The following is a 115,343-nucleotide window of genomic DNA, read 5'->3' as shown; positions in this document are numbered from 1 at the left end:
TACGATGGGTTCTTTTACAAACTCTTTTACATCAATGGTACGAGTTTTCTTAGGTGTTACCTTTTCATAAGAAATTTCCGTTGCTTCATTAAAAGGTTTGAGTAACGCATCCCAATCAGCATTTTCATCTGTCACAGGACCTGTTACCTCATAGATAGCAAAATTACAGATGGCCATCATCTTTTTCACCTTTTCAGGCATTTCTTTACCGTCTAGTACTTCAAGTCCTGGAGGTGCTACGCGATTTAAACGGTCCATAATGGACTCTAAACTATCCTCTTCAAGCACATCCATATCGATATATTCAGCCGCTGCCGTTACGCCTAAAGCAAGAGCAGAGGAAAAGCTAATTTTCATATGAGGGTTAAAGCCTTCAGAATATGCCATTTTAATTTCTGCTCGACGTATCATCCGCTCTACAGCTTGAGCATAATCAAGGTGTGACAGGAATCGTAATTCTTCGCCCTTATTTAAGGCCAAACGTAACTTTTTCAACTCTGCCACCCTCCTTATAGTCAATAATAGCTGTATTGAGCTCTGGACATACATTACAGCCCTTGCATGGAGCTCGACGACAATCGCCTGTAAGGTTAGCTGCCACCGCTTGTTCCCACTCGCGTTTTAAGAAAGCTTTACTTACAGTGCAATCTAAATGATCCCAAGGCAATGGCTCATCGAAATCTCGTGTACGACGTGCAAAATACGCAGGATCCAATCCGCAGTCAGCGAATGCTTTCAACCAAGCTTCATAGTTAAAGAACTCAGTCCAACCATCAAATTTACAACCAGCCTTCCAAGCCTCTACGAGAACTTTAGATAGTCTACGATCTCCACGAGCAAAAGCGGCTTCCATGTAGCCAGTATAACCATCATGATAGTGATAAGAAATGTTACGATTATTGATGAGAGACTTCAAGTAACGTTGTTTACGATGAATCTCCTCCACATCTTCTTGACCATACCATTGATATGGAGAATGTGTTTTTGGTACGAAGAAGGATACGCTCACCGTTACAGAACCATTACGTTTGCCTGTAATATCACGGTGCAAGTCAAGCACCTTGTACGCAAGATCTGCAATACCAGCCAAATCTTCGTCTGTTTCTGTAGGAAGCCCCATCATAAAATACAATTTAACCGTGTTCCATCCTGATTTGAAGGCATTAGTACATGCGGCCAACAAATCTTCTTCACTAACGCCCTTATTGATAACGTCACGCATCCGTTGCGTACCTGCTTCAGGCGCAAAGGTAAGACCACTCTTGCGCACTTGCTGTACCTTTTTCGCAATATCGATAGAGAAGCTATCAATACGCAATGACGGTAAGCTAACGCTAACTTGTTTATCTTTAAACTCTTCCATGAGCATATCTACGAGTTCAGGCAATTTAGAGTAGTCCGCAGAGCTCAAACTCATCAAGGAAATCTCGTTGTAACCAGTATTGGCAATTGTATCTTTAGCAATTTGTAACAAACGTTCTGGCGTCTTTTCACGAACCGGACGATAGAGCATACCAGCCTGACAGAAACGACAGCCACGCGTACAGCCACGGAATAACTCCAATACAGCGCGGTCATGCACTATATCAAGGAACGGTACAACAGGCTTTGTTGGATAGAATACATTCTCTACATCCTCTATAATACGTTTCTCAACAGCTGCAGGTACGTCTTCGAAACGCGGCGTAATCGATTTAAAATCGCCTTGTTCGGTGTATTCTACATCGTATAAAGCCGGGCAATATGTGCCAGGAATTTGGGCTACTTTACGCAAAAAGCCTTCTTTGCCACCTGGGAAGCCTTTGGCTTTTTCTGCTTTAAATAAGTCGATGAATTCATCGCCCCACTCTTCGGATTCACCGAGGGATACGATATCAAAGAAATCTGCAATAGGCTCAACGTTATACGCACAAGGGCCACCGCATACAAGCAGTGGAAAATCTAAATCACGCTCCTTAGCATACATAGGAATGCCTGCTAAATCGAGCATATTTAAAATGTTAGTAAAGCTCATTTCATATTGAAGCGTAAATGCTAACACATCAAAGTCTTTAATAGGCGTACGTGTTTCTAAGGAAAATAATGGAATATTACGCTTGCGCATTTCCTCTTCCATATCGTGCCACGGTGCAAATACGCGCTCGGCTACCGCATCTTCACGACGGTTTACGAGACCATACAAAATCTTGATGCCCAAATGACTCATGGCCACTTCGTACACATCGGGAAAACCTAAAGCCATAGTTACATCAACAGTACTGTGATCTTTCACGATACTATTGTATTCGCCGCCCGTGTAACGAGCGGGCTTTTGGACATGTTGTAACCATGACGTATCTAATTGAATCATACATCCTCCGTCTTTAATGAAAGACTTCTTTCACAATCAATCCTATGAAAGGATATTAAAATATATATTTTGTCCGCTGTCTAGCAATATTTAATAAAATGCCAATGCTCAGCATATTAGTTGTTAGCGCACTAACACCATAGCTAAGGAATGGCAACGGAATCCCCGTTACAGGCATGATACCAATCGTCATGCCTACGTTTACGAGCACTTCAAAGGCAAACATCGTACCAATACCCGTTGCTAATAACATACCGAAATTATCATTGCAGGTATATGCTACTTGAATGCTGCGATAAATAAGCATAAACAATAATAGCAATACTACAATGCATCCTACAAAGCCAAATTCTTCGCCGATTACAGAAAAGATAAAGTCCGTATGATTTTCTGGTAAAAAGTTCAACTGACTTTGAGTACCATTAAAGATACCTTTACCAAAAATCATACCCGACCCGATGGCAATCTTAGATTGAATAATATGATAGCCAGAACCGAAGGGATCAATATCTGGATTTAAAAATACTAGAATACGTTGCTTTTGGTATTCTTTCAGTACAAACCAGCCCAAAGGCATCAAGAGTAAAGTCACGCTCGCAATGATTTTTATAAGCTTAGTTTTGATACCAGATATAAAGAGCATCCCTACAAATATAGCAATATATACGAGGGATGTCCCCAAGTCAGGTTGTAAGAATACGAGAAGGATAGGAATCCCTACATATAACACTGGCATCAATAGGGATTTAAAAGTATCTAACTTGCCAATGCGCGGTTCTAACATTTTAGCCATACAGATAATCATCAATAGTTTAGAAAACTCTGAAGGCTGGATAGTAATTGGTCCCAGTTGAATCCAACGCTGTGCACCTAGTGCGGAGGTACCAACTACCATAACTGCAATTAACATAAGCATGGTAATCACATAAATCATATTCCCCCACCCTTTAAGGCGATGGTAATCTAGAAATTGCATGCCTATAACGACAGCTATATTTGCTAAAAAGAATACGAGTTGTTTTACCACTAAACTACCAAAACCGATAGCTTCATGATTCACATGGGTAGCACTACCAATAGCTGTAAGACCAATTCCGACAAGTAATATAGTACATATGATGATAGTCCAATCGCTATCTGTCCATATTTTACGCCACATCATATCACCTATTTCAACTTGCTACGGCGCCACAAGCTTTGTTTCCCTTGCACCAATAAGCGTTGCGTGGTCCAACCGCCACGATTAATGTAATGAACATTGTTAGAATCCTCAAAAATAGACTCACCTACTGTTGCAAGACTTGGTGTAATATCTTGCTCCTTCGATGTTTTTTTCTTAGTTACATAAGCATCGAAGTGCTTTTGTACATCGTAGTCTTCCCAACACTCACCGGTAGTTACATAATCAACAAGAGGTGCTAACATAGCTTTTAGTTCACTAGAAACAAATTCTAACAAACGACCATCTTGTGTATAGGTCAAAATATCCTCATCATAAGGGATTATAGCCCCTACATATTCAGCGCGAAGGACTTCTAACATATCATATAAATTGATATTCTCTCCATCGATAGGTACTGCATTAAAAGCAATAGCATAATCACGAATATTATGTTCTTGACATACTTGAATCATGCGTGCCCCATTACGCAAGGATACCCATAAAGGATGCGTCACCACGATGCAGCGATTTACTAATTCTAAAATAGACTCTATGCCCTTACCGATACCAGCAGGAGCATCAATTAAAATATAGTCATATGTCTCAGAGAGGCGACGGACTAATTTTTTATATTTTTTACGACCTATATCTTCCCAACGAGCACTTTGGCTAGCTGGTAGGAAATCTAAGTTTTCAGCAATTGATACGATGGCATCATCCATATAGTCTTTATCTTCGCTCGCATCTAATGCGTCGTAAATAATTTCATTTGCCACTCCTAACACAAGGTCTAAATCGCGCAATCCAAAATCTCCATCACAGAGCAATACGCGATGCCCTGCATTACTTAAGGCTGAACCCAAGCAAGCGGTAATCGTAGTCTTACCTACGCCCCCCTTACCGGATACAACGCCGATTATCTCGCCCATACTAATCCTTTCTTGGTTGTCCACTAGTTACCGCATTCTGAGGTTTTTGCCCTTTATTAATACTTGTCCCCGTAGCAGTTTCCTTATTGCCCTTACTATTTGTATCATTAGATTTCTTATTCACTGGTACATTGAAGTACGCAGCCAATATATCTCTTACGATAGGCCCTGCAGAGCCCGCACCAAAGCTACCTTGCTCAACAAGTGCAACCACTACAATTTGTGGCTTATCATATGGTGCATAGGCTACAAACCAGCCGTGATCTCTGCCATGTGCATTCTCTGAAGTACCTGTTTTACCAGCTACATCAATAGGGAATCCTTTAAACAACTCCCCTGCTGTACCACCTTCATTAGTAACGTCACGCAAGCCTTCGCGAACGAGATCCATAATATTTTTTGGTACAGGTAAGATACCGAGCTTGTCTGGGCCAAAGATTTCTTTTGGCGTGCCATCCTTATTATCAATACGGCTCACCACATATGGGCGGTATTTAATGCCACCATTTGCTACTTCACTGAGCATAACAGCCATTTGTAATGGTGTCACCAAAGTAAAAGACTGACCTATGGCCGCATCAAAGGTTTCACCTAAATACCAATCTTCATCATACACTTTGCGTTTATAAGCAGGACTTGCCATATTACCAGAGGCCTCACCAACAAGATTGATGCCTGTCTTTTCGCCAATACCAAAGTAGCCAGCATATTTTACAAGTCCTTCTATGCCAACGCGATTGCCCATTTCATAGAAGTAAACATTATCTGATTTTGCAAGAGCTTTATTAAAGTTAAGCCACCCTAATGCTTCACCTTCTGCATTTCGTTTATCGATAAGCCAATGTTTACCACTATCAAAAATCATTTCTTCAGGGGTAACCTTTTTAAGATCTAAAGCCGCCGTACCTGTAATAATCTTGAACGGAGAACCTGGTGGATATTCACCAGAAATAACCTTATTATCAAATGGATGATTCTTATCGTTATTCAATTGATTCCACTGTGCCGTTGTAATCCCTTTCGCAAACCAGTTAGGATTAAACTCAGGGGCGCTGACCATGGCCAAAATGGCACCCGTATTTGGATCCATTGCTACTACAGCAGCTCCTTGAGCTGGAATGCCTTGGGCACGCAACTGTTCTAATTGGTTCTTAACAGCTTCTTCAGCAGCCTTTTGTAGATTTGCATCTATTGTCAAATGGATATTAGATCCAGGCACTGTATGCTTTCTATCTACCTCCGCAACCGGTCGGCCTGTAGCATCAACCTCTACCTGTTTACCACCATCAGTACCACGCAAGATGGAATCATATAGTTTTTCAAGACCAGAACGGCCTAAAATAGTACCACCACTAATAAGGGTATTTGGATCTTGCTGTTTTAGCTCTTCTAATTCTTCTTCGCTCACTTCACCCACATAACCAAAGAGCTGAGAAGCCATCGTTTCATATGGATAATAGCGAAGTGGTTCTACATCTATGGTAACACCTGGTAATTCATGACGATGCTCTTCGATGCTTGTAACTACATCCATAGAAATATCATTAGCAATACGAATTGGCTCATAACCATATTTATGATCATTTACCTTTTTTGTAATATCTTCTGGTTTAATTTTCAGCAAAGTTGCCAACTTAGCAACTTCACCTTCGTCTAGAGCCTTCCCCGTAGGCAAAATGGAGATAGTGTATGCCGGTCTAGAACCTACTAAGATCTGACCATTTCGATCGTACATAATACCACGAGCAGCTGTCATGGATACCATGCGCAAACGGTTGCCTTCTGCCTTAGCTTGGTAATAACCACCAGACAAGATTTGCAACGACATCAGGCGTAATGCCAAGACTATAAATATGCCGGCTACAATGTAAAAGAGTACATCAAAGCGATTCGTTTTTCTTCGTTTATAGAGGCCTTCAAGCACTCTTTCACCCCCTTAATCCTTACCAAATATAACCTTGTTGTTCATCATCTTTACGCCATAACAAACCATGCACAATAGCGCCTAACAAGCCATTCCAGAACATCACGGGTAATACCATATGCCACAAGTATAGTCCAAAGTGCAAATCGCCACCACTAGCTAATATCATAAAGCTACGAATAACGCCATCTAGTAGCGTACAAATAGCTACTATACCGCTAGACCAATACCAGCGTTCTTCATAGATACGATGCTTTACGGCAGATAGTAGATATACCACAATTACGTAAGGGAATAGATGGAGCCCAAAAAAGTTAGATATCAATACATCATGTACGATACCCCCAACAACAGCGGATATCAGCCCCATACGACGACCTTTAAATAAAGTAATCATAACAATTATCGTCAAAATTAAGTTTGGTAACCAATTTGTATGGAAAATAGTAGGCAATAATTGCGCTTGTATAAAATATATTAAAAATCCAGAGAAAGCTAAAGCTAGACGCATCATTGTTTAACGGCCCCCTTTGCACCCTCTACTTGATCTCGTTGTGTTTGAGGCACAAGTTTAGGTTCAAGTTCTGGTTTTTGTGGTGCACTTAGAGAAGACGAGGTAAGCACAAAAACTTCTTCTAAACGATGAAAATCTACACTCGGTGTGACTACCGCATTTTTAACAAATCCTTCCGAATCATTTTCGATAGATTGCACGTTGCCAACAGGTAGACCTTTCGGATAAATGCCTCCATATCCAGAGGTAATCAACTTATCACCTACCAATACATCACCATCGCGAGCAATATTTACCATAGATGGTGTACGAGGTGTATTGCCATTACCTTTTACAACGCCAGACAAACGAGATTCAGGTCGTTGTACAAGGATACCTATTGCGCTACGCGGATCAAGAATGGTTTGAACGCGAGCAGAATGCGGATATACATCTGTAATAAAACCAACGACACCACTAGGTACAACAACAGCCATATTAACTGCCATACCTTCTTCACTCCCTTTATCAATGGTGAAAGTATTTGTCCAAGTACCGTAATCCTTTGTAATGATACCTGCTAGGGTCATGGAGAATTCTGGATGGCTACTCTTATAGTTTAAAAGCTGACGAAGGCGAATATTCTCTGCCACTACTTCATCGTAGTTAACTACCTTTTGTTCCAATGTAGCTTTACGAGATGCTTCCTCTTCACGTTCGATAGTAGAGAAAATAGCATTATTAAGTACTGTAAAGCTAGTTTGGACGCCCTCTAATAAACGAGCTGACCCATAAGAGAAAGGCGTTGTAATTCCTTCAAGGGTAACCGTAACAAAGGGAATACTAGTCCGTTGCTTCCACGCAAAGCCGAGCAATGCCATTAGGATACAACCAATGACAACGATGATAATTAACTTTTTATCTGACTGTATCATGCTAGTCTCGGCCCTTTCTATTCTTAGAATTTACAATAAAACGCGATAAGCTCACCAAATCAGATGAGGCCCCATTAAGGCCTACCACAACTTTTGTTTCAGGTGCTTCAGGAACGTGAACAGGTACACCTACTTCAGTACCAATCCGATCCGCTAATCCAGATAGTCTTGCCGTACCGCCAGTAAGCCATATGCCATGTTGCATAATATCAGCCACGATTTCTGGTGCCGTAGCACGAATCATTTGCTTAACCTCATCCAAGAGTCCTATCAAACATTCATTTACAACTTGGTACACTTCAGATTGATGAATCACACAACGTCTACCTAAGCCGTTCATCATATCGCGCCCCTGAAAGGCATACTCTGCATCCTCTAAAGGAGCGATAGCTGTACCTAATGTATGCTTAATATCTAATATGGTCTCATCAGATACGATAACGCCAAAACACTCACGCACATAGCGCAATAAGGCATTATTAATATCAGAACCACCAAAACGAATTGTTTTGCTATCTACGATACCACCTAAAGAAACAATCCCCATATCAATAGTGCCACCACCGATGTCAATAACCATAGATCCTTGCGCTTCAAAGATAGGCACACCACAACCAATAGCAGCTGCCACAGGTCGTTCAATGAGGAATACCTCTCGAGCACCAGCTTGAATAACAGCATCCATCATAGCTCGTTGCTCAACATCGGTCATGCCACAAGGAACCCCTACGACAACGCGGGCTCGACGCAACGCATTAGACACCTTATTAAGAAAGTAGCTAAGCATAGTATGCATAACACGATAGTCAACGATAAATCCATCCTTTAAAGGCGTTAACGGACGCCACATATCGGGCATGCGCAATACGAGGCGCGCCGCTTCATCACCAACGGCTACTACTTTTTCTTGTTTTGTATCAGTTGCTATAATCGATGGTTCGCTTATAACAGTCCCTCGCGTCCCCCCCATGAGGCGCGTTTGTATGGAACCAATATCTATACTTACATCTTTTCCTAGAGTAGGTAAAATGGAACTCATAGTAATTTCTCCTTCATTACATCATCATTCCATTTTACCATATATAACGCGACTTTTTCCATTGATATCAGTACCTTTCCTTTTGTTAAAAGCACAGATAACGCATAATCCCTGTACTCATAAGTCATACATAAAAATTACATAACTTCATACATATAATCTCATACACAATAAGGAAAAGCACTCATTTATAGGAACTTACCCATGCGTCAAAATTAGGTATAGTTCAAAATGAGTGCTTTTAATAATCTTACTTGGCTTTGTTCAGTTTATTTAGGCTCAGCTCAATTTACCAATTTCGCTGAGGCTCGTAAATTCATTATCCCCTATAACAATATGATCAAGTACAGGAATCCCCATAAATTGACCAGCACTAACAAACATTTTCGTTAGCCGTATATCTTCATCACTTGGTCTACTATCACCTGACGGGTGGTTATGGATTAGAATAATAGCCGCCGCATTGCATGCTATAGCTTTTTTAAATACTGCTCTTTGCTCTACAAGGCTTGATACCAATCCACCATTAGAGATATGCTCCAACTGAATAAGCTTATTTCGAGATGTTAGCATGGCAGCCCACACATGTTCCACATCTTCGTGCCGCAGTCGTTCCATCACATATTGAGCTATTACAAAAGGTTGCGAAAAATCTTCATAAGTCTCTTTAATCTTAAGCTCCCCTAGACGCCTACCCATTTCAAGTGCTGCACATAGCGTCACTGCTTTATCTCTACCAATACCCTTGATTTTGGTTAGATTATCTACGGTCATTCGGTTAAGACCATATACGCCATCATCAAAGGATTGTACGATATCACTTGCCAAAGAAATCGCAGATTGCCCCTTTACCCCTGTACGCAATAAAATAGCCAACAACTCCTCCATCGCCATATGTGAAGGGCCTAAGGCGAGAAATTTTTCTCGCGGGCGCTGGAATGGTAGCATATCTTTTACACTTACTGTTGGTACTTCCATAGAATCTCTCCATTCAAATAGATAACACCATTTGTAAATCAAACAATAAACACATCTACTCTCTTAAAAATTATTCAGCACAGCACAGCACAGCACAGCACAGCACAGCACAGCACAGCACAGCACAGCCAATTATATCACTATCTGTCTAATACGCTAGTACTATTTTGCCCCTAACGCCTTGCACAGTTCCTCGTATACATGTTCAACTGGTAACCCTACCACATTAGTATAAGAGCCCTCTATTTTATCTACCCATAATGCACCTTTTCCTTGGATGCCATAAGCTCCAGCCTTATCCATCGGTTCCCCACTAGCAATATAAGACTCAATTTCAAAGGGTGCTAATTGTTTAAAATATACTTTTGTTTCATTGTGAAAAACTATCTCCTCCCCTTTGATGAGTAACGCGACTCCAGTGATTACAGAATGTGCTCTACCCGATAAATGCTCCAACATATGGCGTGCATCGGATTCATCATGTGGCTTTCCTAATACTTTATTATCAAGGACAACAATAGTATCTGCGCCTAACACAATACTTCCGTCTGGAACACCTACAGCACAACGAGCCTTACCTAATGCTTGGGCTTTCACCATTTCAATAGGGTTGTCGTAACCCTCATTAGATTCCTCATAAGTACTGGATACAACAGTATGATCAATCCCAACCTGTGTTAATAATTCAGTTCTACGTGGTGATTGACTCGCCAAATATAATCCAGCCATATACGCTCCTTCGTATTAAAAAACTTGTACATAAAATTCTTGGTATAACTAAACTATCCTGCCTATCCCCCAGAACTTACCATCCCTTACATAGTTGTTCCTTTATCTTCTTTTGAAGAAATTAATCTTTCATAATATTCTTGTACATCTTCCCCATGTTTTACCGCATCAGCTCGCACCGCTGCATAAAATACAATATCCGCTTGAGGCACACGAATACGGCCAGGCACATGCTCTTCTAATATTTCAAAGAATCTATCGTCGGCTTTCAACAGCAAACGACCATTTTTAACTTTATTTCCATCTACAATAGAATACACAAGAGACCAAATCGGGCGCGGGTCAGAGGTAGAACATTTTCTATATTTATAGCGGTATTTAATATTTGTCAACAACTCACGTTCAAACTTGAACACCCCATCAATCATGTTATAATCTACTTCAAAATGACGATTTCTAAAGATAGAGTGCTCTTCAATCACAAGCTTTGTATCTGTCAAAATATATGTATATCTACTAACAGCCTGTTTAACCATAACAATGATGGCCATGATTTCAATAAAATACTCAGCTAATAAAACCGTATGTAATTGAATACTGCGATACGTTGTATAAGCTGCTGCACACAACAATAAAATCACAAAAAATACTACCAATAACTCTGCACTTCTGGTGCGCTGAGATTTTTCTTCATATAATACTGTCATGCTTTACCCCTTTTAAAGAAATCACTAATTAATAACTATACATCCTATTATAAGATATTCTATGCATAAAAACTACAAAAACCCCGTCCATATCCGAGATATAGACGGGGTTTTATGACTCTATTAGTCACTCAGTTCAGATGCGAACTATATTATTTTTTCAACGCTGCTGTAATACGTTGAGTATCACGAGCAATCATGATTTCTTCGTTTGTAGGAATTACAAAGATTTTAACCTTAGAGCCTTCAGCACTGATTTCTTGTTCTTTACCACGAACATTATTGCGTTCAGAATCAATACGAGTACCTAAATATTCCAAACCGTTACAGATTGCATCACGGTTACCAATACCGTTTTCACCAATACCAGCAGTAAAGATGATAGCATCTACACCGCCCATAACAGCAGCAAAGGCACCGATTACACGGCGAACTTTGTAATGGAACATATTCAATGCCAATTGTGCGCGTTTATTGCCGTTAGCAGCAGCTTCTTCAATCACACGGAAGTCATTGGATACACCAGAAATCCCTAATACACCGGATTCTTTATTCATAACTCTATCGATTTCTTCATAGGTCATACCTGTTTTTTCCATCAAGAATGGAACGATAGCAGGGTCAATATCACCTGTACGCGTACCCATGATCAAACCGGACAATGGAGTAAAGCCCATTGTAGTATCGATGGAGCGACCACCTTTAATAGCAGCCACAGAGGAACCATTACCCAAGTGGCATGTGATGATACGAAGATCAGTCATATGTTTACCCATTAATTCTGCACAACGTTGTGCTACATATTTATGGGACGTACCATGGAAGCCGTAACGACGAATACCATAATCTTCATAATAAGAGTAAGGAAGCGCATACATATATGCTTCTTTTGGCATAGTTTGATGGAATGCAGTATCAAATACAGCAACTTGAGGTACACTCGGCATAATAGCTTCACAAGCTTCAATACCTTGAATGTTTGGTGGGTTATGTAATGGTGCAAGAGAAGCACATTCTTCCAACGCTTCCATAACTGCTGGTGTAATCAATACGGAATCAGCAAATTTTTCACCGCCGTGTACTACACGGTGACCTACAGCATCAATTTCATCCATCGAAGAGATAACACCAAATTCAGCATCAACTAAAATATCTAGCAAAATACGAAGCGCTTCTTTATGGTTCAAAATTGGTTCAACGCGTTCTAATTTATCTGCATTAGGACGTTTGTGAGTGAAGATAGCATCTTGATCACCAATCTTTTCAAAAAGGCCTTTTGCCAATTCTGTTTCAGTTGTCATATCAAGTAATTGATATTTCAAAGAAGAACTACCGCAGTTAACTACTAATACGTTCATCGATTAACCCTCTTTCTGTTGTGTAACTTGAATCTTGTTTTGAATTTCTTTGCTGATATCAGCACCTACCTGATCCTTTTCAGGATATTGGTAGATTATATTCCACAATACGCCATGATCTAAGAATACGTATTGAGAAAAGCTAAATGTTTGCCCTTGTGTTGTATACGTCACATCAAGCTTCTTTGCAGATGTATCTTGTAAAGCTACAGATTCTTCCTTGATGGTTGCGCCCATCTTCGTGAATTCAGACTTGCTGCGATTTAAAAACTCATCAACCGTAGGCAATGGTTTATTGTCACCAGCACGCAATGCTTCAACTTCAATCACCATATGTTCTGTAACGGAACCATAAATATCAATTGGATACCCATCATCAGTCATATTTTTTGTACTTTTACCCATTTCATAAGGCAAGGCAATGGTAATTTCAGATTGACCAACACGGATAACTTGATGGCCAAAACTATATGTATCCATTACATTTGTAGAGCCACATCCCGCCATTGCTAGCAGCACAGCACCGAGCAGAGTCCCTTGTAATGTACGTTTCCAATTTTGTTTCATCATATACCTCACATCAATTCAGCATTTACAGTTAATTATAGCCTATAGTGTCAAGAAAATCTATACTAAACTTAATATTTACACATAACATCATTTCTATAAACAAGCCTTTTATATGGATATCATGAAATGTAGTTTACAGCATTTCTTCGCTTTGTTACACTAACAATAATGAAAGGAGTCACTATGAAAACAATCGGTATCATCTGTGAATATAATCCATTTCACAATGGACATGCGCATCAATTACATACCTTAGCACAAGAGCATCCTGAAGCGCTGCGCATTTGTATCATGAGTGGTTCCTTTGTACAACGAGGAGAACCTGCTATTTTTTCTAAATTTGACCGTGCTCGTTGGGCTATTCTCGGTGGTGCAGACATCGTTATCGAGCTACCTACACTCTATTCTTTGGGTAGTGCACAACTGTTTGGAACAGGCGCTATTCGCATGGTAAAAGCTTTACATATCGATGCACTCTCCTTTGGTTCTGAAACGGCTGATCTAGATACACTCGTTGATATAACTAAACGTATGGATTGTGAAAGTACTCAAATAGTATTACGGACCTATATTAACGAAGGCATGTCCTATGGCTCTGCCTTCCGTAAAGCCCTTAATACAGAGATGCTCAACACCCCTAATGCACTGTTAGGACTTGAATATATTCGGGCAGGACTTACCTATTATCCTTCCTTAAAATATATACCAATCTTACGCACATCAGATCATCACGACGCGAATATTACAAAAGATTTTCCTTCTGGTACAGCATTGCGTAAACTCATAACAGAAATGGCTACAGGTAGTAACAATTGTAATAAAAATAGTATCTACACTTTTACAGATATAGATACAACGACAAGTACAAATTCAAATTCAACTGCAACTGCAACTACATTAACAAAATTAAATGCACTAAATAGTAAAATAAAATTACAACTTCAGTCAATCGTTCCTAAAACTATTGCAGACGATATGACTAATATAATTTCTAATGGTGCTTATGTAAACTATAACCGCTACTATGATATGGTCCATACCTTAAGTCGTCGTACTTCAACTAAGGAGCTAGAAAGCTTTGGAGAGTTCAACGAAGGCATTGAACACTTATGGTCCAAAGCGGCCCAACAACCTACGTGGAACTTGGCTATGAAGCAAATAAAATCAAAGCGCTATACCTATGCCCGTTTACAACGAATGGGAGCCTATCTCACCTTAGGAATACAAAAAGATTTACTACAAAGTGCTATACAGGAAGCGCCACAATATGCTCGCTTGCTAGCCTTCAACGATAGAGGTCGTCAATGGCTTCGAAATGATTTTGAAATACCACTTATTCAAAAATGGGCCAAAGCACCTAATGAATTAAATACGTTGGGACAAACGATGCATCAAATCGATACATTAGCTACAGATATACAGGCCTTATGCTTACATAATGAAGTTAAACGAATAGGTCATATGGACTACACCTATACGCCACAATACATAAAATAAGCAGAACTACAATCTGGTAGAAACATTCTGCACATAAATATAAGAGTCAAATAATTTAATTTTATTAAGATAATCATCTTATTATATGATAATACTCAAAAAATAAGGGGTTACAATACAGATTATTCCTGTATTGTAACCCCTTCTTCACCATCCAGATCAGCGACGGCAACGCGTACACTTTCAAGATGTGATGTAGGAATATTTTTACCTACATAGTCCGCTCGTATAGGCAATTCACGATGACCACGATCGACGAGGACGGCCAATTGAATAGATCTTGGTCTGCCAGCCGTCATTAATGCATTTAAAGCAGCACGAATAGTACGGCCCGTATACAAAACATCATCTACAAGGATAATTGTCTTTTCCGTTGTATCAATCGTACACGGTTCCCCCTCTTTAGGACGAGCATCACGATCATCACGATACACTGCAACATTCAAAGACTCACAATCAATATGAATACCTTCTATACGCTCAATTTCCGCTTGTAAACGTTTTGCCAAAATGACACCACGCCGTTCAATACCTACAATTAACGCATTAGATAAACCTTTATTGCGTTCTAAAATTTCATGACTAATACGACGAATCGCACGCATTATAGCGTCTTGATCCATTAGTAAGCGTTTCTTTTCCATATATACGCCCTTACAGCATAGGATTGTTCTATGCCCCTATATCCAAATAAGTAGTAAAAATAAGTACTTAGACAATCAATGTAAACATTTAGACTATTTTCGTTTATCTTCACGGTAGGTCTTAGCAAATTCTAAGCACGCCTCAAAGTCAGCTGGTACCGGTGCTTCAAAGTGCATTTCTTCACCTGTAATAGGGTGTTTAACATCTAACGATTTAGAATGTAATGCTTGCCCTTCTATAGGAAAATCCATACGTCTATATCCATAAAATGGGTCATTAACAACAGGATGTCCAATATGAGCAAAGTGAACACGAATTTGATGGGTTCTGCCAGTCTCCAAATTACATTCAACCAATGTTTGATGACCATAACGCTCCAATACTTTAAAATGTGTTACTGCATCTTTACTGTTTTCAAAGACAACAGCCATTTTCATACGGTCCTTAGGATGGCGTCCAATAGGCGCCTTTATAGTCCCCTTTTCTTCTACAATATTGCCTTGTACTAGCGCCCAGTACGTACGTCTTGCAGAATGTACTTTTACTTGCTCTGCTAGACCAATGTGTGCTGCATCATTTTTTGCCACCATCATAACACCAGACGTATCTTTATCTAAGCGATGCACAATACCTGGCCTAATTTCACCATTAATACCTGATAGGTCCTTACAATGGAATAATAGAGCATTTACAAGGGTTCCAGAATAATTCCCTACTGCAGGATGTACCACCATGCCACGAGGTTTATTAACAATAACAATATCGTGATCTTCGTATAAATAATCTATAGGGATATCCTCAGGTTTAACCTCAATCGATTCGGGCTCTGGGATTTCTACATGAATGACAGTATCAGGTGTAAGCCGAAGATTAGCCTTTCCTACTTTATCACCTACTGTAACATGACCACCTTTAATTAAACTTTGAATATAGCTACGAGATCCTTCCATCTGTTCAGTTAAAAATACATCTAGTCTCATGCCTTCTTGCTCAGCACTTACAATATATTCATTCATCCTCTATTCCTCTTTGAGTCAAGTATAAGATATATATTTATTGACGAATCAAGTCAATGATCTATAAAGGACCCTAATAATGAAAGCTATTCATGGTCCTCTTTCAATGAAAACAAATAAAATACAACAAAAGCTACACCTATGCAAATACCAATATCTGCCACATTAAAAATAGGCCATACACGAAAATCAAAAAAATCCACGACCCCATGAATCATGTATCGGTCAATGCCATTACCAATTGCACCTGCGACTAATAAGGCGGATCCGATTTGCAAAGTCCAATGGCCCTTAGCTAATCGCTTCCAATAAAAAGCACAAACAGCTAATAGAACAAAAGCCACTAGTAAGAAAAACCATCGTTGATTCGCTAACATGCCAAAGGCTGCACCGCGATTAATAATATAGGTAAGATGAAATACATTAGGAATAACAGGTAAAGATTCACCTAACAAAAAATGATTCATTACATAATATTTAGTTAATTGGTCCAATAATAACCAAATGATAAGTACTGTATAAAACAAGATTAACTCCCTTACTATAATATAATTCTTAATAGTCCTATTATACTAAGTTACGCAAATTTAGGCAAAATAAAAAGCCCCTCAATGAGGGGCGTGTTTTATTTGTGATTACTCAGCGGAAATTACAGAAACTGGGCAAACGGATTCGCAAGAACCGCAATCGATGCAAGCATCGCCAATTTCGTATTTAGTTTCGCCTTCAGTAATGCAGGAAACTGGGCAAACAGATGCGCAAGAACCACATTTAATGCAACCATCAGCAATAACTCTCATAATTAGGACCTCCATCAAAATATAGATCAGAACTTTTTATTATCATTTAGAAAGGCACTTGCCTCAACTTATGTTCTCATTATCACACAGTTCAAATTGAAAGTCAAATGAAAATGATAAAAAATTATAGAATATTTTGCATAATAATTGTTCCTTTTTATCATAAAAAGCCTATATTCATATGCATTTTGATATTTCTTTTCATTTATGTAATTGAGTTTAATAATCAATAATTGAGAATGCACTAATTATCATTTCAATTAAAATACGTACTATTATACTAGGAATTCAATTATCAATATTTATTATCATAAAAACTATTTTTTTATTACAACAGATTTAACGCTTATCTATATTTTAATCTAACATATAAACTTCACTCTAAAAAAGGCCGAATCATACGATTCGACCTCATTTATATTTATAAAGTAAAGTAATATCTTTACTATTATTCACTATATAACAATAATACTATTTTTTTCTTATAGCACTTAGAAAGATGTTAAGAATGTTAGTGTACCTAAAATAACGCCTGCAAGGTTTGGTACGATTAAAATATAATCACGTTTAGGTGATTTTGTCCAACCATATAATACCCAGATCAAACAGGATACTGCTGCAAATAATGGTTGCCATGGTTGACTAGGTTGACCATGAAGATTAGCAATTATTTGTGGGATATAGGCTAAAAATACAAATACACCAATAAATGCACCAATAGAACCAACTAACATGTTAAATCTTTCTTTTGTCATAGATGACCTCCTTATTCAACATTACATTATTATATCTTACACAATATACTATATCATATTTTTTTCGATGTAGTCAATTGTGTAAAATTAATCATGCAAATTAGTTTAATTCATATTGCTTTTGATTACACTTATATGTAATCTATATTAAAATCATATAGACTAAAATCATAAAAAACGAGGCCGAATCTTACGATTCGACCTCGTGTGTGCTTGTATAGTAGAGTAACCTATTCCCTATTATTTACCAGGGAAGAATGGCCATACCATTGGAATGATAATTAAGCTTACTACGAAGCAAACTAAAATCAATGGAACGCCAGCTTTTACATAGTCAGTAAATTTGTATTGACCAGGACCAAGTACTAATGTATTTGGAGGTGTACCTACAGGTGTACCGAATGCGCAGGATGCGGCAACGCCGATAGCCATCAATACAGCATGAGGATCAGCACCCATACCTTGAGCAATGGAGATACCGATAGGAGCCAATAATGCACAAGATGCAGTATTAGACATAAATTGCGTCATAACACAAGACAAAATAAACAATACGCCTGTTGCAAAGTAAGGACTAGGATCGGAACCCATAACACCAATTACTGCATCAGCAATCATTTTACCTGCACCAGATTGATCAAGTGCAGTTGCCACTGGCATCATACCAGCAAACAAGAAAATTGTTACCCAGTCAATAGATGTGTAAGCTTGTTTTTCATTCAAACAACCAGTTAATACGCAAAGCATTGCACCAATAACAGCAACCATGCTCAACGGTAAGTTAATACCAAAGTGTTCTTTCAATGGTTCACCTAAAATCATGGCAAGGATTACACCTAAAAGAATAAGTCCGGAGAACAATTGTTTCTTAGGATCGTTAGAAATATCTTCAGCAGCTACTTCTTGTTCTACATCACCGGCATCAGTAATTTCATGTTTAGGTAATAAATGTTTACCAATGAGCATCATGAATACGATAGTAGCGATAGTCAAAGGAATGCCAATCCAAGCAAACTCAAAGAAACCAAATGGTTCAATACCAAATTTAGTCAATGTACCACTTACAATGATATTAGGTGGTGTACCAACCATTGTAATGATACCACCGATACCTGCAGCGAATGCTAAAGGCATCAATTGACGAGATGCAGGAATCTTAGCAACAGCACAGATACCAACAACTACAGGAAGTAAAGCAGCTGTTGTACCAGTGTTAGATAAAAATGCGGACATGGTAGCTGTTACAAGCATAATCGCAAGCATCAAGCCATTTTCGCTAGTCCCTGCATGAGATACTACGGTTTCCCCAATTTTTTGAGCCAAACCAGTATAGAATAATGCAGCACCAACAACGAACATGCCTGCAAACAACACAACTGTACTATCAGATAAACCAGAGAATACAACCTTAGGAGTAATAATACCCATAAGGCCTAATGTAATTGCGCCGCCTAAAGAAGTAATAGCTAGAGGAATAATTTCCGTAACGAATAAAACAGCCATGACTGCAAGGACGATTAAGGTTTGTTCTGCAGTACCCATACATCATCATCTCCCTTCAGAGAAATGCACTGACATAATTATAAGAGATATAAAATATAACCTACGATACCAATGGCAGAGGCCATTATAAAAGTAATCCCATATCCCTCTCTTGTTTTAGGATACCCAAATAATAAAGTTTCACCAAGAAAACCTCGGCGGTTAAACCAAGAATATTTAGTTCTCTGCTGAAACCATTTAGCTTTACCTTCAGCACCGATAATCAGTGCAGTAATAAAAAAAACAATAAATGCCCAAACAAAACAAATCAGTATTTTTAATTCAATTGATAACAAGTGACCACCTCTACTATATTTAAAGCACTAGAAGGTTATTCTGTGAAATCTTGCTAATCACCTAATGACCGATCTGAAAAGCATTTATTGCAAATATTCCCTTTTATGTATGATTACATAATGACCAAGGGCTTTTTGATTCACCAATAGGTGTACCTATTTAGGTACACCTGGGTGAATAATTATTAAATTATTAGTGGTTAGACAACATAGCAAGCATTGTACCTGCAGCTACTGCCGTACCAATAACGCCAGCTACGTTAGGTCCCATAGCATGCATGAGCAAGAAGTTAGCTGGGTTAGCTTTCGCACCTACTACTTGAGATACGCGAGCTGCCATTGGAACCGCAGATACACCGGCAGAACCAATAAGTGGATTTGTTTTACCACCATCTACTAAGCTCATCAATTTACCGAACAATACGCCACCAGCTGTACCGCAAATAAATGCGAATAAGCCTAAAAGAATAATTTTGATGGTTTCTAAGCTTAAGAAGTGTTCCGCACTCATTGTCAAGCCAGTACCAGTTGCTAAGAAAATTGTAACTGTATTGATCAATGCGTTTTGAGAAGTATCGGACAAACGATCAGTTACGCCAGATTCACGGAACAAGTTACCTAACATCAACATACCTAAAAGGGATGTAATGGAAGGAAGCAATAAGGAAATGAAGATCGTTGCAACGATTGGGAACACGATTTTTTCAAAACGTGTTACTTCGCGCAATTGTTCCATAACGATTTCACGTTCTTTTTGAGTAGTGAAGAGTTTCATTACAGGTGGTTGAATCAACGGTACCAAAGACATATAGGAATATGCGGCAACCGCGATAGCACCTAACAAATGAGGAGCTAGCTTAGTAGCTAAGTAAATGGATGTAGGACCATCAGCACCACCGATGATACCAATAGCAGCCGCTTCTTGAGCTGTAAAGCCAAGCATCATTGCGCCACCTAAGGCAGCAAATACACCAATTTGAGCTGCAGCCCCTAAAAGCAATGTTTTAGGATTGGCAATGAGTGGACCAAAGTCAGTCATTGCACCTACACCAAGGAAAATTAAAGGTGGGAAGATTTCTTGGGAGATACCTGCACTAATAAGCGCCATAACGCCTTCTTCGAAACCGTTACGAGGAATATTGGCAAGTAAACAACCAAACGCAATCGGACCCAACAATAATGGTTCGAACTCACGAGCAAATGCTAAATACAATAGGATCAAACCTACAAGAATCATAATAGCATTGCCTGTTGTAAATGCGAGGAACCCGCTATCGTTAATAACAGATTGTATCGCAACAGCAAAAGCCTCCATATGCGTTCCCCTTTCACAAATATAAAATTGTCAGATGACGTGGCGCAGCCACGTCATACAACACTTGGTATTAGCCAAGAACAACCATGTCATCGCCAGTGGATACAGTTTGGTTAGCAGATACGCGAACTTCGGAAACTACAGCATCATGAGGAGCTGCGATTTCATTTTGCATTTTCATAGCTTCAAGAATCAACAAAGTTTCGCCTTTTTTAACTGCTTGACCAGCAGATACTGCTACAGATAAGATTTTACCAGGCATTGGAGCTTTTACAGTTTCAGCACCTGCTGGAACTGGAGCTGCTGCTGCAGCAGGAGCTGGTGCAGGAGCTGCTTTAGGAGCTGGAGCTGCTGCTGGAGCTGCTTTAGGAGCTGCTGCAGGAGCCGCTGCTTTCACTTCATTAACTTCTACATCATATGCTGTACCATTTACTGTAACGTTGAATTTTTTCATCTTAAATTCCTCCAAAATGTGTAGTTCCTACACAAAACTTATAAATATTTTTACACATATAAATTGAGTAATCCCACGGATTATCAAAATAGCCAATTATCTTATCGATTACCACGCAAACGGCCTTCCATTTTCCAATTGTAGCTTACGATTGGACGGATATGCGCGATTTGATCAGCGGAATAACCCATTGCCGCTAATGCACCAACGATTACTGCTACTACATCTTGAGATGGAGCTTTACCGTTAGTTGTTGTAGCATTGCTCATTACAAATGCCTCCTAAAAATATTTTAACCTCTACCGCTTAAGCGACCTTCCAAGCGCCATTTAGCACTAGTTGCTGTAGGTCGAATAGATGCAATTTGTTCAGATGAGTACCCCATCGCCACAATGGCACCTACGATAGCTGCTACTACTTCATCCTCATTTTGAGCAGATGCATTTGCTGGAGCTACAGGAGTAGCTGTTGGAGTAGCAACAGGAGCAGTTGCTGCTGGTGCTTCTTTTTTCTTCCTAGTAGGATCGATTAAATGTACGATTTCCATAAGAATACCTAAAGCTATCAATACAGCAAATACAACTGTCATATTAATCGCCATGATTAACCAAGGATTGGTAGTAACTGCTTGTCCTTCCATAATCATTCCCCTTTCTAAAAAAGTAGTAAAGAAAGGTATCTCCCAAATTCGATGATATGTTTACCGAATCGAATTATAATGGAATATTACCATGTTTCTTTGGAGCACGGTTTTCGCGTTTACTTGCAAGCATTGCCAAAGCGTTGATAACTGCTGGACGAGTTTGTTTAGGTTCGATTACAACATCTACGAAGCCACGTTCTGCAGCTTTGTAAGGAGTCGCAAACTCTTCTACATATTTAGCTGTTTTAGCATCTTTATCTTCGTCTTTCTTGAAGATAATATTAGCTGCACCAGCAGGACCCATTACAGCGATTTCGGATGTAGGCCAAGCATATACTTGGTCTGCGCCTAAATCTTGGGAACACATAGCGAGGTAGGAACCGCCATATGCTTTACGAGTGATAACAGTAATTTTTGGTACTGTAGCTTCAGAGTAAGCATATAACATTTTAGCACCATGACGAATGATACCGCCCCATTCTTGATTTGTGCCAGGCAAGAAACCAGGAACGTCAACGAAGTTAACGATTGGAATATTGAAAGCATCACAGAAACGGATGAAACGGGAAGATTTGTCAGAAGCGTTAATGTCCAAGCAACCAGCCATTACTTTTGGTTGGTTAGCAATGATACCAACGGATTGACCATCAAAACGAGCGAAGCAAGTAATGATATTAGTAGCATAGAATGGTTGTACTTCATAGTATTCGCCATTATCTACAGTAGCTGCGATAACATCTTTCATGTCGTAAGGCATGTTACTGTTATCTGGCAACAAGCTATTCAAGCTTTCATCCTCACGAGTTGGATCGTCACCAGTATCTACCAATGGAGCATCTTCCATATTGTTGGATGGCAAGAAGCCTAATAAGTAACGAATTTGAGCGATACAATCATCTTCATTTTCAGCTGCAAAGTGAGCAACACCAGACACGGAGTTGTGAGCCATTGCACCACCAAGATCTTCAGCGGTTACTTCTTCACCAGTTACAGATTTGATTACTGCAGGACCAGTGATGAACATTTGAGAAGTATTTTTAACCATGTAGATGAAGTCAGTCAATGCTGGAGAATATACAGCACCGCCCGCACATGGGCCCATGATTACGGAAATTTGTGGAATAACACCAGATGCATTTGTATTTTCAAAGAAAATTTTACCGTAACCAGCAAGGGCATCTACTGCTTCTTGAATACGAGCACCGCCGGAATCGTTGATACCAACAATAGGAGCCCCCATTTTCATTGCTAAACGTTGTACTTTAACGATTTTAGCAGCATGCATTTCACCAAGAGAACCACCTTCTACAGTGAAATCTTGTGCGAATGCATATACTAAACGACCGTCGATAGTACCATAACCTGTTACTACACCTTCGCCTGGTAATTCTTTCTTTTCTTGACCGAAGTTAACACAACGATGTTTAACGAATTGATCAAGTTCAACGAAGGAATTATCATCGAACAATTTAGCCAAGCGTTCGCGAGCAGTCATTTTACCTTGAGCATGTTGTTTCTCAACGCGTTTTTCGCCGCCACCAGCTTTAACTTTAGCTAGTTTTTCGTGCAATAACTCGATTTTTTCCTGCACTGTTGCCATTATAGCACCTCCAAATAAAACTTGTTACAGTATCATTTTATTTCATAAATGAATAAAGTTCAAGAAGCATACATATTTAATATATAACGTAGAATTATATGTATATGTATATCTACAACTCATATATAATTATGTGAATTGGATACTGTATTATTTCATACGTTGACATAATTCAAGCAATACACCACCAGTTGCTTTTGGATGTAAGAAAGCAATTGAGGAACCGCCTGCACCATAACGAGGTTTTTCGTCAATCATACGAACGCCTTTAGCCATCAAATCAGCAATAGCATTTTCAATATTATCAACGCGCAATGCAACGTGTTGGATACCATCACGACCGCCATTTTTTTCGATAAATTTACCGATAGGGCCATCTGGAGTTGTAGTTTCTAAGAATTCAAGTTCAGCATCACCACAAGGGAAGAAGGATACTTTTACCTTTTGTTCTTCTACGATTTCGTCTTCAGGAAGATGTTCAATGCCTAATGCATTTTTATAAAATTCTTTAGTTGCTGCTAAATCATTAACACCAATACCGATGTGATCCACTTGTAATACTTTAAAAGCCATTTTGATTATCTCCTTTTCAAGGCTAAATCTCTAATGCTACGTAGTCGCCGTCTACTTTAGCACGCTTGTCATTACGCCATTAACAACTGTATATGGATCGCTTTCGCGTTCATTAACAGCTGCCACTTGGCTATTAAATTCGTCGCTTGTAACAATTTTATCAGCTACATAACGACCAATTTGTTCATTAATCATTGCGATGATTTCATCACGAGTACGTTCTGCCCGACGAGATTCCAATTCACCAGAATCTTCAAGATACTCAAAATGTTCATCTAAAGCGTCGATAAGCTCATCTACGCCTTGGTCTTTACTAGCAATTGTGCGCTTAATTGGTGGGCGCCATTTTACTTCACGAGAATCTAGGTCAAGCATCATTTCAATTTCTACATTCAAACGATCGCAACCATCTCGGTCAGCTTTGTTGATAGCAAATACATCGCCAATTTCAAGAATACCCGCCTTGATAGCTTGGATATCATCACCGAGACCAGGAACCAGTACAACCAATGTAGTATCAGCATTTTTTACAATATCTACTTCAGATTGACCTACGCCTACAGTTTCAATAATTACTAAATCCATGCCAAAGGCATCCATGAGTTTTACAACGTCTGCAGTCTTTTTAGATAATCCACCAAGACTACCACGCGTGCCCATGCTTCGAATGAATACATTTTCATTTAATGTTAAATCATTCATTCGAATACGGTCCCCCAAGATAGCACCTCCAGAGAATGGGCTAGTTGGGTCGATGGCAACGATGCCGATTTTTTTACCTTGATCTAAATAATGTTTAACTACCTTATCGGTCAAAGTACTTTTACCAGCACCAGGGGCCCCTGTAATACCGAGAATACGTGCGTTCCCCGTTTTAGGGTAAATTGCCTTCATAATATCGATGGCATTATCATACTCGTTTTCTACAGCTGTTATGGACCGTGCTAAGGCTAGTCTAGAACCTTCAAAAAGGCCTTTAACTAAATCCATTCGCCTCACCACCTATCTTCGAATATGGGAATAGAGGGGAGCCAACTATTCAAGTTGCACCCCTCTTTGCCCCAAGCAATTATTTTACGTTTTCTTTAATAAAGTTAACGATATCGCTAGTTGGTGTGCCAGGTGTGAATACTGCCGCTACGCCAGCTTTTTTCAAGCCAGGGATATCAGCGTCAGGAATAACGCCACCACCGATTACAAGAACATCCCCCATGCCTTTTTCTTTCAAAAGTTCAACAATTTTAGGGAACAATGTATTATGAGCACCAGAAAGAAGAGATAATGCAACTACATTAACGTCTTCAGAAAGCGCTGCTTCAACAATTTGTTCTGGTGTTTGACGAAGACCAGTATAGATTACTTCGAAACCAGCATCGCGAAGTGCGCGTGCTACTACTTTTGCACCACGGTCATGACCATCAAGACCTGGTTTTGCTACAATTACTCTAATACGTTTTTCTGCCATGATATATTACCTCCGAAATCAGCCGATATTATAATGTGGAATGAGCTTCGTATTCACCGAATACTTCGCGCAATACATTACAAATTTCACCCAAAGTAGCATATGTTTTAACTGCTGCAAGAATTAATGGCATCAAGTTAACAGATTCGTCAGCTGCGCCAGCTTTCAAATCAGCTAAGGCTTTATCAACTGCGGCTTGATCGCGGTTAGCACGAACTGCTTGAGTTTTCTTAGATTGGTTAGCACCTACGGAAGCGTCTACGCGAAGCAAGTCTTTTGGAGCTTCTTCTTCAACTTGGAATTTGTTTACGCCAACGATTGTGCGCAAGCCAGATTCAACTTCCATTTGCCATTTGTAAGCGGATTCTTGAATTTCTTTTTGGATGTAGCCTTTTTCGATTGCTACTACAGCGCCGCCCATTTCATCAATTTTCTTGATGTATGCCATAGCTTCGTCATAGATAGCGTTAGTCATAGCTTCAACATAGTAGGAACCGCCCAATGGGTCAACTACGTCAGCCAAACCAGATTCGTAAGCCACGATTTGTTGAGTACGAAGAGCTACTTGTACAGATGCTTCTGTAGGAAGAGCCAAAGCTTCGTCACGAGAGTTTGTATGTAAAGATTGAGTACCGCCCATTACAGCTGCTGCAGTTTGAAGAGCAACACGGACGATGTTGTTATCAACTTGTTGTGCAGTCAACATGGAACCAGCTGTTTGAGTATGTACACGAAGCATCATAGATTTTGGTTTTTTAGCACCAAAACGTTCTTTCATGATTGTTGCCCATAAGCGACGAGATGCGCGGAATTTAGCAACTTCTTCAAGTACATTATTATGAGCATTCCAGAAGAAGGAAAGACGACCAGCAAATGTATCAACATCAAGACCAGCTTTCAAAGCTGCTTCTACGTATGCGATACCATCAGCAATTGTAAATGCGATTTCTTGTGCTGCTGTGGAACCTGCTTCACGGATGTGGTAACCGGAAATAGAAATTGTATTCCATTTTGGAACGTATTGAGAACAATATTCGAAGATATTAGTGATCAAACGCATAGATGGTTTTGGAGGGAAAATGTAAGTACCACGAGCTGCATATTCTTTCAAAATATCATTTTGAATAGTACCTTTCAATTCTGTGGAAGGTACACCTTGTTTTTCAGCTACTGCGATATACATTGCCAACAAAACGGATGCTGGAGCGTTGATTGTCATGGAAGTGGATACTTTGCCAAGGTCGATGCCATCGAACAAGATTTCCATATCTGCCAAAGAGTCAATCGCTACACCTACTTTACCAACTTCGCCTTCAGCCATAACATCATCAGAGTCATAACCGATTTGAGTTGGCAAGTCGAACGCACAGGAAAGACCTGTTGCACCAGATTCGATTAGGTAGCGGTAACGTTTGTTAGATTCTTCAGCTGTAGCGAAGCCTGCATACATACGCATTGTCCAGAAACGACCACGGTACATAGTAGGTTGTACGCCACGAGTATAAGGGAATTCGCCAGGCATTCCCAAATCGCGTTCATAATCAAAGCCTTCAATATCAACTGGTGTATACACACGGTTGTATTTTAAGTTTTGACGTTCTGGAGTTTTTGCGCATTTTTCGTCACAAAGTTTGTTGTACTCAGCAATTTGGGCTTTTAAGTTTTCGTAAGCCATGTTTTCATCATCCTCCTAAAAAAACAGGTTATTTTTTCATGCTTCCAGTTTCTGTGAAGCGTTTATGCCAAGAAAGAGCTTCATCAAGCAACATTGGTGTATGGGCATTCTTTGTTGCAGCTAATGCTTTTTCTAGGTATTCAGTTAACATAGGTTTGTAGTCTGGGTGAGCACATTTTTCAATAATCAAACGAGCTCTTTCCACTGGGCTCAAACCACGACAGTCAGCAACACCTTGTTCTGTACAGAAAATCATAGTGTCATGTTCTGGATGATCCACATGGGATACATATGGAACGATAGAACTGATGTCGCCATTTTTAGCAACGGAATTGGTACAGAAGATAGTGAGATATGCACTACGTGCAAAGTCACCAGAACCACCAACACCATTCATCATTTTGCTACCCATAATATGAGTAGAGTTTACATTGCCAAAAATATCAAATTCGATAGCGGTATTCATGGCAATGACACCAATACGACGAGCAATACCAGGGTTATTGGAAATTTCTTGCGGACGAAGAATAATTTTTTTACGATATTCATCAATATTCGCATAGAAACGTTTCAATCCATCTGGAGAAGGACTCAATGCAGTACCGGAACATACAGTTACTTTACCAGCATCGATCAAGTCAAACATACCGTCTTGAATTACTTCTGTATAAATAGATAAATCTGTGAAAGGCCCTTGAGCCAAGCCACTAATTACCGCATTTGCTACAGAACCTACGCCGGATTGCAATGGAAGCAAGTTTTTAGGCAAACGACCTTCTGCAATTTCTTGTTCAAAGAATTTGATAAGATGTTGACTCATTGCCTTTGCATCATCATCAATAGCAGCTAAAGGTCTTGTTGTATCAGGTACATCACTTGGAACCACAGCAATAATTTTGCTAGGATCACAAGGTATTGCTTCTGTACCGATGCGATCGCCGGCCTGTTCCAACGGAATTGGTTTACGATATGGCGGATCCAACGGTTCATAGATATCATGCATACCAACTAAGGATAATGGTTGAGATACATTTACCTCTACGATAACCTTTTTAGCTTGACTAACAAATGTTGGAGAATTACCAACAGAGGTAGTCGGTACTAAAGAACCATCTTCGTTGATTTGACATACTTCAATTATTGCTACATCTAAATCTCCGAAAAATCCATAACGAATATTTTGTGCCATTGTGCTTAAATGCATATCGATGTATTTAACATCTCCACCATTTAAAGCCTTTCTCATATCTTTATTGGTTTGATATGGAAAACGGCGATTAATACCATTAGCACGAGTTAACGCACCATCAGCTTCATCACCTACGGAAGCACCTGTCCACAAATCGATTTTGAATGGTTCTTTTTCCATTCGTTCTGCCAATGCCAATGGCACAACTTTTGCATAACCCGATGGTGTAAAGCCGGAAATACCAACTTTGTCATTAGGGTTAATCAACTGAGCTGCATCATAAGCAGTGACAATTTTACCTTGCAGGTCCACATTTTTTACGCGGTCTTTGATGTCTATCACCATAACCATCTCCTTTAAGAGTAACATTGTTAAACGACAATTGAATCTCTTTGGTCTAATACGTTCCTTAAACCGACTTCATCGTAGTCCACATCCAATGTATTGTCAACTTATATGACTAAAATGTATTTTTTATCACACTCCGACTGTGCATTATGACCAAAACGCATAGGTTTTTACATTTTTACATAAGTTTTATTCACACCGATATAACTCACAGGAATTATCAATTTAATAGTATATATTGTTGTTTTTTATGTATATCGAACTATCTCAATACAACATATAGAGCCTTATCAATATAATAAAGAAATAATATATACAGAAACTGACCGCTACACCTCCTATAAAAATATAGATATACAAAAAACCGGTTTTCAAATGCAAGCAATAATGTTCAATTATTCTAACATTAGAAAACCGGTTAAATATACTTAAGCTTACCCTGCTAAGGTATGTATAAATTATACCATACTATGAAATTGTATCGCTACCATAAAACTTACTAATTATACAAAATATACCTTTTACATATGGGCCTTTGTGGAAAGTTGTACTTTCACAAAGGCCCCAACCCAACCAAGGAGTTGCCAAAAAACAATAGTAACTTGATGGCTATAGAGCTCAAAATCAGACAATCCACTAAAAAGAACTCCGATAGCTAAAGCGCCTATACCTATCTGTGCAGCTTGTCGGAACATATCCCCTTTCAAACGAACAGATGTAATAACATGACCGACGATAACTGCTAGGAATGATAGCAAGCCAGGAATACCTGTTTCAGCCAATATATTTAAATATAAATTATGGGCATGATACATCAACACATTAGGACCTTGAATGTAATAGTTATACTCTGGATAAACTAAGTAGAATGTATTCCACCCAATACCAAAGATTGGATTTTCTCGTACGATATACATTGTGCTATCCCATAGAGCCCAGCGAAGATCTGATGACGTATCATGACCTTGGAATATAGACCAAAGTCGTGAAGCAACTTCCCCTTCATAGAAGTATAGAATTAACGGTACCACTAACAAGGATAAGAATAGTCTTCGTTCTACGAAAATAGCCCAATACAGAATCATGGCCGCAAAACTAATCCAAATACCACGCGAATAGGTTAATAACATCGTTAAAAATAATACAACACCAATAATCAGCATTGTAACAACTTCACGAGTACGATTCTCTTTCATATAAACAAGAATATAGCTAATACATACACTTAGTACCATCAATAGATAGGCCCCTAACAAGTTAGGATTTTGCAATGTAGACGCCATTCGACGCATCAATTTAGGGAATTGTGCTGCATCAACCCATTCTTTTATATGTATATTGGGAACAAATATATACTGATAGGCCCCAATAATGCATACAAGAACGGCTGTACCTAAAAAAGCACGAAGAAAATAGTTCCACTGTTTAGGTGTTCGAATATAGGTACGAACTAAATAGTACATGCCCCCACCCGCTACAATTTGGTAGAACCAGCTCTGAATAGACCAATCCCAGTTTGGGGACATTAACGACGATATACCTGTCCAGATAACAAAGATCATAACAGTCCAAGATAGATAGCCTGTCGGCAAACTCAATGATTTACTAGAAATTAAATCATATAATGCCAAACCTATAGCCAACCAGAGAAGTACATCTCCTACCATTGGTTGAAGAGGCATCGCAATGACAACACCATAGATTAATCGTTCAATATAAAAGGTAAGTCGTTTCTGATTAGGAATGAGTGAGAGTTCCATATTCTCACCTCAATGACTCATCTCATGGAAAAACCACTGACGAGCATCCCCTAGAATATATAAAGAACCACATACAGCAATGATATCACCAGTCTTTGTATGTTTGTAAGCCAATGCTAATGCAGCCTCAACAGATTCTGCAGTTTGATCCATCACCTTAGGTACAGTACGGAGAATCACTTCAACCAAGTTTTCAGGTACCTCTGTTCTATCTGTTGGTGCAGGTACAACGAGGACTGTGTCGCCAGATTTAACCACTTCACGAATAATAGCCTCTTGGTCTTTATCTTTAAGGATAGCCATTACCACCGTTTTCGGTGTGTCCTTAAATAGTTCATTGTACGTCATGGCAAAAGACTCAGCCCCTGCCGCATTGTGAGCACCGTCAAATATAAAGGTACGATCTAAGCCTCGTTTAACTTCAAAGCGCCCCGCCCACGTAGTGCGGGCAAATCCTTCACGCATCGTTTCTTCACTGATGTTCGTATCCTCTTTCATCAACAGGCGTACGGCCATCAATGCACAAGCGAGATTTACAGATTGGTGAATGCCAGCCATCGTCGTAAACAACATAGCAGGTGCAGCATCGTTAGAACTAACCGTAATCATTTGACCACCCGTTACAGCGCTGCGGCTATCAATACCAAAATCTTTATTAAAAACATAAAGCTTGGCATGTTGTTTTTTAGCTACGTCCTCAATGATATTAAGAGGTGTATCTTGTGCAGCTGTCACTACAGGCACCTTAGGTTTAATAATCCCCGCTTTATGGCGTGCAATTTCCTCGACAGTATCACCACAATATGCTTGATGATCTATTGTTACATTAGTAATAACAGATACTTTTGGAGTCACGATATTAGTAGAATCTAGTAAGCCACCTAAACCAACTTCTACTACAGCATAGTCGACACCTTGATCCTTAAAGAATAAAAATGCGGCAGCTGTTAATATTTCAAATTGTGTTGGCGCTTCTATTCCATTACTAATAATAGTATCTACTGCAATCTTTACGCGACTAATTAATTTTCCAAAGGCTTCCTCTGTTATATTTCCATCATTAATTTGAATACGCTCCGTATAGGATTGAAGGTGAGGCGATGTAAATCGCCCCACCCGTAATCCACTTGTAAACAGTGCGTAGGAAATATATGAGGTAACCGAGCCCTTACCATTTGTACCTGTAACATGAACAATTTTATAATCTTCTTGTGGATTCCCTAACACATCCATAAGAGCCGTAATTCGTTCAAGGCCAGGTTTAATACCAAATGAAGATGCCTGCTCCAAATAGGCTAAGGCCTCCTGATATGTCATATAAACCTCCTATTATAAGGTTTCAAGGAACGCTTCACGTTCCAATAACGCTTGTTGTTTTTGTTTATATTCTTCTAACTTTTCTTTTTCTTTTGCTACTACAGCTTCAGGAGCTTTTGCTAAGAAGCCTTGGTTAGACAATTTACCTTCCAAACGAGAAATTTCTTTTTCCATTTGGATTTTTTCCTTTGCAATACGCTCTCTTTCTTTTTCACCGTCAATCAAGTCTTTAAGTAAGAGATATACTTCCATACCATTGACAACGGTTACAGTCGCATTTTCTGGTTTTGGATCATCGGTACCAAGAATTGTTACTTTCTCAGCCCAAGCCAATGTTACGAAGTAGTCACTATGTTCTGCTACAGTTTTAGCTAATGCTTCATCTGTTGGCGCTACGATAACCTCAGCTTTTTTACCTAAAGGCACATTCATTTCAGCACGCATGTTACGAATACCTTTGATAGCATCCATCATAACTTCCATTTGACGTGCTGCCCCTTCAAGATTATCAAATTTCAATGCTTCAGGCCATTTAGTAACAACGATGCTGTCCCCTTCGTGTGGCAAATGTTGCCAAATATGTTCAGTTACGAACGGCATGAATGGATGTAATAATTCGAGCATATGACGTAAGATTGTTACAAGTAAATATTGAACTGTACGACGATCACGTTCGTTACTTTCACTATACAAACGAGGTTTCGCTAATTCAATGTACCAATCGCAGTACGTATTCCAAATGAAATCATATACGGAACTTGCAGCTTCACCAAGTTCGAATTTATCGAGATTAGATGTTACGCTTTGTACGGTTTCATTGTATTTTTGAACAATCCATTGGTCTGCTAATGTCAAATCATCTGCTGTTGGAACAAAACTTTCATCATAATTTGTAAGGTTCATCAATACAAATTTTGATGCATTCCAAATCTTATTGGCAAAGTTACGGTTAGCCTCAACACGTTCCATATAGAAACGCATATCGTTACCAGGTGTGTTGCCAGTTACAAGAGTAAAGCGCAATGCATCAGCACCATATTGGTCGATAACTTCAAGCGGATTAATACCATTGCCCAAAGATTTACTCATTTTACGGCCCTGGCTATCGCGGACAAGACCGTGAATAAATACATGTTTAAATGGAATTTCATGTTCAAACTCAAGAGCCATAAAGATCATACGAGCAACCCAGAAGAAGATAATATCGTAACCAGTTACAAGCACACTTGTTGGATACCATTGTTTAAGTTCTGGAGTTTGCTTAGGCCAACCCATTGTGGCAAACGGCCATAAACCAGAGCTAAACCATGTATCAAGAACATCTGGATCTTGTGTAACATGACCGTGGCAATGAGGACATTCTGTAATATCTTCACGGCTAACGATAGTTTCACCACAGTTATCACAATACCATGCAGGAATGCGATGGCCCCACCACAATTGACGAGAAATCGTCCAATCGCGGATATTTTCAAGCCAGTTCACATATGTTTTTGTAAAACGTTCAGGAACGAACTCTACTTCGTGGTCTTTAACAACCTTAAGAGCGGGCTCTGCCAATGGTTTCATATCTACGAACCATTGTTTAGATACCATTGGTTCGATGATTGTATTACAACGGGAGCAATGACCTACTGCATGGTCATGATCATCAATTTTTTCAAGTAGGCCTAATTCTTTAAGTTCTGCTACTACTTGTTTACGCGCTTCTTCACGAGGTAAGCCATTAAATTTGCCAGCACCTTCATTCATTGTTGCATCATTGTTCATAACAACGATGGATTCCAAATTATGACGTTGGCCCATTTCAAAGTCATTAGGGTCATGAGCAGGTGTAATTTTTACACAGCCTGTACCGAAGCTAGCATCTACATAGTCATCGGCAATTACAGGAATTTCTCGATTAACAAATGGCAAGATCAATGTTTTACCAATGAGATCTTTATAACGATCATCATCAGGATTTACTGCTACTGCTACGTCACCAAACATTGTTTCTGGACGAGTTGTAGCAACAACAACAAAACGATTATCTTCACCTTTTACAGGATATTTAATATGCCATAAATGGCCATGTTCGTCTTCATGCTCAACTTCAACATCAGATAACGCAGTGGCACAACGAGGACACCAGTTGATGATGCGTTCACCGCGATAGATCAAACCTTTTTCATAAAGGCTTACAAATACTTCGCGCACTGCATGGTAATACCCTTCATCCAAAGTAAATCGCTCACGGTTCCAATCACAGGATGCGCCAAGGCTACGGATTTGTTTTACAATAGTATCACCATATTCTTTTTTCCATTCCCACACGCGCTCTACGAATTTTTCACGGCCCAAATCATAGCGAGATTTTCCTTCTTCTTTAGCAAGCATCTCTTCTACTTTGATTTGTGTAGCAATACCAGCGTGGTCTGTACCTGGCATCCACAATACATTGTAGCCTTGCATGCGTTTGAAACGGATGAGGATGTCTTGTAATGTGTTATCAAGGGCATGCCCCATATGCAACATACCAGTTACATTAGGAGGTGGTAATACGATACTAAATGGCTCTTTATTCGTGTCTACTTCTTCGTGAAAGTATCCTTGATTTTCCCAATAAGAATACCATTTGCCTTCTATTTCACCAGGATTATATGTGGTTAAATTTTCGTAGGTTTTCATCGTTCCTCCTAAAAGACTCCTTAGCGCTTCATAATTTTAGCCAATACAAATAGGCTTGTTTCATATAGCAATATCATAGGTAATGCAATCATCGTTTGCGAGAACATATCCGGTGTAGGTGAAATGACAGCACCTATGATAAAGGATATAAGAATAAATATCTTTCGCTTCGTTTTTAAAAAGCGTGATGTAATTAAGTTGAAATATCCCAAAATAATTAAGATCAACGGCAACTCAAAGATTAATCCAAAGGGTAGTACAAAGGATAATACAAAGTCCATATACTGACCAATAGAAAACATCGGCTGTAATTCATCTGTAGCAAAGCCCATAAAGAACTTCACTGCTGCAGGCAATACGAGAAAATAAGAAAATACAATACCTATCCCGAATAGACCAATTGCTACTGGTAAGATCCAGTTAGATAGCTGCTTTTCTCGTACAGTTAGTGCAGGCTTAACAAATAGCCAAATCTGATGCAATATAATGGGAGCGGCTATGACTAAGCCACCTACAACAGACACCTTCATATATGTAAAAAATGCTTCAGTAGGTCTCATATAATAAAGCTTGCCAGCCGGTTTTAGGAGTATTTCCAATAATAAGTCTACATAATAATAAGAAATACAAGTTCCCACAATAACTGCTACAGCTATTATAATCAACCGTTTTCGCAGCTCTGAAAGATGTCCTACAAGGGACAATTCCCTTGCTTCATCCATCATCTTCTGCTCTATAGCCGTATAAACTGGTTCATCTTCCACATCCTCAGGAATGTGTTGAGTTGCCACCTTATATCGTTCTTGCTCAGACTTTTGTTCTGCTTCACGCCGTTTTTGACGAACTACACTGTCAAAAGAAGGTTTTTGCATGGGATATTCGAAATCCGATTTTGGTTCGAATGGTTCCATATTATACCTTTCTATCAGCTAGATTTTCTACAGCCATCACAAGGAATTCCTTCCCTGGGAAATCACGCACTGCAGCGAGTGCCGCTAGAGCATCTTTACAATATTTATCAGCTACAGCTAATGTATTATCAATGCCACCTTGAGCAATAACATAATCAATAATGTCTTGCTCATTACCACCATTATTTAAGCCTTTAATATCTTCAAGCAATTTATCTTTATTACCATCGTTAACGATACTTAATAACGGATACGTCAATAGTCCCTCTCGAAGATCATTCCCTACAGGCTTTCCCGTTGTCTCCGCTGTTTCACGATAATCCATAATATCGTCTGTAATTTGGAATGCCATGCCTAATGCATGACCATATTTTTTCAACTCTATGATTTCATCCTCTTGCCAATCTCCTAAGAGACCACCAAGCTCCATACAGCCTTCCATGAAGTCTGCTGTTTTCTTTTGCGTCTTTGTCATATAACGCTCTATGCCTTGATCGATGCGATATACATCTTCCATTTGCATGAACTCACCTTCTACGAGGCATGTAATAATATGAGAGAATACTTGAAGATACTTCATATTCGTCATTTCAGATACGATTTTAAATGCTTTGGCAAATAAATAATCACCACTAAGGATAGCTACCTTATTACCTTTATGCATGTGAATTGTATCCTCCCCACGGCGAATTTCAGCTTGATCTAAAACATCGTCATGGATAAGTGTTGCTAAATGAAGCATTTCAACAGCCTCAGCAATTTTAATGCGTTGACGCTCTATAGATGTACCTGCATTAGCAATCAATAGACACAATTGAGCGCGCAAACGCTTACCACCTGCTGCTGATAACGGTCGAATCAGTGCATTGAAGTCCTCTGCACCGGTATTAAAAGATGATGCAAGAGACTCTTCGACATGCTCTAAATCTAGAGCAATGCGTTCCATAATCTCTAATTCGTTCGTTTGACTCATGCTTCATCTCCTACCAAAATTTTATTGATTCGTTGTTGTAAAAGCTCACGTCCAGTATGCTTTAAAGAGCTGTACAAAATCGGCGGGGTAGCCGTTGGATATAGTTCTTTAATAATAGACAAGTTTGCAGACTTTTCTTTAGCCGTCAATTTATCGGCCTTGGTCACTACAATTTGTAACGGAACACCGGCTTCGACGAGCCAATCAAAGGCCACCTTATCAATGGTCATTTCAGGATGGCGACCATCGATAAGCAAACACAACAACATCAATCGTTCAGAATGTAAAATATAATCGGCAATAAAGGAAGACCACAGATTGCGGTTTCCTTTATTTGTCTTTGCAAAACCATAACCAGGAAGGTCCACAAGAAACCAGTTATATCTGCGTTCCTCGGTGTCAGAAATATCCTCTTTTGATTCAATATCAAAGTAGTTTATCGTCTTAGTCTTACCTGGCTGACCACTAACGAGGGCTAACCCACGATAGTTACATAAAGAATTAATCAACGAAGACTTGCCCACATTAGAGCGTCCAAGGAAGGCGATTTCTACGGTATCCCCTTCAGGATATTGATCCGCCTTCACACAGGAAGTATTATATTTTGCAGCTATAATACGAGGCCCCTTTGGTTCTTTTCGTGTATATTGTGGTTTTGGGCCCATTGGTTTAGTGGATTTTTTCTTCTTTTGCATTACACAAGTGCCTTTGCTAATACTTCATCCATTGTCTTAACTGGCGTAATGATGAGGCCTTCTTTCACAATGTCAGGTAATTCTGCAATATCCTTTTCATTGCCTTTTGGAATCAATACCTCTTTTATACCATGAGACAAGGCTGCTAATAATTTTTCTTTTAAGCCGCCTATTGGTAATACGCGGCCACGCAATGTGATTTCACCAGTCATGGCAATATCAGAACGAACCTTGCGGTTAGTCAAAATAGATACCATAGCTAATGTCATTGTAATACCTGCAGAAGGACCATCTTTAGGGGTTGCCCCTTCTGGCAAGTGAACGTGAATATCAAGCTTTTTATAAAAATCTTCTTCAATCTTTAAAGCTTTTGCATTATGGCGAATATAACTCATAGCCGCTTGACCAGACTCTTGCATAACCTTGCCGAGACTACCAGTTAAAGCCAATTTACCGGTACCATTCATAGTTGTAGCTTCACATGGTAATACTACACCACCAACAGATGTCCAAGCTAATCCATTTACATAGCCAACTTGTGCTTTCTTTTCTCGCTCTTGGTCAACAAAGATTGGTGCGCCTAAGAATTCGTGCAGATTCTTAGTAGTGACTTTTGGTGCGTCTCCGCCTTCTTCAACTACTTTGAAAGCAATCTTACGGCAAATCTTAGCAATTGTTTTCTCTAAAGTACGAACACCTGCTTCGCGAGTATATTCGGAAATTACCTTTCTTAACACAGCATCAGATAATTTAACCTTGTAATCTTCAAGGCCATTTTTCTTAATTTGCTTAGGTGTTAAGTAACGCTTAGCAATTTCTAGTTTTTCTTCTTCCATATAGCTGGACAACTCAATAATTTCCATACGATCTAACAATGGACCAGGAATATTAGATGCTACATTAGCCGTAGTAATCCAGAAAACTTCAGAGAAGTCGAACGGTACTTCGATAAAGTGATCACTAAATGTGCTATTTTGTTCTGGATCCAATACTTCTAATAACGCTGAAGATGGATCACCTTTATAATCAGATGCTAATTTATCAATTTCATCCAATAAAAATACAGGATTCTTAGTACCTACATTTTTTAACCCCTGAATCATACGACCAGGTAAAGCACCAATATAAGTACGTCGATGTCCACGAATTTCAGCTTCATCACGAACACCACCTAAGGATGCACGGATAAACTTACGATTCATTGCTTTAGCAATAGAGGTAGCCAAAGAGGTTTTACCAACGCCTGGTGGGCCTACTAAACAAAGAATAGAGCCACTATTTTTACCGGTTAATTTACGAACCGCTAAAAATTCTAAAATGCGTTTCTTAACCTTTTCAAGGCCATAATGATCGGCTTCGAGCATAGCATGAGCGCCCTTGATATCTAAGCGGTCTTCCGTTAATTCATTCCACGGTAATGCCAATACCCAATCTAGGTAATTGCGCAAAATTGTTGCTTCCGGCATCAATTGAGGCATGCGGCTGTAACGAGAAATTTCTTTATCAATACGCGTATGTACGTCTTCACTTAGGTTAAGTGCTTTTAACTTAACTCGTAGTTCTTCTGCCTCCTCCTCGGGATCTCCTTTATCACCCAACTCATCGTGGATAACGCGGATTTTTTCGCGCAAGAAATATTCCTTCTGCGCTTTTTCCATAGATTGACGCACTTGATTATTGATGGAATTTTCCAAATCAGAGATTTGTAATTCCATATTTAAAATGCCTACAATCATGTTAAGACGACGAGCTACAGATAATTCTTCAAGTAACTCTTGACGTTTCAAATTATTAATAGGCAATAGAAATGCAACTTGGTCAGCTAATTCACAAGGATTGCGTAATTCCATAACGCGCGTTACACCTTCATCAGTAACTGATTTAGCTTCTTCTGCCCATTCGCCAAATTTAGCTTGAACCAAACGACGATAAGCTTCAAGCTCTACATCGTCTTCAAATTCAGACGCCACTCGTTCATAGTCTCCTATATAATAAGGGTCCATGCTAGTAATATTCATAAGACGAATACGAGTGATGCCCTCTACAAGAACACGTACTATACCACCTGGTAAGCGCAACATTTGTTTAATTTTTACTAATGTACCCATTTGGGCTAAATCATGAACTGTTGGTGCATCTACAGCATCATCTTTTTGAGTTACGACGGCTAAAATGCGGTCCTCATTCATTGCGGCTTCCACCGCCTTAATGGATTTGTCTCGACCGATATCGAGGTGAATCACGATATTCGGGTATACTACCATGCCTCTGAGAGGTACGGTAGGGATCCCAACTTCGAGTAAATTCATACTTCCTCCAGGTATATATATTATGAAAAGAAACTCATTCCTACACAGAAATGAGTTTCTTCGAATTACGATTTCAACTGGATGTCTTGGTCTGCCTCATTTTTGAGTATAGGTTCACCTGTGCTTAATACGGATTCACGATTCACAATGCACTTAGTTACTTCCGGCATGGAAGGAACCTCAAACATTACGCGTTTCATCACCTTTTCAATGATAGCACGCAAACCACGAGCACCTGTTTTTCGCTGTAATGCTTCATCAGCGATTTCTTCTAATGCATCTTCAGTGAAAGTTAACTCTACACCATCAAGGGATAGAATTTTTTCATATTGTTTTGTTAATGCATTTTTAGGCTTTGTCAAAATTTGAATTAATGCATCTCTGTCTAATTGATCTAATGTCACCATTACAGGCAAACGTCCAATAAACTCAGGGATCAAACCAAATTTTAATAAATCTTCAGGTACAACATCTTTTAAGATAGCCGATATATTACGTTCTTCTTTACGCTGTACATCTGCACCAAAACCAAGTGTTTTCTTAGCGGTACGCTTAGTAATAACCTTGTCCATACCATCAAATGCTCCACCACAAATAAAGAGAATATTCGTAGTGTCGATTTGAAGCATTTCCTGATTAGGATGCTTTCTACCACCTTGAGGAGGAACAGAAGCAACGGTACCTTCTAAGATTTTAAGCAATGCTTGTTGTACACCTTCACCAGACACATCACGTGTAATAGAAGGATTTTCAGACTTACGAGCAATTTTATCGATTTCATCGATATAGATAATGCCACGTTCAGCCCGAGCTATATCATAATCTGCAGCTTGAATAATTTTGAGTAGGATGTTTTCTACATCTTCCCCCACATACCCAGCTTCAGTTAAGCTTGTAGCATCTGCAATAGCAAATGGTACTTCTAGCATTTTCGCTAAGGTTTGAGCCAATAGTGTTTTACCACTACCAGTAGGACCAATGAACAATACATTAGCCTTTTGTAATTCTACATCATCTACTACATTATCTGTTTGTAAGCGTTTGTAGTGATTATATACGGCCACAGCTAAAGAGATTTTAGCATCATCTTGACCAATAACATATTCGTCAAGATGAGCTTTAATTTCTCTAGGCGTTGGCAATTCTTTTAAATTGAAGTCGTCCGTCTCAACCGCACCCAACTCATCTGCAATGATGCGTTCACAAACTTCAACGCATTCGTCACAAATATACACGTTAGGACCCGCCACTAATTTGCGGACTTCTTCGCTTGTGCGTCCACAAAAACTGCAGCGCATAGTATCTTTATCTTTTGCCAAGGGGCGCCTCCATTACTTGCTTTCTACAGGTTCTCTTGTGAGTACCTCATCGATTAAGCCGTATTCAACGGCATCCTGAGCACTCATGAAGTTATCGCGATCTGTATCGCGAGCTACTACTTCAATATCTTGTCCACTGCGAGAAGCTAAGATACCATTTAACTCTTCACGCATGCGAAGAATCTCACGGGCATGGATTTCAATTTCAGATGCTTGCCCTTGCACACCGCCTAATGGTTGGTGAATCATGATGCGCGCATGAGGCAACGCATATCGTTTACCTTTAGTGCCAGCTGTTAAAAGCACAGCACCCATGCTCGCTGCAGAGCCTACACAAATAGTAGACACATCTGGTTTGATATATTGCATCGTATCATAAATAGCCATGCCGGCAGTTACAACACCGCCAGGGCTATTGATGTACAAATGGATATCCTTATCAGGATCCTCTGCTTCTAGGAATAACATTTGCGCAATAACCGCATTTGCCACATTATCATCGATGGGGCCACCAAGGAAAATAATGCGATCCTTTAACAAGCGAGAGTAAATATCATAGGAACGCTCTCCGCGTTCACCTTGTTCAACTACGATTGGTACATACATATAATCACCTTTTCATGTACCTAGTTGAGCAAACTATTATTCAGCCGCTTCAGCGCCTTTTGCATTATCAATAATGAATCGAGCTGCTTTTTTGCGAGCTACAGAGCCTGCCAACATAGCTACACGACCTTCTTTTGCAATAATATCCCAAACTTCTTTAGGATCTGCCCCAAAGTTTTGAGCCATAATGAAGATTTCACGGTTCATATCATCTGGAGTTACTTCGATACCTTCAGCAGTTGCAATAGCATCCAATACTAAATCAGCGCGTACGTTTTCAGCTGCGGAATCTTTGTATTCAGAGCGTAAATCTTCGATAGTTTTATTGGAGAATTTCAAGTAGTCATCAAGTTTCAAGCCACGGCCTTCCATATTCATAGCCAATTCTTGAATCATTTGTTCTACGCGATCTTTAATCATTACTTCTGGGATTTCTACAGTTGCATTTTTAACAGCTGTTTGAATCAAGTCAGCATTGTAAGTATCGATTGCACGACGGGAAGCTTCTTCCTCCATTTTAGTGCGAAGATCTTTTTTCAATTCTTCAATAGTTTCGTAAGAGCTTGCTTCTTTTGCAAATTCATCATTCAATTCAGGCAATTCTTTACGTTTAATATCATGGATATGAGTTTTGAATTCTGCTTCTTTACCAGCAAGTTCTGCTACGAAGTAGTCTTCAGGGAATGTTACTTTTACAGTTACATCATCACCAGCTTTAGCGCCAATTAATTGATCTTCGAAGCCAGGAATGAAGCTACCAGAACCGATTTGTAATGGGTAGGATTTACCTTCACCACCATCAAAAGGTTTACCATCAACGGAACCAGCAAAGTCGATTACTGCGAAGTCATCTTTTTGAATTGTAGCGCCTTCTTCAGCAACAACCATTTTTGCTTGTTGTTCACGAATATTGTTCAACTGTTCTTCGATTTGTTCATCAGATACTGTAGCATCTTGTTTTTCTGCTTCTAAGCCTTTGTAATCGCCAAGTTTAACTTCAGGGCGTTTAGTTACAGTAGCTTTGAAAATCAAATCTTTGCCTTCTTCGAATTGTTCTCGTTCGATTTCAGGTTCAGATACAGGCACGATATCATTTTCACGAAGTGCAGCACTATAGTTTTGGCTAGCCAATACTTCAAATGCTTCTTCCAAGATAGCTTCTTTGCCGAAGTTCATTTCCAAAATACGGCGAGGCGCATGTCCTTTACGGAAGCCAGGGATGTTCACTTGACCTGCAATGCGTTTTACAGCTTGTTTAATGCCCTTATCTACTTCTGCTGCAGGTACTTCAATAGTTAACGTTACTACGTGTTGATCAACAGGATTTACAGTTGCTTTCATTTAAAATATGTCCTCCTCGAAGGGCAATATGCCCAAATTTCTGTAGTATATTATGCACTCCTAATAATAACATAAATGCAAGGTCAATGCAATTCTTCTCAATATACACTAAAAGACCACCCCAAAATGGGTGGTCTTTACATATTTTACATAATTATGCTAATTAGTTATCTTTAGCAATCAATTTGATAATGTCACGACGAGACAAAATCCCGATCAAACGATACTCTTTATCTACAACTGGCACATTTTTCAAATGTTGATCAAGCATAACAGATACAATTTCTTCTACATCTTTATCCGGTGTGGTTGTAATTACTTCATCAGTCATCAACTCATGAACGTGAGATGCCAATAATTTTTTGAATTGAGCATTGTATTCGCCAATGCCATTGTAATAGATGCTAGCGCCTAATACATTAACATAATGAGGCACATGAGGACGTACTTTTTTATATAGTAAATCACCTTCAGAGATAATACCTAACAACTTATTATCATCATCCACTACGGACACAGCTGTTAAATTATATTTAACCAACAAATCAGCTACATCAGAAATCGGCGCATCTTTGCCAACAGTAACAGGGTATTTATTCATTACTTCTTGGATTTTCATAGTGAATTCCTCCTTACAAATACATCTTGCTTTATTATACTATTCGCCACAGTATAATAAAACTCCTTTTTTCTGAAAGTATTATACAAATAATTTTTAAATCTACTTCTTCTACCAATGATAAGGTTCATTGCGATTAATTTTTGATGCTCGATATATTTGCTCTACGAGTAACAATCGAACCATTTGATGTGTAAAAGTCATAGGGCTAAAGGATAATTTATAATTTGCAGTCTGACGTAATGTATCACTCACCCCAAAGGCACCACCAATAATGAAGGCCATATCGCTCACACCATCCACCTCAAGTTTAGATACCGTCTTAGCGAGTTCTTCAGAGGACATCGTTTTGCCATACACATCAAGTAATACGGTATACGCATTTTTAGGAACCGCTTTTAATAAACGGTCTCCTTCTTCGGCAACAACTTGTTTGCGATCCGCATCACTCGGCTTATCTCCAATTTTACTTTCATTCAGCTCTGTAATTGTAATACCACCATAGGGACGCATACGTTTCACAAACTCTGCTACACCCTCACGTAAATAAGCATCCTTCAATTTACCAATACAGACTATATAAAATCTCATTTTTACCTCTTCACAGATTGGATGGACACGATTTCATTAGGTTGACCATGTTGCAGCTTCATTTCAGGTCCAATACGAACACCACCATCCACAAGCATTTTACCAATGGTTTGAGTAACAAGGACAGCGTTATTATTATTTTCAGATCGATGAGCCAATATAACTTGCATAAAATTAGGACGCTTCATCATGAGTAGAGCTTGTGCAGCCATTTCATTACTCAAATGACCTTCATCACTAGCCACACGTTGTTTTAAAAACGGCTGATAGGGTCCGAAACGCAACATATGCGGATCATAATTTGCCTCTAGCACTAACAGCGTCGTATCATCAAGCCTGCGTAAAATATCATCTGAAATCACACCTGTATCAGTAACAACAGTTGCCTTATCGTTCCCAGCAAACACATTTATTCCAATTGGATCAGCCGCATCATGACTTACCGAAAACGGCTCTACGGTGAGACCGCCCAACGTTAAACTGCCCTTTGTAAGCTCAATCAATCGATTCTTCGGTACGATTAACTTATCTTGAATTTCACGCCATGTGCCCTGCTTCGTATACACAGGAAGATCAAATCGTTTTAGTAATTGTTGTAGTCCCGCAATATGATCACTATGTTCATGACTGACGAATATGCCCTCCACCTGAGCCATGTCTATATGCAATTCTTTTAACCCATTGACAATGCGCCGGCAACTAATGCCTACATCATGCAATATGACAGAGTTCCCTTTTTTTATTACTGTACAATTGCCCTTGCTACCACTGGCAAGGACATGGACCTCCAACGGTGATGATTCACTCATCAAAACACTCCATATACTTAATCATAAATCTATTATTTCTGTAAAAGTCAATAGCTTAGTTATTTAGTTAAACATTGTATTAACTCATTTAAATTCAAGCTATTATTACGTTCTTTCAGATAATTTAGTCAAACGCTCTACAAAGTACGACATATTAGCCTCAATATCTGGTCCTCGACGGAACATGTCACCGCCAACGAGGAACATAGTATCATTTCCGTACAGCTCAACGAGTTCATTAAGACGAGCATCTGTAACACCACCACCCGGTGCCGGGCAAGCTGCTTTCATCAAGCCCATTGGTCGTTTAATGTAAGAGGAAATTCTCTTGCATTGTTCCTCTGTAAAAGTAAAGCGTCCACCATAAGATACGAAAATTGACATATCAGCCCCAAAGATACGAGGTAATAAACCTAGTTGTAAATAGTCAGCTACTCCAGATACACCAGGGCTTACAAATCCACCAGAATAAGCTGGATGATGAATAATGGGCAATCGTAAGTTTTCATCAGTAGCTAATTTGTGTAACCAACCGAAACCAACGAGACCTGCAGCCACCATGAGAGCTGTAGCACCAGCCTCTTTGGCAAAATAAGCGCGTTCTAACACATCTGTACCATCACCTGATACGTTTGCAGCATATAAAGTATGTGTACCATGTACAGCATTCATTTCCTGTACCATAGCAGCACATCGTTTTACACGATCTTTATATTGAGAGAAGGACTGATTAGAAATACCATGATCATCCTTTATGACATCTGCACCACCACGTGTGTAAGCGCCACACATACGAGCCAATTCTACATTCGGTGTGCCCATCGGCTTTACAACGGCTTGAATCATTGGACGCGTCGGGGTTTCCACTAATCGACGAATTCCTTGTAAGCCAAATTGTGGTCCCTTAAACACATCGTAAAGTGTTGGACATAGTTCAATATCTACTACCCAAATATGTGGCTGTAACGAAGAATTACCAAAGACAACATTTAAAAATTGTGTAGCCTCTAAGGCCGTGGTATCTACGTGATATGAAATACGAGCCAAATAGTAACGAGAGGTGTCAATTACAGCATTTGGCATCACACCTACATTGATATAAGGAGAGTCTTCTACTATAGGTTCAAGAGATTCTAGTCGACCAGTAATAGTTTCTTTAATGTATGGATCCGTTACAAACTCATAAGGAAATTCTATAGTTTGCTCCACTTGAACAGCCCAAGCAATTGATTTTGCTTCTTCATATGTACTCGCTTCTATTCTATATGTAACTATAAATCGCTCGTCTTTCATAATGCGTCTCCTTTGCAATAATATTATTTAATTATATACCAAAGTAGTATACGATTCCATAAAAAAAGACCTCACTCCAAATCAGAGTGAGATCTTTTTAACAAACGAAACCATATATATTGATGTTTTACCTATACTAACAAGGTTTCTACTGTGAGAGACAATACATATAATCGCATGAGAGTAAACTCGTCTAACTATATCTTATTGGTAGAAATGTTTAGGATAACCTTTGAATCGTGTGAAGTGGCGATATTTACGAGTCGCACGATTAGGTTCGTTAACAGTTTTATAACCAAAACCATTAAACATTACATTTAAAATAACAGCTACTATACTACCAGCTGTGATACCAGATTTCAAAAGAATTTGAGCCCATGCTGGAAAGTGTGTATAGAATTGAGGTGCTGCAAGAGGAATCATGGATACCCCAATACTAATGGCAACTAGCATCAGGTTATAGTTACCATCGAAACTAACTTTACCAAGAGAACGAATCCCACTGGCGATAATCATGCCGAACATAGCAATCCCTGCGCCCCCTAGTACAGCATTTGGAATACAAGCTACGATAGCGGCTAATTTAGGGAAAAGGCCTAATAAAATTAAAATTACACCAGATGCTGCTACAACGAAACGACTCTTAACACGTGTTACAGCAATAAGACCTACGTTTTGAGCAAATGCTGTATACGGAAAACTATTAAGGATACCACCAATAATAGTAGACAAGCCATCCGCGCGAAGTACCGCAGCCAATTCATTTTGACCAATAGGTTTATCTACAATTTCACCTACCGCAATACTATCACCAGTTGTTTCTACCATAACTACGAGCATTACAATAATCATAGATACAATAGAAGCAAAGTCAAAGGTTGGAAGACCAAAATAGAATGGTGTTACAACAGAAATCCATTGAGAACGTCCTACCTCTGAAAAATCTGTAATACCAACAATCATAGCTAAGGCTGTACCGAGAATAAGGCCAACTAAGATTGCCAAATTACCAAGGAAACCTTTACCAAATCGATAAGTTAATATAACGAGAACAAATGTAGCTACACCAAGAGCTATGTATAGTGGATCGCCAAAGTTTTTATTGCCTACGCCACCCCCCATCCAGTTAACAGCTACTGGCATCAAGTTGATACCAATAATAGTAATGATAGTACCTGTTACTACAGGTGGGAATAGCCGAATCAAACGACTGAAAAATGGTGCCACAAGGAATGTAAAGAGACCAGCTACGATAATCGCACCGTAAATGGTAGTAATATCATGCTGCTGACCAATCAGAATCATTGGACCTACAGAAGCAAATGTTACACCTTGAATAAGAGGAATGCGACCACCGACAGGTCCGAACCCTAATGTTTGAATCAATGTAGCTACACCACATGTAAATAAGTCAGCTGTAATCAAACGAATTAAATCTTCAATTGGCAAATGCATAGCTTGTGCAATAATAATTGGTACAGCTACTGCCCCAGCATACATAGCCAGAACGTGCTGTAAACCATAAGCGAATAACTGCGGGATTGGCAGCATACCATCTACATGGTCGACACCAGATGCACCTTTACTCATAAGAATCACCTCATATCTTACGTTTTAGTTACTAGTTAAACAATATAGTCATACTATCGTACATGATAGAGTTTAGAAATCTCATCGACTTCACGTGGGAACCTTGATGGCTAGGGGCAAAAGCCCCTACCATTAAGCAAATATTCTATTTTTTATAACCTGTATGTTTAATCGGCAAGGACCTACGTGGTTCTCCGTCGATACGACGATACGCATTTGCAATAGCCGGTGCAATCGGAATGCTAGAGATTTCGCCAATACCTTTAGCACCGTATGCATATTGTTCTGGTGTCCCTTTTTCGATAAGACTTACATGAATTGGAGGACATTGGGTAGCTCTAAGAAGTCCTAGCGTACCGTATTTAGATGTTACATACCCTTCTTTATAAGGGAAGTCTTCTGTAACGGCATACCCCATTCCCATAATGGCACCACCTTCGGCCTGACCTGTACAGGATTGAGGGTTCACTACACGGCCTACATCGTATGCTACATGTAAATTAGCAACCTTATTGTCTTCACCGATTGTTGCTACACATGCACCATAACCATAGGCAACATGATTTTTTGGATGTGGTTTATCAGAATTGAATGGATCTGTTTCACCGAGGAACTCTTCATAAATCTCTACACCATTCAGTTCTTCTAATGTTTTAGTATCTAACATTTCTTTTAATCGAAGACTTGCTTTGCGAGTTGCTTCACCGGTAAAGAGTGTTTGACGAGATGCAGTAGTTGTACCAGAATCTGGTGTACGTACTGTATCAGGTCGTTCTACAAATACTTTATCCGCCGTTAAGCCTGTTGTTTCACAAAGTACTTGTGTTGCCATAGTAGCCATGCCTTGACCAATACAAGCGGCACCCGTACGAATACGAACTTTACCATCACGTACTTCTAAAATAACGCGACCCGTATCAGGTAATCCTACACCAATACCACTATTTTTCAAGCATACCGCAAGACCGGTACGGTTAGATGCATAATATGCGTCTTTTACAGCTTCCAAACATTCTACTAAAGCGGTTTCTTTGGAACAAATTTGGCCGTTTGGTAATGAGTCACCAGGGCGTACAACATTTTTGTAGCGGAATTCCCAAGGATCCATGCCTACCAACGCAGCTAATTCATCAATATTTTGCTCTTGACCAAAGATAGTTTGTGTTACGCCAAACCCACGGAATGCACCACCAGGAACAGTATTTGTATAAACACATACACCATCAAAGGCAAAATTATCAAAGTGATAAGGGCCACAAGAATGAGTACCAGCACGTTGAAGTACAGGACCACCTAAAGATGCATACGCGCCACAATTAGAAACGATATTTACCTTACTTGCTACCAGATTACCTTCCGCATCACAAGCTGTTGTAATATCCATTTCCATCGCATGACGTTTAGTATGAATATTGAGACTTTCTTGACGGGAGAAAAGTACCTTAGTTGGTTTTCCTGTAAGCCAAGCTACGAGTGATGCATGATGTTGTACGGTCATATCTTCTTTACCACCAAAGCCACCACCTACGAGCATACTGTGAACCTTTACAGCCTCATTCGGAATACCAAGCATACGAGCAACTTCACGACGATCATCATAAACATTTTGGCTACCTGAATGCAGATGAATTTCATCACCCTCACGATATGCAACGGCACATTCTGGTTCCATAAATGCATGGTCGGTTTGAGGTGTGGAATAATGATTTGTTACTACAAAAGCAGCCTCTGCAATAGCCTTATCTACATCGCCACGAGATAATGTTTGACGAGATAATACATTTCCCTCTGGATGTAACTGAGGAGCATCTGGTTTTAGTGCTTCCAATGGATCTAGTACGGGTTCTAATTCAGTATAATCAACTTCAACTAGAGCCAATACTTCGTCTAAATATTTCTTTTCTGTAGTTGCAACAAGTGCAATTGCATCGCCTACATAACGTGTAATATCACCTTCGGCGATAAGTACATCCCAATCCGGTACTAAATGACCAGTCTTATTGAATGGTACATCCTTAGCAGTCAATGCCGTTACACATGCTGGATGTTCAAGAGCTTTAGACACATCAACACGATCAACTCTAGCTCGTGGGTATTTAGAACGCAATGCTTTGGCATAAATCATGCCATCCATATAGATATCATCAGAGTATTGTCCAGTACCTAATGCTTTTTCCTCAGTATCTACACGGTGTAAACGAGCGCCTACATTACCATTTGTATCCTTTTCTGGAACTGGTAAGTTCTCACGGAACATTTTTGCAGCTAGCATAATGCCCTCTTCAATTTTTACATAGCCTGTACAACGGCAAATATTACCTAATATCGCCTTTTTAACATCGTCAGGTGTAGGGTCATTATTTTCGTCAATCAATACTTTTGCACTAATAATCATACCTGGTATACAGAAACCACACTGCACCGCTCCGCATTCACCAAAAGCATAGGTGTATACTGCTTTTTCTCGTTCAGATAAACCTTCAATCGTGACAATTGATTTACCATCTAATTGAGATAGTTTGCTTACACAAGCCTTTGCTTTTTTTCCGTCTATAATTACTGTACACGTACCACATGCACCAGCACTACAACCTTCTTTAGTGCCCGTCAACTTTAAATCAGCTCGCAAGAAATCAATTAAACGTTGATCCTCTTGAACCTCATATTGGGTGCCATTCACTTGAAAGCGGTACATATATAGCCCTCCTCTCATTAAGGAATACATTCACCAAGATACGATTCTGTTAAGGATCCATCTTGTACCACATGGTGACCTCTAAGGATAACATCTCGAACCTTGCCAGTTACAGATATTCCTTCGTAAGGTATATAGTCAGCCTTTGTATGGGCGGACTCTTTTGAAAGCATATGTTCTATATGCTTATCTACAATTGTTATATCCCCATCACTACCTACAGCTAATGTACCCTTCTTGGGATACATGCCATATAGCTTTGCTGGGTTTTCACTAACTAATTTCATAAAATCTACAGCGCTCATATTGCATTGGTTAACCAACACATCATAAGCAATGATGCCCCGTTCTTCGGCTCCAGGAATACCTCCAGGAATTCGGGTAAAGTCATACCGACTCTTTAATTTTTGATCATTAAAGGTAAAGCTACAATGGTCGGAACCAATGGTTTGGAATACACCATTTACTAGTGCATGCTTCAATGCCATTTGATCTTGTATCGTTCTAAGTGGAGGACTCATCACATATTTAACCCCTTCAAAATCAGGTAATTTATATCGTGATTCATCAAGCACCAAATACTGTGGACATGTTTCACAAGTCACTTGATGTCCTAATGCCCGCTCACGTAGAACTTCATCTACGCCTTCTTTAGAACTTACATGCACAATATGCACGGGATACTCTAATGCAGCACCAATTGTACTAAATCGCTTAATCGCTTCCGATTCAATCATGGCCGGTCTTGTGAGTGGATGATTGTCTACATCTAATTCACCACGTTTACGTTTATCTGCTACAAAGGCATCGATAAGATCACCGTTTTCACAGTGAGCCCCTACAAGCGCACCCGTTGGTTTTATAGCTTCAATAGCATCATAAATTTCTCGATCTGTTAAACGGAAGCCATACGCTAAGTACACTTTAAAGGACGATACACCAGCTTCTACAACCTTTGGTATTTCATGAGATACCTCTTCATTCATTTCTACAAGCTCCATATGGAATTTGTAGTCACAGGAGCAATGCCCTAAGGCACGCTCCTTATGAACTTCTAACCCTTTACAAAGGGATCCATCCTCAGGAGAAGCAAAGTTGATGATTGAAGTAGTGCCGCCAAGAATAGCAGCCTTTGTACCACTATCAAAATCATCTGCAGTAGACGCCAAGGCATTTGTCATTTGAAAGTGTGTATGAGGATCAATAAATCCAGGGAACACATAGCAACCTTTTGCATTAAGAACTTTTGCCCCTTCTGGAACAGAAAGGTATTCATCAATGGCGACAATTTTGTGGCCATCAATTAATATATCTCCGGTAAGGATTCTGTCAGTTAAGACCAATTCCCCTTGTTGTATGATAATCATGATACATAGTACACATGCTCTTTACAGAAGGCATGTACAACTCCTTTCAATTCTTCAGGTAATGCATCAATGTCACATACTGCTTCTTCACCTTTAAAGCGATAACCACAGCTAGTGCCTTTGATGTAGAAACCATCATTTGTACTATCTGCTAAAGCTTCAGCATTGTGGAAGAATGTAATGCGATCCTTGTATGGTTGACAAGGTTCTACGCAATGACACGCACAGTTACCACATTCATTACAGCTTTGATCAACATGGATGATCAATTTAGCATCATTTACAGTAACGACTTCATTACATCTATTAGGACATACGCGAACACAAGCACCACAAACAACGCGGCAGTGGTAGTCAGAACTACGTGTACCTGGGAAGGATGGCATTGCTTCACGTTTTTTCTTCATTGCATCGCTCTTCTTGAAGATTTTGTTCTCAGCGATGTCTTTAGCGAGTTTAGCTATAAGTTCTTTATGAACTTTTAAAGCAGCATTGTAATCAGTAGATTCCACTTCGTCTGCTAAGCCTTTGAAAGTATTGTAACCTTCACCTTGTAGAAGAATTGTACATACTGTTACAGGCCAAATACCACAATCAAAGATAGCTTTAATATTTTGTTTTACAGCACCACCGCTATAAGACATAGGTAAACGTTCGCCGAATTGAGCACTTAAAAGCTCAGCTACACCAATTGTTACAGGTAACAAGGATTTACCAGACATGTACATTTGCTCGCCTGGCAATTCATTGTTGTGAATTTGTACAGGGAATGTATTTGTCAATTTAACACCGAAAATCTTATTGTGTTTTTCACCAAGAGCAATAAGACGCTCTAACATTGGAACAGCCTTATCGAATTGAAGGTCAACTTCAAATTGATGATCTTCAAAGTCAATGTACTCAAAGCCAGCGTTATCCAATAATTCTCTAATGCGTTTTGGACCTAACAATGTAGGGTTGCATTTTAAGTATAGGTGAAGACCTTTTTCACTGATAAGGTACGAACAAATGGATTCGATTTCTTCTGCTGGGCAACCGTGCATTGTGGACAATGTAATTGCTTGGCAAAGTTCATCACTAATAGAGTTGATATAATCAGCATCAATATGCTCAAATTCATCTACATGGTCAAGACACCATTGTTTACATGTATCCCACATAGGAGATTGAGATGCATTTCGCATTGTATTGATGAATTTATCAACCATAGGGCTCTTAATACCAGCCAAGTTATAGCCAACACTCATGATGAATAAAAATCCATCTGGATCACCTAATCCTAATTCTTTAGAGATTAATTTCAATGCGAACCAAGCTTTAATGTATTCATCAGCAGCTTCATCACAGCTATATTCAGAAGACCATTCTACGTTATATGCTTCGTCTACAGAGTAGATACAAGGTCTAGGAATACCTAGTTCTTCACCATACATAATTTGTACGGTTTTTAATTCAATGCAACGAGCACCAGCTACATAGGATGCCACAATGTTTTGTGCCAACTGTGTATTAGGACCAGCTGCTGGGCCTACAGGATTTTCAATAGATTTACCAAAGATAGATAAGCGTTGATTATGATTCGTACGATGAATTTTATTTACATTGTAAATACGATTGTACATCTTGTACTCAGTCATAATGTGGTTCATCAAATTTCCGAAACTTACCGGATACATAATGTCACTCATAATGTCACACTCCTTTAAAGCGTTTGCGTTATGGGTTTAGTCGTTTCCATAAACCTTTAGATGTTGCTAAAACTTCGTTCATTACTTCAGCTTTATCAATGCCTTGTAATTTACGATCAATCATGCGTGGTACACCATCACTAATAGTTGTTACCACATACATACCATTAGCACCGAATAGTAAATGACCATTGATGTTGTTTTCATCAAGTGGTGTTGGTGCTGCGTAATCAAGAACAATTACGTCAGCTGCAGCACCTTTTTTAAGGATGCCTACCGTAGTATCGAAGAATTCATTAGCCATTTTGCGGTTGTTTTCAAATAGCATATGAGGTACTTCGCCCCAGCCTACATATGGTTTATGTTGCTCATGTTTCACGAGACAATTCGCTACTTTATAAGATTCGAGCATATCATTTGTATAACCATCTGTGCCAAGCCCAACAGTGATCCCTGCATCTAATAGTTTTAAGATATCTGTCGTGCCTACTGCATTACCCATGTTACTTTCTGGGTTATGTACAACCTTAGCTTGAGATTTTTTCAATAATGCCACATCTTCGTCAGTTACGTGTACACAGTGACCAGCGATGCTCTTAGGGCCTAAAATACCTGCCTCTACGAGCCGTCTAACAGGTGTCATGCCATACTTTTCTTTACTATCGGCCACATCTTCAGGACCTTCTGCAACATGAACATGATAACCTAATTGATCTTCATTGTGAGCTTTCACATAGTCTAATGTATCAGAGCTTAGTGTGAAAGATGCATGCAAGCCCATCATGGCAGCAAGTCTAGATGAATCTTGCTTAGCTTCTTTACCAAAGCGTACGTTTTCTACAACAGCGGCCTTCATTTGATCTACACCATTGCGGTCAGACACTTCATAGCATAAACAAGAGCGAACGCCAAATTGTTTAGCTACATCTGCAATGATGGATAAACTGTTAGGCACTTCACCATAACTTGCATGATGGTCAAAAATAGTAGTTACACCATTTTCTATACAGCCTAAATACGTAAATAATGCACTTGCTTTTACATCAGGAGCGGTCAATTTATTATCTAAGTAGAACCAAAGTCCTTCCAAGATTTCACCAAAGTTAGTCGGTGCTGGACCTGGCAATGATAAACCTCGTGCAAGAGCAGAATAAATATGGTGATGTGCATTAATGAAACCTGGCATAATTAGGCCACCATGAGCATCAATGATTTCTGCATTTACATACGTTTTACATAATTCATCATATATACCAATATCAACAATTTGAGTCCCGTCGATAGCAACAGCACCATCATAAATGATAGGTCTATCAGCATCGCGAGTAATAACAGTACCTTTTCCTAATATAATCATGTGGGCACCTCCTCAACGATTCGTTGAAATGCATACTTATAAACTTATATGTTATTATAATACGATACGTGTGCCTGTTTTTCCTGCTATACCATCTTTAGATTTCTCTAATAATGTGATAATTGAAACACGGCCTTTTTTGGATTCTGCAAATGCTATAGCGGCTTCTACCTTTGGTTTCATCGAGCCTTCTGCAAACTCACCAGCTGATACATATTCTTTAGCTTGTGTAACAGTTATTTCATCAAGCCATTTTTCATTTTCTTTACCAAAGTTAATGGCAACCTTTTCAACAGCGGTTAAAATAACGAGAACATCAGCATCAATTTCTTGGGCCAATAAACTACTAGTCCAGTCTTTATCAATAACAGCAGCCGCACCATGAAGTTCATTACCTTCTTTAGTTACTGGGATACCTCCCCCACCACAAGCAACAATTAATTGTTTACCTACTAAACCTTTAATTGCTTCTAGTTCAATGATTTCTTTTGGTGCTGGAGATGCCACCACACGACGATAACCACGTCCCGCATCTTCTTTTACCACATAATCGTAATTCTTTTCTGCGTATTCAGCTTCTTCCTGAGTCATAAAGTGTCCAATTGGTTTTGTAGGATTTTGAAAAGCTGGGTCATTTTGATCAACAAGTACTTGTGTAACCATAGTCATTGTTGGCAAATCTTTTATACCACGATTTAAGAGCTCTTCGTGAAGAGCATTTTGTAAGTCATAACCAATATAAGCTTGGCTCATTGCTACACATACAGATAATGGAGTGTTTGGTTGACCTTCTACTTCACGAGTCAATGCAGCCATCGCATTGTTGATCATACCAATTTGAGGTCCATTACCATGTGTTACCACTACATCACAATCAGCTTCTACTAAATCAATAATTGTTTTAGCTGTACTTTTTACAGCAATTTTCTGTTCTGGTAAGGAATTGCCTAATGCATTTCCCCCTAATGCTACTACAACTCTCTTTTTCATGTTATGCCTCATAACAAACTATTAAGAATAAAAGGAGCCATCAATACGGATGGCCCCTAAACTTTACTTTACGGTTGAACTCGTTCGGTTCCCTTCCGTTCTAATTCTTTTAAGGTTTCTACAGGATTTTTAAATTTGCTAAGGAAAATCATAGCTGCAATAACATATGGTTTGTAGCTTGCTTCCTTATAAAGAGGTATGCGGTAGCGATCAAATACTGTTGCATCTACTTCGCCTTCTTCACAACTTACACCTGTAATATCTGCTGGTAAGCAATGTAAGTAAAGAGCTTTGCCGTCCTTTGTGAGACTCATCATCTCTTCCGTACATGCCCAATCTTTATGTTTACCATTTTCTTCAAGAAGAACTTTTTCTAATGCTTTAATACCTTCATGATCATTTTCACCATACAGTTTTGTACGTTTTTCCATTGCACCGAATGGAGCCCAGCTCTTAGGATATACGATGTCTGCATCTTTGAAAGCATCCTTCATGTCGTTAGTTCTACGGAATGAACCGCCGCTAGCTTCAGCTTGTTTCTTAGCGATTTCTTCAACTTCCGGCATTACTTCATACCCTTCTGGATGTGCTAATACAACTTCCATACCGAGACGAGTGAATAAGCCAATAGCACCTTGAGGTACGGATAAAGGTTTACCATAAGATGGGGAGTATGCCCAAGTCATAGCAATCTTTTTGCCTTTAAGGTTTTCTACACCGCCGAATTCTTTGATGATATGAGCTGTATCAGCCATGATTTGTGTAGGATGGTCGATATCACATTGTAGATTTACAAGTGTTGGGCGTTGCTCTAATACACCATCTTCATGACCTTCTTTAACTGCATCGGAAACTTGATGCATATAAGCATTGCCTTTACCGATATACATATCATCACGAATACCGATAACATCTGCCATAAAGGAAATCATATTAGCTGTTTCACGAACTGTTTCACCGTGAGCGATTTGAGATTTGCCTTCGTCTAAATCTTGAACTTCAAGACCTAGCAAATTACAAGCGGAAGCAAAGGAGAAGCGTGTTCTTGTAGAGTTATCACGGAATAAAGAAATGCCAAGACCGCTGTCAAATACTTTAGTAGAGATATTGCGTTCTCTAAGAGCACGTAATGCATCAGCTACTGCCCATACACCTTGCAATTCATCATCAGATTTTTCCCAAGTTAAGAAGAAATCTTCACCGTACATTTTACTAACGTCTAATTTTTGTAAAGTTTCAATACTTTTATTGAAGTCTGTCATCTGTAAGTCCTCTCTTTCAATTCCCTAAAGGGCTACTTAGGATCTAACTTTATACGATGCCTCATCAAATAGTGAGGCACTATATGAAATTCTAAATATCAACTATTTTCCAGTTATTCCGTTTATATTAAATCTAATTCAATGTATGTGATATTAATTTTTGCAATATACGGATGGTAATAATGCATATACAGCAGCACATGTTACAAGATCTTGTTTCCATGTAATTTCGTTAGGTGCATGTGCTTGTGCTTCTGCACCAGGACCGAAGCCAATGCATGGAATGCCATTACGGCCCATGATAGATACACCATTTGTAGAGAATGTCCATTTATCAGTTAATGGGCGAGCTTTACGCATTTCAACTGTATCTTCTGCACCAATACGTTCGTTGCCATATAAGCTAGTGTATGCTTCTTCCAAAGCTTCTGTTACTTTATGATCTTTAGGAATTACCCATGTTGGGAAGTAGCATTCGATTGGATAGGTTAAACCAGTCCAAGATGGACGAGCATATTCATACATGGATACTTTCGCACCATATTCTTTAACATGTGGTAACGCTTCGATTTCTGCCAAGCAACTTTGCCAAGTTTCACCAGCAGTCATACGACGATCCAAGGAAATAGCACAGGAGTCAGCTACTGCACAACGGCTTGGAGAAGTATAGAAAATTTGGGAAGTAGTTACTGTACCGCGACCTAAGAAGCGAGCTTCTTCGTAATGGTCAGGGTTAAATTTAGGGTCAAGCATTTTAACAAGGCCCTTAATTTTTGTGCTTTCATCAGCAGAGTTAGCATTTAATTCACGGATGTCTTGAAGTATATCTGCCATTTTATAAATTGCGTTATCACCGCGTTCAGGAGCAGAACCATGGCAAGATACGCCTTGTACGTCTACGCGGATTTCCATGCGACCACGTTGACCGCGGTAGATACCGCCATCAGTTGGCTCAGTGGATACTACGAATTCAGGACGGATATTGCGTTCTTTAATCATGTATTCCCAGCAAAGACCATCGCAATCTTCCTCTTGAACTGTACCTACAACAAGTACACGATATTTATCACTTAGAAGTCCTAAGTCTTTCATAATTTTAGCGCCGTATACAGCGGATACAATACCACCCAATTGGTCAGATACGCCACGGCCACCAATTTTAGTTTCATCTTCGAAACCATCATATGGATCAAAATCCCAATTGTCACGATTGCCAATACCAACTGTATCAATATGTCCATCAAAGGCAATGAGAGTTTTCCCTGTACCCATATATCCGAGAATATTCCCCATAGGATCTACTTCAACTTCATCAAATCCTAGGTCTTTCATTTCTTGTTCTATACGTTTTACATGATCTTTTTCTTCAGCACTTTCACCTGGAAATGCTACGATCTCACGTAAAAATTTTGTCATCGCTGGGCCATAAGTTGCCGCTGCTTGTTTAATTGCTTGTAAATCCATAATTAATGCCTCCTAACGATCTTCACCATACCACATAATATTTTTATATCTTTCAGGATCCGTATCACCTTCAGTGGAGAAACAGAGTACCTTTGAAGACGCATCTAGTTCTAACTCTTTCCGTAAATCTTCATATTCCGGCATCGTCATAATTGCCATTACAAGACCTAATGGAACTGCACCAGACTCACCAGTAGTAATTGGAGTATCGCCTTTAATTGGTGCACCACCAACGCGCATGCCTAAACGTGCTACCCAGTCAGGCGCAGAAACGAATACATCTGCATGATTTCTTAAAATATCCCAAGAAACCGTGTTCGGTTCACCACAAGCTAAACCTGCCATAATTGTTTCTAAATCACCTTCTACGATACGAGGTTTACCATCATCAGCTACAGCGCCTTTGTATAAACAAGCTGCTGCTGCCGCTTCTACAACAACTAATTTAGGTTTTTTAGCCACATTGCGGTATAGATTAGTGAAGTAACCCACTACAGAACCGGCAAGGGAGCCTACACCAGCTTGTACAAATACATGTGTAGGAACTTTACAATTATCAGCTTCTAATTGATTTGCTGTTTCCATAGCCATTGTGCCATAGCCTTGCATAATCCAGTTTGGAATTTCTTCATAACCCTCCCATGCAGTATCTTGAACTACAACACCGTTAGGAACTTCTTTAGACTTTTTAGTTGCTAAGCGTACACACTCATCGTAGTTGAAGTCTTCGATTGTTACGGTAGCGCCTTCGTTTTCGATTTGTTTTCTACGATATTCTGTAGAGCCCTTTGGCATAAATACTACAGATTTTTGACCTAATTTATTGGCTGCCCATGCTACACCACGACCGTGGTTACCATCAGTTGCAGTAAAGAATGTAGCTTGACCAAACTCTTCTTTTAATTTTGCAGATGTTAATACATCATATGGTACATCCTCAACAGCTTTACCAGTTTGTTGCGCCACATATTTTGCCATCGCATAGGAACCGCCTAATACCTTAAATGCATTAAGGCCAAATCGGTAAGATTCATCTTTTACAAAGAGTGCATCAACACCGATATGAGATGCTAAATTCTTAAGCGATACAAGTGGAGTAATGCTATATTGTGGAAAACTTTCATGAAACGCTTTAGCTTTCTTAACCTCTCTAACATCCATAACGGACAAAAACTTGTCACTTGATGGTGCCATCGTATTACGTTTCCACTGAATTCGTTCCATATTTGCCTCCTAGGATTCTTCCTTTACAGTATTTAAATCACTATAAAGAGTAAACTTAGAAATATTAAAATACTCTGCTATCTTCTCAGAAGACTTCGAGATAAGAAAAGCCCCTTTTTCGTTTAAATAGGTAATAGCTTTTAAGCGTTCCACCTTATTCATCAATGGTCCTGGTTTACCAACTATACGTTCTACGTCTAGTAATAAATCATCTAATAGTTCCGATACACTCGTCGTAATTTTTTCAACAGATCCTGCATCTTCCTGACCTGTATTGACCAGACTATCCAAAAGCCGATGCATCAAAACAAACTCTGTTATATCTTGGTTAATCCCCAACAAGTATGCTATACGACCTGTATCATCACGAATATACATGGTAGAAGATTTTAATATTCGGCCATCTTTAGTTTTTGTGAGATAACCAAATCTACCCTCGCTACCATCGTCATGACTCAGCACATCTAAAACCACATGCGATGGACCATCACCAACATGTCGATTAGTTATAGTTCCATTCTCAATATATACAAGAGACGAATTGATATCCCCTTGTAAATCATGAATCAATACTTCACAGGATGGGCCAAATTGCGCCGCTAATCCATGGGCTATGACTTTTATTCGCTCTAATGTACTCATTGAAATAACCCCTCTTCCAATGTCATTGGTTAATCTTTCCAGTTTAAATTACGCCAGCCCGGTTAATAGCTAATATAAAATTAACCCTAACTATTTTTGTATCAACCTAAATTTTTGTTAGGTTCTTTAACTAAATTATAGGACTATGTGTACAAAAATGCAATATAATTATGCATTAAAGTTATTTATAATAATACGCTTATATACACAAATAGAAATAAAGATAAATAAATATTATGATTTTCATCACATTTACTTAATGATATTAAAATTTTTAATGACCTTTGCTTTATCATATCAATCATAAGTACATGAAAAAAAGGCTGTAATAACGAATTATCGTTATTACAGCCTTTTTATTATTAACTATTAGTATTTATTTAGTAGTTGAAATCAAATTAAGCATTTGCTAATGTTTTACCTAATTCTTGGCATTGTGCATTACCATCATCATCAGGTTCGCCCAAGATTGCTACGCCATCAGCTACTAATTCGCCACCAGCATCTTTAATTCGAGTGCCCCAGTCTTCCAACCAAGTGCCACCCCAACCATAGGAGCCAAAGATCGCTATTTTTTTACCACTCAACTTGCCTTCTAGTTCAGTGTAGAATGGTTCAAATTCGCCTTCTTCTAATTGTTCTGCACCCATATCAGCACAGCCAAGAGCTAATTTTTCATAAGCTGCTGCTTCATCAACAGATACTTCAGAAACGGATTTTACTTCAACTTCTTGACCTGCAGCTTTAATACCTTCAGCTACTTCATAAGCCATGCGTTCTGTATTGCCTGTACCGGACCAAAAAATTACACCAATCATCTTGTACCTCCTAGGCCGTTCTTGCGACCAATGAACTAAATGTTTTTCCCAACATCAATTGAGTTTGACAAAATTCACGACATGCTTTGTAACACAAGAAAGAGCGTTGCGCATTTACCACATCATGGTAAACCTTCCACTCTCCGCACATTCGGTATCCTCCACCACGATAAGAAATAAAACATTTCACATCCTTTAATGGGTAACCTAAAAAAATGCCGATTTCATGTGGAAACTCAATGCTTACTTCCATACGATATCTAAGATGTTCAAGCATCTCCATAATGCTCATTCGATCATGATAACCGTAGGCTTTCAAAAATAACATCACCGCAGGTTGGCGTACATAGTCTCTTAATTGCTTCTCACGGAATACCAATAATAGTCTTCGCGCTTTACAACGACATAATTCAAAGAAGAACAATCCTTTTTCATTGAACGCTTTATTATACTCTATCAATACAAATTGGATTTGTTCATTCATGTCCCGTGGAATAGAAACCAAGTTCGATAGCTTAATACCTCGAATTGCCGGTGCACAATGATATCCAATGATATGGTCAATTGAATTCATCATAATAGTACCTGCCTGTTGCACATCGTTAGAATTACCTCTAATGAGAATAATTCCTATAGGCTCATAGTACTCTTGATGAGAAAAATTGTCAAGAATAATTGATATATATTTTCAATAATTATTTATTATTTGGTATGTAATAAACCTTTAACTTTAGGGAATACAACACTATCATTAGCTTCATCAACAGCGATTAAATGAGCATTTGGTCCTGTATATTTATCTTCAGAAATACTAATATGTAATATCTCATTATAAGAATTATTATTATCTACACTTTTATATTTCAATGTACCTTCATAGGCATTGCCTTGTTTTACTAATGGATTTATTACCGTAAAAGTGCCAAGCGCAGGGCTCTCACCCTTGTTAATAGCAGCGGCCAATGCACCAATTGAGGAAGAATCTGTATTCATATGTTTTGCTTCACTCATACGACCAGATAATTGTTTACCTAATACAACATTAGCATAAACAGCATATCGCATTTCGTTTTCTGTTTTAATATTTAATGTATATACATCTGCAGAAGATACACCTGCTTCAAGAAGTACAGATTTAACGTCTTTTTTCCCTTCCCCTGCAAATAATGCTTTAGGGTTGTTTTGATACATAGTAACACCTTCAGGCAATTTAACACCTTGATATGTTACAATTTGACTTCTATTTAAAATGGACTTAATGTTCGCTGCGGAACCCGTAGCAGGTATAGATACCAACACAGCCGCTACCGTAGCAAGTAGTACTATTTTTTTCATTTTTCTCCTCATGAAAGCATTAATATAATGCATTATGCTATTTCTTTTGTGCCTTAGCCCAACTATCACGTAAACCAACAATACGGTTCACTACAATATGGTCTGAAGTACTGTCTTTATCAGTTACAAAGTAACCTTGACGCAAGAATTGGAAATGGTCTCCTGGTACAGTATTAGCAAGACATGCTTCCCCTTTACTATGGAATACTTGTAAGGAGTCATGGTTGAAATCGCCCAAGAAGTCTTTACCATCCGAATCTTCTTTAAGTAAATAATCATATAAGCGAGATTCAATATCTACTGCAGTAGACGCTTCAACCCAATGTAATGTGCCCTTAACCTTACGTGTACAACCGCTACCGCTCTTAGTTTCAGGATCATATGTACAGTGAATTTCTGTAATATTACCATTTTCATCTTTAATAACATCAGTGCATGTAATGAAATAAGCTCCTTTCAAGCGTACTTCTTTGCCTGGTGCTAAGCGGAAAAATTTCTTAACTGGTTCTTCCATAAAGTCACTGCGTTCGATATAGATTTCACGGCCAAATACAACTTCACGATTACCAAGTTCTTCATTTTCAGGATTATTTTCAACTGTACAAAGTTCTGTTTTGCCTTCTGGATAATTTGTAATAATAACCTTTACAGGATCTACCACAACCATAGGGCGTTTAGCTTTAAGTTTCAAGTCCTCTCGAATACAGAACTCAAGCAACGCAATATCTACAATGCTATCCGCCTTCGCTACACCAATGCGCTCACAGAAATCGCGAATAGATTCCGGTGTATAACCACGGCGGCGTAAACCTGAGATTGTCGGCATGCGAGGATCATCCCAACCAGATACAAGTCCAGCTTCAACAAGAGCACGCAATTTACGTTTGGACATAACCATTTTAGTTACATTCAAGCGAGCAAACTCAATTTGTTGTGGAATTTCAGTATCATCCCATTCCTCTAACACCCAATCATATAATGGTCGGTGAACTTCAAATTCTAATGTACAAATAGAATGCGTAATACGTTCGATAGCATCTTCAATAGGATGGGCAAAATCATACATAGGATAAATTTTCCACTCATTACCCGTATTATGATGCTCTGTATTTACAATACGATAAATAACAGGGTCACGCATTACGATATTAGGATGCGCCATATCGATTTTTGCACGCAATACCTTTTCCCCATCTTTATATTTACCAGCTTTCATTTCTTCGAAGAGCATCAAATTTTCTTCTACACTACGATCACGGTATGGACTATTGACACCAGGAGTAGAGAAATCGCCACGATTTTGTTTAATTTCATCTGCAGTTTGATCATCTACATAAGCTTTGCCAAGCGTGATTAATTTCTTAGCATACTCATACATTTGGCCAAAATAATCAGATGCATAGCGTGGTTGTTCATTCCATTCAAATCCAAGCCATTTAACGTCTTCCATGATGGAGTTTACATATTCGACATCTTCTTTTACAGGATTTGTATCATCAAAGCGAAGATTTGTTAAACCATTGTATTGTTTACCAATACCAAAGTTTAGGCAAATAGATTTAGCATGTCCAATATGCAAGTAACCATTTGGTTCTGGTGGAAAACGAGTCAATACACGTCCACCGTATTTGCCAGTTTCGTTATCTTTGTTGATAATAGCTTCAATAAAGTTAACAGATACAACTTCTTCAGGAGCTACATCTTTTTCAATGTCTTTATGTTCCAACGTTCTTACCTCCATAGGAAAAATATTCTTTTATTTTACCATACTTTGTATAAAACCGCATATCTTTTAATGTCTTGCACTGTTAGTCGAAATCGGTTAAATCAACGCCAGCCTTTTTAAGCTCTTCTAGCGCAGACTCTACATCCATTTGAGGTTTCTTGTAGTTCACTTCTTCGTTCACACATGTTTTTAACGGTTTCTTATGAACGCCGGCAATAATATTATCTGCTGTCAAAATAGACATGTCATAACGAGTCCTATCTGTGTAAGAGCCAATATGTGGTACAATGAGGCAATTTTCTACCTCTAATAATGGATGATCCACTGGTAATGGTTCTGGATCCGTCACATCGAGTGCCGCATAATCAATTTCACCTGTATTTAAGGCATTAATGAGTGCCTCTGTATCAACGATAGGACCACGACCTACATTTACAAATAAAGCGGTATTTTTCATCTTCTTGAAGAATGCTTCATCACACATATGATAGGTTTCATCTGTCAATGGAGCCATAACACATACTACGTCACTAGTGGCTAATAAATCATCTAGCTCCATATAAGTAGTCTTGTGAATCTTATCATCCAAGCGTTGATTACGATTATGATATACAACAGTCATACCAAACGCACGGGCGCGGCGAGAAATAGACACGCCGATAGCCCCCATGCCAATGATACCAAGGGTACGACGACTCAAATCAAAACCTTTAATATTAGAAGGTCTTTGAGCCCAACGCCCTTCTTTTACAAAGTTAGCATTTTCTATAATACGACGACTAGCCGTAGCAATCAAGGTAAATGCAAGTTCTGCTACCGTTTCATTGAGAACACCTGGTGTATTGCCATAAGGAATGCCTGCCGCTGTTAGTTCATCAATGTTTACATTATCATAGCCTACGGCCGCTTGTGCTATAACCTTTAAATTTGGCGCATTCTTTACAAAATCAGCATCTACATCTAAAGGTCGTACACACCATAAACCATCTGCATCAACGAGCCATTCCTTCAGTACCTCACGAGGCATCACTGTTTTTTCAGTCCATTGGCGCACATCTACATGCTCTTTTAAATATGCAATCGCATCTTTGCGAACCAGTCCATTTACTACTACTAGAGGTTTCTTTTCCATGTATATCCCTCCCTAAAAAATTCTATATATTATAATTATATTTTATACTAGAAAGCTAACGTAATACAACAAAAAGGAGTAAGGCCAAAACCTCACTCCTTTTATGTATAATTTAAATTTGAACTAGTTCAAATCTGCAGTACAATTAGGACATTTAACTGCATTAATATTGATTTCAGATTTACAGAATTGACATTCTTTCGTTTTAGGAGCTTCTGCAACTTCCTCTTCTTTCGCAGATTTCATCATTTTAGCCAACCCACGAACCATCAAGAATACAACAAAAGCCAAAATCAAGAATTGAATCAAATCAGTAATAAATGTACCATATGGCAATACCGCTCCAGCTGCACGAGCTGTAGCAATATCTGCACCAGCCATGAATGCATCTTTAGAACCTGTGCTCAATGGTAAATACAAATTACTAAAATCAATACCACCTGTGAATACGCTGAGAACAGGCATGAATAGGTTGTTTACAACAGAATTAACCAATGCTGTGAAAGCAGCACCAATAATCATACCAATAGCTAGGTCCATCATATTGCCTTTGAAAGCAAATGCTTTAAAGTCGTTTAAAAAGTCTTTCATTTTCATACTCCTAGATACGTTTAATTGAGAATGCATTAATAACAGTACTAATCATAAAATAAAGATAAAAAGATGTCAAGAAATTTCGATGTAGTTTTTATAATTTAGTTAATATAGTTTTTCATAATTCTATCTATTATTGTAATAACCCATTTCTTATGCGTATTTTTTACACCATATTTTCTATACCTACGCTCTAAAAGGCTATCTTAAATACTTTAAAATAGAGTCTAACCAAACTTTGATCAGACTCTATTAATTAGAAGTAGTAATGTATTGACCCTTTAACCTAAACCTAGCGAAAGAAGTTTAGCACGCTCTATTACTGCAATAAATGCAGGTGGTATCATGGAAGCATCTAAAAATTGACTGATACGACGCCCTACAATTACCCCTTTATTAGCATAGAACCAAGAGAAGTAATAAATATGTAAATCATCTAACTTACGATCCGAAATATTCGATAAACATCGTTGTACAATTTGACTTTTAGTAATACCTAGTTTAGCATAACCACGCCGCGCCATATCCTTTGTAACCATCGGCCGTGCATCATCAATAATATCCTTTATGATAGCATCCATTATGGAACGCTTGTGCATCGCAAGCAAATACGATACAAAATCCATTTCAAAACAAATTTCTTGTGTGTAAAATATATTGCTATGTGCTTTTGCATACTTTCCCTCTACATCTCGATCATAGAGAGCTACTGTTGGAATAGAGAATCTATTAAATAATTTTTGTAATTTACTAATAGAAGACTCTCCTCGGGCATTGATAAGACAGATGCCAAAGTAATCAAAATCTACACCCAATCGTTTACCAAAACCTGCAAAGCTACCGTACTCTGTCTCTCCTTCTACAATGATAATACACCGAGCGTAGAGCGCCTCCTTAGCCTCTGGAAAATGCATAATCAAATGTTTCTCTACCTCTTTAGGGAAGTTAAACGTAACCCCACAGGCTGCACAGACCATATTATTTTCATCCCGATAAAGGCGAATAATGTGCCGATAATCATCAACAAGCGCATCTGTACTATGTGTAACTACAAAAAGTTGTCCTAACAATCCATCAATTTTAAATACATCTCGCAACAACGCTAAAAACTCTTCATTTTCATTAGTTGCAATTTGGCGGTAATAATTGAGTACAGCGCGTTGCAAATAAGGGCTTAAATGTAGCTCTGGCTCATCCACACTGATAAAGATTGGTAAAAACTTGCGACCTTTTCCATCATATACAAGTAAAGCTTCTAGATTTGTAGTCGCACTACTCACCTTCATATAAATTTGAGCTAAAATTTTAAGAGCCACAGCCATTATTAAACGCACATTATCAGCAGAATACTTGCGTTCTATAGCAGAAGATGTAGACAACACCTCTATAAGGTGTTGAATATTGAGCATACAATAGGGATCTAAATCCTTGCGTAAACTGACAATTTCACGCTGCAAATCATCAGTCGCCATTTCTAATCGAGATACATAAGCTTGTAAGAGATGTCCTAATTCAACATATACAGCAGAGGGTATAGAAAATAGCTCTTGCTCTGATGTATCGCGATGACACACATATAAGGCATGACGAATCATAGACAACGCCATAGGCTCAATCTCTGCATCAGTGACTCTGTATAATCGTGGATATACCTCTTGTACAACTTGTTCAAGTCGTAAACGGTAGGTGGGGCCTTCATCAGCAGTATACATACTTTTATAATTTAACTCACCCAAAGATATTTCAAAATCAATGCGGATAGGCTTGTTTACATCCGTGAAATCACTTTCAATGAACCCATGGCACTCCATGATAATTTCTAAGAGATCTAGAAAATTAGACTTACCCACCGCATTCTCACCGACAAAGTAATTAATATCATTGTGAAAGCTTAGCGTTACATCGGCTAAGTTCCTATAGTTTTCAATATGCATCCATTTTATATACATAGCTCCTCCGTCTGTAGCTACTTTCAAAATGAAAGAGCTCTAGTATATTTCATTACCACAAATCACTAACTAATACCCTTGTATTATCTCTTTTATGTAAAAAGGTGCTAATCACGAATGTAATCAGCACCCCACTGTCATATACAATCTGATATTGTATATATTCGACATTTATTTGATTTTATCCTCTATGACCTTGCCCTCTCTTAATGGACCACTCTGTTCTTTAAGACGCGCCAACATAACAGAAGATATAAACATGGCAATACCAGCGCCCACTGTTGCTATAGATAAGCTTTCACCAAAGATCAGGAACCCGTAGAAGGAACTAATAAATACGCCAACGTATTGCAAGAATTGAGCCACTACAGCATTGGTCGTAACAAAGGCTCCGGTCAAGAAAAACTGAGCCACTACACTAATACCACCGATAGCAAAAATAATGAGCCAGTCTGTACCTTGAGGCATAACGAGCTGTTCTGTAGTGACAAGGCCCGCAATCATACCAGTAATCATAAAATAGGCCATAATTTCAAAATTACTATGTTGTCCGCGTTTACTAATAGTTCGTATTGTCGTATAAGCCGCCGCAGCTAGAGCAGCACCTAAAATAGCCACCAAGGCATACCAAGAAAATGATTCATAACTAAAAGGGTTTACCATTACTAAGACAGCAATCAAAATAACTCCGAGCCATTTTCCAGCCCCTTTAGGTATCGATTCCTTCAGAAACAGCGCACTAAAGATAAAAACAAATATTCCAGTCGTCTGAAATAAAATTGTTGCATCAGATAATTTTATGTGTACCAAAGCGATAAAATTACATACCATACCAAAACCGCCATATAGGCCACGCATGACGAGGAGCCCTCTATCCTCTTTTGAAAAACGGATTCCCTTCACATACATGATAATGAGCACCGCAACAGTCCCAAAGAATCCACGGGCAAAAGCGATTTCCCCAGGTGGAATATTCGTCCCCAACAGTTTTACGAATACATTCATCGTACTAAACAAAAGTGCAGATAATAATGCATATATAAGGCCTTTTTTAGCCATAGCCCCTCCTATAATTATATTTCTCTATATAATTATAAACTCATATTTCTATAAATAATGAATACATCAATACATACTAACAAAATTCCATATTATATATGATGAATGTTAATTTAGTGAGAAAATAAATTTAGTTAGTTAATCAATAAAAATTGATTACTCAATAAGAAACATATAGATATGCCGCCCTTCTAAGGAAAGGCGGCATTGTATTATTTAGAGAATGTATCTACAAAATCTAAGATTTCTTGTTTCATATTCTCTTTGTCGATTGCTTTTGTAAAGCGCAATGGTTTGGATTGTAAGGCTTCCAATTGTTTAGGGAAGGCAACACCCGTTACAGTAGAGATATTATCTAAGCTTTCATAAGGAGTCTCGCCTACCTTGATATCCAATGCCTCACAGATTGGTGTAGGGAATTTAAATGGATGTGCTGTAGATGCAATCACTGTATGACGAGCGCCATCTTCAGGATGCTTCTCCAACTCCTTCATATAGGCCCCCATAGCAACCGCCGTGTGAGGATCCATTACATAACCGTAAGAATTGTATACTTGTTCAATGATTGCTTTCGTTTCTTCATCATCCACATAGGCACCAGCAAAATCAGTCTTAATACGTTTGAACTCTTCTTCATTAACAGTTAATTTGCCTGTTGTTTTAAGATCTTTCATCCATCCTGCTGTACGTTCGCTATCTTCACCAGAAATATAATATAAGAATCGTTCAAAGTTAGAGGACTCAAGAATATCCATAGATGGAGAAATCGTCGTATAGAATGGGCGGTTCATATCGTAGGTACCGTTTTCAAAGAAGTCAGTAAGTACGTTGTTTTGATTGGATGCACAAATCAATTTGCCGATAGGAATCCCCATTTTTTTAGCATAGTAAGCAGCCAAAATATTACCGAAGTTACCAGTTGGAACTACAACGTTGAAAGCTTCGTCTTCATGGATTGCACCTTGTGCAACCAGTTCAGCATAGGCATTTACATAGTAAACTACTTGTGGAGCTAAACGACCAATATTGATAGAGTTCGCACTGGAGAACATAACCCCTTTTTCAGCAACCTCTTCAGCAGTCGCTTTATCAACAAAGAGGCGTTTCAAGAATTGTTGAGCATCGTCAAAATTTCCATGAATAGCCGTAACATTAACATTCTCCCCTTCTTGTTTTTGCATTTGTTCCGCTTGCATAGGACTAACGCCATCAGTCGGGTAGAATACTTGAATATGAGTTCCCGGTACATTCTTAAAGCCCTCAAGAGCTGCTTTACCAGTATCACCAGAAGTAGCCGTTAAGATAAGAACCTCTTTTTTCTCACCTTCCGCCTCTTTAGCTGCCACTAACAAATATGGGAATAAGGACAAGGCCATATCTTTGAAAGCTTGTGTGCGGCCATGGAATAATTCCAATACGGAAACCTTTTCCAATAAAGAGTGTAATGGTGCAATATCACGGGTGCTGAAATTAGCATCGCAGTAAGCAGAATTAATCATTTCATTTAAATGAGCTTTGGAAAAGCATGGAAACAACTTTGCTAAAACAACGGCTGCTACTTCTTGGTAGTTTTTATCTTTCACATCATTGTAAGTTAAGCAATTTGTAGGAAATAAAGATGGTACATATAGACCACCATCCTCTGCTAAGCCGTGCAACAATGCATATGTTTCATTTACCGCAACGGTACCGCGGGTGCTAGTATAATTCATGGAATACCTCATTCATAACTACAATGGATTTTTACGAGTTTAATAGATTTATTATAGCATAAAAGCGCCCACTTGGGGCGCTTTCTATAGAATTATATAATAAATTTTAATCTGATAGATAAAACTAAACATTACTAACTAATTAGATAAATGTTTAGTCTCCACTATCAATCAGAAATCCCTTATAATTCACCTTCTGCAATAGCATCCAATGTATCAAGAGACGGAATGAAAAATAGCATGCCCGTAATAGGCTTGGAATAATCAAGCAATTTATCATTTTGTGTAAACATATTGGTAAGCATTGTTTTGGTCACATCCCAGTAACGAGCATAACCTATAAAGTATGTGCCTCGAACACCTTGACCAGGTTGAGCAAATGGAACATTCATACGAACGATCTTATGTTCTTCATCATCACGATTATCTTGAGCCACTACATTATGAGCTGCCGGATCTTTTTCATCATCCTCCAATTCAATATCGCTAAATTTGCGACGCCCAATGAATTTTTCTTGCATTTCTGTAGGAAGTGCACGCCATGCATCAAGATCATGTTCATATTTCTGTGCAAATGCATAAGAACCATTAGTAAATTCAGGATCTTCATCTCCAATAACGCCCCACTCTACGGCCTCTTGTCCAACAGGGTTTTCCGTACCATCAACGAAATCAATAATCGCACGACCTTGTTCGTAGTGGAAGCCATGGGTTTCATCTACAACAGATGTAATAGGGCGTAAGAACTCCATAATTTGATCTACTACAGTATACGTAACAGATTCATCATTAGAGCGGACATGCAAAAATAAGTCAGCTGCTACAGCTGGTACATCTTGTTTATCACCTTTTATGCCTTGGAAGTCTTCTAACTCTTTTGGTACCGGTGCATTAGGGAACAAATAATCCCATGCCTTACGGCTAAAGCCAAAGGCAATGCCCAAACCTTCCCCATTAGCGCGAATACTAACAGAACGTTTAATGGCTTGAATACGATCTGCCATATCTTGAATCACTTCAAGTTCTGCCTCATGATCTTTACGGTTTAATAACAAAGTGGTGAAGTTGACACTTTGGCCAGCATCTTTATACACATCTTGTGTTCTAGAAACATCTACTGCCATTTGGTACCTCCTAGTGAGAAAAACTATTATAAAACCATCATAAGCTATTATAGTTTTACTGTCTATAAAATATATTATTTGTATCAATACTATATTCAATTAATATCAAAGTTTATAAACTTAATTGAATCAATGACTACTCGTTTGAGAAAAATAGGATTAAACCACAACGTATTTTAACCATGTAAATAACTATGTAAAGGTTAAAAAGATATATAAAAAGCTAAAAGGAAAATATTTACACAAAAAAAAGAACTCACATAAAATGTGAGTTCTTTACTTTGGTGGACCACCAGGGGTTCGAACCCTGGACACCCTGATTAAGAGTCAGGTGCTCTGCCAGCTGAGCTAGTGGTCCATGACATGAATAATTATATGCTTATTTTATAGGAATGTAAAGAAAATTTATTACACTCCTATAAAATATCAACATTCATATTATTAATATTGTAATACCCAATCCTTCATAATATTACAGGCCTCAGTAGGGAGTAAATCACTAGTCCCTACGCAGTTTTCACCACTATATAGTTGAAGCACACTATGAGTGCGGCTTACTTCTTTAACAATAATATTCGTTAAATTAGACTTAGGAACGCTAAACTGTAACCCATAACGACCAAAATAGGTAAAAACAGACTCTTGTGTATCGTATTCTATATGGACTTGAAGCATCTTGCCTCCCGGCCAGCATGATTCAACATTCTCCTTTGATCTAGGCTTTAAAAAATCAAGAAATCCCATACTACCCTCCGATTCGCCACATTGGTCGTTCTGGTTGCTCCATGCCTATACCATCATGTCGTTCTTGTTTTCGTTGCAAAGAACGTTCGATATGCTTGGCTAAAGCCTCTTCTGAGGCACCATTGCGCACGAGCGATACAAGGTCAGCCTCATCATCTCGCAACAAGCACAATCGCATTTGACCATCAGATGTAAGGCGCACACGATTGCATGTATCACAATAGCTATGAGACATAGAAAAAATAAAGCCTACAGCCTTACCACTAGGTAGTGCCAAATATGTAGCTGGACCAAAGCCATAAATAGAATGAACCTCTGTGAGAGATCCGCCACTAACGCGTTCTAATTGTTCCTTCCATTCATCAAAGGTAGGCCCATGAAAGGCATCACCTTGGAACGGCATGTATTCAATAAACCGCCAAACAACAGGCCATTTTTCAACATATTGTAATAAAGATTTAACTTCATCATCGGACCAATAACGAGATAAAACCGTATTAATCTTAACGGATTTAAAGTTAGCATTAATAGCGCTACGTATACCGTCGAGAACAGACTCCAACTGCCCCTCTTTACCAACACAGGTGGCAAAAGCTTCAGTTTCAAGAGAGTCCAAACTAATATTCACACGATTCAAGCCAAGTTTTTTTAACCGTTGCGCTCGTGAGGCTAATAAACTACCATTGGTAGTCATAGAAATATCTTCAAACCAACCTGTTTCTTTAATGCGACCTAGTAACTCTTCGATATGTGGATAGAGCAAAGGCTCACCGCCTGTGAGGCGTACTGCCTTCACACCAATATGATGGAAGGCCCCTAATATATTCATCCATTCATCAACAGATAATAGTTGTGTTTGACTTTGAGGAGTAATTTCTGCAGGTCGGCAGTAGGGACAACAAAAATTACACGCATCTGTCAACGACAGACGTACATATTCAATTGTACGACCCCATGCGTCTTTCATAACACACCTCATTTACTAATACGAAATTACTTAATAATAGATACTTCATCACCTACATGAATCGTACCAGTTTTAAGAACCTTACCAAAGATACCTTGTGTAGGCATAATGCAGGAACCAACTTGTTTCATAATTTCACAACCTTGATGACATTCCTTGCCAATTTGAGTAATTTCAAGAATCACATCATCACCTACTTGTAAGTGAGTCCCTACAGCTAATTCATAAAGAACCATGCCTTCTACTGTAATGTTTTCAGCGAAATCACCAGGTTTGACATCTGCACCTTGTGCCCTCATGTGATCAATACTCGCAATACCAAGCAAGCTGATTTGGCGATGCCAATTTCCTGCATGAGCATCTCCCTCCATCCCATGATCAACAATGAGATTGGCGGATTCAATATTATGTTTTTTTTGCCCTTTTCTCTCACTTATGGAGATAGCAATAATTTTTCCGTCTGCCACGTAGCCCTTCCCTTCTTATGGGAACATTCCATATACATAACTTTTATAAACACTTAATTGTAAATACAAATTAATATTTCTATTTTATGAAAGCATCACAAAATAGTTCTACAATTATCTATATATTATAGCATAATATTCTAATATTTTTCCTGTGATTTTATTCACTAAAAAACTCTACCGAAAGAGGTAGAGTTCTCATCTAGTTATTATTATCGGCGACCCATTTCTTTAATTTCGTCACCTTTATTAACACCATTTAGTAATAAATTAAGCAAGATTGCCATAATACTACCAAAGGTAATGCCAGATTTTAATATAATTTGTGCCCAATCAGGGAAATTAGCATAAAAGTTCGGCGCCGCAATAGGGATCATAGCCACTCCAATACTAATCGCCACAAGCATCAAGTTATGATTACCATCAAAGCTAACCTTACCAAGAGAGCGAATACCACTGGCAACAATCATGCCAAACATAGCAATGCCAGCACCACCGAGCACTGCATTTGGAATGCTAGCAACTATAGCAGCTAATTTAGGGAATAATCCTAACAAAATTAAGATTACTCCAGATGCAGCTACTACAAAGCGACTTTTAACACCTGTAACCGCAATAAGTCCTACATTTTGAGCAAAGGCTGTATATGGGAAACTATTAAGAATTCCCCCTATTAAAGTAGAAATACCATCGGCACGAATAACAGAAGCCAATTCTTTTCGACCTATTGGCTTATCCACAATTTCACCAATAGCAATACTATCACCTGTAGTCTCTACCATGACAACGAGCATGACGATAATCATAGATAGTACAGAAGCCCAGTCAAAGGTTGGCAAACCAAAATAGAATGGTTCAATGAAAGCAACCCATTGAGAACGACCAACTTCGTCAAAATTAGCAACGCCCATTGCAAAGGCAATTGCCGTGCCTGCGATCAAACCGATTAATACAGAAAGATTACTTAAGAAACCTTTAGCAAACTTGTATACAAATACAACAATTAAGAACGTAAGAAACCCAAGTCCTATGTTTGTATAGCTTCCAAATTCTGGATTTCCTACGCCGCCTCCCATCCAATTAATGGCAACTGGCATTAAGTTAATCCCAATAAGAGTAATTATGGTTCCCGTTACAACAGGGGGGAACAGTCGAATTAGACGACTAAAGAATGGAGCTACTAGAAAGGTAAATAAACCTGCTACAATAATGGCGCCGTAAATGGCAGTCATACCATGCTGCGCCCCAATCATAGTCATAGGTCCGACAGATGCAAAGGTAACACCTTGGATCATAGGGATACGCCCACCTATATTACCGAAGCCTAATGTTTGAATTAAGGTCGCAATGCCACAAGTAAACAAGTCTGCTGTAATAAGACGAATCAAGTCCTCCACAGGTAAATTCATCGCCTGTGCCACGATAATCGGTACCGCAACAGCTCCAGCATACATGGCAAGTACATGCTGTAAACCAAAGGCAAAGAGCTGTGGTATGGGCAACATACTATCGACTGTATTTATTTGGTTCTGATCTGTCATAATGTCTCCTACATAAAACCTCGAAATATCACCCATTTATTTTACACTATCGTTCGGATTATAACAATAGAAAAAAGAGAGTCTATTATTTTATACGTATTAATAGGCTCTCTTTATATTATTTCCCGAACTTTTATAGTTTGCTCGGTTATATTATTCGATTTATATTATAATCTCTTATTATTCATATAACCCTATGATAGACGACTCTTTAACATCAAGATCTTTTTCAATGGCATACATCTTAGATGTTAGTTCTGCTACAAAACTTTCATCTTTAATACCAGATAAATTAATACGCACATTCAAAAAAGCCGATTTCACCGCAGCACGCGCATTAATAGCCGCAATAATACCATCTGTAATAAGGTTTTGATTCCCCTTACGAGAGGCTAGTTCTGCTAAATCAAATATTTGATTCGCTAATTCTCCAATCTCAAAAGGTACCATAGCCGCATCTTTGTAAGCTTGTTGAATAGCAGCTGTACGCGCAGCCTTTTCTTCATCTGTATTCTTTGGCAATCCTAAGGCGTTCATAAAGATGTTAAATACATCTGCATCAGCTTGAGATAATTCGAGCATGCGCTCGCGAATCGCTTCTGCTTTAGCTTGAAGCTCCTCCATTTCGGTCTGAACCGCTTCATAACCTTTTTTACCAAATGTAAGGTTTGCTACCATTTCTGCTAAAGCCGCACCTGTTGCGGCAGTTAGTGCTGCAATAGCACCACCACCTGGTGTTGGCTCTTTCGATGCAGTAGCAGCCACAAAATCTATCACTCGTTGTTCCACCAATTTCATAACAAGGCCTCATGTAAAAGCGATAACAAGATATGTCTTGTTATCGCTTTGTAATTACTATAAAAATCTACAAATATTGAACACAATAAAAAATATAACTAATTATAGCAGACACTATAAATCTCCAGTTAAGAAACGTTCTACTATAAACAATATCTATTAAAATAAGCCTTTAATCGTGCCGTCTGCTTCAATATCCATATTAAGAGCAGCAGGACGTTTAGGAAGGCCTGGCATTACCATTACATCACCTGTACGACATACAATAAAGCCTGCCCCATTGGCAACACGAATATCGGATACAGTAATAGTGAATCCTGTTGGAGCCCCTAATAATGCTGGATTATCAGATAAGGAATATTGCGTTTTCGCCATACATACAGGCAAACGATCCAGTCCCCAATCTGCTAATTGTTTAATTTGCTTTTTGGCTTTGTCCGTAAAGATAACTCCATCGCCACCATAAATAGTTTTAACGATTTTATTAACTTTATCCTCTAAACTATCTTCCAAATCATATACGAATTTAGGTGTTGGCTTAGGACCTTCAAGTAACTCTACGACTTTTTTTGCCATATCAGTGCCGCCTTCGCCGCCCTTTTCCCAACATTCATTAAGCTCTACAGGCACGCCAAACTCATCACATAGGCGAGTCAACTCAGCAATTTCTGCATCTGTATCGCTAGCAAATTTATTGATTGCCACTAATACAGGCACATTGAAATAACGCATGTTTTCAATTGCTTTTTGTAAGTTACTGAAACCTTTAGTTACGGCTTCAACATTTTCTGTATTCAACTCTTGTTTTGGTACACCACCATGCATTTTAAGAGCTCGTAATGTAGCTACGATAACGATTGCATCAGGGAAAATATCGCCGTATCGGCATTTAATATCAAGGAACTTTTCAGCACCCAAGTCAGCGCCAAAGCCCGCTTCCGTAACTACGATATCACCAAGCTTAAGTCCTAGTTTTGTAGCTACAATGGAGTTACAACCATGAGCGATATTTGCAAAGGGACCACCGTGAACAATAGCTGGTGTATGTTCCAATGTTTGTACGAGATTTGGCTTGATAGCATCTTTCATGAGAAGCGCCATTGCCCCTTGGCAACCAAGTTGATGAACATAAACAGGATCACCTGCTAAGTTACAACCGATAACGATGCGACCAAAACGTTCTTTCAAATCTTCTAAATCCTTAGCTAAGCAAAGAATAGCCATGATTTCAGAAGCAACGGTAATCATAAAATGATCTTCCCGAGGGAATCCACATACTTTGCCACCAAGTGCAACTGTCACATTGCGAAGAGCACGATCATTCATATCTAAAACACGTGTCCAAGATAGTTGACGCAAATCGATTTGCAATTCATTTCCTTGATGGATATGGTTATCGATCATAGCGGATAATAAATTGTTAGCCGCTGTAATAGCATGCATATCACCTGTAAAGTGAAGATTGATGTCATCCATAGGTACAACTTGAGCATAACCACCACCTGCTGCACCACCTTTAATCCCAAAAACAGGTCCTAAGGATGGCTCACGTAATGTAGCAATTGCATTTTTACCGATTTTTTGTAGCCCTTGTACGAGACCAATGCTCGTTGTAGACTTACCTTCCCCTGCTGGTGTTGGCGTAATCGCTGTGACTAGCACTAACTTACAATCTGGCTTAGATTCTAAACGACGAATAGCATCAAAAGAAATTTTAGCTTTATAATGACCATATTGTTCAATGTCACCAGGTGTTAAACCACATTTATTGGCAATAACCTGAATCTTTTCCATTCTATTCTGTTGGGCAATCTCAATATCGCTTAACATAAAGCCTCCTCGGCACTAAGGCCATCTATAAACTATATAACAACTATAACCTTACTCTCTAATATTCAATATTTAATATTAACTGTCTACTGTAGGTGTATATTTGTGCAACTACAGTAATCTATTATATATGAAAGTAGACCATATGTCTAATCAATTCTTGCCTATCTCTATATTATATTAACTTATTACCAAAATATTTTCTCCAAATAAGAAATAAGGGGCTGTAACAAAACAACCCTAGGTGCGTCTAAAAACAAAAAATACCAAGAAAACCTAGGATGTTACAAACTTAATTTTCTTGGTATTTTTTATATTATAAAGGGACTGCAACTAGAATGTGGTACAACCACATCCTGTTACAGCCCCTTGTATGACTAACCTTAATATAATTATGGGTTAAACGGGAACAAAATCGGTAACAATACTAAAGATACAATTGCAGATACTACAATCAACGGTACGCCGGCTTTCACATAGTCCTTAAAACTATAACCAGCTACATTATATACCATAGTATTCGCAGGCATCCCTATAGGTGTACCATACGCAAGAGAGCTAGAAATTACGATTGCAACAAGAATCGCCTTAGGATCAAAACCTAATTGAGATGCTAAAGACAATCCGATTGGAGCTAGCAATGCAACATCTGCTGTATTGGACATAAAGTTTGTCATAAATACAGATAGGAAGAAAAGTACCGCTAATAATGCCAATGGATTAGGTGTATCCCCCAAAGCATCAACAATAAGATTTGCAATATATGCACCTGCCCCAGATTTTACCATTGCTGTACCAAGAGCTAAGGAACCTACAAATAGTAGAATTGTCTTCATATCAATAGACTTAACTGCTTCGTTTTCGGTAATAACTCCTGTCGCTACGATAACAAGTGCACCTACCCAAGCACTAACCGCTAAGGATACGCCAATTTGTTTTTCAAAAATCATAGCAGCGATAGTCAACACCAATACCAAACCAGCTACCCATTTTTTCCAAACTGGAACATGACTAAAATCAGCATTTTTTTGATAGTTTGGATCAGGTTCACGCGTTGGAACCTCAGGTAAGAATCTTTTACCAATGAATGCATAGAATAAAGTACCTACGATAAGCATAGGTAAACCTACTTCACCATAAGCAAAGAAACTAAAGGATCCAAGGCCGGCTTCTTGCAAATTAGAATTTGCAATCATATTACCAGGAGAGCCAATCATAGAAATATTCCCCCCCATAGCAGCGGCAAATACGATTGGCATTAAGAATTTAGTTTGGTTAAAACCACCCTTTTTGCAAATACCAATAACAACAGGAATCATAACCGCTGCAGTACCTGTATTAGATAAGAAGCCAGACATAATACCTGTAAGCATCATAATAGCAATAATAAGGATAGTTTCATTTTTAGCAAATTTATTAACAACGTTACCAACATCAACAGCTACACCTGTTTCAAAGAAAGCAGCGCCGATAATAAACATAGCAATAAACAAAATAACATTAGAGTCAACGAAACCTTTAAAAGCTTCCGCTGCAGTTAATACACCAGAAAGATGTAATCCAACGGCCACAATCATAGCCGTAATAGACAATGGAATTTTCTCCAATGCAAACATTACGATTGCAAATACAAGAAATCCCAGTGTAATAGCAATACTATAATCCATGAGAATTCCTTTCATGGTAGTCATACTCTTATAGTATATCTATATGAAGATACGCTGTAAATCACAAAACAATATTATTAATAATTATTTCTCATATAGATATATTTACAAGTTATGAAGTTATTCATAATATAAAGAAATCGCTATTCTTATCTTATTATTTGATGAAACCTACGTGTTTATATATTTCGTCTAATATTTCATCTTTTTTCTTATTATATTCTATTTTCTTTTCTTCAAAGTAGTTATTACCGTCTGCATCAATGGATACGATAAGCGGACCAAATTCTTTAACCTTAAAAGTCCACAAAGTCTCACACATACCTAATTCACGCCAATTAGCAGATTCTACTTTTTCGACTTCTGTAGCAGCAAGAACCGCATTACCTGCAGGGAACACACAGTGTAGTGCACCAAAGTCTTTGCAGGCACGTGCTGTTTCAGGGCCCATGCCACCTTTACCTACAATGAGACGTACACCTGTCTTTTTAACAAATTCATATTCGTATTTTTCCATCCTCATAGATGTAGTAGGTCCTACAGATACAACTTCAAATTCATTATCGCTTAAAGTACGAATAATTGGACCTGCATGAAGTATAGCCCCATCTTTAACATCAACCGGTAACGTTTTACCTTCTTCTACCACACGACGATGCCCCATATCACGACAGGTTGTAATATGCCCAGTCAAATAAATCACATCGCCTGGCTTAATGCCTGCTAAATCAGATTGTTGAATAGGTGTAGTTAATATTTTCTTAGCCATTATAATGTCACTCCTTTATGAGATTTAACTGTGCAATTACCATCCTTGTCAAATACGAGATCGCCGCGACGATGATTCCAACAACCTACACTAACAGCACAAGAAATAACAGATGGATGACGTGTACCATGTTCAATGTTCACACCTAAAACAGTTTTATCCCCACCCATACCTTGAGGTCCAATACCAATCTTATTAATTCCATCTTCTAACAATTGTTCCATATAAGCCGCTTTTTCATTAGGTGCTTTTGAAGATACAGGGCGCATTAATGCTTTTTTAGATAATCCAGCAGCGGTATCAATAGTTGTAGCAATCCCTACACCTACCAATAGTGGAGGACACGCATTCAATCCATAGCTTGTCATCAAATCAAGAACAAACTTAGCAATACCTTCATAGCCTTCGCCTGGCATCAATGTTTTACCTGACCCTGGCAAGGAACACCCGCCACCAGCCATATAAGGGAAGATTTCTACATCATCACAACCAGAAATGATATCCCAGTGAATATAAGGTGCAGTGAGGCCAATATTTTTACCAGTATTAAACTCATCAAAAGTTTCTACACAGTTCAATCGTAATGGAGCCTCTTGTGTAGCCTTATAAGTTGCTTCTCTTAGAATATCTTCTAATTCTCCTAATAAGGGATAATTAGATCCAACCTTTACCCAAAATTGTAATACACCAGTATCTTGACAAGAAGGACGATTAAGCTGAGCTGCTAAATCCATATTATGTTGCATTGTTTCATAAATAGATTTGGCCATAGGATTTTTTTCATCCTGTGCCAATTCATGAATTTTTTCTTGTACATCATCAGGCAATACCTTTGCCATATAAGAAATGAAATTAGCTATCTTATTTGTCATTTCTTGTACTTGTTGTTCCTTCGTACTCATCGCAAACCTCCAAAAAGACTTCAATATTTAAGACGTGATTATTTCTGTTTCGGAACCTTAGCTCCTTTCGATGATTCTATTCTACTCTTTTTTCAGTATATAACTATCCAATTTACAAGTTGATTTTTATTGGTGAAAGTCTGTCAAACACATACAAAATTTCCTTAATTATTTTCTTTTAACCCATTAAAAATATACAATTTCACCTATATGATTATAAAAAAAAGAGCACTACCATCAGAACGTAGTGCTCTTTCACCATATATTTTAATAGGATTAACAAATATACAAAATCACCTATACCTAATAATTGTATATCCACCTAATTTAATTTTCAAAATCATGAAATTATAGCTAATTACAAGTTATTATAAGAATGAAAATTATGATTGTAATCTTTTTACAACCATCTCAAGTTGGTCTCTAACATCCTGTAACTTTTGATTAGCCTCATCTAATCTATTCTTATCGATAGAGACATCTTGATAGGGTAAGTAAGTTTGTAAAATGTCTATAATATCTTCTTCCTGAGTAGAAATAATTTCCTTCCAATCATGTAATTTTGTCTTACGCCCCATCTCTTTTGCTTGCTTTCTATATTCAGATGGTGTTGTATGGAAATGTTTCTTGAAGGCCACATTAAAGGCTTTAATATCTGCAAAGCCACAACTACTTGCAATATGTGCTACTCCATCTTCAGAGTTAGCTAAACGAACTGTAGCCTCTCGTAATCTCAACCGCAACAAATACTCTAAAAAGGAAACCCCTAATTGGCGTTTAAAAAATTGAGATGTATAGTTCACATTATAACCGCCTATTTTAGCAATATCTTCTAACTCTATCTTCTGCTTATAGTTTTCATCAATATAGGCAATCATTTTATCAAAGGTAGCTACAGTCATATCAGCAGGCTTTGTATGTATAGGGATAGTCTTAACCGCATCAATTTCACGATATATATCACTCGTCATGGCTAAAAAGTGACTCTCCAACCATAATTGACGATCAGGACTTTCACTATTCACCATTAACAACATCATTTGTGCCGCAAGATAACGTAAGGACGTAAAGAATTCATTATCCCTATTAGTTTTATCTGAGCGCAATACAAATTGGTACATGCCGAAGTTAGGATCAAAGTATTGGAAAAACTCCTTACTCACATGAATAACAAGAGCTGTTGTATCCTCCTCTAAGGCCAACGTAGCATGACCTACTTGAGGGGAAATAATAATGGTATCAAGAGGTTCCATTGTAAAAACCTCACTATTACAACTCATGTCGATTCTGCCCTTTAACAAGATCAAGACTTCAACGCCACTGTGCCAGTTGTAATGATATGTACTAACCTTATATATATCACTATTGAAATCTATATGATTGTGTTTATAGGTATAGTGAAAGTAATCCATAACAACGTAATACCCCTCATAAAATCAAACAAATACCTCTCAATTATTTACATAAAAAATGCACCCCTTATTAATCAAAGGGATGCATTCATTATGATATATATAATTAATAACGGTCAACAGTAATCTTATTTTATATATTAATAAATTATAGTTTTATGCTTCTATAGCATTATATATCTATTCTTAAAATTACATAACCGCTGTAATAGCCGCTGCTAAACCAAAGAAGATACCTGGTGCATTGGCTAATGCTACTGGAATATCTCTATGTTCTTTAAACAAACCATACGCTACCCATAATGTACAGTTGATTGCAGCTACAAGTGGTTGAATCCAATCACCAGTACCTGGATGTGCAAGGTTATGCATGATTTGTGGGAAATAAGATACATACATAGCTACAGCAGTAACAGTTGCAACTTTACCTACGTTTTCCATAAATTTTACTTGATTCATATATCCTCCAAAATTATAACTTACTAATTTTTTTACTCCTGATGAGATATATTCTACTCAGTTTAGTGAATATAACTATCCAAATTAAAAGATAATTTTTATATTAAAATCAACGAAAAAAGATAGATTTCTCTCGATTTATTGTATTTTGGGACTATAACAATATATAAATTCACCCGGAAAATACATATAAAAAAGCACTACTTATCAACAGTAGTGCTTTTTCAATAACTTTATAGGGTTTTTTGATATAGAAATTTACCCAATTCTAATCTTTCTATATGTGTCATAAATTCATCAAAATAATTTGCTTACCAAACTCTTATCACAAGAATATAGCTACTAAAAGAATTAGCTACTATAAGAATTAGTTACTATAAGAATCTAGTTGCCATAGAGATATAACAAAATACCTTTATAAATCCTTTACTACATCTGCTAACTTTTCTTTCAAAGATTCCAATTTTTTGCTCATAAATTCCAATTCACTCTTAGCTCGGGAATCATCTTCATACGACAAGAATGAATGCAATACATCAAGAACATCTTGATTGTCTACAGAAATAATTTCTTTCCAATCTTGTAAGACGGTTTTACGCCCAATGCTTTTGACTTGCTTACGATATTCTGTGGGAGTCATATTAAAGTGTTTTTTAAAAGCCACATTAAAGGCTTTCACATCTGCAAATCCACAATCGCTTGCAATTCTTGCGACAGCCTCATCCGTACCAGCTAAGCGAACAGTAGCGTCACGGATTCTTAACCTCAATACATACTCAACAAATGAAATCCCCATTTGCTTTTTAAAGAACTGAGATGTATAGGCAACATTATAGCCCCCAATTTTTGCAATATCTTCCAACTCTATTTTCTGCTCATAATGCTCATCAATATAGGCAATCATTTTATCGAACGTTGCGGGTTTCATATCACCAGGTCTAGCATTTTCATGAACCTTTTTAATGGGATCAAACTCTCTAAATACATCCCCAGCCAACGCTAAGTAATGATGCTCTATCCACATTCGATGTACCGGGCTTTCACCTTTAGTCATCAATAACATCGTCATAGCTGCATGATGCCGTAAGGTTGTAAAGAATTGATTGTGACGAGTACTATTATCTGAACGCAATACAAATTGATAGGCGCCAAAATCTGGATCATACTGTTGGTAAAATTCATTTCCTACATGAATGACAAAGGCAATGACATCCTCTTCCAGAGCTAATGTGGCATGTCCCACTTGAGGAGAGATAATGACCACATCAAGTGGTTCCATCGTAAATGTCTCACCATTACAACTCATCTCCATTTGGCCTTTTAATAAAATAACAATCTCCGTCTCACTATGCCAGTTGTAATGGTATGTGCCAACTCGATATATGTTGCTACTAAACTCTATGTAATTATGTTTATATGAATAGTCGAAGTAATCCATTACACTTTTACTCCCTAAGGTAATTTCGCTCTTAACTCCTGTTCCTGTGATTTACTCTCTTCTAACAAGGCCGATTCATCTTGAGTCCAAGGACCAAATAAAATTTGGTCTACAACAGTTCCAACAGATTCAGTACATAATTTTGAATTATATACTTGTTCTAAATCACGTTTATACACTTGAATAGTTTCAAAGACTCCACTCTGTTCTAGTTCAGTAATATTAGCGACCAAGGATTTTACAATTCCATCATGATGATCTTTAGGAGTGGCTCTCGCTTGTAAAGGATCCACAATCATCATTTCTAAATAGCGCAATTGCGTCGTCAAATAAGATAACTCTGGCTTAGTAGCAATCAAACAAAAGTCGACGGTATAGCCTTTAGATTTTAATAATGTAGCTGTATTAATTGGTACTGCGGCGGAACGTAATGTGCCTTCAATAATTAAATTGTATTTTAAAGAGCTTAATTTATCAATTACAGCCTCTACCATCTTACCTGCAAACATTTTTGTGTAATCTACACTATCAACACCATATTTTTCTTGTAACTCTCTAAAATACGGGTGTTGAGCACGGTATGTATCGCCATCAATGATAATATAATTACCTTTTGACTCTAGCATTTTCACACGATGAATTGTGGTTTTCCCGGCTCCACTTTGACCACCTAAAATAACAGCACGAGGTGTACTAGATATATTTTTATTAAACGTTAAGAAATCAATGGTACGTTCTAAGGCCTTATCAAAGTCTTCAGAGCTATAGGATTCAATAGCTTGTACATCACTAGTCTCTTTAACAGCTTTAACATCACTAATGTCATGAGAAGCTTGTGCTAATGACTCTTTAATATTGCTTTCAAGGTCTACCATATCTGATTTTAGAACGTCTAACTCATGTATAGACGTGGCTAAATATAACTCTGTATTTACAATATGAGAATACGCTTTTAATAGCTCTACACAGTCACTAGTGTCACTCTCCTCAACTAAGTTACAGAGACGCGCTAATGTTTCCGCGCTTTGTTCTTTTAGAACTTCTATTTGTAAAGTTAAATTATACTGTTCAACGACATTCATACATTCGACCTCTCTCAACGCATTAAAAATGCACCCCTTATAATCTAAGGGATGCATTTATTATGATATATTTATTTAACAACGGTCAACAGCATCTTGAAGTTTTCTTGGGCATCGAGGCTATGAGGGACTTCAGAAGGCATGATCAATGTTTCACCAGCTTTCACATTGTGTTCCACATCACCGACGACGATATGTGCCTCTCCATCGAGGATTTGCACAATCGCATCGCCTACAGTTATATGCGTTGAGATTTCTTCGCCCTTTGGTAACGCAAATAAGGTAATACTGAGGCGTTCATTTTGGGCAATCGTAATACTAATCACTTGCCCTTCTTTATACTCTAAACAATCGCCTAGATGTAAAATTTCGTTGACTGGGATATTTTTTGTGAAAGTCTTACTCATAGAAATCACTCCTTATATAACTATTTGATAGTAAAAATAATTAAAAAGTAGATTGAAATAAAATTTTGTCAAAACTCAATTAATATAATTAAAAGGACTGTCCTTTTGTTGACTTTATTATAAGTTAATTGAGATTTAATTTCAGTGTCTATAGCAACAGAATTGAAATAATTTTATATAAATAAAACCGCCACCAACGGTGACGGTTTAGTATGACTCACCTATATAAAATTACGGGTTAAATGGGAATAAAATTGGCAATAATACAAAAGAAACGATGGCAGATACAATAATCAATGGTACGCCAGCTTTTACATAATCCTTAAAGCTGTAACCCGCCACGTTATACACCATAGCATTTGGAGGCGTGCCCATTGGTGTAGCATATGCAAGAGAACTGGAAATAACGATAGCTACGAGAATCGCTTTTGGGTCAAAGCCTAATTGAGATGCCAAGGACAAGCCGATAGGTGCCAACAATGCAACGTCCGCTGTATTGGACACAAAGTTTGTCATGAATATAGACAAGAAGAAAAGCACTGCTAACAAGACCAATGGGTTAGGTGTCTCACCCAAACCATCAACGATAAGGTTTGCAATAAATGCACCTGCGCCGGATTTTACCATTGCTGTACCAAGAGCCAAGGAACCTACAAACAACAGAATTGTCTTCATATCGATAGACTTAACAGCCTCTGTTTCAGTAATAACCCCAGTTGCTACGATAACAAGAGCACCTACCCAAGCGCTAACAGCCAAAGATACACCGATTTGTTTTTCAAAAATCATAGCCGCAATAGTCAATACAAGCACCAAACCTGCTGTCCATTTTTTCCACATTGGAACATGATCAAAGTCAGCATTTTTTTGATAGTTTGCATCAGGCTCACGAGTTGGAACCTCTGGCACGAAACGTTTGCCAATGAATGCATAGAATAGAGTGCCGATGATAAGTATAGGTAAACCTACTTCACCATAAGCGAAGAAACTAAAGGAACCAAGACCAGCCTCTTGTAAATTAGAGTTTGCAATCATATTACCAGGGGAACCAATCATAGAAATATTACCACCCATAGCGGCTGCAAATGCGATTGGCATTAGGAATTTAGTTTGGTTGAAACCACCCTTTTTACAAATACCGATGACAACAGGAATCATAACGGCTGCCGTACCTGTGTTGGACAAGAGACCAGACATAATACCTGTAAGCATCATGATAGCGATAATAAGGATTGTTTCGTTTTTAGCAAATTTATTAACAACATCACCTACATCAACAGCAACACCTGTTTCAAAGAAAGCAGCACTGATAATAAACATAGCAATGAATAAAATAACATTAGAGTCAACGAAGCCTTTGAAAGCTTCCGTTGCGGTTAATACACCAGAAAGATGCAAACCAACGGCTACAATCATAGCCGTAATAGACAATGGAATCTTCTCCAATGCAAACATGACGATTGCAAATACGAGGAATCCCAATGTAACAGCAACACTATAATCCATGAGAACTTTCCTTTCATGGTAGTCATACACCTATAGTATATAGATATAACTCAGTGATGTAAATCATATAATTTTTTATAATGAATATTTTTCATATATCTACAACGCTAGATAATACCTTATATATTAAAAGGGGCACAGAATTGGCAATAATACCAATACCACAATACTAGATACAACAATAAGTGGTACACTAGCTTTCACATAATTCAAAAAGCTATAGCCAGCTATATTGTAAACCATAGTATTGGCAGGCATACCAATTGGTGTCGCATATGCCAAGGAACTAGCAATTACGATAGCCGCGAGCACTGCTTTTGGATCTACTTTCGTGCTCATCGTAAACCTCCAGCAGGACTTCCTTTTCTAGACCTCTAAAATAAAATCTATTAAATATGTTAACGCCTCTCCATAATTTTATTGTACTCTTTTTTACAAATATAACTATCTAAATTATATATTTTTCTAACGGAATATAAAAATACACCCCTTATTAATCCAAGGGATGCATTCATTATGATATATTTATTTAACGACGGTCAACAGCATCTTGAAGTTTTCTCGGGCATCGAGGCTATGAGGGACTTCAGAAGGCATGATCAATGTTTCACCAGCTTTCACATTGTGTTCCACATCACCGACGACGATATGTGCCTCTCCATCGAGGATTTGCACAATCGCATCGCCTACAGTTACATGCGTTGAGATTTCTTCGCCCTTTGGTAACGCAAATAAGGTAATACTGAGGCGTTCATTTTGGGCAATAGTAATACTAATCACTTGCCCTTCTTTATACTCTAAACAATCGCCTAGATGTAAAATTTCGTTGACTAGGATATTTTTTGTGAAAGTCTTACTCATAGAAATCACTCCTTATATAACTATTTGATAGTAAAAATAATTAAAAAGTAGATTGAAATAAAATTTTGTCAAAACTCAATTAATATAATTAAAAGGACTGTCCTTTTGTTGACTTTATTATAAGTTAATTGAGATTTAATTTCAGTACCTATAGCAACAGAATTGAAATAATTTTATATAACAAATAGACGAGACCTCTAGAGAGACCTCGTCTTATTATTATCACTAAATATTACAGATATGTAACATCCTAAATTTTGAAATATTAAACGTCTATAAATATTAATCTCATATAATTTAAATCGCAGGTAGCAGTCCTAATAGATACACATCAAAAGTATCGCCAGGCCGTACCTCATGTACGCCTCTCGGAATACACGCCAAAGCATTAACCGTATATAAGCCTAACATGCTACTACTGTTAAAGTGACGATTAGCCACAAAGCGTGGCGCGCCACCACCGAAGATTACTTTACCTTGTACATAGCGATCAAAAGCATTGCGTTTAAAAATTTCCGAATCCATAACACAGGCCACCACTGGTGTAGTCCAGTTTGCCAAACCTTTATAGCGTTTCAAGGTTGGTGCTACGATTAAATGCCACCCATTAAAGGCAGCCCCTGGATTACCGGACAAACCAAAGATAATCTGACCTTTTGGGGTAACCGCACCATAAGATGCTGCGCCCGGTCGCATTTGAATACGGGCATAGATAGATTTTGCCCCTAATTTTTCATAAATAAGAGGCATCGTATCAAAAAGACCTACCGATACACCACCAGAACTGATTATAACATCTGCTTCTTCACTAAGTTTTAAAACATGATTGATTTCAGAGTCTAACGCCTCTGGAGCATCACTTACATGATAATGTGTTATCTTGTGAAAACCTAAGTCCTCTAAGAGTCCACAAATCATAGCTCGATTGGAGTTGTAAATTTTACCAGGCGTTAAGCTTTCACCAGGTTCAATAACCTCATGGCCAGAGGTAAGAACTAATACACGAGGCATGGCATTAACAGATATTTCCGTCATACCTAGCCCCGTCAAAATGGTTTGTACTGTAGATGTTACCTCTGTACCACGTGGGATCACAATGGTGCCGGCAACACACTCCTCACCTTGTGGAATAATATGATCACCACAATGATATTTGCCTTGAATCGTAATTGTAGTTTGTGGTTCACCAGTGCCAACCACTTGTTCTTGCATGATGACAGTATCACATGTATCTGGTACCGGTGCACCAGTCATAATACGCACCGCATGACCAACGTCTACGGGATGTTCCCATACAACACCAGCACCAATGATACCGTCAACGATATATTCATTACGACCTTCTTCGTAGGCGATGGCATAACCATCCATAGCAGATTTTGGGAATGCAGGTACGTCTGTGGGTGCAATAATGTCCTCTGCTAACACGTACCCCTTCGCAGCCTTAACATCTATTGTTTCAACTTTATGAACTTGCGTTTGTAAGGCTTCATCCCACAATTGGAGCGCCTTCTCAACAGTAACGACGGCCATTTAAACTCCTCATCATTTCCTGTATGTGACGTACCAATTCAGGTACGTCTTGATCTAACTTACCAATTTCTATCGTCGCCACTCGGTCCATGGAATCCGAGATAAGCTCTTCCGTATGTCCCTCTTGGGTAACCTCTATAATAGGGGCAATCCCTTGAGACCGTGATTCTAGTATAACTATATCTACGGGCATAAACTGTGATATTTCATACAGATTTGATTGTTCTTTTGTACGTATGCGAATCGCTGTTTCAGTAGGCCCTGCAATAGCAACCGCATCAGCCCCAGCTTTATAAGCAAGATCTGTATCTGTTCCCTCATGATCCATCTGAAAGCCATGTTTATCGCTTTTGACAACACCAACGGATAAACCGATTTTTTGTAACTCAGACACAAGACGCGTTACAACAGTTGTCTTACCTGTTTTACGTTTCGATGCGACCACACTAATTAAAGGTACACGGCGAAATTCATTTTCCGCCAAAGCTCGCGCCCATTGATAATCTTCAAAGCGATTAATATTACTTAATTCCCAGCTATAGTCAGTAGCATCAATGGACTCAACATGCCCAATGACGTCAAGAGCATGATGCAAGGATACATTTTCGCCAACAAGAATAGATTGAATTAAGGACGCAATATATGGCCTATAAATACCGGCCATCGGCTCAGATTTACCACTTTCACTATATGGGACAATGGCATTCCAATCATTATGATCTACTTGATAGAGCCAATCATAATACAAATCCATTTCCATGAATGGCATATCTACTGCCATTACTGCATAAGCAGAACTAGTACCAACCGCTAGAGTGCTATACAGCCCCCCTAAAGGTCCGCATCGCCCAACAGAATCACGAACAATAGAAACCTTATTTTTCTCATCGTTCGATAATGTATCTATAATATGAGTCTGTATAGCAAGTCCTAATTGCTCGTCATCACCGATGGAGATAAGAATATCTTGAACATCTGCATCTAAGCCCTTACGAAGGGCATGAGATATAAGACTTTCACCATTAATCCAAGACAACAAAGCCTTAGGTTGCCCCATTCTAGTACTGAGTCCTCCAGCCAAAATAATTAAACCTAATTTATCCACGACGTTGTAAACCTCGTTTGACACCTTGGTAGATAAATAGTAAAACTGCAATATTTAAAAGGCCATCTGGTACCATATAAGATGCATTATAAATCATGGAATAAACCCAAGGATTCTGCCCTTGTGGAGCATAGCTAGCAAAGACTACAGCACCGCTCGTAACAGATGCCCCCCAACGCAATACAATACCTACGATGGATCCAGTAATAAGTCCAGAAAGAGAATCTTTAAAGTAACCACAAACGCCAATAGCACCGTAAGCAACCAAGTAGTCTAATACAATACTTAAATAATGAACAGATGATTTAAAGCCTAAAATAAAGTGTAATATACCATATACAACACCTACGAAGATACCTCGTGTTCCGCCCCAACGATATGCGTAAATCATGAGTGGTACCAAAGCTGCCGCCTTAATAGAGCCCCCCTGTGGCATATGAAAAATCGTAATAAATGACAACACTTGAGCAATGGCAATTGCTACGCCAGCTTCAGTAAGCATACGGATTTTAGACTGTTCCACATTAATCAACCTCCTTTTACCATATATCTATAAATGAATATATTATTTATACAATCTACTTGTATTGTACTACAGTTTATCCCTTACACCAAACAAAATATTCGGAACGTATTGAAAATTTTATGAGTCTCTTGTATAATGGTACAGGTTCAATATGTAATACTCGAAGGAGATATAGAAACTATGATTAATACAACTAACATCTTTGATTATGAAGACGTGCAATTGATTCCTAACAAATGTATTGTCTCCAGTCGTAGCGAATGTGATACACATGTAAAATTAGGTAAACGCACATTCCGCTTACCAGTAGTACCTGCTAATATGCAAACTATTATCGACGAAGAGTTGGCTGAAAAATTAGCTCGTGAAGGGTATTTCTATATCATGCATCGTTTCCAACCAGAACGTCGTATGGACTTTGTAAAACGTATGCACGACCTTAACCTATATTCTTCTATTTCTATCGGCGTAAAAGCTGAAGAATTTGCTTTAGTTGATGAATTTAAGAAAGCAAACTTAACCCCAGAATATATCACTATTGATATTGCACATGGTCATTCCAATGCGGTCATCGAAATGATCCAATACATAAAAAAGAACTTACCTGAAACCTTCATTATCGCTGGTAATGTAGGCACTCCAGAAGCAGTTCGTGAACTAGAAAATGCTGGTGCTGATGCGACTAAAGTAGGCATCGGTCCTGGTAAAGTATGTATCACAAAATTGAAAACCGGCTTTGGTACTGGTGGCTGGCAATTGGCTGCTGTTCGCTGGTGCGCAAAAGCAGCTACTAAACCTATCATCGCTGACGGCGGTATTCGTGACCATGGCGACATCGCAAAATCCATTCGCTTTGGTGCTACCATGGTTATGATTGGCTCCCTCTTTGCAGGTCACGAGGAATCCCCAGGGGAAGAAAAGATTGTTGACGGCAAAGCTGTAAAAGAATACTTTGGTTCCGCTTCTGAGTTCCAAAAAGGGGAACGCAAAAATGTAGAAGGTAAAAAAATCTTCATCGATTCCAAAGGTTCTATCTTCGATACATTAACTGAAATGGAACAAGATTTACAATCCGCCATTTCTTACGCTGGCGGTACGACTCTACAAGCTATTCGCAAAGTAGACTATGTACTTGTTAAAAACTCCATCTTCAATGGCGATCGCTAATCTAATCAATATATAATGATAGTTCTAAAAGCCACAGGGTCTAGACCTGTGGCTTTTTAATGCGAGAAATACATAAAATATAAAAATATGAAAAAGGAGCTACGATACGAAAATCATAGCTCCTTAATTATAGGCTATTAAATTTGTTCTTCACTAAGACCACAGTCTTTACTCATTAAATGGTATGCGTATTTACCAATACCTGCACTTACAACAAGCAATGTAGTCAATACGATAAATGCTACTGTAAGACTTGTACCGTGCGCAATGAAACCAATTAAGGCAGGTCCCATCAAAATACCCATATAACCGAGCATTGTGGATGTTGCGACCGCTTGTGTCATAGGAATGACATTTTGTTCCCCCATTGCAGAGAATAGGTTTGGTACTATCATAGCTAATGAAATACCCAATAATAAGTAAGTATACATGGATGCATGACCTGGCAAGAACACGATAAGCCCCATCGCAATAGAGCCAAGTAAGTAGCCACCAACAACAACTTGCTTTGATGTTAAGTGTTTACCTAATCTATTACCAAGCAAACGGCCTATACACATAGTACCATTAAAGAGCATTACACCCATGACAGCCTCTTCAATAACAATCCCTTTATCTTCAAATAAATATAATGCACTCCAATCCCCTACAGCACCTTCTACCAAGTAAGAAACAAAGGACAATAAACCAAAAATAAGAGCGATTGGATGAAAGGACAATGGGCTTTTAGATTTTTTAGTAACCTTTGCATTTGGATCACTACCAAAGGTCAACATAAATTGGCTAACTACAACCATCGCAATAAATAGTACGATGAGAAGTCCCCAAATACTTTGATTAACAGGCAGCGATAAGATTTTTAAAAGCACGAGCAAAACACCGGCACCAGCAAAACCACCTAAGCTCCAGCCACCGTGATAGGCGCCCATTAAATGTTTTTTGCTCACCTTTTCTGTTAGGATAGCTTGTAAATTAGCAGAAGCACCACTAAGGCCTACACCAATACCAAAAAAGAACAGGGCTACTGTTGTTGTAGCAATAGTAGGACACATAGTAACGATGGCAAGAGATACCATACCAATAAAGCTAGCTAACAAAACGACTCTCTTACACCCAAAGCTTTCTACAAGCTTACCTGCTATAGCCATGGATAAACAAGAACCTACACCGAGCAACAAAATCATGGAACCTAATACATCTTCACCAATACTAAGCTTTGCTTTTAAATATGGCACAAAACCAGCCCATAAAGCTGTGTACATACCAGGGATAAAAAATGCCCCAAAAGCACCACGAATATTTGCTGTTGAAATAGAAACTTGATCGTTCATTACATCCTTTCTGGCTTCTAGAACCGTCCGGCGAAGAAAGGCCCTTTTTATCCGCATTGCGCCAAAACTTGCATCATTGCAGGAAACCATTTTAATTACATATGACTAATATTGGAATATAATAAACCCCTTTACAAAAAAAGTAAAGGGGTTTATGGGGTTAAAATTTATTTTCTTGTAACCAAGCAATGGCATATTCAGCATATACCGCAGATGCTGCAGATAATACAGTATCATCCATATTAAATCTATTATTATGATGATCGTATGTAGCTTCTACATCAGGGTTTTGAATACCAATAAAAGCAAAGCATCCTGGTTTATCTTGTAAATACCAGGCAAAATCTTCTCCAGGCATGACTTTACGCATCTTAGAAAGCTTGTCCTTACCTAATGTATCAATAACGACACGTTCTGCCAGTTCACTGGATTTAGGATCATTAATAGTAGGGGGCACTTTTTTTACATATTCTAATGTAGCAGTCGCTCCATAGGCCTCTGCAGTGTGTTCTACAATGCGGCGAATAGTATCGACAATATATTGTTCTTGGTTTGGATCAAAGAAACGAACTGTACCGCCTAGGGAAGCTTCCCCAGGGATGACATTCCATTCTGAGCCAGAATGAATATTACCAATCGTAACAACGACGGAATCAAGGGCACTCACATTGCGAGAAACTACAGTTTGTAAGTTCATAACGATGGCACTAGCCACCACAATTGCATCAATCGCTTGATGCGGCTGTGCACCATGACCTTGTTTGCCTTTTACATTAATAGTAATCTGGCTACTGGCAGCCATACGAGGACCCTCTTCTACAGATATGAGTCCCGCTGGCAAATCGATCCACACATGCCCTCCAAAAATAGCATCTACCTTATCATACCAATCGCCAAATTTAATGAAATCCGGAGCCCCTGCGCCAGTTTCTTCCGCAGGTTGGAATGCTAAATACACATCGCCTTCAATACGGTCTTTCATAGACATTAGCATCTTAGCCGCACCTAATAAAATAGCCATATGTCCATCATGACCGCAAGCGTGCATTTTGCCTTCTACTTCTGATTTATAGTCCACTGCATTATGTTCATGAACAGGCAGTGCATCGATATCGGCGCGCAACGCGATAGCCCTTCCCGGATTAGCACCATGGATAATACCAATTAAGCCGATACCACGCTCTATGTCTACATGAACCTCTACGCCCATTGATTCTAGTTCTTTAGCGAGTGCCTTTGTCGTTTCAAACTCTTCATTACTGAGTTCTGGATGTTTATGAAAATATCTACGCCAATCTTGAACGTAGCCTTTATATTGCTCTATTAAATCGCGACTATGCATCGTATCGCCTCCTCTAATATCAGTATATCAATTGCATATCAATATGCATCGCTAATATATAACGATTATACAGTCTACGAATTTATAAATACACAACCTACTTGTACCAAGAAAAGCCCCTTATTTAGGGGAATAACAGGATAAATGTAAAAGAAAACGACATGCAGCGCCATGTCGTTTTCCCAGTTTCTTATCGGTTGCGCAATACTGCTTGTACCGCTAAGGATACAACAGCTGTTGCAACTGTCACAGCAGCGGTGATTTTCGCCGTTGTGATAATTTCTTCTTTTGTAGGTTTTGCTTTTGCAGCAATGTCCAACGTTTTTGCTACCGCCGGAACCAATACTTCATTACGTAAGGATTCTGTATTCATATTTACTCCTCCAATATAGACTGTTTCTTCTAGGGTAACACGAATACGGAGTAAAGTCTATATAATCATCGGTTTATTTCCATAGTTCAATGTTACATAACTATAGTAAACAATATTTATGAAAGTTAAACAAAATCTTACTGTGCCGCTAATTCTTCAATCACATCGGCTAAAATAGCAATAGCTTTTTCCAATTGTTCTTGCGGAATATTAAGAGCTGGTAAAAGACGCACCTTATTTTTAGCAGATAAACATACTACGCCTTTTTCAAGACATTTAGCTATAACGGCTTTAGCATCAACCGTAGTTTCAATGCCAAGCATGAGCCCCATACCACTAACACCAATGACACCATGTTTACCAGTTAAGGTAGATTTTACGTATTCCCCTTTTACTTTTACAGAATCGAGAAATTCAGGAGTTAACCGACTAATAATAGTGTTCCCTGCAGCCGCACAGATTGGATTTCCCCCAAAGGTAGTAGCGTGGGCACCAGCATTTAAAACGTACTGCATCTTTTCATTAAACAAAGTAGCCCCCATTGGTAGACCTCCCGCCAAGCCTTTTGCAGTAGATACCACATCTGGTTCGATGCCAAATTGTTGGTATGCATATAGACTACCAGTCCGACCATTACCAGTTTGTACCTCATCGATGAGTACCAGTTGATCGTGTTCATGCGCATATTTTGTTACCGCTTGGACAAACTCCTTATCTAAGGGCATAACACCACCTTCACCTTGGATAGGCTCCATCATGATGGCACAAACAGCTGGATTAGCAAGGACTTTCAACGCCGCATCAATATCATTGGCCGGGGTGTGAATAAAGCCCTCAGTAAATGGGAAGAAATGTTGATGGAATACATCTTGTCCTGTAGCAGACAAGGTGGTAATAGTACGACCGTGGAAACTATTGACCAAGGTAACGATTACATGACGACCTTCGCCGTATTTGTCATGACTGTATTTACGCGCTGCCTTAATAGCACATTCGTTAGACTCCGCACCAGAGTTAGAGAAAAACACCTTTTTCATCCCCGTTTTCGCGCAGAGCTGTTTCGCTAGTTCAATTTGTGGCAAAGAATAGTATAAATTAGAAATATGATTCAACGCATGAGACTGCTTAGTAACAGCGTCAGTCCACTCATCATCGTCAACACCAAAAGCCGTTACACCAATACCAGAGCCAAGGTCAATGTATTCTTTACCCTCTACATCCCACAAGAGAGAACCCTTCCCTTTCTGAAAGCATACGTTGAACCGACCATACGTATTGGCTATATATTCTTTATCTTGTTTTTCAAAATCGATTGTATTATTCATTATACCCTCCAAACGTACGGCCTTGCCGTCGTCTATCTATATAAAAGATAACCAGTAGATGATTACCGTATTATGTCTACTATATTAAGCAACAAACATAGTCCCAAGGCCTTCATCGGTTAATAGCTCGATAAGAATAGCATGTGGAATCTCTCCATTGATGATGAATACCTTTTGCGCACCTGCTTCTATGGCCTCTAAGCAGCAATCCACCTTAGGAATCATGCCGCCCGCTATAATACCATCGGCTTTTAACTGATCGGCCTCGGCCATCGTAATTTTAGGAATTAAAGAATTTGGATCATGCACATCTCGCAGTACACCATCAATATTGGTCATAGCCACCATTGTTTCCGCCTTGAGAGCGCCCGCAATCTTTGCGGCTACCGTATCAGCATTAATATTATATGTCTTGCCATCGGCTCCCATGCCAATAGAAGAAATAACTGGAATATAGCCACGGCTAATTACATCATGAATAATGCTCGTATCAATAGTATCAATATAACCTACATAACCAAGTTCTTCGTTTTGTTTATGAACTTGAATCATGTTGCCATCCACACCACAGAGACCAACAGCTTTACCACCAAGATCCGTTAAATCCGCCACGAGCCCTTTATTCACCTTGCCGGCTAATACCATTTGTACAACATCCATCGTTGCTTCATCTGTAACGCGTAGACCATTTGCAAAATGTGATTCAATTTGCATCGCCTCTAAGGTGCTATTGATAGCTGGTCCGCCACCATGAACTAGAACTACTTTTACTCCTACCAATTGGAGTAGCAGTAAATCCTTCATAACAGATTTTTTTAATTCTTCATCAGTCATGGCATTGCCGCCGTATTTAACGACAACATACTGATCGGTATATTGTTTTATATATGGAACGGCCGCCGTTAAGATATGCGCCCGCATTGCATTTGTTACATCCTTCATAGTTCCCTCTCTAATCTAATACTAAACCAGTATTTTCTGGTAAGCCCAATGCGATATTCATACATTGAACGGCGGCACCTGATGCACCTTTACCTAAATTATCGAAAATGGCATGAACCATAATGCGTTCATCGTTACCAGTCACATTGATTTTCATGCTGTCCGTATTGCTTAATTGATTAGCGTTTAACATACCGCTATTGCTATTTTCAGTAAATGGTGCAACCGTAATGATTGTACTATCTTTGTAAAAGTATTCTAACGTTTGTTGTACCTTATCAATACAAACAGGTTTATGACATAAACGACTATGAATACCTACGGTAACCTCCATTCCAGAGTAGTAATCATCAACAATTGGCATAAAAATTGGAGCTTCACTAAGGCCGCATACATGTTGTACTTCGGGTAAATGTTTATGTTCTTGACCAAGCCCATATTGACGTGGAGCATAAAGGAAATAGTCCTTAGGACTACTTTCATATTGGTCAATCATCTTCTTGCCACCACCGCTATAACCTGTTAAAGATGTAATGGTGAAAGGATAATCCACTGGCACGAGTCCTGCTTTTACAAGAGGAGCTATGCAAGCAATCATACCGCTCGCATGACAGCCAGGATTTGCAATATGTTTTTTAGTTGCAATAGATGTTTTGTAGCTTTCACCAAGTTCTGGGAACCCATATGCCCAACCAGCTGTAGTTCTAAACGCTGTAGAAGTATCAATAACCTTACATGGAAAATCACCAATAGCGGCCATAATTTCCTTAGATGCCACATCAGGTAAACATAGAAATACAAGATCCGCTTTTTTTGCAACCACTTTAATGGCCTCTACATTTTTGCGATCCTCATCAGCAGTCGCTAAGAGTTCTATATCTTTTCGATCGGATAATCGTTCATGAATTCTAAGACCAGTTGTGCCTTCATGACCAACAATAAATACTCTATGGGGTGTCATAATAAACCTCAATTCTCACCTATTGGTGACTCACACCTATTTATATAGCCCTTTATCCAATATAAATAGAAAACAAACTATACGATTCATCACCATTTAGGAGGATGAATTTATTTCAATGGATAATCTCCAAAGGTGGCAACCATAACTGCCTTAATCGTGTGGAGACGATTTTCTGCTTCTTGGAACGCTAAAGAGTTTGGACCTTCGAATACCTCTTCGGTCACCTCAATGCCATTCATGCCAAACCGTTCATAAATATCTTTACCTACTTGTGTTTCTGTGTTGTGGAACGCTGGCAAACAGTGGCAGAACTTCGTGTTCGGATTACCGGTTAATGCCATCATTTCTGCATTTACTTGGAATGGTTTAAAGGTATTAATACGTTCCTCCCACATATCGTAAGTATCGCCCATCGTTACCCACACGCCAGTGTAAATGACATCTAAGCCTTTAACGCCTTCAGCTACATCATCTGTACAAGTAATAGTAGCGCCCGTTTCTTTAGCCACCTTTAAGCACTTTTCATAGAATGGACCAGCTGGCCAGTATTGTTTAGGGCCAATGAGTCTGAAATCCATCCCTATTTTAACGGCACCACTCATCAAGGCATTGCACATATTTGATTGACCGTGTCCAACATAAGCAAAGGAAATTTTATTCAACGGTTTATCGATATTTTCTTGTATGGTTAAGAAATTTGCTAATGTTTGTGTAGGATGATCCATATCGGTAAGCCCATTCCAAACTGGCACACCAGAGTATTCCGCCAATATATCTACATCCTCTTGGTCAAAGCCTCTAAACTCGATAGCATCATACATAGAACCAAGAACACGAGCCGTATCCTTTAAGGATTCTTTCTTATTCATTTGAGAACCTGTAGGGCCAAGATATGTTGTAAAAGCACCTTGGTCCGCAGCCCCTACCTCAAAAGCGCAACGTGTCCGTGTTGAGTCCTTTTCAAAGATCAAAACAAAGTTTTTACCTTCTAATGTTTTTATTTCCTTGCCCACTTTTTTATCTGCTTTTAATTTAGCTGCCAAGTCTAAAAAGTATTTGATTTCCTCTGGTGTATATTGAAGCATTGTTTTAAAAGATTTATGTTGTAAACTTTTCATGATAACCTCTTATTTCAAACTACTTATTTAACTACTTTTCTTGTAAGAATTCGGCGGCAATAGCAGCCATCATTGTTATACCAGGTTCCAGAATGCTTTCATCAATGGTGAAAGCCTCATTATGTAAGGCCGGATTGCCTTCAAACCCAGTACCTAACCAAAGAAAAGCACCTTTTATTTTATGAAGATATGCGGAGAAGTCCTCTGCTGCCATAGACGGAAATTCAGGATGGACCACAGCTTCTTTACCAAGATATTTCTCTACAATAGATGTGGCGTAATCGATGGCCTCTGGATTATTGATAGTAGCACCATGGCCACGCTTATAATCCAAAGTGCTTTCCGTTTTAAACATCACATCGAGGGCCTGTAAGCTTTCACCCAAACGTCGCTCAATATAATCACGTTTCTCTGGTTCATAGGTACGACAAGTACCTTCAAGATACACATCACCACAGCCCACATTGTATCGATCACCACCATTAATCACTCCAATTGTGCACACGAGATTTTCCATGGGATTCGTTTCGCGAGCCACCATGGATTCCACATTTACAATCCAGTTCGCTGCGGCCACAATAGCATCAACCCCATTGTGAGGCTCCGCTCCATGAGTCGATTTCCCTTCAATATGGACGAAGAAGTGATCCGAGGCAGCCATCAAATTACCTTTTTTTAGACCTACCGTACCAACCGGTAATTGTGGCCATACATGAAGGCCATATATTTCATCTACATCATCAAGAATGCCGCTATCTACAATACCTTGAGCCCCTGGGAATAAAGCTTCTTCTTCGGAAGGTTGGAATACGAGTTTCACGGTCCCATGTAATTGATTTTTAATAGATTGTAGAATCGCCGCTGCACCAAGTAAAATTGCCATGTGGCTATCATGACCACAGGCATGCATAACACCTTCATTTTGTGAAGCAAAGGGCACGCCTGTTATTTCATGTATGGGTAACGCATCCATATCGGCACGCAATGCAATAACAGGGCCTGTATGAGCACCTTCTATCTTACCGATAACAGCATAATCAGAAATATCGTTTACAAAGGGAATTCCTAGTTCACCAAGCACCTTTTGAATAAATAAAGATGTATGTTTCTCTTCACCAGATAACTCTGGATGGCTATGAATATGTCGGCGCCATTCCACAACTTGTTCTTTATATTGAGAGGCATAAGTTTTTATTAAATCTTGTAATGCATTCATTACTCTATCTCCTTTATACACTGTATGTATATTTTATACATATTTTGTGTATTTTTATAATCTATACACGTATTATAATACTACCTACCATAATTAGCAAGTATTTATACAAATTCACTGTATTTTTATTTGTTATATTGTAAATCAATTTTACTCATAGATTCTTGCTACCTTTGATTAGAGAAAATAGACAAAAAAGACACCTTCCAAAGAAGGTGTCTTTTCTTATTTTTCAATGACTGATTCGTCAAGCTGAGTGCCGTCAGGTAAAAATGATTTTACAATCAGCTTATTCGGTGTCACTGTCATAGACATATAATTATTCGTTTCAGGCTGAGGTGCTACATATACATCTAGAGGATGTTGCTTCCACTTAGGACGTCGTGCATCACCAGCTATTCCTGTAAGAATATATAATGGACCAGATGGGTCTCGATCAAAGTTTCGCACATGACCGCGGTTGCGATATGTATGTAAATGAGCAGATAAGACTAAGTCCACATTAAATTCATCGAAGATAGGCATAAATAATACACCCTCGTCATCGAAACCAACATCTCGACTTGCACCTGGTCGGTCAAAGGCATATTGGAATGAATCTCTATGCATAAGAACGACAGTCCATTTTTTCGTATTAGCTGCAAGATCTTGGCGTAACCATTGAACCTGTACATCGTATAAATCAGGATGATGCGTATCATGATTATCCTCATGATTGCTTTCATATAACATTGTATCTAATACAACGTAATGAACATCACCGAAGTCATAGGAATAATAACGACGATTAAAAATTTCATTCCCATTAGGCGGTACTGCGAAGTAATTCAAATACGCATAAGGCTCGCGCATTTTCCAATCTAATGTATACATCTCGTGATTGCCTAATGTCGTTGCTAACGGCACATTAGCACTCAACGGTCTAATGGAATTTAACCAAGTGCGCCATTGATAGGCCTGCTCTCCATTATCTACAAGGTCACCCATGCTAATATACAAGGCGATCCTAGGGTTACGATGTGCTGAGTTCATTACAATCTCTTCCCACTGAGAATAATCCCCCGACTGAGAATCTGGATAGATGAGGACATCATATTCTTTAGCGCCTGCAGTTTCCAATGAATACCAATCACTGCGACGATCATTGCCATAACCAACGCGATATTCGTATTTAGTATTAGGCGTCAAACCAGTTACTGTACCCTCATGAATATAGGTGGTACTGCCATCATCGGTAAAAGCTTTGTCTGTAGCTTTTATCGTTTGAGTCGTATCAGATCCAACAAGACGATACTCTATTACCGCATCAGCTTCACTGCTATCTGATTGCCACATAATAGTACGACTCGTGCTGTTATCTTGAGCTACAATTTGCCGAATATAACGACTTTCAGAATCGAGTAGTGGTTTTATCTCTTGGCCACTCACCACAGCCGCTGTTCTAGCTATACAACTCTGTATAGCATCCTTATGGACATATCCACCTATAGTAACACAGACCAAGGAAATAATGGCTAGCACGGATATAATTAATCTTTTTTTGTTCATATAATTCTAATTCTTTTCGTAATATTGTTTCATTTGTGTATAGCCATTAACGATGACTTCGATTTCACCCGTTCTAGGATGGAAGATAAGACCGTGAATAGGCACATCTTTAGGAATCAAAGGATTCATACGCAATTCGTCTACTGTATCCTCTACATTTTCAGCAGGATGTGTAAAGCCATCAGCCCAGCGTTCCATTTCTTTACGGATCATATGAATCGCTTCTGGTGCAATACCACGAGCCAACATTTTTTCTGTTAGATCTTTTGCCGTAGTTTTTGCCATACCACATTCGTGATGACCAATGATAAAGATTTCGTTAACGCCTAGCTCATAAATACAAACAAGTAAACTACGTACAACGCCATCAAAGGGACCTGTAATACAGTTACCTGCAGTCTTTACGATTTTCGCTTCACCGCGCCCAATATCCATGGAATCTTCTAAGAAGTTAACAAGACGTGTATCCATACATGTAACAATTGCCATTTCACGACTAGGCATTTTACTACACTTTGTATCTGTATCTACATAACCTGTATTTTGATCTTCTACATATTCTCGATTATGGGCTAAAATATCATCTAATAAGCTCATAGTACCTCCTATATAAAATGACTTTGGCATACAACCAAGGTCTCTATATCAATAATGCTCGATATACATATTATATCATATTAAGTTGTACACGCTTTAAGCCACAAAAAATAGGTCTATTCAAATACATGTATTATATATTTGAATAGACCTAAATCGCTTTTAAAGTGCTAGAGTACACACCTTATCTATCAGGTGTAGATAATGCTTCGATAGCTACGCTACCACCGCGTACAACTTCAATACGATTGACGAACATATCTTTAAATAAGGCAATCATGTCATTATTTTTAGATACGGTCTTTACACATTGTACTAGTACAGATTTACGATTATAATCCACAACTAATAGATCAAAGGTTTGGGCAATGCGGAAGATTTCTTGTTTATCCGCTTCTTTACAGCTATTGACCTTGATAAATAGTAATTCTTTTTTCGTAATTCGCATGTCCGTAAAGTCGATAACCTTAATCACCTCTACACTGCGATTAAGCTGTTTAATGATTTGTTCATATGTCAAATCGTCACAAGTAAGATCAATCGTCATACGAGACATGGTAGAATCTTCAGTTTCCCCTACAGTCAATGTATCAAGATTATAATTTTTGCCTGCGAAGAGGCCTGAAATCTTAGCTAGTACACCGATTTGGTTTTCTACATACGCTGAAATACAGCGTTTTTTCATATGTACTTCCATAGCGCCTCCTATTTTTTATCCTTCAACAACATATCACTTAAAGACTTACCTGCTGGTACCATTGGCAACACATTGAGTTCTGTTGGAATGATAAACTCAAGTAATGTAGGGCCATCTTTGAAAGTATCCGCCAATTGGAATCCTTTTTCGATGTCCTCTACCTTTGTAATACGCATTGCCTTTGCGCCATAAGCTTCTGCCAATTTCACAAAATCGGGTACATATTCAAACTCATCATTGTCGATTATGTCTCGCGTAACAATGGCACTTTCATCCATCATCAAGTTCGTACAAGCGTAACGTTTATCGTAGAATAATTGTTGCCATTGGCGTACATTTCCGAGGAAACCATTATTTAAAATAATTAGCGTCACAGGCAAACGGTAGTGCATAGCAGTGGCAAACTCTTGGATATTCATTTGCACGCCACCATCACCACAGATGGCAAATACACGCTTATCTGGATTTCCCATTTGCGCCCCTAATGCAGCAGGGAAACCATAGCCCATAGTCCCTAAGCCACCAGACGTCAACATTTGATATTGACCTTTCACATCAAGGAACTGGGTAGTCCACAATTGATTTTGACCCACATCGGTTGTAACGATAGGATGTTCATAATGATGATTGATGTACTCGATAACAGTTTGAGGTGTTAACCCCTCTTCGTCAGCTTGAGTGACAGGGCGCTCTGCCTTAAGTTGCTGTAATTGTTTTGGCCAGTCGCCAAGATCGTGAGGTTCAATATATTCTAAGATTTTTTCTATAGCCAATTTAGCATCTGCTACGATTGGAATATCAACCTTAATATTTTTAGAAATAGACGCCGCATCTACATCAATATGGATAATCTTACAATTTTGTGCAAAGGTACTTAGTTTACCAGTAATACGATCATTAAAGCGCGTACCAATAGAAATCATCACGTCACAATCAGTTATGGCTACATTAGGCGCATAGCCACCATGAATCCCTACATTACCAAGATACAATGGATGACGGCTATCAATAGCACCTTTCCCCATCAATGTTGTTACTACAGGAATCCCTGTTTTTTTAACCAACTCCATCATAAGGTCGTTAGCACCACTAATGCTTACCCCACCGCCTAATAGGAATAGAGGCCTTTTAGCTTTACTAATAATAGAACAGGCCTTTTTAACTTGACCTACGTGAACAGTGGTATTTGGTTTGTAACCGCGAATATTAACCTCAGTAGGATACTCATCAGAGCCCATAGCCTTTTGAATATTTTTAGGAATATCCACAACCACAGGACCTGGTCGACCTGTGCGAGCAATATAAAAGGCTTCTTTCAAAATACGACCAAGCTCTTTACGATCACGAACGGTAACAGCATATTTACAGATATTGCGTACAATGCCAACAGTATCTACTTCTTGGAACGCATCATTGCCCATCAGACCCAAGTCAACTTGACCTGTAATACAAACGAGAGGAACACTATCAGAATAAGCAGTAGCAATACCAGTCACAAGATTTGTAGCACCAGGTCCAGAGGTTACCATACAAACCCCTACTTTACCGGTACTACGAGCATATCCATCTGCCGCATGGGCCAATGCTTGCTCATGACGCGGCAAAATCACTTTTACCTTATCTTGCTTATATAATTCATCCATGATATCAATAGTAGCCGCCCCAGGATAGTTAAATAAAAACTCTACCTGCTCCTCTTGAAGGGCTTTTACCAGATACTGTGCGCCTGAAATCATAGGTATCTCCTTATTTATATAATGCATGCATATCGAATTCTCAATATTCACATCTGATATATCTAAAAAATTGAATATCTTATATAGATATGTTATACTCAGTAGTGTACCATATGTTGTGGTACATGAATATGTATAAAATCTCAAATTATAGAAATATATGTAGATTCTATTTTGAAAGGACTGAATATCATGAAAGAAATATTAGGTTTCCATTTAAACGGTTGCCCTTATTGCGCTAATGCATTCCGTGCTATCGATGAACTCGTTGCAGAAAATCCTGCATACGCAGATATTCATATCAACTGGGTTGAAGATCAAGATGCTCATGAGCTCTTCAAAACTCACCCATATGAATACTATCCGAACTTATGGTTCGACCTCGACAAACAATACGAGGCACAACCTGGTGAAAGCTATGCCCAAACAAAATCTTTAATCAAAACTGTATTGGACAAAGCACTCGCGTAAAACGCTATATTTACAAATAATAATGCACCCCTAACATATAATCTAATGTTAGGGGTGCATTTTAGTATACTGTAAGATTATGGCTTTTTTTGTACCATAAACTTACTGACTGCTTTATACACAATTAAAATCAATGCAATTTCTAAAGGGAAACAAATGATATTTTTAATAAGACGTCCAATAAATATAGCAGATACTGCTTTGTTATAAAATATTGTGAGCCATATTGTATTTAATATCAGATGTATACATACAGTAACAATCGTCTCCGGTAAAAGTAATTGTTTAAATGTAACATTACGTCCGTGTAAAAAATACCCATACACATAGCCTACAAGAAATTCAGATATGATAAAGCCGGGAAAGAATACCCCTTGTCCAAATAAAGACATACCTATAAAACAGGCAATAGCAGCCATTATACCTGCTGCCATAGGCCCATAAAGAATACCAAATATAGCGGTTGATAAAAATCCAAAGGTAATATGTATAAATGTAGTATGAATAGCAAATATATAAGATAGTAAAACCGTCAATGCTACAAACATTCCTGTCTTTACAATCATATCAGTTTTCATAAGAAGTACGACTCCTTTTTCTATCCTTCCACTCTAAATACATATGGCGAATAACTTGAATTGGTGATATAAATAACATTCTAGGTCCACCATAGCGCATGATTTCACGTATTTTTTCACGATACGTAGGCGCATAGCAATGCGTTTTACATACGCTGCAGAAGGTCTTGCTTTCCATATGAGGACATACATCTATACGATGTTCAGCATATTGCCAAACTTTTTGACACTCCTCACAGAGTTGTCCTTTAGGAGTGTGGTGCTTATTATGACAATAGATGCCAATAATCTGGTACATAGTTTTTAGTTCTAACTTACGTTTCTCATCAACTGTCATGTTTCTCTCCTATTTCACAGACCATGAAACCCAAGCCACCTTATCAACAGTCTTATTATGGATTTCTCCATCAATAGCTAGTGGCTCAATGAGATTTCTAATCTCTTCTTTCATGTCTTCCATGTCTCCCCATCCATTATTATGAAGTCGCATGGTAAAATAATTAACTGCCTTTTCAAGAGACATAACCTCTGTTTCAGGAACCGTTTTATAAATTACTTTTACATTATGCCCCATCTCATGAATTGCATCTAAACATTCTTTCATCTTGCCATCCCATGGGAAAGAATCACGTCCAAAGAAATGTTCAGATAACATATCTACCATTTCGTCGCTCCGTTCACTGAAAGCAATCCACAAGCATTTATCATTACTTGCATCATGCATGGCGCGAATATTTTCTACATCAAACATAATCGGGCAGAAGATACTGTATGCCAAGTCAAAGCTTTTATCCCAACCTAGTTCTCGACGAGTTTCATCAGACCAAGGTCCGATATATAAGCTAAGATCTAAACCTTCTGACTCTGCTAATTGTTTAGCACCACGAATCATACCATCAGATAAATCGATACCAGTCGCCTTATAGCCTTCCCGAGCTAACCCAAGTGCGTAGTCACAAACACCACAGCCTACATCAAGTGTACGACCATTCGATGAAGGTAATAAATTTTCATCCTTTAAGAAGGCTAAAAAATCAGTGACCTGTGCCTTGCGATCCTCGCGATTGTGCATTTCTACAAAGTACTCGGAACGATGGTTCCATGCGTCTTGCTCATCACGCCAAGTTTCGTTGACGGTAAGCTCCTGTATTTTATTTGTCATATTATCCCCTCTAAATAGCTGCATCCCCAAACGGATGAGCCATAGATACATATATAAGTAATTTTCACTTAGTTAAATTCACTATGTAATTTAACGCTCCCCTATATGTCCTAGTGTTCCGGCTAGGATGTTCAGATTTCCATATAGCTATTCTTATTGTACATCATTCTCAAAACAAAATGTGTTACCCAAATCACATTTATTATGTTATTTCGATATTATTAAATATAAAACTCTATATCGACAGCTTATCAGCAACTCAACTCATGTTGTTATATATCTCTATGTAGTTCATACATGTATCACCATTTATTTCTTTCCCATTAATGCATACAAATAACACTTTAAAGTTGACTATATACATTATTTCATATATTACTTATATTTATTATAATAAAGAAAAGGAGGACTTAAAAGTATGGGAAAATATATGATAATCCTAATGTTTGTATTAGTCGCTATCGCAGTGACATTTGCTACGTATAACCTATCTATAATTAGATCCATGCCTCCGGAAGAACGTTATAAACTGCTTTATTTTAACGATGATCAAGTATCTATAGGCATTGGATTAATGAAAAGAACCTATAAATTAAAAGATATTCGAGAAGTACGCTTCTCTAAGGGCAAAAAATTCCGCAGTATGGGAAGCTGGGCAGGCAGAATGAAGATTTGCAAACTAAATGGTAAGACAAGTCGTTGGATAGAATTTGATGGTACGGTCTATTACAAAAAGATGGTATATATAACAAATGAAGAAATCATTGATAAATCAATAAATATACTCATGAATGAATTTAGATCTAGAGGAATTCAGTGTAATAAATATAGATAGTAAAGTTAGAACAATAAAGTACGCTAAATTATGATATACAAATATATAATTCTCTGTCCTATAGACTAATTATAGACATACAAAAAGGCTTCTCGAAATCGAGAAGCCTTTTATTTGGTGCGCCTAGCAGGATTCGAACCTGCGCACCCGGTTCCGGAGACCGGCGCTCTATCCCCTGAGCTATAGGCGCATGAATACCTAAAAATTATACCATATAACGCTATGGTTCGGTAGTATAAAGTATATACAAACGCTAGGTTCATATAGAAAAGCCCCTATAGTTAAGCATCTTGTTAGCTAACTATAAGGGCTATCTCTATTATATTCTTGCCTTAATCAATTCTAGTAAAGCATCACAGCTCCGACTTATATCGTCATAGGTTTCGTCAAAGTTTCCCGTATACCAAGGATCCTTTACATCACTACTTTCACCGACAAACGACATGGCCTTATACACTTTAGAGTCTATATCATTGCCAATGATACGTTTTAAATTCCGCCCATTATTTTCATCCATGATAATAAGATAGTCGAAATTATGATAGTCATCAACCGTTACTTGACGAGCCTTACAACGCGTATAAGGAATACCCATTTCATCTAGCTTCTGCTTAGTCCCATAATGAATATCGTTGCCTATCTCCTCACAAGATGTACCAGCAGACTCGATATAAATAGAATCATTTAAACCTGCCTTATTAACGATATGCTTCATATAAAACTCTGCCATCGTAGAGCGGCAAATATTGCCGTGGCAAATGAATAAAATCTTAGTCATAATTAACTCCTTACATACTAATGGTCCTTACAGCATACGCTATAAGGACCATTAAAGCAATATTTAATTAAAAATTATGCCGTATCCCAGCATCAATGCGCCATGTATTTTCTATAGTAGCACCAAAGTTTTTAGTGAGTGTACCATATAGATATGTACTAGGACGAACATTCCAAGATCCGCCAATCTCAGCATCAAGCCAAGTATCCTTCAAATCTACTGTTGTTTGTACTGTTGGATTACCCGGTGCGGAATATGTTGTATTTGCCTTACCAGAGAACTCATGCACTAGCGCTAATTTAGCGAAGATATTGGATTTTTCTGTTTCTTTCCCAATGCCAATACCAAGTCTACCTACAGTAGAGTTTACGGCATCAGCTTTCACATGCATAGAACCACCACCGACAACAGAAGCATCATAAGATACACCATTCAAACGGCCTACAATAAATTCTACACTAGGATCGATATAGAAACCATTTTGTTTCTTGATGCGTTTACCGTATTCAGCACTCAATGATGTACCATACGTATGATACTTGCCATTTACCCGCTGTCCACCTACAGTATAAAGGTTGTAATTATTGGATAAACGATTACCACGAGCGATAATATCTAAATAACGACCATCGTCATGTTGTTTTGTGCCGTACAAGGCAATGCCACCAAGTTTACCATCACCACTGCCATTAGTATAAGAATTACTGGATGTACTGTAATCAATGGCACCTCCCAAAATCCAACCATTAGAAGCCTTATGATCGTAGCCGACTTGTACACCATTATACGTCATATGTGCATCAGCACCGTCTGTAATTTTAGATTTACCGCCTATATATTTCGCCCATACACCTTGGTTTGTATTAGCTAAACGAAGATCTCCTAAACGGCGTTGTAAATCATTGGTATTACTCTTCCATGCCATAGCAGTCGATGTAAGAGCAGATTTTGTGCCACTTACGAGTGATGATTCACTAGCACGATTAATCTTTGTCGTATCTCCCACAACAAGGCGCCCCTGTGCATCAAAATGATTTGCACCAAGCTCTGCAACAGCACCTGGACTCGTAATACCTTCGTTAATTTGCACGGTTGCACTCAGTTTCTTGTCTTTCCCTGTATATTGTAATTTATCGGCTAAGGTTTGTATTTCTTTACGGTAACTGGCATCATCTGTTAAGTTGGCGCCATCACCTTGTACCGTAATATGGCTATTATCTGCAGCATGCTCAACAACAATTTGACCTTTCCCTATTTCACTTGCTGGTACGCCGGACTTGTAAACAGCATTCACATAGCCGCTATAATTTTGAATTGTAATAGGACGTGCATCGATAGGATGAAGTATACCTGCTGCCGCTGGATTTGCACCGCCTATGAGATTGCGAACCTTACTGCCCTTATATAGATATGCTGCATTATCCCCAGATGGACGTTCTCTTTTAGGGGTAGGACGCTCCATACCAATCCATTCATTATTCCAAGTTCCTCCATTTTGTAAGTAAATGTCAGCACCAGAATTATGAGGGTTCTTATTGCTTTCAGCATATTCATTTAGTACAGCACCCGTAAGTTTAGAATTAGGTGTTGTAAAAGCTAACCCTATATTTGTTGGCGTTTCGTTATGATTTGGATCACGACCATAATCCTTATTAATTAACCCTACATTCCCAATAGCAACTAGGTCCTTAGAACCTGGATGTTTACCATCAGAACCAGTATTAACATATACATCGCCCTCTTCTGCCACCACAGAGTATGTATCAGAGGTTTCTAAAGGATGCGTGATGATACGTCCACCACCATCAACGATAATGTGTCCACGTTGATTAGCTTGTAATCCAACGCCGATAGCATCAATATCCACATTACCTTTGACATGAATATTAGTATCTCCATAATCTCTATTAGGATTGTCCTTGCTGAGTCTTGGCACTTTACCGCCGTAACCAGCATACACAGCGCTCATATAGTAATGACCGAGTTCCCTTTTTGAGGCTGGTGCATCATTCTTAAGACGTACAATCAAATCTTTATCCACCGTCAATTGTGATCCAAATCCATTATAAATACCTGATACATTTTTAGTTTTACCTGTATCTGTTAAGCTTTTACCATGCACATTAACCGTCAAGGTATCCTCTATATGCTTAACTTCCGGTTGTGTTTGTACAGGTGACCCCATTGTTAAGCCAAGCAATTCCTCCGCTTTATCACTTGTGGCATTAATTTCTGTAGCAAATGCAGAGCAGGTCATTCCAGTTAATACCAACGCAGCCATCACAGCCGATACATTTCGTTGTAATTTCATAAAAATCTCTCTTTCTTACCTCGCTTAATACGAGGCTCTCACAGAACGCATTTATACGTACACCCTAAAAATATAAAAAGACCCCCTAAGTCCAACTTAGGAGGTCTTTTTTATTTCACACACTTAGTAAATAGTTATATCCTATATTATTCAGGATTGATGATGAAGGACAATGCACTGAAGTATTTATTTTGCTCACCTTTAGTTTGAGTTGGGAAGCCCACTTCAACGCCTACTACGTTAAGACCATTAGCGCTTACTGCAACAGTTGCTTTACCGTTTTCATCAGCTTTGCTTTCGTTAGTAAGATCGTTAATTACGTCTTTGATTAAAGGTGCATTTGCATATGGTTTGCCTTCTTTCAAGACTTGAATTTCATATGTATCACCTTTTCTAAGAGTTAATGGGTTAACAGATGGAATGATTTGAATGAAAGCATCTTTATTATTGAAAGGTTTTGCTTCTGCATTCCAGTAGTGAACATCATATTTAATGGCATGTGTACTTTTTTGAGCACCAGGTACTTCAGAGATTGGTTTATGAACAGTTTTGCCATCTTTGTCTTTTGTCCAATAACCATAGTCAAAGTCAGTTACTGTAATACCCAATTTATCATTTGGTACAACTACTACATTTTTTTCATGTTTAATAACTTGTACAGGAATTACCATGCCATTGTTATCTAAACCAATGATGCTTTTTACCATTTCTGGGCTATACGCATCATCAACAGGGCCTTCGCCAAGTACTAGCGCTTTTTCATCTAAGCGGTTAGCAAAGAATACGCCATGCGCATCAACGGAAGAGCACACACAACCTGCAGCTAAACCTACTGCAAATAAAGAAGCTAAGATTTTCTTATTCATAAGAACCTCCATAATCAATAACTTATTTCAACAAACTTGTTATTATTATACAGCGTTACAAATATTTCGTATATACCAATACCCCTATTAGCAAGTTATTATGCGTATTTAGTATATTAACTTATTTCTATACCCAATAATCATAAATGATAAAATTATCACCTATTTTCATGAATATATGACTTGTAAGAATATGTTAGATAAATACTTATAGATTAGATAAAAAAGGCGCTCCTTAAGGAACGCCATTATATCCGCATGAGATATTATTTTTTATTCTTCGCTGCTTTCGCACGTGCGTTACGATCAAGAATTGTTTTACGCATACGAATGCTTTCAGGTGTTACTTCAACAAGTTCATCATCGTTGATCCACTCAAGAGCTTGTTCCAAAGAGAAGATACGAGGTGGAGTCAAGCGTACCGCTTCATCAGAGGAACTGGAACGCATGTTGGTAACATGTTTTTTCTTACATGGGTTAACATCCATATCAAGTTCACGTGTATTTTCACCGATAACTTGGCCTGCATACACGTCTTGGTTAGGACCAACGAACAATGTACCACGATCTTGAACGGAGTTCAAACCATATGGTGTGGTTTCACCATTTTCGAATGCTACCAAAGCACCGCGTGTACGGGAAGGGATTTCACCTTTATATGGTGCATAGCCATGGAATACATGGTTCATGATACCATTACCTTTTGTAGCTGTTAAGAATTGTGCACGGAAACCGATCAAGCCACGAGCCGGAACTACGAATTCCATGCGAAGATAACCGGCCAATTCAACCATGTTAGTCAACTCAGCTTTACGTTGACCAAGATTTTCCATTACAGTCCCCATAAACTCCTGAGGTACATCGATGGTCAACGCTTCGAGCGGTTCACACAATTGATCGTTAATAGTTCTGAAAATTACACGAGGTTTTCCCACTTGTAATTCATAGCCTTCACGACGCATAGTTTCAATCAATACAGCCAAATGCAATTCGCCACGGCCGGATACTTTGAACGCATCTGCAGAATCAGTTTCTTCCACTTTCATGGATACGTTAGTTTCTACTTCGCGGAACAAACGATCACGCAAGTGACGGGATGTAACAAATTCACCTTCGTGGCCTGCGAATGGAGAGTTATTTACGGAGAACACCATGGACAATGTCGGTTCGTCGATGGAAATGGATGGCAATGCTTCAGGATTTTCAGCATCCGCTACTGTTTCACCGATATTGATATCATCGATACCTGCAAAGGCGATGATATCACCCATTTCAGCTTCGTCAGTTTCAACACGGTTCAAACCATTATATGTATATACGCGACCGATTTTCGCTTTACGAGTGCTTTCACCGTTCATGATGGCAACCTGTTGGTTAGTTTTCATTTTACCACGTACGATACGACCTACGGCGATTTTACCGATGAAGTTATCGTAATCAAGTGTAGTTACCATGAATTGAAGAGGGCCTTCCATATCACCTTGTGGTGCAGGAATTTCGTCGATCAATGTCTTGAATAACGGTTCCATATTTACAGCTTCGTCATCCCAATTGGTTTTGGAAACACCGGAACGGGCAGATGCGTAAACTACAGGGAAATCGAGTTGATCATCGTCAGCTTCAAGTTCCATAAACAATTCAAGGACTTCATCCTCAACCTCTTTAACACGTTGGTCAGGACGGTCGATTTTATTGATAACTACGATTGGTTTCAATTTTTGCTCTAATGCTTTACGCAAAACGTATTTAGTTTGAGGCATTGGACCTTCGTAAGCATCTACGAGAAGCAATACGCCGTCAACCATGTTAAGTACGCGTTCCACTTCGCCGCCGAAGTCAGCATGGCCTGGAGTATCAACGATGTTAATTTTGATACCATCATGCATAACAGCAGTGTTTTTAGACAAAATAGTAATACCGCGTTCACGTTCCAAATCGTTTGAGTCCATTACGCGTTCTGCTACCTTTTCATTCTCACGGAACACATGGCTTTGTTTTAATAATGCGTCCACCAAAGTAGTTTTACCATGGTCAACGTGGGCGA

The 115,343-nt window shown here is 38.6% G+C and carries 106 protein-coding genes, 2 tRNA genes and 1 pseudogene (2 of these 109 cut by a window edge); 4 read left to right on the top strand and 105 right to left on the bottom strand.

Features of this window, described 5'->3' with window-relative positions:
* From NE668_RS00790 to NE668_RS00730, 13 genes are all read right to left on the bottom strand, one after another.
* Positions 1 to 495, bottom strand: partial view of a TIGR03936 family radical SAM-associated protein gene (locus NE668_RS00790; RefSeq protein WP_120055423.1) — the 5' portion only. The gene continues 201 nt to the left of window position 1, outside the view; 495 of the gene's 696 nt are visible here — the first part of the coding sequence; it begins with the start codon at positions 493 to 495; its stop codon lies beyond the left edge, outside the window.
* The gene (locus tag NE668_RS00785) at positions 467 to 2,350 is read right to left on the bottom strand and encodes a TIGR03960 family B12-binding radical SAM protein (RefSeq protein WP_123137817.1); all 1,884 of its coding nucleotides are present in this window, start codon (positions 2,348 to 2,350) and stop codon (positions 467 to 469) included. The genes NE668_RS00790 and NE668_RS00785 overlap by 29 nt, the downstream gene beginning before the upstream one ends.
* A 55-nt stretch (positions 2,351 to 2,405) precedes the next feature.
* On the bottom strand, positions 2,406 to 3,509 hold the full coding sequence (gene rodA, locus NE668_RS00780; protein ID WP_004698715.1) for a rod shape-determining protein RodA: 1,104 nt from the start codon (positions 3,507 to 3,509) through the stop codon (positions 2,406 to 2,408).
* An 8-nt stretch (positions 3,510 to 3,517) separates the two neighbouring features.
* Complete coding sequence (locus NE668_RS00775; protein ID WP_227037098.1) at positions 3,518 to 4,441, bottom strand: P-loop NTPase; 924 nt, start codon at positions 4,439 to 4,441, stop codon at positions 3,518 to 3,520.
* A 1-nt stretch (position 4,442) separates the two neighbouring features.
* Complete coding sequence (gene mrdA, locus NE668_RS00770; protein WP_060919197.1) at positions 4,443 to 6,365, bottom strand: penicillin-binding protein 2; 1,923 nt, start codon at positions 6,363 to 6,365, stop codon at positions 4,443 to 4,445.
* 19 nt (positions 6,366 to 6,384) lie between these two features.
* The gene (mreD, locus tag NE668_RS00765) at positions 6,385 to 6,879 is read right to left on the bottom strand and encodes a rod shape-determining protein MreD (protein ID WP_004696449.1); all 495 of its coding nucleotides are present in this window, start codon (positions 6,877 to 6,879) and stop codon (positions 6,385 to 6,387) included.
* A complete protein-coding gene (gene mreC, locus NE668_RS00760) occupies positions 6,876 to 7,793 on the bottom strand; it encodes a rod shape-determining protein MreC (protein ID WP_004698531.1) in 918 nt (305 codons plus the stop codon). The genes mreD and mreC overlap by 4 nt, the downstream gene beginning before the upstream one ends.
* Position 7,794: 1 nt before the next feature.
* Entirely contained in the window at positions 7,795 to 8,832 is a 1,038-nt protein-coding gene (locus NE668_RS00755) for a rod shape-determining protein (RefSeq protein ID WP_004698656.1), read from the bottom strand.
* 279 nt (positions 8,833 to 9,111) lie between these two features.
* Positions 9,112 to 9,810, bottom strand: a complete 699-nt coding sequence (radC, locus tag NE668_RS00750) for a RadC family protein (protein ID WP_004696456.1) — start codon at positions 9,808 to 9,810, stop codon at positions 9,112 to 9,114.
* Positions 9,811 to 9,972: 162 nt separating this feature from the next.
* Positions 9,973 to 10,539, bottom strand: coding sequence for a Maf family protein (locus tag NE668_RS00745; RefSeq protein WP_004698546.1), 567 nt, complete (start codon positions 10,537 to 10,539; stop codon positions 9,973 to 9,975).
* Between the two features lie 86 nt (positions 10,540 to 10,625).
* Entirely contained in the window at positions 10,626 to 11,246 is a 621-nt protein-coding gene (locus tag NE668_RS00740) for a hypothetical protein (protein WP_105086664.1), read from the bottom strand.
* Positions 11,247 to 11,398: 152 nt separating this feature from the next.
* Positions 11,399 to 12,604 (bottom strand): acetate/propionate family kinase, encoded by a 1,206-nt coding sequence (locus tag NE668_RS00735; protein ID WP_004696461.1) that lies wholly within the window; start codon positions 12,602 to 12,604, stop codon positions 11,399 to 11,401.
* 3 nt (positions 12,605 to 12,607) lie between these two features.
* Positions 12,608 to 13,171 (bottom strand): hypothetical protein, encoded by a 564-nt coding sequence (locus NE668_RS00730; protein ID WP_227037099.1) that lies wholly within the window; start codon positions 13,169 to 13,171, stop codon positions 12,608 to 12,610.
* Positions 13,172 to 13,357: 186 nt separating this feature from the next.
* On the opposite strand from NE668_RS00730, the gene NE668_RS00725 reads away from it, so the two are divergent.
* Positions 13,358 to 14,671, top strand: coding sequence for a tRNA(Met) cytidine acetate ligase (locus tag NE668_RS00725; RefSeq protein WP_077708579.1), 1,314 nt, complete (start codon positions 13,358 to 13,360; stop codon positions 14,669 to 14,671).
* Positions 14,672 to 14,793: 122 nt separating this feature from the next.
* Here NE668_RS00725 and pyrR read toward each other — a convergent pair whose 3' ends face one another.
* The 72 genes and pseudogenes from pyrR to thiT form a co-directional block, all read right to left on the bottom strand.
* Complete coding sequence (pyrR, locus tag NE668_RS00720; RefSeq protein ID WP_004696466.1) at positions 14,794 to 15,315, bottom strand: bifunctional pyr operon transcriptional regulator/uracil phosphoribosyltransferase PyrR; 522 nt, start codon at positions 15,313 to 15,315, stop codon at positions 14,794 to 14,796.
* Between the two features lie 93 nt (positions 15,316 to 15,408).
* Positions 15,409 to 16,332 (bottom strand): RluA family pseudouridine synthase, encoded by a 924-nt coding sequence (locus tag NE668_RS00715; protein WP_038125489.1) that lies wholly within the window; start codon positions 16,330 to 16,332, stop codon positions 15,409 to 15,411.
* An 86-nt stretch (positions 16,333 to 16,418) separates the two neighbouring features.
* A complete protein-coding gene (gene lspA / locus NE668_RS00710) occupies positions 16,419 to 16,862 on the bottom strand; it encodes a signal peptidase II (RefSeq protein WP_287507655.1) in 444 nt (147 codons plus the stop codon).
* Between the two features lie 105 nt (positions 16,863 to 16,967).
* Positions 16,968 to 17,132: a 4Fe-4S ferredoxin gene (fdxA, locus tag NE668_RS00705; protein ID WP_004696472.1), complete on the bottom strand. Its 165-nt coding sequence runs from the start codon at positions 17,130 to 17,132 to the stop codon at positions 16,968 to 16,970.
* 491 nt (positions 17,133 to 17,623) lie between these two features.
* Positions 17,624 to 17,887, bottom strand: coding sequence for a SemiSWEET family transporter (locus tag NE668_RS00700; RefSeq protein ID WP_004696474.1), 264 nt, complete (start codon positions 17,885 to 17,887; stop codon positions 17,624 to 17,626).
* Positions 17,888 to 18,127: 240 nt separating this feature from the next.
* Positions 18,128 to 19,429, bottom strand: coding sequence for an SLC13 family permease (locus tag NE668_RS00695; RefSeq protein WP_004696476.1), 1,302 nt, complete (start codon positions 19,427 to 19,429; stop codon positions 18,128 to 18,130).
* Between the two features lie 38 nt (positions 19,430 to 19,467).
* Positions 19,468 to 19,725, bottom strand: coding sequence for a hypothetical protein (locus tag NE668_RS00690; protein WP_004696478.1), 258 nt, complete (start codon positions 19,723 to 19,725; stop codon positions 19,468 to 19,470).
* Positions 19,726 to 19,918: 193 nt separating this feature from the next.
* Positions 19,919 to 21,040 carry a methylmalonyl-CoA decarboxylase subunit beta gene (gene mmdB / locus NE668_RS00685; protein WP_004696480.1) on the bottom strand — a complete coding sequence of 374 codons (1,122 nt, stop codon included), beginning with the start codon at positions 21,038 to 21,040 and terminating at the stop codon, positions 19,919 to 19,921.
* Positions 21,041 to 21,110: 70 nt separating this feature from the next.
* Entirely contained in the window at positions 21,111 to 21,494 is a 384-nt protein-coding gene (gene mmdC / locus NE668_RS00680) for a methylmalonyl-CoA decarboxylase subunit gamma (RefSeq protein WP_008601436.1), read from the bottom strand.
* 101 nt (positions 21,495 to 21,595) lie between these two features.
* Entirely contained in the window at positions 21,596 to 21,763 is a 168-nt protein-coding gene (mmdE, locus tag NE668_RS00675) for a methylmalonyl-CoA decarboxylase subunit epsilon (protein ID WP_004696483.1), read from the bottom strand.
* Positions 21,764 to 21,786: 23 nt separating this feature from the next.
* The gene (gene mmdD, locus NE668_RS00670; protein WP_008714293.1) at positions 21,787 to 22,134 is read right to left on the bottom strand and encodes a methylmalonyl-CoA decarboxylase subunit delta; all 348 of its coding nucleotides are present in this window, start codon (positions 22,132 to 22,134) and stop codon (positions 21,787 to 21,789) included.
* A gap of 73 nt (positions 22,135 to 22,207) precedes the next feature.
* Positions 22,208 to 23,737: a methylmalonyl-CoA decarboxylase subunit alpha gene (mmdA, locus tag NE668_RS00665; RefSeq protein WP_004696486.1), complete on the bottom strand. Its 1,530-nt coding sequence runs from the start codon at positions 23,735 to 23,737 to the stop codon at positions 22,208 to 22,210.
* Positions 23,738 to 23,887: 150 nt separating this feature from the next.
* A complete protein-coding gene (gene mce / locus NE668_RS00660; protein ID WP_004696488.1) occupies positions 23,888 to 24,310 on the bottom strand; it encodes a methylmalonyl-CoA epimerase in 423 nt (140 codons plus the stop codon).
* 51 nt (positions 24,311 to 24,361) lie between these two features.
* The gene (gene meaB / locus NE668_RS00655; RefSeq protein ID WP_004696489.1) at positions 24,362 to 25,300 is read right to left on the bottom strand and encodes a methylmalonyl Co-A mutase-associated GTPase MeaB; all 939 of its coding nucleotides are present in this window, start codon (positions 25,298 to 25,300) and stop codon (positions 24,362 to 24,364) included.
* A 79-nt stretch (positions 25,301 to 25,379) separates the two neighbouring features.
* On the bottom strand, positions 25,380 to 25,775 hold the full coding sequence (locus NE668_RS00650; RefSeq protein ID WP_004696492.1) for a cobalamin B12-binding domain-containing protein: 396 nt from the start codon (positions 25,773 to 25,775) through the stop codon (positions 25,380 to 25,382).
* Positions 25,776 to 25,803: 28 nt separating this feature from the next.
* Positions 25,804 to 27,450, bottom strand: a complete 1,647-nt coding sequence (locus NE668_RS00645) for an acyl-CoA mutase large subunit family protein (RefSeq protein WP_004696495.1) — start codon at positions 27,448 to 27,450, stop codon at positions 25,804 to 25,806.
* Positions 27,451 to 27,478: 28 nt separating this feature from the next.
* Positions 27,479 to 28,984 carry a succinyl-CoA:acetate CoA-transferase ScpC gene (gene scpC / locus NE668_RS00640; RefSeq protein ID WP_118091359.1) on the bottom strand — a complete coding sequence of 502 codons (1,506 nt, stop codon included), beginning with the start codon at positions 28,982 to 28,984 and terminating at the stop codon, positions 27,479 to 27,481.
* 524 nt (positions 28,985 to 29,508) lie between these two features.
* A complete protein-coding gene (locus tag NE668_RS00635; RefSeq protein ID WP_004696499.1) occupies positions 29,509 to 30,747 on the bottom strand; it encodes an O-antigen ligase family protein in 1,239 nt (412 codons plus the stop codon).
* 9 nt (positions 30,748 to 30,756) lie between these two features.
* Positions 30,757 to 32,064: a bifunctional folylpolyglutamate synthase/dihydrofolate synthase gene (locus tag NE668_RS00630; protein WP_118091361.1), complete on the bottom strand. Its 1,308-nt coding sequence runs from the start codon at positions 32,062 to 32,064 to the stop codon at positions 30,757 to 30,759.
* Positions 32,065 to 32,076: 12 nt separating this feature from the next.
* Positions 32,077 to 34,734 carry a valine--tRNA ligase gene (locus NE668_RS00625; protein WP_118091362.1) on the bottom strand — a complete coding sequence of 886 codons (2,658 nt, stop codon included), beginning with the start codon at positions 34,732 to 34,734 and terminating at the stop codon, positions 32,077 to 32,079.
* Between the two features lie 20 nt (positions 34,735 to 34,754).
* Entirely contained in the window at positions 34,755 to 35,645 is an 891-nt protein-coding gene (gene tatC, locus NE668_RS00620) for a twin-arginine translocase subunit TatC (RefSeq protein ID WP_118091363.1), read from the bottom strand.
* A gap of 1 nt (position 35,646) precedes the next feature.
* On the bottom strand, positions 35,647 to 36,618 hold the full coding sequence (locus NE668_RS00615) for a polyprenyl synthetase family protein (protein WP_004698598.1): 972 nt from the start codon (positions 36,616 to 36,618) through the stop codon (positions 35,647 to 35,649).
* On the bottom strand, positions 36,615 to 37,313 hold the full coding sequence (gene yihA / locus NE668_RS00610; RefSeq protein ID WP_004698657.1) for a ribosome biogenesis GTP-binding protein YihA/YsxC: 699 nt from the start codon (positions 37,311 to 37,313) through the stop codon (positions 36,615 to 36,617). The genes NE668_RS00615 and yihA overlap by 4 nt, the downstream gene beginning before the upstream one ends.
* Positions 37,313 to 39,622 (bottom strand): endopeptidase La, encoded by a 2,310-nt coding sequence (gene lon / locus NE668_RS00605; protein WP_004696511.1) that lies wholly within the window; start codon positions 39,620 to 39,622, stop codon positions 37,313 to 37,315. The genes yihA and lon overlap by 1 nt, the downstream gene beginning before the upstream one ends.
* 65 nt (positions 39,623 to 39,687) lie before the next feature.
* Entirely contained in the window at positions 39,688 to 40,941 is a 1,254-nt protein-coding gene (gene clpX, locus NE668_RS00600) for an ATP-dependent protease ATP-binding subunit ClpX (RefSeq protein WP_004698679.1), read from the bottom strand.
* 12 nt (positions 40,942 to 40,953) lie between these two features.
* Positions 40,954 to 41,547 (bottom strand): ATP-dependent Clp endopeptidase proteolytic subunit ClpP, encoded by a 594-nt coding sequence (clpP, locus tag NE668_RS00595; protein WP_004696517.1) that lies wholly within the window; start codon positions 41,545 to 41,547, stop codon positions 40,954 to 40,956.
* Positions 41,548 to 41,583: 36 nt separating this feature from the next.
* The gene (gene tig, locus NE668_RS00590) at positions 41,584 to 42,888 is read right to left on the bottom strand and encodes a trigger factor (RefSeq protein ID WP_004698674.1); all 1,305 of its coding nucleotides are present in this window, start codon (positions 42,886 to 42,888) and stop codon (positions 41,584 to 41,586) included.
* A gap of 163 nt (positions 42,889 to 43,051) precedes the next feature.
* Positions 43,052 to 43,507 carry a CBS domain-containing protein gene (locus NE668_RS00585; protein WP_004696521.1) on the bottom strand — a complete coding sequence of 152 codons (456 nt, stop codon included), beginning with the start codon at positions 43,505 to 43,507 and terminating at the stop codon, positions 43,052 to 43,054.
* Positions 43,508 to 43,618: 111 nt separating this feature from the next.
* Entirely contained in the window at positions 43,619 to 44,098 is a 480-nt protein-coding gene (gene rlmH, locus NE668_RS00580; RefSeq protein WP_004698704.1) for a 23S rRNA (pseudouridine(1915)-N(3))-methyltransferase RlmH, read from the bottom strand.
* A gap of 2 nt (positions 44,099 to 44,100) precedes the next feature.
* Positions 44,101 to 44,907 (bottom strand): MBL fold metallo-hydrolase, encoded by an 807-nt coding sequence (locus NE668_RS00575; RefSeq protein WP_004698746.1) that lies wholly within the window; start codon positions 44,905 to 44,907, stop codon positions 44,101 to 44,103.
* Positions 44,908 to 45,012: 105 nt separating this feature from the next.
* Positions 45,013 to 46,200, bottom strand: coding sequence for a RuBisCO large subunit C-terminal-like domain-containing protein (locus tag NE668_RS00570; RefSeq protein ID WP_004698549.1), 1,188 nt, complete (start codon positions 46,198 to 46,200; stop codon positions 45,013 to 45,015).
* Between the two features lie 204 nt (positions 46,201 to 46,404).
* Positions 46,405 to 47,790, bottom strand: coding sequence for a nucleobase:cation symporter-2 family protein (locus NE668_RS00565; RefSeq protein WP_227037100.1), 1,386 nt, complete (start codon positions 47,788 to 47,790; stop codon positions 46,405 to 46,407).
* 145 nt (positions 47,791 to 47,935) lie between these two features.
* A complete protein-coding gene (gene xdh, locus NE668_RS00560) occupies positions 47,936 to 50,485 on the bottom strand; it encodes a selenium-dependent xanthine dehydrogenase (RefSeq protein ID WP_227037101.1) in 2,550 nt (849 codons plus the stop codon).
* Positions 50,486 to 50,502: 17 nt separating this feature from the next.
* Positions 50,503 to 51,852, bottom strand: a complete 1,350-nt coding sequence (hydA, locus tag NE668_RS00555; protein ID WP_227037102.1) for a dihydropyrimidinase — start codon at positions 51,850 to 51,852, stop codon at positions 50,503 to 50,505.
* Positions 51,849 to 53,540, bottom strand: coding sequence for a selenate reductase (locus NE668_RS00550; RefSeq protein WP_004696531.1), 1,692 nt, complete (start codon positions 53,538 to 53,540; stop codon positions 51,849 to 51,851). The genes hydA and NE668_RS00550 overlap by 4 nt, the downstream gene beginning before the upstream one ends.
* Before the next feature lie 28 nt (positions 53,541 to 53,568).
* Entirely contained in the window at positions 53,569 to 54,897 is a 1,329-nt protein-coding gene (ssnA, locus tag NE668_RS00545; RefSeq protein ID WP_227037103.1) for a putative aminohydrolase SsnA, read from the bottom strand.
* Positions 54,898 to 54,951: 54 nt separating this feature from the next.
* The gene (gene arcC, locus NE668_RS00540; RefSeq protein ID WP_004696535.1) at positions 54,952 to 55,887 is read right to left on the bottom strand and encodes a carbamate kinase; all 936 of its coding nucleotides are present in this window, start codon (positions 55,885 to 55,887) and stop codon (positions 54,952 to 54,954) included.
* 68 nt (positions 55,888 to 55,955) lie between these two features.
* Positions 55,956 to 57,149 (bottom strand): knotted carbamoyltransferase YgeW, encoded by a 1,194-nt coding sequence (ygeW, locus tag NE668_RS00535; protein WP_004696537.1) that lies wholly within the window; start codon positions 57,147 to 57,149, stop codon positions 55,956 to 55,958.
* 153 nt (positions 57,150 to 57,302) lie between these two features.
* Complete coding sequence (locus NE668_RS00530; RefSeq protein ID WP_012864620.1) at positions 57,303 to 58,613, bottom strand: YgeY family selenium metabolism-linked hydrolase; 1,311 nt, start codon at positions 58,611 to 58,613, stop codon at positions 57,303 to 57,305.
* Positions 58,614 to 58,625: 12 nt separating this feature from the next.
* Complete coding sequence (gene dpaL / locus NE668_RS00525; RefSeq protein ID WP_227037104.1) at positions 58,626 to 59,837, bottom strand: diaminopropionate ammonia-lyase; 1,212 nt, start codon at positions 59,835 to 59,837, stop codon at positions 58,626 to 58,628.
* Positions 59,838 to 59,846: 9 nt separating this feature from the next.
* On the bottom strand, positions 59,847 to 60,479 hold the full coding sequence (locus NE668_RS00520) for a helix-turn-helix transcriptional regulator (RefSeq protein ID WP_227037105.1): 633 nt from the start codon (positions 60,477 to 60,479) through the stop codon (positions 59,847 to 59,849).
* Between the two features lie 398 nt (positions 60,480 to 60,877).
* Positions 60,878 to 61,297 carry a flavodoxin gene (locus tag NE668_RS00515; protein ID WP_004696544.1) on the bottom strand — a complete coding sequence of 140 codons (420 nt, stop codon included), beginning with the start codon at positions 61,295 to 61,297 and terminating at the stop codon, positions 60,878 to 60,880.
* Between the two features lie 10 nt (positions 61,298 to 61,307).
* Positions 61,308 to 61,895 (bottom strand): DUF3793 family protein, encoded by a 588-nt coding sequence (locus tag NE668_RS00510; RefSeq protein WP_008714331.1) that lies wholly within the window; start codon positions 61,893 to 61,895, stop codon positions 61,308 to 61,310.
* A 104-nt stretch (positions 61,896 to 61,999) separates the two neighbouring features.
* Positions 62,000 to 62,632, bottom strand: a complete 633-nt coding sequence (locus NE668_RS00505; protein WP_227037106.1) for a hypothetical protein — start codon at positions 62,630 to 62,632, stop codon at positions 62,000 to 62,002.
* 37 nt (positions 62,633 to 62,669) lie between these two features.
* On the bottom strand, positions 62,670 to 64,358 hold the full coding sequence (locus tag NE668_RS00500; RefSeq protein ID WP_227037107.1) for a glutamine--tRNA ligase/YqeY domain fusion protein: 1,689 nt from the start codon (positions 64,356 to 64,358) through the stop codon (positions 62,670 to 62,672).
* Positions 64,359 to 64,440: 82 nt separating this feature from the next.
* Positions 64,441 to 65,490, bottom strand: coding sequence for a 2-hydroxyacid dehydrogenase (locus NE668_RS00495; protein ID WP_227037108.1), 1,050 nt, complete (start codon positions 65,488 to 65,490; stop codon positions 64,441 to 64,443).
* A 123-nt stretch (positions 65,491 to 65,613) separates the two neighbouring features.
* On the bottom strand, positions 65,614 to 66,081 hold the full coding sequence (mscL, locus tag NE668_RS00490; protein WP_227037109.1) for a large conductance mechanosensitive channel protein MscL: 468 nt from the start codon (positions 66,079 to 66,081) through the stop codon (positions 65,614 to 65,616).
* A gap of 284 nt (positions 66,082 to 66,365) precedes the next feature.
* On the bottom strand, positions 66,366 to 68,033 hold the full coding sequence (locus NE668_RS00485; RefSeq protein WP_227037110.1) for an ATP-dependent nuclease: 1,668 nt from the start codon (positions 68,031 to 68,033) through the stop codon (positions 66,366 to 66,368).
* 171 nt (positions 68,034 to 68,204) lie between these two features.
* Positions 68,205 to 69,092 carry a DMT family transporter gene (locus tag NE668_RS00480; RefSeq protein WP_004696559.1) on the bottom strand — a complete coding sequence of 296 codons (888 nt, stop codon included), beginning with the start codon at positions 69,090 to 69,092 and terminating at the stop codon, positions 68,205 to 68,207.
* Between the two features lie 212 nt (positions 69,093 to 69,304).
* Positions 69,305 to 70,804, bottom strand: coding sequence for a threonine synthase (gene thrC, locus NE668_RS00475; protein ID WP_227037111.1), 1,500 nt, complete (start codon positions 70,802 to 70,804; stop codon positions 69,305 to 69,307).
* Between the two features lie 182 nt (positions 70,805 to 70,986).
* Positions 70,987 to 71,928, bottom strand: coding sequence for a Dyp-type peroxidase (locus tag NE668_RS00470; protein WP_004696562.1), 942 nt, complete (start codon positions 71,926 to 71,928; stop codon positions 70,987 to 70,989).
* A 282-nt stretch (positions 71,929 to 72,210) separates the two neighbouring features.
* Positions 72,211 to 72,286, bottom strand: a tRNA-Lys gene (locus NE668_RS00465).
* 83 nt (positions 72,287 to 72,369) lie between these two features.
* Positions 72,370 to 72,672 (bottom strand): hypothetical protein, encoded by a 303-nt coding sequence (locus NE668_RS00460; protein ID WP_227037112.1) that lies wholly within the window; start codon positions 72,670 to 72,672, stop codon positions 72,370 to 72,372.
* Between the two features lies 1 nt (position 72,673).
* Positions 72,674 to 73,639 (bottom strand): GTP 3',8-cyclase MoaA, encoded by a 966-nt coding sequence (gene moaA / locus NE668_RS00455; RefSeq protein WP_227037113.1) that lies wholly within the window; start codon positions 73,637 to 73,639, stop codon positions 72,674 to 72,676.
* 26 nt (positions 73,640 to 73,665) lie between these two features.
* On the bottom strand, positions 73,666 to 74,106 hold the full coding sequence (locus NE668_RS00450; protein ID WP_004696570.1) for an MOSC domain-containing protein: 441 nt from the start codon (positions 74,104 to 74,106) through the stop codon (positions 73,666 to 73,668).
* A gap of 212 nt (positions 74,107 to 74,318) precedes the next feature.
* The gene (locus NE668_RS00445; RefSeq protein ID WP_227037114.1) at positions 74,319 to 75,647 is read right to left on the bottom strand and encodes a nucleobase:cation symporter-2 family protein; all 1,329 of its coding nucleotides are present in this window, start codon (positions 75,645 to 75,647) and stop codon (positions 74,319 to 74,321) included.
* A 180-nt stretch (positions 75,648 to 75,827) separates the two neighbouring features.
* The gene (locus tag NE668_RS00440) at positions 75,828 to 76,445 is read right to left on the bottom strand and encodes a cyclodeaminase/cyclohydrolase family protein (RefSeq protein WP_195213091.1); all 618 of its coding nucleotides are present in this window, start codon (positions 76,443 to 76,445) and stop codon (positions 75,828 to 75,830) included.
* A gap of 159 nt (positions 76,446 to 76,604) precedes the next feature.
* The gene (locus NE668_RS00435; RefSeq protein ID WP_227037115.1) at positions 76,605 to 78,275 is read right to left on the bottom strand and encodes a formate--tetrahydrofolate ligase; all 1,671 of its coding nucleotides are present in this window, start codon (positions 78,273 to 78,275) and stop codon (positions 76,605 to 76,607) included.
* A 392-nt stretch (positions 78,276 to 78,667) separates the two neighbouring features.
* Complete coding sequence (locus NE668_RS00430) at positions 78,668 to 79,942, bottom strand: SLC13 family permease (protein ID WP_077708600.1); 1,275 nt, start codon at positions 79,940 to 79,942, stop codon at positions 78,668 to 78,670.
* A gap of 157 nt (positions 79,943 to 80,099) precedes the next feature.
* A complete protein-coding gene (ttdB, locus tag NE668_RS00425) occupies positions 80,100 to 80,711 on the bottom strand; it encodes a L(+)-tartrate dehydratase subunit beta (RefSeq protein ID WP_195394632.1) in 612 nt (203 codons plus the stop codon).
* Positions 80,711 to 81,613 (bottom strand): L(+)-tartrate dehydratase subunit alpha, encoded by a 903-nt coding sequence (gene ttdA / locus NE668_RS00420; protein ID WP_004698665.1) that lies wholly within the window; start codon positions 81,611 to 81,613, stop codon positions 80,711 to 80,713. Before ttdA ends, ttdB begins: the two co-directional genes overlap by 1 nt.
* Before the next feature lie 383 nt (positions 81,614 to 81,996).
* A complete protein-coding gene (locus NE668_RS00415) occupies positions 81,997 to 83,025 on the bottom strand; it encodes an AraC family transcriptional regulator (RefSeq protein WP_038150581.1) in 1,029 nt (342 codons plus the stop codon).
* Between the two features lie 192 nt (positions 83,026 to 83,217).
* Positions 83,218 to 83,484, bottom strand: coding sequence for a SemiSWEET family transporter (locus NE668_RS00410; RefSeq protein ID WP_004698672.1), 267 nt, complete (start codon positions 83,482 to 83,484; stop codon positions 83,218 to 83,220).
* 415 nt (positions 83,485 to 83,899) lie between these two features.
* Positions 83,900 to 84,922, bottom strand: a complete 1,023-nt coding sequence (locus NE668_RS00405) for an AraC family transcriptional regulator (protein ID WP_004698749.1) — start codon at positions 84,920 to 84,922, stop codon at positions 83,900 to 83,902.
* 14 nt (positions 84,923 to 84,936) lie between these two features.
* Positions 84,937 to 86,004: a zeta toxin family protein gene (locus tag NE668_RS00400; protein ID WP_004698578.1), complete on the bottom strand. Its 1,068-nt coding sequence runs from the start codon at positions 86,002 to 86,004 to the stop codon at positions 84,937 to 84,939.
* A gap of 71 nt (positions 86,005 to 86,075) precedes the next feature.
* Complete coding sequence (locus NE668_RS00395) at positions 86,076 to 86,411, bottom strand: cupin domain-containing protein (protein WP_004698659.1); 336 nt, start codon at positions 86,409 to 86,411, stop codon at positions 86,076 to 86,078.
* A gap of 231 nt (positions 86,412 to 86,642) precedes the next feature.
* Positions 86,643 to 87,917, bottom strand: coding sequence for an SLC13 family permease (locus NE668_RS00390; RefSeq protein WP_004698525.1), 1,275 nt, complete (start codon positions 87,915 to 87,917; stop codon positions 86,643 to 86,645).
* Between the two features lie 126 nt (positions 87,918 to 88,043).
* Positions 88,044 to 88,241: pseudogene (locus NE668_RS00385) on the bottom strand (hypothetical protein); the annotation flags it as partial.
* A gap of 201 nt (positions 88,242 to 88,442) precedes the next feature.
* On the bottom strand, positions 88,443 to 88,778 hold the full coding sequence (locus NE668_RS00380) for a cupin domain-containing protein (RefSeq protein WP_256195350.1): 336 nt from the start codon (positions 88,776 to 88,778) through the stop codon (positions 88,443 to 88,445).
* Between the two features lie 297 nt (positions 88,779 to 89,075).
* The gene (locus tag NE668_RS00375; protein ID WP_227037117.1) at positions 89,076 to 90,311 is read right to left on the bottom strand and encodes a molybdopterin molybdotransferase MoeA; all 1,236 of its coding nucleotides are present in this window, start codon (positions 90,309 to 90,311) and stop codon (positions 89,076 to 89,078) included.
* Positions 90,292 to 91,416, bottom strand: coding sequence for a molybdopterin-guanine dinucleotide biosynthesis protein B (mobB, locus tag NE668_RS00370; protein WP_195394630.1), 1,125 nt, complete (start codon positions 91,414 to 91,416; stop codon positions 90,292 to 90,294). Before mobB ends, NE668_RS00375 begins: the two co-directional genes overlap by 20 nt.
* Complete coding sequence (thiT, locus tag NE668_RS00365) at positions 91,409 to 91,939, bottom strand: energy-coupled thiamine transporter ThiT (protein ID WP_021148398.1); 531 nt, start codon at positions 91,937 to 91,939, stop codon at positions 91,409 to 91,411. Before thiT ends, mobB begins: the two co-directional genes overlap by 8 nt.
* A 183-nt stretch (positions 91,940 to 92,122) precedes the next feature.
* On the opposite strand from thiT, the gene NE668_RS00360 reads away from it, so the two are divergent.
* A complete protein-coding gene (locus NE668_RS00360; RefSeq protein ID WP_004696596.1) occupies positions 92,123 to 93,109 on the top strand; it encodes a GMP reductase in 987 nt (328 codons plus the stop codon).
* Between the two features lie 137 nt (positions 93,110 to 93,246).
* Here NE668_RS00360 and NE668_RS00355 read toward each other — a convergent pair whose 3' ends face one another.
* The 12 genes from NE668_RS00355 to ilvB all read right to left on the bottom strand — a co-directional run bounded on the left by NE668_RS00355 (position 93,247) and on the right by ilvB (position 106,298).
* Complete coding sequence (locus NE668_RS00355; RefSeq protein ID WP_227037118.1) at positions 93,247 to 94,440, bottom strand: MFS transporter; 1,194 nt, start codon at positions 94,438 to 94,440, stop codon at positions 93,247 to 93,249.
* 160 nt (positions 94,441 to 94,600) lie between these two features.
* Positions 94,601 to 95,782, bottom strand: coding sequence for a M20 metallopeptidase family protein (locus NE668_RS00350; RefSeq protein WP_227037119.1), 1,182 nt, complete (start codon positions 95,780 to 95,782; stop codon positions 94,601 to 94,603).
* A 190-nt stretch (positions 95,783 to 95,972) separates the two neighbouring features.
* Positions 95,973 to 96,155 (bottom strand): hypothetical protein, encoded by a 183-nt coding sequence (locus NE668_RS00345; protein ID WP_004696604.1) that lies wholly within the window; start codon positions 96,153 to 96,155, stop codon positions 95,973 to 95,975.
* Between the two features lie 137 nt (positions 96,156 to 96,292).
* Complete coding sequence (locus NE668_RS00340; protein ID WP_227037120.1) at positions 96,293 to 97,480, bottom strand: aspartate aminotransferase family protein; 1,188 nt, start codon at positions 97,478 to 97,480, stop codon at positions 96,293 to 96,295.
* 84 nt (positions 97,481 to 97,564) lie between these two features.
* Complete coding sequence (gene argB / locus NE668_RS00335; RefSeq protein WP_227037121.1) at positions 97,565 to 98,422, bottom strand: acetylglutamate kinase; 858 nt, start codon at positions 98,420 to 98,422, stop codon at positions 97,565 to 97,567.
* Positions 98,423 to 98,432: 10 nt separating this feature from the next.
* Entirely contained in the window at positions 98,433 to 99,383 is a 951-nt protein-coding gene (argC, locus tag NE668_RS00330) for an N-acetyl-gamma-glutamyl-phosphate reductase (RefSeq protein WP_227037122.1), read from the bottom strand.
* 110 nt (positions 99,384 to 99,493) lie between these two features.
* A complete protein-coding gene (argF, locus tag NE668_RS00325) occupies positions 99,494 to 100,504 on the bottom strand; it encodes an ornithine carbamoyltransferase (RefSeq protein ID WP_264467084.1) in 1,011 nt (336 codons plus the stop codon).
* Between the two features lie 31 nt (positions 100,505 to 100,535).
* The gene (locus NE668_RS00320; protein WP_227037123.1) at positions 100,536 to 101,720 is read right to left on the bottom strand and encodes a M20 metallopeptidase family protein; all 1,185 of its coding nucleotides are present in this window, start codon (positions 101,718 to 101,720) and stop codon (positions 100,536 to 100,538) included.
* A 225-nt stretch (positions 101,721 to 101,945) separates the two neighbouring features.
* Entirely contained in the window at positions 101,946 to 103,268 is a 1,323-nt protein-coding gene (locus tag NE668_RS00315) for a purple acid phosphatase family protein (protein ID WP_227037124.1), read from the bottom strand.
* 6 nt (positions 103,269 to 103,274) lie between these two features.
* Entirely contained in the window at positions 103,275 to 103,865 is a 591-nt protein-coding gene (locus NE668_RS00310; protein WP_120055482.1) for a beta-class carbonic anhydrase, read from the bottom strand.
* A gap of 184 nt (positions 103,866 to 104,049) precedes the next feature.
* The gene (gene ilvN, locus NE668_RS00305; protein ID WP_004698541.1) at positions 104,050 to 104,562 is read right to left on the bottom strand and encodes an acetolactate synthase small subunit; all 513 of its coding nucleotides are present in this window, start codon (positions 104,560 to 104,562) and stop codon (positions 104,050 to 104,052) included.
* Between the two features lie 8 nt (positions 104,563 to 104,570).
* Positions 104,571 to 106,298, bottom strand: a complete 1,728-nt coding sequence (gene ilvB / locus NE668_RS00300; protein ID WP_004698611.1) for a biosynthetic-type acetolactate synthase large subunit — start codon at positions 106,296 to 106,298, stop codon at positions 104,571 to 104,573.
* Positions 106,299 to 106,490: 192 nt separating this feature from the next.
* Here ilvB and NE668_RS00295 point away from each other — a divergent pair, with 192 nt between their 5' ends.
* Entirely contained in the window at positions 106,491 to 106,769 is a 279-nt protein-coding gene (locus NE668_RS00295) for a hypothetical protein (RefSeq protein ID WP_004696628.1), read from the top strand.
* A 77-nt stretch (positions 106,770 to 106,846) separates the two neighbouring features.
* Here NE668_RS00295 and NE668_RS00290 read toward each other — a convergent pair whose 3' ends face one another.
* From NE668_RS00290 to NE668_RS00280, 3 genes are read right to left on the bottom strand one after another with little or no spacing between them, the layout of a single operon-like run.
* Positions 106,847 to 107,347, bottom strand: coding sequence for a folate family ECF transporter S component (locus NE668_RS00290; protein ID WP_004696629.1), 501 nt, complete (start codon positions 107,345 to 107,347; stop codon positions 106,847 to 106,849).
* Positions 107,337 to 107,684 carry a nitrous oxide-stimulated promoter family protein gene (locus tag NE668_RS00285; protein WP_004696632.1) on the bottom strand — a complete coding sequence of 116 codons (348 nt, stop codon included), beginning with the start codon at positions 107,682 to 107,684 and terminating at the stop codon, positions 107,337 to 107,339. The genes NE668_RS00290 and NE668_RS00285 overlap by 11 nt, the downstream gene beginning before the upstream one ends.
* Positions 107,685 to 107,693: 9 nt before the next feature.
* The gene (locus NE668_RS00280) at positions 107,694 to 108,509 is read right to left on the bottom strand and encodes a class I SAM-dependent methyltransferase (protein WP_024061734.1); all 816 of its coding nucleotides are present in this window, start codon (positions 108,507 to 108,509) and stop codon (positions 107,694 to 107,696) included.
* A gap of 418 nt (positions 108,510 to 108,927) precedes the next feature.
* Between NE668_RS00280 and NE668_RS00275 the strand changes: the two genes are divergently transcribed.
* Entirely contained in the window at positions 108,928 to 109,344 is a 417-nt protein-coding gene (locus tag NE668_RS00275; RefSeq protein ID WP_227037125.1) for a hypothetical protein, read from the top strand.
* Between the two features lie 115 nt (positions 109,345 to 109,459).
* Here NE668_RS00275 and NE668_RS00270 read toward each other — a convergent pair.
* From NE668_RS00270 to typA, 5 genes are all read right to left on the bottom strand, one after another.
* Positions 109,460 to 109,534, bottom strand: a tRNA-Arg gene (locus NE668_RS00270).
* A gap of 129 nt (positions 109,535 to 109,663) precedes the next feature.
* Positions 109,664 to 110,122 carry a low molecular weight protein-tyrosine-phosphatase gene (locus NE668_RS00265; protein ID WP_227037126.1) on the bottom strand — a complete coding sequence of 153 codons (459 nt, stop codon included), beginning with the start codon at positions 110,120 to 110,122 and terminating at the stop codon, positions 109,664 to 109,666.
* 67 nt (positions 110,123 to 110,189) lie between these two features.
* Positions 110,190 to 112,433, bottom strand: a complete 2,244-nt coding sequence (locus NE668_RS00260) for an autotransporter family protein (protein WP_227037127.1) — start codon at positions 112,431 to 112,433, stop codon at positions 110,190 to 110,192.
* A 146-nt stretch (positions 112,434 to 112,579) separates the two neighbouring features.
* The gene (locus NE668_RS00255) at positions 112,580 to 113,299 is read right to left on the bottom strand and encodes a DUF4198 domain-containing protein (RefSeq protein WP_227037128.1); all 720 of its coding nucleotides are present in this window, start codon (positions 113,297 to 113,299) and stop codon (positions 112,580 to 112,582) included.
* A 266-nt stretch (positions 113,300 to 113,565) separates the two neighbouring features.
* A protein-coding gene (typA, locus tag NE668_RS00250; RefSeq protein ID WP_227037129.1) for a translational GTPase TypA crosses the window boundary here: on the bottom strand, positions 113,566 to 115,343 show its 3' portion. 34 nt of this gene lie beyond the right edge of the window; only the last 1,778 of its 1,812 coding nucleotides appear in the window; the start codon falls outside the window, past its right edge — the gene reads right to left on this strand; its stop codon occupies positions 113,566 to 113,568.

This window comes from Veillonella parvula (assembly GCF_024461875.1).
Taxonomy (GTDB): domain Bacteria; phylum Bacillota; class Negativicutes; order Veillonellales; family Veillonellaceae; genus Veillonella; species Veillonella parvula_I.
The sequence above is the reverse complement of the archived record's forward strand: the minus strand, read 5'-3'. Positions and strand labels throughout refer to the sequence as shown.

Bases quoted from the DNA above. Each gene is read 5' to 3' on its own strand.
- NE668_RS00785 (WP_123137817.1), bottom strand. From the start codon at position 2,350: ATGATTCAATTAGATACGTCATGGTTACAACATGTCCAAAAGCCCGCT.
- rodA (WP_004698715.1), bottom strand. From the start codon at position 3,509: ATGTGGCGTAAAATATGGACAGATAGCGATTGGACTATCATCATATGT.
- NE668_RS00775 (WP_227037098.1), bottom strand. From the start codon at position 4,441: ATGGGCGAGATAATCGGCGTTGTATCCGGTAAGGGGGGCGTAGGTAAG.
- mreD (WP_004696449.1), bottom strand. From the start codon at position 6,879: ATGATGCGTCTAGCTTTAGCTTTCTCTGGATTTTTAATATATTTTATA.
- mreC (WP_004698531.1), bottom strand. From the start codon at position 7,793: ATGATACAGTCAGATAAAAAGTTAATTATCATCGTTGTCATTGGTTGT.
- NE668_RS00755 (WP_004698656.1), bottom strand. From the start codon at position 8,832: ATGAGTTCCATTTTACCTACTCTAGGAAAAGATGTAAGTATAGATATT.
- radC (WP_004696456.1), bottom strand. From the start codon at position 9,810: ATGGAAGTACCAACAGTAAGTGTAAAAGATATGCTACCATTCCAGCGC.
- NE668_RS00745 (WP_004698546.1), bottom strand. From the start codon at position 10,539: ATGGCTGGATTATATTTGGCGAGTCAATCACCACGTAGAACTGAATTA.
- NE668_RS00740 (WP_105086664.1), bottom strand. From the start codon at position 11,246: ATGACAGTATTATATGAAGAAAAATCTCAGCGCACCAGAAGTGCAGAG.
- NE668_RS00735 (WP_004696461.1), bottom strand. From the start codon at position 12,604: ATGAACGTATTAGTAGTTAACTGCGGTAGTTCTTCTTTGAAATATCAA.
- NE668_RS00730 (WP_227037099.1), bottom strand. From the start codon at position 13,171: ATGAAACAAAATTGGAAACGTACATTACAAGGGACTCTGCTCGGTGCT.
- NE668_RS00725 (WP_077708579.1), top strand. From the start codon at position 13,358: ATGAAAACAATCGGTATCATCTGTGAATATAATCCATTTCACAATGGA.
- pyrR (WP_004696466.1), bottom strand. From the start codon at position 15,315: ATGGAAAAGAAACGCTTACTAATGGATCAAGACGCTATAATGCGTGCG.
- NE668_RS00715 (WP_038125489.1), bottom strand. From the start codon at position 16,332: ATGAATGAATATATTGTAAGTGCTGAGCAAGAAGGCATGAGACTAGAT.
- fdxA (WP_004696472.1), bottom strand. From the start codon at position 17,132: ATGAGAGTTATTGCTGATGGTTGCATTAAATGTGGTTCTTGCGCATCT.
- NE668_RS00700 (WP_004696474.1), bottom strand. From the start codon at position 17,887: ATGACAAAAGAAAGATTTAACATGTTAGTTGGTTCTATTGGTGCATTT.
- NE668_RS00695 (WP_004696476.1), bottom strand. From the start codon at position 19,429: ATGGGTACTGCAGAACAAACCTTAATCGTCCTTGCAGTCATGGCTGTT.
- mmdB (WP_004696480.1), bottom strand. From the start codon at position 21,040: ATGGAGGCTTTTGCTGTTGCGATACAATCTGTTATTAACGATAGCGGG.
- mmdC (WP_008601436.1), bottom strand. From the start codon at position 21,494: ATGAAAAAATTCAACGTTACAGTAAATGGTACAGCATATGATGTAGAA.
- mmdE (WP_004696483.1), bottom strand. From the start codon at position 21,763: ATGAGCAATGCTACAACAACTAACGGTAAAGCTCCATCTCAAGATGTA.
- mmdD (WP_008714293.1), bottom strand. From the start codon at position 22,134: ATGGAAGGACAAGCAGTTACTACCAATCCTTGGTTAATCATGGCGATT.
- mmdA (WP_004696486.1), bottom strand. From the start codon at position 23,737: ATGGCAACAGTGCAGGAAAAAATCGAGTTATTGCACGAAAAACTAGCT.
- mce (WP_004696488.1), bottom strand. From the start codon at position 24,310: ATGGCTTTTAAAGTATTACAAGTGGATCACATCGGTATTGGTGTTAAT.
- meaB (WP_004696489.1), bottom strand. From the start codon at position 25,300: ATGGATTTAGTTAAAGGCCTTTTTGAAGGTTCTAGACTAGCCTTAGCA.
- NE668_RS00650 (WP_004696492.1), bottom strand. From the start codon at position 25,775: ATGGCAGAAAAACGTATTAGAGTAATTGTAGCAAAACCAGGTCTTGAT.
- NE668_RS00645 (WP_004696495.1), bottom strand. From the start codon at position 27,450: ATGGCTTACGAAAACTTAAAAGCCCAAATTGCTGAGTACAACAAACTT.
- scpC (WP_118091359.1), bottom strand. From the start codon at position 28,984: ATGGTGATAGACATCAAAGACCGCGTAAAAAATGTGGACCTGCAAGGT.
- NE668_RS00635 (WP_004696499.1), bottom strand. From the start codon at position 30,747: ATGGAACTCTCACTCATTCCTAATCAGAAACGACTTACCTTTTATATT.
- NE668_RS00630 (WP_118091361.1), bottom strand. From the start codon at position 32,064: ATGACATATCAGGAGGCCTTAGCCTATTTGGAGCAGGCATCTTCATTT.
- NE668_RS00625 (WP_118091362.1), bottom strand. From the start codon at position 34,734: ATGAAAACCTACGAAAATTTAACCACATATAATCCTGGTGAAATAGAA.
- tatC (WP_118091363.1), bottom strand. From the start codon at position 35,645: ATGGAACCATTCGAACCAAAATCGGATTTCGAATATCCCATGCAAAAA.
- NE668_RS00615 (WP_004698598.1), bottom strand. From the start codon at position 36,618: ATGAGTCAAACGAACGAATTAGAGATTATGGAACGCATTGCTCTAGAT.
- yihA (WP_004698657.1), bottom strand. From the start codon at position 37,313: ATGCAAAAGAAGAAAAAATCCACTAAACCAATGGGCCCAAAACCACAA.
- lon (WP_004696511.1), bottom strand. From the start codon at position 39,622: ATGAATTTACTCGAAGTTGGGATCCCTACCGTACCTCTCAGAGGCATG.
- clpP (WP_004696517.1), bottom strand. From the start codon at position 41,547: ATGTATGTACCAATCGTAGTTGAACAAGGTGAACGCGGAGAGCGTTCC.
- tig (WP_004698674.1), bottom strand. From the start codon at position 42,888: ATGAAAGCAACTGTAAATCCTGTTGATCAACACGTAGTAACGTTAACT.
- NE668_RS00585 (WP_004696521.1), bottom strand. From the start codon at position 43,507: ATGAAAATCCAAGAAGTAATGAATAAATACCCTGTTACTGTTGGCAAA.
- rlmH (WP_004698704.1), bottom strand. From the start codon at position 44,098: ATGAGATTTTATATAGTCTGTATTGGTAAATTGAAGGATGCTTATTTA.
- NE668_RS00575 (WP_004698746.1), bottom strand. From the start codon at position 44,907: ATGAGTGAATCATCACCGTTGGAGGTCCATGTCCTTGCCAGTGGTAGC.
- NE668_RS00570 (WP_004698549.1), bottom strand. From the start codon at position 46,200: ATGAAAGACGAGCGATTTATAGTTACATATAGAATAGAAGCGAGTACA.
- NE668_RS00565 (WP_227037100.1), bottom strand. From the start codon at position 47,790: ATGAGTAAAGGTGCATCTGGTGTCGACCATGTAGATGGTATGCTGCCA.
- xdh (WP_227037101.1), bottom strand. From the start codon at position 50,485: ATGTACCGCTTTCAAGTGAATGGCACCCAATATGAGGTTCAAGAGGAT.
- hydA (WP_227037102.1), bottom strand. From the start codon at position 51,852: ATGATTATCATACAACAAGGGGAATTGGTCTTAACTGACAGAATCCTT.
- NE668_RS00550 (WP_004696531.1), bottom strand. From the start codon at position 53,540: ATGAGTGACATTATGTATCCGGTAAGTTTCGGAAATTTGATGAACCAC.
- ssnA (WP_227037103.1), bottom strand. From the start codon at position 54,897: ATGATTATATTAGGAAAAGGTACTGTTATTACTCGCGATGCTGATAGA.
- arcC (WP_004696535.1), bottom strand. From the start codon at position 55,887: ATGAAAAAGAGAGTTGTAGTAGCATTAGGGGGAAATGCATTAGGCAAT.
- ygeW (WP_004696537.1), bottom strand. From the start codon at position 57,149: ATGACAGACTTCAATAAAAGTATTGAAACTTTACAAAAATTAGACGTT.
- NE668_RS00530 (WP_012864620.1), bottom strand. From the start codon at position 58,613: ATGGATTTACAAGCAATTAAACAAGCAGCGGCAACTTATGGCCCAGCG.
- dpaL (WP_227037104.1), bottom strand. From the start codon at position 59,837: ATGGAACGAATTCAGTGGAAACGTAATACGATGGCACCATCAAGTGAC.
- NE668_RS00520 (WP_227037105.1), bottom strand. From the start codon at position 60,479: ATGAGTACATTAGAGCGAATAAAAGTCATAGCCCATGGATTAGCGGCG.
- NE668_RS00515 (WP_004696544.1), bottom strand. From the start codon at position 61,297: ATGATTGGTGTAATTTTTTGGTCCGGTACAGGCAATACAGAACGCATG.
- NE668_RS00505 (WP_227037106.1), bottom strand. From the start codon at position 62,632: ATGAAAAAAATAGTACTACTTGCTACGGTAGCGGCTGTGTTGGTATCT.
- NE668_RS00495 (WP_227037108.1), bottom strand. From the start codon at position 65,490: ATGGAAAAGAAACCTCTAGTAGTAGTAAATGGACTGGTTCGCAAAGAT.
- mscL (WP_227037109.1), bottom strand. From the start codon at position 66,081: ATGAAAGACTTTTTAAACGACTTTAAAGCATTTGCTTTCAAAGGCAAT.
- NE668_RS00485 (WP_227037110.1), bottom strand. From the start codon at position 68,033: ATGTATATAAAATGGATGCATATTGAAAACTATAGGAACTTAGCCGAT.
- NE668_RS00480 (WP_004696559.1), bottom strand. From the start codon at position 69,092: ATGGCTAAAAAAGGCCTTATATATGCATTATTATCTGCACTTTTGTTT.
- thrC (WP_227037111.1), bottom strand. From the start codon at position 70,804: ATGAATTATACTAGCACCCGCGGTACCGTTGCGGTAAATGAAACATAT.
- NE668_RS00470 (WP_004696562.1), bottom strand. From the start codon at position 71,928: ATGGCAGTAGATGTTTCTAGAACACAAGATGTGTATAAAGATGCTGGC.
- NE668_RS00460 (WP_227037112.1), bottom strand. From the start codon at position 72,672: ATGGGATTTCTTGATTTTTTAAAGCCTAGATCAAAGGAGAATGTTGAA.
- moaA (WP_227037113.1), bottom strand. From the start codon at position 73,639: ATGAAAGACGCATGGGGTCGTACAATTGAATATGTACGTCTGTCGTTG.
- NE668_RS00445 (WP_227037114.1), bottom strand. From the start codon at position 75,647: ATGACAGATCAGAACCAAATAAATACAGTCGATAGTATGTTGCCCATA.
- NE668_RS00440 (WP_195213091.1), bottom strand. From the start codon at position 76,445: ATGAAATTGGTGGAACAACGAGTGATAGATTTTGTGGCTGCTACTGCA.
- NE668_RS00435 (WP_227037115.1), bottom strand. From the start codon at position 78,275: ATGTTAAGCGATATTGAGATTGCCCAACAGAATAGAATGGAAAAGATT.
- NE668_RS00430 (WP_077708600.1), bottom strand. From the start codon at position 79,942: ATGGATTATAGTATTGCTATTACACTGGGATTTCTTGTATTTGCAATC.
- ttdB (WP_195394632.1), bottom strand. From the start codon at position 80,711: ATGGCTAAGAAAATATTAACTACACCTATTCAACAATCTGATTTAGCA.
- ttdA (WP_004698665.1), bottom strand. From the start codon at position 81,613: ATGAGTACGAAGGAACAACAAGTACAAGAAATGACAAATAAGATAGCT.
- NE668_RS00415 (WP_038150581.1), bottom strand. From the start codon at position 83,025: ATGGATTACTTTCACTATACCTATAAACACAATCATATAGATTTCAAT.
- NE668_RS00410 (WP_004698672.1), bottom strand. From the start codon at position 83,484: ATGAATCAAGTAAAATTTATGGAAAACGTAGGTAAAGTTGCAACTGTT.
- NE668_RS00405 (WP_004698749.1), bottom strand. From the start codon at position 84,922: ATGGATTACTTCGACTATTCATATAAACATAATTACATAGAGTTTAGT.
- NE668_RS00400 (WP_004698578.1), bottom strand. From the start codon at position 86,004: ATGAATGTCGTTGAACAGTATAATTTAACTTTACAAATAGAAGTTCTA.
- NE668_RS00395 (WP_004698659.1), bottom strand. From the start codon at position 86,411: ATGAGTAAGACTTTCACAAAAAATATCCCAGTCAACGAAATTTTACAT.
- NE668_RS00390 (WP_004698525.1), bottom strand. From the start codon at position 87,917: ATGGATTATAGTGTTGCTGTTACATTGGGATTCCTCGTATTTGCAATC.
- NE668_RS00380 (WP_256195350.1), bottom strand. From the start codon at position 88,778: ATGAGTAAGACTTTCACAAAAAATATCCTAGTCAACGAAATTTTACAT.
- NE668_RS00375 (WP_227037117.1), bottom strand. From the start codon at position 90,311: ATGGCCGTCGTTACTGTTGAGAAGGCGCTCCAATTGTGGGATGAAGCC.
- NE668_RS00360 (WP_004696596.1), top strand. From the start codon at position 92,123: ATGATTAATACAACTAACATCTTTGATTATGAAGACGTGCAATTGATT.
- NE668_RS00355 (WP_227037118.1), bottom strand. From the start codon at position 94,440: ATGAACGATCAAGTTTCTATTTCAACAGCAAATATTCGTGGTGCTTTT.
- NE668_RS00350 (WP_227037119.1), bottom strand. From the start codon at position 95,782: ATGCATAGTCGCGATTTAATAGAGCAATATAAAGGCTACGTTCAAGAT.
- NE668_RS00345 (WP_004696604.1), bottom strand. From the start codon at position 96,155: ATGAATACAGAATCCTTACGTAATGAAGTATTGGTTCCGGCGGTAGCA.
- NE668_RS00340 (WP_227037120.1), bottom strand. From the start codon at position 97,480: ATGAATAATACAATCGATTTTGAAAAACAAGATAAAGAATATATAGCC.
- argB (WP_227037121.1), bottom strand. From the start codon at position 98,422: ATGAAGGATGTAACAAATGCAATGCGGGCGCATATCTTAACGGCGGCC.
- argC (WP_227037122.1), bottom strand. From the start codon at position 99,383: ATGACACCCCATAGAGTATTTATTGTTGGTCATGAAGGCACAACTGGT.
- argF (WP_264467084.1), bottom strand. From the start codon at position 100,504: ATGAAAAGTTTACAACATAAATCTTTTAAAACAATGCTTCAATATACA.
- NE668_RS00320 (WP_227037123.1), bottom strand. From the start codon at position 101,720: ATGAATGCATTACAAGATTTAATAAAAACTTATGCCTCTCAATATAAA.
- NE668_RS00315 (WP_227037124.1), bottom strand. From the start codon at position 103,268: ATGAACAAAAAAAGATTAATTATATCCGTGCTAGCCATTATTTCCTTG.
- NE668_RS00310 (WP_120055482.1), bottom strand. From the start codon at position 103,865: ATGAGCTTATTAGATGATATTTTAGCCCATAATCGAGAATATGTAGAA.
- ilvN (WP_004698541.1), bottom strand. From the start codon at position 104,562: ATGGAAGTACATATGAAAAAACGCTGTATTTCAGCGTATGTAGAAAAC.
- ilvB (WP_004698611.1), bottom strand. From the start codon at position 106,298: ATGATTTCAGGCGCACAGTATCTGGTAAAAGCCCTTCAAGAGGAGCAG.
- NE668_RS00295 (WP_004696628.1), top strand. From the start codon at position 106,491: ATGAAAGAAATATTAGGTTTCCATTTAAACGGTTGCCCTTATTGCGCT.
- NE668_RS00290 (WP_004696629.1), bottom strand. From the start codon at position 107,347: ATGAAAACTGATATGATTGTAAAGACAGGAATGTTTGTAGCATTGACG.
- NE668_RS00285 (WP_004696632.1), bottom strand. From the start codon at position 107,684: ATGACAGTTGATGAGAAACGTAAGTTAGAACTAAAAACTATGTACCAG.
- NE668_RS00280 (WP_024061734.1), bottom strand. From the start codon at position 108,509: ATGACAAATAAAATACAGGAGCTTACCGTCAACGAAACTTGGCGTGAT.
- NE668_RS00275 (WP_227037125.1), top strand. From the start codon at position 108,928: ATGGGAAAATATATGATAATCCTAATGTTTGTATTAGTCGCTATCGCA.
- NE668_RS00265 (WP_227037126.1), bottom strand. From the start codon at position 110,122: ATGACTAAGATTTTATTCATTTGCCACGGCAATATTTGCCGCTCTACG.
- NE668_RS00260 (WP_227037127.1), bottom strand. From the start codon at position 112,433: ATGAAATTACAACGAAATGTATCGGCTGTGATGGCTGCGTTGGTATTA.
- NE668_RS00255 (WP_227037128.1), bottom strand. From the start codon at position 113,299: ATGAATAAGAAAATCTTAGCTTCTTTATTTGCAGTAGGTTTAGCTGCA.